The organism is Thalassovita taeanensis, from assembly GCF_900110775.1.
GTDB lineage: Bacteria > Pseudomonadota > Alphaproteobacteria > Rhodobacterales > Rhodobacteraceae > Litorimicrobium > Litorimicrobium taeanense.
In genome coordinates this window covers 1-82,670 of the sequence record NZ_FOEP01000018.1, presented here as the reverse complement: position 1 = coordinate 82,670, position 82,670 = coordinate 1, and the positions used below count along the sequence as shown (strand labels likewise).

Below are 82,670 nucleotides of genomic sequence, written 5' to 3'. Positions count from 1 at the left end.
TGGCTGCGTGGTCGCTCTCGATCAAGTTGTTTCGCCGTTTCTTGTCGATATGCCGAATACTGTCGAAATGTGGGTCGTATCGATGATTGATCTCGCGAATAACACGTCGGTAGGTCGGGGCTTTGTCGGTACATATCGTGACGGGGCGATGCAGTCGCACGCGTTCAATCGCTTTGTTGAGAAAGGCTTTAGCAGCTCTTGCATCGCGCCGCGCGGTGAGGCGAAAGTCAATCATTTGGCCATTTGCATCGACAGCACGCCACAAATAACGCCACTTGCCACCGACGCGGATATAGGTCTCGTCCACATGCCAGTCTAGGCTCGCACGGCGCAAGTGCGTCTCGGCCCGCTTGGTCAGTTCAGGGCCGAACTTCTGCACCCACCGATAAACTGTGGGTCGGTCAACCGCGATGCTGCGCTCTTCCAGCAGGTCGACGACGTCCTGATAGGAGAGCGGATAGCGCAGATACCAACGCACGGCGCACAAAATGATGTCACGTGGAAAACGGTGATGCTTGAACGGTGACGTACGCGGCATCTTCGACCTCAAAAACCTAAACTTGGCCAAACCCGGCGATTAATGCAACAGTCCCGTATATTCCATGCATCGATTGTGAGCGAGTCGCAGCGAGAGATCTTTGCAGTAGATCAAACTTGCAGCCCAAAAGATGCCTTGTCTTGTGGGCGTCAGGATCGTGGCCCCGTCACGTCGGGTGACCGGGGGCCACCCCGGATATCCTCGAGCGCGGCGTAGAATGCAGGCAACACCAATAGGATCAAGACCGTTGCCGCCAGTAGGCCGAACACCACGGAAATCACCAGTGGTTTGAGCGTCTGGGCCTGGGTCGAGGTTTCCAGCAGCAAAGGCGCCATGCCCATGATCGTCGTCGAGACCGAGACGAAGACGGGGCGGAACCGCGACCGAACGGCCTCTCCGGCGGCCAGCGCGGCGGAAAGTCCCTCGGCACGGCGGGCGTTGATCACGCCGACCAACAGGATGGCGTTGTTCACCACGATCCCCGCGAGCGAGGCTGCCCCCACCAGTGATGGCATCGAGATGTTGTAGCCCATCAACACATGCCCCCAGATCACCCCCAGAAACGCCAGTGGGATGGTGATCATCACGATCAGCGGTTCGACATAGCTGCGGAACTGGAAGCTGAGCACGAGGTAGATACCCACGAGCCCGATCAGGAACCCGCGCAGGATCGAGGCGACGGTCTCCGCCGAATTCGCTGCCTGACCCCCGATCTCGAAGCCGAGGCCGGGGGTAGTGGCGGCCAGTTCGGGCAGGAAGCCCTCGGCAAGCCGTACAGTGATCGCGTCGGCATTGCCGATGCGGCCGTCCACATCGGCCGCGACGGTCAGCGTGCGCAGCCCGTTGCGGCGCGTGAGGGTGCCCCAGCCGCGCGCCTCTGTGATGGCGGCAATGCTCGAGAGCGGCACAGTGCCGCCACTCGGCAGGGCAATCTCGAAGACGCTCAGGTCAGCGCGGGCAACACGGTCAGCATCGGCCAGCTGCACTTCAAGATCCCAGGCCAGATCGCCGCGCCGGATTTCCGCCAGCTGCGTGCCAAGAAAGGCTGCGCGGAGCTGGCCTGCCACATCCGTGGCAGTCAGCCCCAAGGCCTCGGCTCCCGGCGCGAGGTTCAGCCGCAATTCGGGCGCGCCGGGGCGCAAGTCGAGGATCGCGTTGCGCACACCGGCATAGGTTTCGAGTTCCGCCAACATGGCGCGGCCTGCGGACTCTAAGGTGGCGAGGTCGGGGTGGGTCAGGCGCAATTCCACCGCAATGCCCTGCGGGCCGATCCCCGGCTCGGTCAGGATCAACGAAGATACACCGGGCAGCGGCCCGATCTCCGCGCGCCAGAGCGTGACGATCTCGTCCAGCGTGCTGGCCCGTGTTTCGGCCCCCAGAAGGTCCACCGCTACGGTGGCGACATGGGCGCCCGTCTCGCCTGCCGACAGGTTGCGGCCCAGCCAGGTGATGCGGCGGACAACAAGCGCTTGCATCTCGGGTTGGTCGGGGGTCAGACGCGCGTTCACGCGGTCAAGCGCCGCCTCGACCTGTGCGACGGCTTGGCCCGTGCGCGCCAACGGGGTGCCTGCGGGCAGTATCAGCCGCGCCTCGAGCACGTCGCCATCGATCTCAGGCATCGCCTCGCGTTTGACCACGCCGCCGCCCAAAGCGCCGACGGTCAGGATCAAGGCCCCTATGGCCAGGCCAGCGACCAGCCAGCGCCAGCGGATCGCGGCATCGGCCAGTCGGCCCACGCCCCTCTCGCGCAAGATGTCGAAGCCCGCGTCGAAGCGGATGCGGAAGCCGGACGGGGCAGTGTCCTTTATCCCGGCTTTCAGGTGATGGGGAAGGATAAAAAAGGCCTCGATCAGCGACGCGGCGAGCGCGGCCAGCAAAACGACCGGAAGCACCTCGAGCACTGCGCCCAGTTCACCCGTAAGGAAGGCTAAAGGCAGGAACACCGCCAGCGTGGTCAGGAAGGAAGAGACAACGCCGGGCGCCACGGCGGCGACCCCTGTAGCCACGTTGTCGACCGTGGCTCCCTTGGCGGCGTGCACCGCGATGGAGTCCGTGATCACGATGGAATCGTCCATCACGATCCCGATTGCCATCAACAGGGCAACCAGCGTCATCATGTTCAGGCTAAGCCCGGTCAGCGCCATCCAGACGAAGGCCCCCGCGAACGCCACGGGCAGGCCCATCGCCGCCCAGATCGCGAAACCAGGGCGGAAAAACAGACTCATGACGACAACCACCAACACAAGGCCGATCACGCCGTTCTGCACCAGCATCACCAGACGGTCGCGGATGATGGATGTCACGTCCTGCACCACTTCGACCGTGATCGTGTCGGGCAGCCGCGCGGTTTCCTGGGCCACCAGCGCTGCAACACCGTCAAGCACCCGCAGCGCGTCGGCATCCAAGGCCTTTGACACGTCGAGCACGATCGCGGGGGTGCCATCGACAAAGGCGCGATCCTGTGGCGGCTCGAAGCGTTCCTCGATCACCGCAACGTCGCCCAACGTCAGCGTTGCGCCATTCGGAAGGACCAGCACGTGGATCGTGGCCAGCGCCGTGGCCGTGTCGCGTTCTGCGGTGAAACGCAGAGTCAGGTCGGCGCTCGGCCCCTCCAGAGTGCCAGAGGGCAGGTCGATGTTCTGCGCGGCGATGGCGGCAGCCAAGGCGGCGGGGGTCAGCCCGTGGCTGTCGAGCACGGCGCGCGTGGCGGTGATGGAAAGCGTCCGGTTGCCGAGGCCCCCGCGCGTCACGCGGGCGACACCTGGCAGGGCGGTCATGCGATCCGACAAGGCGTCGGCGTAAAGATCCAGTTCGCCCAGCGGTAGATCGCCCGAGATCGCGACGGAGGTGACCAGATCGGAACGGTGCAGCTCGCGCACGACGGCGGGATCGGCACGGTCGGGAAAGGTATCGATGGCCGACACCTCGGTCCGCAGCGAATTGACGAAACGCAACGCGTCATTGCCTGGTGCCATGGTCGCCACGGCGCGCGCGCGGCCGGTTTGCGCGGTGCAGGTGAAGCTCTCCAGCCCCTCGACCCCCTGCACCCCATCCCAGAGCGGCGCGCAGATCGCGGTTTCCACGTCCTCGGCGCTTGCGCCCCGGTAGGGCACTGTCACCTCGGCCTCGACCGCGCGGAAATCGGGGAATGTCTCGCGCAACAATCCCGGTGCGGCAAAGGCGCCCGCCGCAAGGAACAGCAGGAGCAGCAGGTTGCCCGCCGTAGGGTGACCGGTGAACCAGCGGATCATTGTGGGGCCTCGACCGGGGTCAGGGCCATGCCGGGGATGGCCGGCGCAAGGTCGTCGATCACCACGCGGTCGCCAGGGGAAAGGCCGTCTGTAATGATAACGCGGCCCTCCTGCGCGAAGGTGGCGGTGACCGGCCGCAATTCCAGCAGGTCGTCGGGGCCAAGGATACGCACAAAGCCACCATGCAGCGCCACCTCGGGGATCGCGATGATTCCAGCAATGGAGGCGCCCGAAAACGAAAGCTGTACCTGCATGTTGGGCATCAGTGGCAGGCGTCGGGGTGGGTCTGCGCCCGCGTAGGGATCATCAACAATTACCACGACCGGTACAGTGCGTGCGCGGGCATCCAGCGCGCCCTCGATCCGGTCCACACGGGCGGTCCAAATCTGTCTCGGGTCCGACAGAGGGCTGAGCGTCACCTCGATCCGCGTCGCGGGTATGTCGCGCATCATGTCGGTTAGGGTGATGCCCTCCGGCGCACTTCCTAGCAGTCGTCGAAAGCTGTCGATCGGCAGATGCGCCACGACCTCGGCCGCCGCGATCCCGTTGCCGCGGATCACCACCTGCCCAGGGGCGACCGTCTGAAAAAGCTCTGAATTTACCTCATTGACCCGGAGGTCGAACGGTGTCGTCAGGGTCGTGCGGTCGAGCGAGCGGCGCGCTCGGTCGATGGCGGCTTGCGTCCGCGCGGATTGGGCACCGATGCGCTCTTCACGCGACGGGATCAGGGCCAAAGTGTTCTCAAGCTCGGCCACCGTGCGGCGTGCCAGAAGCGTGGCGCGCTCGGCCTCGTCGGCGCGCGATTGGGGGACGGTGCCCTGTTGGGTCAAGGTCCGGGTGCGCGTCAGATCGGCCTCGGCCAGCGCCAGCCGGGCGCGTTCCAGTTCGAGGATGCGGCCAGTGTTGGCAGCCTCGGCGGTCAGTTGCGCCCCCTCGGCCTCCAGCACTGCGAGATCGGCCTGCGACTGCGCCAACGCCAATTCGTAATCAGCGGGGTCGATCCGCAGTACTTCGGTGCCCTCGGGGATCAGGCGGCCGGGTTCGAGGTCAGGGTGTCGCCAGATCACCTCGCCCTGCACCTCTGCAACGGCGACCCAGGTGTCGGCCACCCGCAGGTTGCCCCAGGCCGTGGCGGTCGGGCGGATTTCATCCGCCGCGACGGTCATCACCCGGACAGGCAGGGCGGGCGCCCCTCCGTCGATCTGGTCCGGTCCGGGGGCCGAGGCGATCATCCAGACCGCCGCGGCGATGCCGAGCGCGATGGGTGGCAAGGCAAGGAGGGGAGCGAGGCGCATGGGGTTCAGCCCTGTGCCCGGCGCATCCGCGCCAGCGTACCGTCACGTAACACGAACTGATGGTAGAGCGCGCCGACCACATGCAGGGCGACCAACGCCAGCAGGACAATCTTTAACACATTGTGCCCCTTCGCTGCGGCTTCGACCCCGCCGAACCACGCGACGGACCCGCTGACCGGCATCAGGATCATCAGCGCGTAAAGCCCGACATGGGTGAGCTTCGCGAGAATGCCTCGCACCTTGCTGGCCTCGATCGCCTGGGGCACCCCACGCCGGGTGCGCAGGGTCAGCCGCCACAGCGCGAAGATCATCACCAGCGCACCGCCCGCCACATGGGCCAGCACGAGCGGGTCAAACCCTGCCTCCAGCCCATCAGTGATGCGGTCCCAGGTAGCCGACATCGCATCCTTGAAGATGTATTGCTGAGCAATGAGCGCGAAGACGAGCCAGTGAAGTGCTATCTGCAGGCGGGAATAGCCGGTGGAGGCGTTTGAGGCCGGCATGGCAGGGGTCCTTTCGGTCAGGGTGCGCGACTCGGGATAGAGGTTGCGGTTACCAACAGTGTATGTTAGTGAGTTATAACTAACAAGAGGTGATACATGTCGGGCCGTCAAAGCGCGGAAGATCGGAAGACACAGATCGTGGCCGAGGTGCTGCGACTGGCCGATGAGATCGGACCGGACCGGCTGAGCACGACGGATGTCGCACGCGCCATCGGCATCAGTCAGCCTGCGATTTTCCGACATTTTCCCACCAAGGGCGCGCTCTGGCTGGCGGTGGCCGAAGATATCGCAGGCCAGTTGCAGCGTGACTGGGCCGCAGCCGAGGTCGGGGCGAGCGAGCCGTACGCGCGCCTGAAGGCGCTGGTCGGTGCGCAACTGACGGCCATTTCGAAAACGCCTGCGCTGCCGTCGATCCTGTTCTCGCGTGAGTTGCAGGTGGACAATGAAGGCCTTCGCGACGTGTTTCAGGACCTTCTGGGCATGTTTCAGGGGCGTCTTGTCGCCGCGATCCGGGAAGGCCAAGCGCAGGGCGATCTGCGCCGAGACGTCAGCCCGGAGGATATTGCCATCCTCATGACGTCGCTGGTGCAGGGGGTCGCCATCCGTTGGACGCTGGGCGCACGTGGGTTTTCTCTCGTTCGGGAGGGCCTGCGGCTCTTCGATTTCCAGGTGGCGTTGATGCGTGAAAGCGAGGGGATGTCCCATGACTAGGCCGCTATTGCTGCCCCGCATTGCTGGTGGGGTTGCTACCGTCTTCGGCGTCGCGACTGTGTTTTCCGGCATCACGACCCTTCTGGGCGCGCTCGACATGGGGGCCGTCGTTCCGTTCGTGTTGTGGTTCAACACTGCCGCCGGGCTGGCCTATGTTATCGCAGGTCTTGGGCTTTGGCTGGGGCTTCGATGGGCCTTTCCGCTTTCACTCGCGATATTTGCAGCAACGCTACTGGTCTTCGCGGGCTTCGGCCTGCACGTCACCCGGGGTGGCGCATACGAGATGCGGACTGTCTTTGCCATGGCGCTGCGCAGTACCATCTGGGGGGCGATTGCTGTTATCGCATGGCGGAGCCGGGCGCTGACCTGATCCGGGGGGTAGGGCCGGGCCACCTGCCCCTCCGCTGCATCGGGGAGGGGCGCTATCCGCGTCCATTCGCTTGCTCTTTCGCGACTGGCCCACGCCCAAGTGACCGGTCTGGCGAAGCAGGCATCACCGACGCGTTGCGATGCGGATTTCTCTCCCCCACCCTTCTCAGTGGCGAGTCTCACAGCAACGTAGGCGACTGAATGCTATCGTACCCACGGTTCAAGCTCGACCTCGTCCTCCGGGGTAACGAGCAGCCGCTCGAACGCATGCAGGGGTTGATCGCCACATTCCGAGTGCACCAAAAGCGGACAATGATTGCCCCGCGCGGAGGATCGCGCCTGTCACGGTCAGCCGTCCACCGACATGTCCGTCATGATCGTTTCTAGATGCTCCGTCATGAACGCGCGCGCCGCCACCGGATCATGACTTTCTATTGCGTCGACGATCCGCCAGTGCTGATCGCTGTGCAAGGTCTGAAACGTTTGTGTTCCGATGCGCCGGTAGGTCCGTTCCCATTCCCGCTGCCAGGCGACCCGGCGGCGGACCCCGGAGAGGTAGTTCAGAAACCCGGATAGGATAGGATTGCCGGAAATCTGCGCAAGCGCCCGGTGAAACGCGTCATCCGCCTGTTCGCAGGCGGCCCGGTCGCGGGCTGAGCGCCCGGCTCCGACCTTTTCGCGCAAAAGCGCCACGTCGCTTGCGTCAGCGAGACGCGCCGCCTCGGCCGCGACCATCGGTTCGAGCAGCATGCGCGCCTGCATGACATCGGGCGGTGTGGCCCCCTCGATCAGGAGCGTTTCGCGTACTGGCATATGGCGCGGGCGCGCGCCGCGAAACGTACCCTGACCAACATGTCGCCAGACCTCACCGTCTTTTTCCAGCCCGGCGAGACACGCCCTGAGGGTTTGCCGGGAACAGTCGAACCGTGCGGCCAACTCTCGTTCGGACGGAAGCCGCTCGCCGGGCGTCAGGTCCATCAGGATGGTCAGCATCTCTGGGTGGATTTCCGTCGCAGACCGTCGCGCCATGAGTGTCCCCTTTGTGAACCAATTTGCAGACCATTTGAAACTGGTGCAAGGGCTTGCGCAAACCAAAAACAGGATGTGCGCCATGGTGACCGACTTGCTCTTGCTCTGCCTTGCCGGGACTGCGGCGGGGCTGCTCAACGCCGTCGCGGGCGGCGGAACGTTTTTGAGCCTGCCCGCGCTGATCTATGTTGGCGTGCCACCCGTCGCCGCGAATGCGACCGCGACCCTGAGCGCGCTGCCAGGGTACATGAGCAGCGCCTGGGGGTTCCGAGGCGACATGCGTGCAGAAGGGACGCTAGGACTTCGCGCAATCCTCTGTCTTGCCGCTCTGGGCAGCATTCTCGGCGCGCTGCTGCTCATCGTGACACCGGGGGAGACATTCCTCTGGATCGTGCCTTGGCTCTTGATGCTGGCTACCGCACTGTTTGCCGTCGGTCCGAAGCTGCTGATGCTCCTGCGCCAACGGGGGGACGGGATTGCCGGTCCGGTGCTGTCGGGCGCCGCGATCCTCGCCGTGTCGATCTTTGGCGGCTATTTCAACGGAGGGCTGGGGATCATGCTGCTGGCGACGTTCGGCCTTTTGGGACATGTGGATCTGCACGGGATGAACGGGTTGAAGAACGTCATGGCGGCGGTCCTGTCGTTTGTTTCAGCCGCTGCCTTCGTTTGGGCCGATCTCATCGCTTGGGAACAGGCCGCCGTCATGGCGCTGGGTGCGATGGCGGGTGGCTATGTCGGCGCGAGGCTGAGCCGCCGGATCGTGCGCACCGATCTTTTGCGCGGGTTCATCACCTTGGTCGGCGCGTCAATGACTGTCGCCTTCTTCGTCATGTAAGTCCGCGGGCGGCGATCAGCCGCCCAGCTGAGATTTCAGCGCCCGCCACGCCGCCGGCGCGGGACGCATGCATCTTGCTGACGTTCACGGTGGACGATGTAGGCGCCCGAGCCGAGAATGATCGCGACGCCGAGCCAGGTAAGCCCATCGGGGAATTCCGAAAATACGAAGAACCCGGCGGCCGTGGCGCCGACGATCTCCAGATACTGGAACGGCGCCAGAGTGGTGGCCTCGGCATGGCGGAACGCTTCAGCGATAAGCACAAAGCTTGCCGCCGCGAAGGCGCCGCAACCGAGAAACGCGCCCCAGGTCCATGCGGGCCGCATCAGAGGCGCCAATTCGATGCCACCAGCGGCGTACAGAACGCCCACGACGACGACCATGCCGATCGCGGCGTAAACCGTCGCACCGCATTGCACCGTGAGCCCCGAGCGGGTGGCGCAGGCGCGACGCAGCACGATCATATTGAGCGCGTAGGCCGTTGCCGCGACGAGCGGCAGCAGCGTGGCCAGACCAAATTCGGAAAAGCCGGGCCGGATGACAATCAGTGCGCCCACCAGCCCGACGCTCACAGCGGCGTAGCGGCGCGGCCCCGCGACCTCGCCCAGCAGCGGGCCGGCCAAAAGCGTCAGGATCAGCGGCTCAGCGAAGAAGATCGCGATGGCAGTGGCGATCGGCATGACCGAGAACGCGGTCACGAGGCTCGTCAGCGTGATCATCACCAGCAGGCCGGACAGCGCGACGACCGGCGAGAACATCGCGCCGCGCAATTGGCGACGCAACAGAACCACGACCGGCAGCAGGCAGAGACCCTGCGCCAGCAGGCGCCACATGGTCACTTCAACAGGCCCAATTACGTCGGTCAGGATCTTGGCGAACGTGTCTCCGACCGGGAGAAGCAGCATGGCAAACGCCATGAAGATCATGCCGATGTTCGTGGTCGACAAGACGGGCGCGGCGGCGCGGTTCAGGATCAGAGCTTGACTCATGACGTCACCTAACAAGGATGGCTCCCGCAGCGCACTGCAGGAGACACGTCCGGGCGTTCAGGACGGATTTCGGAAAGGAAAGATGGGTGCGGCCAGCATGACGCCATCGCGCAGGCAACATTGGGTGGCTAGTAGAAAGAGGCGTCTGTGTCAACGACGCCCCCAATCCCCTCCCGGACTCTGACGGATTAAGGATCCGCATTCCTTCGCGAACGAGAAGCATCGGACTTTCTGGAAACCGTGCAAGCCTTAAAAAAACAAGCACCATATTCCTGACGCAGCCGATTCAAAAGCGGCGACGGTGACTTCAATCCGGATTGCCTGGACACGACCAAACGGGCATTTCTCATTAGTCCCAAAGACTTCAAGGGTCCAGCGGCGGCTTCTGATATTCACGGGGGTCACAATGCCCTCGCCGGGTATCGGCACGGTGCTAACGCCCGGCATGGTTATCTCGATTGAGCCGATATTGACGAACCCCGAGGGCCACCGGGGGCAGGAGGCTGCTGCGAGCACCACATCCCCATCATCTCCACGCCAGTTCATCCCCGGCGCAGGGAAGCCAACGACGTAAGGCTTTCAAGGCCCGTCCATGGCTTGTCCCACGCGCGTCCATGAGAATTGGAGGCTGCCGGGCTGGCGACTAGATGCCTTCCCGCCGCCCGAGGAATATCTCAAGATACGTGAAGTCATGCCGGCGTATCCAAGTAGGTCACGGCTCGATTCGAGTTCGAAAAGTATTGCGTTCGTGCGCAATATCGCGGCTGCGATCTCTGCGTCGTCGAGTTCGAGGGCCATGTCGACGATGATCTCGGTCACGTCCCAGACGAGCTGATGATCAATTCAGACGATGTTTATGCGTTCGGTCGCCGGACGGAACTCTCCGACGCACTCCACGTTGCGTCGCATCTTCCCGTTCATTTCCGGACGTCTCCATGCCAGACGGTGTGTGCCATAACCTCGAAAGGCGGGACATCGGCACGCATGCCACTTTCTTCAAGATCCTGTTGTGGCTGGTGTTCCCTGCGCCGTTCTCCGGCGGACCGGGAAACCGGCACGTTTCAACACCTGGCCGTGCCCATTGACAACGAACCGGACGGCCCGTTCCTGATAGAAGAAGGTCAGCCTCCAGCGGCCGTCGTCCTCGCCCACGCCTGTCTCCGACTGGGATGTGATCCTGTTCGTTCGCATGCCCTGCCGAACTGCGGCTTCGCTCAGACCGAAGGCACTCGCCAGCAAGTCGGCAGGCACGATAAAGCCGCTTCCTTTCCGTTCAATCGTCGACATCTGGCGCCCTCCAGTAGTCGTTAGCTGCGGCTACTGTTGCAAAATGCGTGGCCACGATCTGGCTCGATGCGATCAGTGCATTGGCGTCCTCGGCATAGATCGGGCGTAGCTTGTCGCGCACATCGGCATCGGGCTGCGTCATCTTTACCGCGACGCGCGCCATCTTGACCGCAAGGTCATAGCCTTCCTGCGGGGTTGCTGTCTTCAGCGTGGGGAGCCAATCAGTCATCGGGCTTTCCTTTCTCGTCTTCGGTTTCCATTTGGCCAATGACCCGCCATGCATTGCCTTCGAGATCGTCGAACTGTTGGTGGCGCGTGGCCCAGATGAATGCTCCAAGGCCGATCAATCCCATGCCGATGGAAACGGGTATCAGCACCAGCAGGGCCGTCATTCCGACTCTCCGCCGATCGCGCTCCAGGCGTGCCACGTTCCATGGCCGAGCACGGGAAAGACGGGCACCAAGCCCAGGATCAAGGCCGAGCATGGCCATCGCGACCGACAGGCCCAGGCCGATGCGTCTTTCCTGGGGTGTGAGGGTTGCAATCAAGTCGGTCTCTCGTCTCGCAGGTTCAGGCCGCGCGGGCGGGTTTCAGAGCGATGTCGGCAAGCGTGGATCCGTCGAGATCCGAGAGAAACGCAGCCTCCGCGGAGCGGAGCCGTGCCTTGAGGCGGCACTGTCCATCAATCGAACAATCGCCCCCGTCGGCCGCGAAGCACTCGACGAGCGGCTGACCCTCCTCCAGCAACCGCACGACTGCGCCGAGGCCGATCTCGCTCGCGGACTTTGCGAGCACGGCGCCACCGCCGCCACCGCGTCGCGTCTCGATCAATCCGCCGCGGGACAGCCGCTGCATGATTTTCGCGAGGTGATTGCGCGACAGGCCGAACTCATCGGCCAGTTCGGCGGAGGAATAGGCGCGCTCGGGCTCGCTGGCCATACGCATCAGCATGCGCAGGCCATAGTCGGTGAAGGAGGTGAGGCGCATCTGCGTTGATCTCCACTCTGAATAGGTATTTACAATACCGATTATCAGGCATAAAATGTTTTGCAAGAGCGAAATGCCGGAGCAATCGATGACACCCCAAAACAATAGACCACAAATCGCATCGGCCAGACCCAAAATGACCGCGGCCATCACGGTCGAAACAGGCCTCGACGAGCAGGTGCTGCGCTCACTCGTCGAGCGTTTCTACGACAAGGTGCGCACTGACGCGGTTCTCGGGCCGATCTTCGAAGCCCGGATCTCCGACTGGTCGCCGCACCTGGACCGCATGGTGGCCTTCTGGTCATCCGTTGCGCTGATGACGGGGCGCTATCACGGTCGGCCAGTGCCGGCTCATGCCCGGCTGCCGGTCGATGCGGCGCATTTCGAGCGCTGGCTTGGTCTGTTCCGCGCGACGGCGCGGGAAACCTGCACGCCTTCGGGTGCTGCGCACGTGATCGAGCGTGCCGAACGCATCGCCCGCTCGCTGCAAATGGCGGTTGAGGATGCGAAAGCCGCCCCGGACGATGTTCCCAAACTGTGCTGAAGGGAGAAGAGTAAGATGACCGAAGCAGCCCCCATTCACGAAACCGCCGCGCTAACCCGCTACATTGAGGTGCGCTATCACGCCCGACATCGCGCGCAACTGCCAGCCTTGGTCAAATTGGCCGAAATGGTCGAAGACCTCCATTGCGATGACACTGGCGTTCCGAAGGGGCTCTCTGATCTCCTTGCCGGAATGGTGGGCGAAATGGAGGTGCACATGAAGAAGGAAGAGCTGATCCTCTTTCCGGCGATCCGAAAAGGTGGCGGCCTCGGCCTCGAACATCCGATCGCGGTGATGCGTGCCGATCACGACAGTCATGCCCATGAGATCGACCAGATACGGCGTCTTACCCATGACATGACCCCTCCCGCCGGGGCGTGCACCAGCTGGGCCACGCTCTATGACGGCCTCGAGGAATTCGTGGACGATCTGACCGAACACATCCGACTGGAGAATGACGTGCTGTTCCCGAAGTTCGAGCCCGCAAGATGACCAAGAACGGGACCTATTCCTCGCCGCCCTGCACGGCGGCCGAGGTCGATCCTGCCTATTTCGACCCACTTGGCGTCGACCCCGAGCAGGCGCGCGATGTTGCGCGCTGGCGCCGGGCCGAACGGGCACGCCTGGCCGGGCTGAGGGAGGGCCTGGGCCAGGCCGGGCGGGCGCAGGTTTCGGACAGGATCGCGGGGCATCTGGGGAGGGTGCTTGCGACGCGCGGGGTGAGGCGCGGATGCGTCCTGTCAGGCTACTGGCCGATCAAGGGGGAACCCGACCTGCGCCCTGCCTTGGCAGATCTGCACCGCGCGGGCGTCACCATCGCCCTGCCAGTGGTCGAGAAGCGCGCCGCGCCACTGGTGTTTCGCCGCTGGACACCCGAGACAAAGCTGGTGCGCGGCGACTGGAACATCCCGGTTCCACCACCTGAGGCCGACGAACTGACGCCCGATACCGCGCTCGCCCCCTGCCTTGGTTGGGATGGGGCATGTTTCCGTTTGGGCTGGGGCGGTGGCTATTTCGACCGGACGCTGGCCGCGCTGGTGCCGCGCCCCCTGACCATCGGCATTGCCCCTTTCACCGCGCGATTGCCGACGATTTTTCCGCAACCCCATGATATCCCGCTCGACCTGATCCTGACCGAGGACGGCGTCGCGGCGGAAAGGAAACACAGATGACCACCACGACCGAGCAGATGCGCGCCTGGACCGGCCCTGCGATCCTGACCTTCGGGTTCCGCCCGTTCTTTTTCGGCGCAGCAGTCTGGGCCGTGCTGGCAATGGCGCTTTGGGTGCCGATGCTATCGGGGCACCTGATGCTACCTACGACATTCGATCCGGTCTCATGGCACGCGCATGAGTTCCTGTTCGGCTATCTGGGCGCTGTCGTAGCGGGGTTTCTGCTGACCGCGGTCCCGAACTGGACAGGACGCTTGCCGATCGTCGGCTGGCGGCTGGGGATGCTTGCGGGCCTTTGGCTGATGGGGCGTGTGGCGATTGCAGTCTCTGGAAGCGTGCCTGCGCTGCCGGTTGCTATGGTCGATCTGGCGTTTCCTGTTGTCTTTGCGCTGCTCATAGCGCGTGAGATCGTGGCGGGCGAGAACTGGCGCAACCTGATCGTGCTGGCGATGCTGGGAGTCTTCATTCTTGGCAATGCTCTGTTTCACTGGGAAGCGGCACAGGGCGATTACGCGGCCCAAGGCTACGGCCTGCGTCTGGGCCTTGGCGCAGGCATCATGATGATCGCCGTGATCGGCGGCCGTGTGGTGCCGTCCTTCACCCGGAACTGGCTGGTGAAACGGCGCAGTGCCGTCCTGCCCGTGGCGCCGATGCAGACCTTCGACAAGGCGGCGCTGGTGGCGCTGGCGCTGGCGCTCGTGCTGTGGGTCGCCCTCCCGCTTGGGGCTTTGACCGGGGTGACCCTTGCCGTGGCAGGCGTATTGCACGCGCTGCGACTGGCCCGTTGGGCGGGGCATCGGACTTTTGCCGAACCGCTGGTGACAGTGTTGCACGCGGGCTATGCCTTCGTGCCGCTCGGGGCCTTGGCCTTGGCCGCGGAAATACTGCTGCCTGGCTCGTTCGGGATGGCGGGCGCGCAGCATTTCTGGATGGCAGGTGCCGTAGGTTTGATGACCCTTGCTGTGATGACACGCGCTACGCTTGGCCATACTGGGCAGGATCTGAGGGCAGGGGCAGGGACTGTTACGATCTATCTGGCCCTGATCCTGTCCGTATTTGCGCGGGTCGCGGGCGGCGTATGGCCTGAATTCTCTGGCCCCTTGAACACTGTGGCGGGGCTGTTCTGGACCCTTGCCTTCGGCGGCTTTGCGGTCATCTATGGCGCGCTCTTGCTGCGCCTGCCCGCTGCCAAGCGGATCTAAGGTGCGCATCCATGGGATGGTTCGAGTTCGCCCTCGCCTATGTCGTGTTCTTCCTGTCGCATTCATTGCCCGTGCGGCCGCCGCTTAGGCCCTGGCTTCAGGCGCGACTTGGCGCCCCTAGCTTCACGCTGGCCTACTCCGCCCTGTCGCTCGCAGTGCTGGCATGGCTGATCGCGGCGGCGGGCCGCGCGCCGCATGTGACCCTTTGGGAGTGGGCGCCATGGCAAGTTCATGTGCCGCTGATCGTTATGGGGCCGGTTTGCGTGATCCTTGCGCTGTCCATCGGGCGTCCAAATCCGTTTTCCTTCGGGGGTGCGCGCAACGACCTGTTTGACCCGGCAAGACCCGGCATCGTGCGGTGGTCTCGTCATCCGCTGCTTGCTGCGCTGGCGCTTTGGGCGGCGGCCCATATCCTGCCGAACGGGGATCTGGCCCATGTGATCCTGTTCGGCACCTTCGCCGTCTTTGCGCTCCTGGGCGGTCGGCTGATCGACCGGAGGCGCCGCCGCGAGATGGGAACGGCGTGGCAGCGCCTGCGTGTGGTGGTTGAAGGCGCGCCGCGCCTGTCTTGGCGCTGGTCGGGAGACATTCTTGCGCGGCTCGTGGCCGGGATTTTCCTCTATGCGACGCTTCTCTTGGTGCATCCCGTTCTGTTTGGCGTCAGCCCGCTTCCGTGATCATCAGTCCTCGATGTCTTCGATCCAGGTCTTCGCGGCGACGGCACGTGGCAGGCCAAGCGGGCCGATGGCCAGCATCGCGACCTGTGTGATCGCCGCAGGTTCGATCCCCTCTGATCTGGCGCGACGGGTGTGGGAGTGCACCGCGCCTTCAGATCCAGCGCCAATGGCAAGCGCGAGCTTGACGAGACGCCTTTCCCGGGGCGTCAACGGGCCACAATCGGCGCTCGACTTGCCCAAGGCGGCATAGGCCTTCCAGACATCAGGATATTCTTCGGCGAGGTCTCCGGCAGCGCCGGGCATGGGTTTGGTCATCGGTCTGTCCTTCACGTTGAAAAGTCGTCGATCAGCGGATTGGGTTTTGCAAAATGCTCAATATCCGCCTGATTGCCAATGGTGATGCGGGTGCCGGTCACAGTGACGCCGTAGGGCTGGAGGCCCTTGAAAGCACGGCTGAGGTTTTCTGGGGTCATGCCGAGGACCGAGGCAAGGCGACGCTTCTCGAAGTCCAGTTCGAACTCCGTCCCGCCGCCAGCATGCCTTTGTTGCCGGAGCAGGTAATTCGCGAGCCGTTCGAGCGATGTCCTGAGCTTGAGATCCTTCTGTGCCTTGATCACCGAACGATAACATTGCGCCAGTTCTGTCACGATCGCGCGGGCGAAGTCGCTATCGGCGTCGAAGATCGCGCGCACGTCCTGGCTAGGAATCAGCGCAATACGGCTTTTCTCCAGCGTGCGCGCCGACATGAGGTAGGGCCCATCCTTGATCGTCGCGGCAAGAATGAAGGTCGAAACTGGCCTGACGGTGGCCATGCTCGTGTCCCGGCCATTCCACGCAGAGAACAGATCGACCGACCCGGAAATGACGATATGAAGAAAATCGCCTGGCTCTCCTTCGGTAATCAATTCGATTTGCGCAGGGAAATTCTGGACGTAGGCGCCGCGCATCAAGGCGGTGAAATGTTCATCAGCCATCTGCGCAAAGAGATTCAGTTGTCTAATATCCCGGTATTCTGAATCGGTCATTCCGTCCCCCTTTCCGCTAATGTCAGATCAACAATAGTCACCAAATGGATTGATAAATGTCAAGCGACTGCTTGACGGCTAGTAGATTGTGTCTTGATCCATTCTTATGCAGTGAATGACATATTTCTGTAAGTCATTTATTTCGTTATTCTTTTCTTCGTTTCTTGATCTGAATCAAATCATCCGCGCCGCTTCGGCCGCAGGTCTGTCCATGAACCCCACGCAGGGGTAACAGCGCTATTCTAGCCGGAGACACGCCATGCAAACCGTCGCTACAGCTTCACACGCCGATCAGGCTCGCGCCCTGAGCTTGAGTACGATCGCCTTTACCGCCTGTTTCGCAGTCTGGACGATCTTTTCGATCATCGGTGTCGCCATCAAGGCCGAACTCAACCTCAACGACACCCAATTCGGCCTTCTGGTTGCAACACCGATCCTGACCGGCTCCATCACCCGCCTGTTCTTGGGCGTCTGGACGGAGAAATACGGTGGGCGGCTCGTGTTCTCAAGCCAGATGATCCTGACCGCGCTTGCGACTTGGGCGCTGACGCTGGCGCACACGTATTATATGTATTTGTTCTCCGCCCTATTCATCGGCCTGGCTGGTGGCTCTTTCATCATCGGTGTCGCTTATGTCAGCCGCTGGTATGACGCGGGCCATCAGGGCACGGCCCTTGGCATTTTCGGCGCAGGCAATGTTGGCGCAGCGGTCACCAAGTTCGTGGCCCCCTTCGTCATGGTCGCCTATGGATGGCACGGCGTGGCCTATGTCTGGGCAGCTGCGCTCGCCATCATCGGTGTGCTGTTCTTCCTGTTTGCCAAGGATGACCCTGAACTGGTCGAACGGCGCCGGACTGGGGCCAAGGCGCCGACGCTGGCACAGCAATTCGCCCCGCTGCGCAACCTGCAGGTCTGGCGCTTCTCGCTCTACTATTTCTTCGTTTTCGGTGCCTTTGTGGCCCTTGCGCTGTGGATGCCGCACTACCTGATCGACGTCTACAGCGTGGATGTGAAGACGGCGGGGATGGCGGCAGCGTCATTCAGCCTGTCGGCCTCGCTCTTCCGGGCCTATGGCGGACACCTGAGCGACAAGTTCGGTGCGCGCCAGGTCATGTACTGGACCTTCGGCTTCGCGATGATCCTGCTGTTTATGCTGTCTTACCCGCCAACCGCCTACGTCATCCAGGGCAAGAACGGCCCCATCTCATTCTCGACCCAGTTGGACTTCTGGCCCTTCATCGCAATCCTGTTCGTGCTTGGCTTCTTCATGAGCCTCGGCAAGGCCGCTGTGTTCAAGCATATCCCGGTCTACTATCCCGGCCATGTCGGCGCGGTTGGTGGCCTTGTGGGCATGATCGGCGGGCTCGGCGGGTTTCTCTTGCCGATCGTCTTTGGCGCGGCGCTGGACCTGACAGGTATTTATACCTCATGCTTCGCGATCCTGTTCGGGCTTGTCGCGATCGCGCTGACCTGGATGCATATGTCGATCCGCGCCATGGAGCGCGCCGCCCATGGTCCGGCACTCGACGAATTGCCGAGCTTGCCGGAGATGCAGACCATTCACGTTCCGGGCAAGACGGTCATGCCGCGGGTCCTGCAGGACTGGCGTCCGGAGGAGGCCGATTTCTGGAAGGACAAGGGCCGAGCCGTTGCACGCCGCAACCTCTGGATCTCGATCCCCGCGCTGCTTCTGGCCTTCTCGGTCTGGATGGTCTGGTCGGTCGTCGTCGCGCGTCTGCCCGCCATCGGGTTCGACTTCGCGCCGGGCCAGCTGTTCTGGTTGGCGGCCCTGCCGGGTCTGTCGGGCGCGACGCTGCGCATCTTCTACAGCTTCATGGTGCCGATCTTTGGCGGGCGGCTGTGGACGACGCTGTCGACCGCATCGCTGCTGCTGCCTGCCATGGGCATCGGATATGCGGTGCAGAACCCCGACACGCCATACCTCATCTTCCTCGTTCTCGCGCTTCTGTGCGGCTTTGGAGGCGGTAACTTCGCCTCGAGCATGGCCAATATTGGCTACTTCTTCCCGAAGGCCGAGAAGGGCAACGCGCTGGCGCTGAATGCCGGGCTGGGCAATCTGGGCGTGTCGGTGATGCAGTTCCTCGTGCCCATCGTCATCACTGCGGGAGTGTTCGGGGCGCTAGGCGGGCAGCCGCAGACCATGTCCGACGGCGGGCAACTGTGGATGCAGAATGCTGGCTTCGTCTGGGTGCCATTCATCCTCGCCGCCACCGTCGCCGCGTGGCTCGGCATGAACGACATCGCTGATGCGCGGGCCAGCTTCGCCAGTCAGGCTGTCATCTTCAGCCGCAAGCACAACTGGCTGATGTGCATCCTCTACACCGGCACCTTCGGCAGCTTCATCGGCTATTCGGCAGGCTTCCCGCTGCTGACGCGGCTGGCCTTCCCCGAGGTGAACGCGCTGAACTACGTGTTTCTCGGGCCGCTGGTGGGGGCGCTCAGCCGCGCCGGAACGGGCTGGATCAGCGACCGCTTCGGCGGTGGTCGGGTGACCTTCTGGACTTTCGCTCTGATGATCGTGGCCACGTTCGGCGTGATCACATTCCTCGGCCTCGGCTCCTTCATCGGCTTCTTCGCCTGCTTCATGGCGCTCTTCTTCCTGACCGGTGTTGGCAACGCCTCCACCTTCCAGATGATCCCGGTCATCATGGGCCGCGAAGTTCCGCGCCTGATGCCGCATCTTAGCGTCGAGGAACGCAAGCGGCAGATTGCCATGGAGTCCGGCGCGATCGTGGCCTTCACCTCGGCCATCGCGGCTTACGGCGCCTTCTTCATCCCCAAGGCGTACGGCACGTCCATTGCGATGACGGGCTCTGCGGTCGGCGCGCTCTGGGCCTTCCTGATCTTCTACGTGATCTGCGTCGCCATCACCTGGGCGGTCTACACGCGCCCCGGCGGCCTGCTGCACGACATCGAACATAGCCGCGCCCCGCAAGGCGCTGCCGCGCAACCCGCACAATGACCCAACCGCATTCCCGAGCGTCGCAGGTCGCCGCCCGGACCCAGACACCCGAAAGGACAGCCCAATGAGCCATCTGCTCGACAAACTGAACTTCTTCCAGAGCAAAGAGCTGGAACAATTCTCCGACGGTTGGGGTCAGACCACCCGCGAGAACCGCGACTGGGAAGACACCTACAGAAACCGCTGGCGGCACGACAAGATCGTCCGCTCGACCCATGGGGTGAACTGCACCGGGTCGTGTTCGTGGAAGATCTACGTCAAATCCGGGATCGTCACCTGGGAGACGCAGCAGACCGACTATCCGCGCACCCGGGCTGGCCTGCCCAACCACGAGCCGCGCGGCTGTGCGCGGGGGGCGTCCTACAGTTGGTATCTTTATTCCGCCAACAGGGTGAAGAACCCGTTGATCCGGGGCGCCTTGATGCGCGCCTGGCGCAAGATGCGCGAAACGATGACGCCGGTCGCCGCCTGGGCCGCGATCCAGAGCGATCCAATCCTGCGCGCCTCCTACACCAAGACGCGCGGCAAGGGCGGGTTCGTGCGGGCAAGTTGGGACGAGGCGACCGAGATCGTCGCCGCCGCCAACGCCTATACCGCCAAGACCTACGGTCCAGACCGCGTGTTCGGCTTCTCGCCGATCCCCGCGATGTCGATGGTCAGCTACGCGGCAGGCTCGCGCTACCTGTCGCTCTTGGGCGGCACCTGCATGTCCTTCTACGACTGGTATTGCGATCTGCCACCTGCCAGCCCGCAAACCTGGGGCGAACAGACCGACGTGCCGGAATCTGCCGACTGGTATAACGCAGGCTTCCTGATGCTCTGGGGCTCGAACGTGCCCCAGACCCGGACGCCGGACGCCCATTTCTACACCGAGGTCCGCTATCGCGGCACCAAATCCGCCGTGGTCAGCCCGGATTATTCCGAGGCCGCGAAGTTCGGCGATATCTGGCTGAACCCGCAGGCCGGCACCGATGCCGCACTGGCGATGGCGATGGGCCATGTAATCCTGCGCGACTATCACCTTGACCGGCAGGCCGAGTATTTCGAGGAATATGCCCGCAAATACACCGACATGCCGATGCTGGTCCGGCTCGACGAAAAGGACGGGCATTTCGTGCCCGGTCGGATGCTGCGGGCCGAGGACTTCGACGACAAGCTGGGCGAGACCAACAACCCAGACTGGAAGACTGTCGCCTATGATGAGGCCTCGGGCCAGATTGTGGCCCCCAATGGGTCCATCGGGTTCCGCTGGGGTGAAGAGGGCAGTTGGAATCTGGAGGAAAGGGCGAAAGGCTCCGAGACCAAGCTGCGCCTGAGCCAAATTCTCGACGGTGACCACGACGAGGTGATCGGCGTGGATTTCCCATATTTCGGCGGCGCGGCCACGGGCGATTTCGTGAAATGCGACCATCCCGAGGTGCTGACCCGCAACATTCCCGCCCGCCGCGTCACGCTGGCCGACGGCAAGGAGGTGCTGGTCGCCACGGTGTTCGACCTGTTCTGCGGCAATTACGGCCTCGACCGGGGGCTTGGCGGCGGTTGGGTGTCAAAGGATTTCAACGACGACAGCCCCTACACTCCGGCTTGGGCCGAAAAGATCACCGGCGTTGCGCGTGAAAAGATTATCGCGGTGGCGCGGGAATTCGCGGGGAACGCCGAAAAGACCCGTGGCAAATCCATGGTCATTCTCGGGGCCGGGCTGAACCACTGGTACCACATGGACATGGCCTATCGCGGCATCATCAACATGCTGGTGATGTGCGGCTGCATCGGACAGGAGGGTGGCGGCTGGTCGCATTACGTGGGGCAGGAAAAGCTGCGCCCGCAAACCGGTTGGCAGCCGCTGGCCTTTGCGCTGGACTGGAACCGCCCGCCGCGGCACATGAACTCGACCAGCGCCTGGTATGCCCATACCGACCAGTGGCGCTACGAGACTCTCAGCGCGGGCGAGATCCTGTCGCCCACCGCCCCCGAAGGCGATTGGGACATAAGCCTGATCGACTACAACATCCGGGCCGAACGGATGGGCTGGTTGCCCTCGGCCCCGCAGCTCAAGACCAATCCGCTGGAGGTGTCGAAAAAGGCGAAAGCGGCCGGCAAGGACATTCCCACCTTTGTCGCTGAACAACTCAAGTCCGGCGATCTGCAAATGTCCTGTGAAGACCCGGATGCGCCGGAAAACTGGCCGCGCAACCTGTTCGTCTGGCGGTCGAACCTGCTGGGCTCCTCCGGCAAGGGGCACGAATATTTCCTCAAGCACCTTCTGGGCACCGATCACGGCGTGATGGGCAAGGATCTGGGCGAAGAAGGCGGCGTGATGCCGATAGAGGCCGTCTGGCATGACGAGGCACCCAAAGGCAAACTCGACTTGCTGGTCACCATCGACTTCCGGATGTCGACCACCTGCGTCTACTCCGACATCGTGCTGCCGACAGCAAGCTGGTACGAAAAGGACGATCTGAACACATCGGACATGCACCCGTTCATCCACCCGCTGCAGGCGGCGGTGGACCCTGCTTATGAAAGCCGCTCGGACTGGGAGATCTTCAAGTCGATCGCGCGCAAGTTCAGCGAAGTCGCGCCCGAGGTTCTGGGGGTCGAGACTGATATCGTACAGCTTCCGCTGCTGCACGACACCCCCGGCGAACTGGCTCAGGCGCATGTGAAGGACTGGAAGAAGGGCGAATGTGACCTGATCCCCGGCAAGACTGCGCCGAACTACATCGCGGTCGAGCGGGATTATCCCAACCTCTACAAGAAGTTCACCTCGGTCGGGCCGCTGCTGGAGAAGCTTGGCAATGGCGGCAAGGGGATCACCTGGGACACCAAGGTCGAGGTTGGCCATCTGCGTGATCTCAACGGTGTGGTGCAGGACGAGGGCGTGTCCAAAGGTCATGCGAAGCTCGAAACCGCCATCGATGCGGCCGAGATGATCCTGATGCTGGCCCCTGAAACGAACGGCGAAGTGGCCGTGAAGGCGTGGGAGGAGCTGGAGAAGCCCACCGGACGCCACCACGCCCATTTGGCCGAAGGCGCGCATCACACCAAGATCCGCTTCCGGGACATCGCCGCGCAGCCGCGCAAGATCATCTCATCGCCAACCTGGTCAGGGATCGAGAGCGAGGATGTCTGTTACAACGCGGGCTATACCAACGTGCACGAACTTATCCCGTGGCGCACCCTGACGGGCCGACAACAGATCTACCAGGATCACCTCTGGATGCGCGCCTTTGGCGAAGGTTTCGTCAGCTACCGCCCGCCGGTGGACCTGAAAACCATCACAGCGGCCGTCAACAACGACGCGGCCGAGGGCAGCCCGCATGTCGTGCTGAACTTCATCACGCCGCACCAGAAATGGGGCATCCATTCCACCTATACCGACAACCTGCTGATGCTGACGCTGAACAGGGGCGGTCCGGTCGTGTGGATGTCCGAGGTGGACGCGCAGAAGGCGGGCCTCGTCGATAACGACTGGGTCGAGGCCTACAACATCAACGGCGCGCTGACGGCGCGGGTGGTGGTGTCCCAGCGGATCAAGCAGGGCACGCTGTTCATGTACCACGCGCAGGAAAAGATCGTGAACACGCCCGGGTCGGAAAAGACCGGCCATCGCGGCGGGATCCACAACTCGGTCACGCGCACCACCCTGAAACCCACGCACATGATCGGCGGCTATGCGCAGCTGTCCTACGGCTTCAACTACTACGGCACCGTTGGCAGCAACCGAGACGAATTCGTCATCGTGCGGAAAATGAAAAAGGTTGACTGGCTCGATACGCCCGCAACCCGCAAAGTGGAGGCAGCAGAATGAAAGTTCGCGCTCAAATCGGTAAGGTTCTGAACCTCGACAAGTGCATCGGGTGTCACACCTGCTCAGTGACCTGCAAGAACGTGTGGACCACCCGCGAGGGTGTGGAATACGCGTGGTTCAACAACGTGGAAACCAAGCCAGGCACCGGCTATCCGACCGACTGGGAAAACCAGAAACGCTGGAACGGCGGCTGGGTCCGGTCGGCCAGCGGCAAGCTGCACCCCAAACAGGGAGCCAAGTGGCGGATCCTGGCCAACATCTTTGCCAACCCGTCGATGCCCGAGATCGACGACTATTACGAGCCATTCGATTTCGACTATGACCACCTGAAATCGGCACCTGACATGGATCATTTCCCCACCGCGCGCCCCCGGTCGAAGATCACCGGCGAACGGATGGAGAAGATCGAGAAAGGCCCGAACTGGGAAGAAATCCTCGGCGGTGAATTTTCGAAGCGGTCGCAAGACTACAATTTCGAGGATGTGCAAAAAGAGATTTATGGGGAGTATGAAAATACTTTCATGATGTATCTGCCGCGTCTGTGCGAACATTGCCTCAATCCCACCTGTTCCGCCTCTTGCCCCTCGGGCGCGATCTATAAGCGCGAGGAAGACGGCATCGTCTTGATCGACCAAGAGAAATGCCGTGGCTGGCGGATGTGCGTCTCGGGCTGTCCCTACAAGAAAGTGTATTACAACTGGGAATCCGGCAAATCGGAAAAATGCACCTTCTGCTATCCGCGCATCGAGAGTGGTCAGCCAACGGTGTGTTCGGAAACCTGTGTTGGGCGCATACGGTATCTGGGCGTGATCCTCTACGACGCCGACAAGATCGAAGCGGCGGCAAGCAGCGAACGCGAGACCGATCTCTACGGCGCGCAACTCGATGTGTTCCTTGACCCCAACGACCCCGAGGTGATCGCCGCCGCCCGTCGCGATGGCGTGCCAGAAGACTGGATCGAGGCCGCCAAGGTCAGTCCGATCTGGAAAATGGCGATGGATTGGAAGGTCGCCTTCCCGCTGCATCCCGAATACCGCACCTTGCCGATGGTTTGGTACATCCCGCCGCTCTCACCGATCCAGAACGCGGCCGAGGCAGGACAGATCGCGATGAGCGACCAGATGCCCGACGTGCGGTCCCTGCGCATCCCCGTCAAATACCTCGCAAACATGCTGACGGCGGGTGACGAGGAACCCATCGTGCACGCGCTGGAACGCATGTCGGCGATGCGGCTTTACATGCGGGCGCTGACCGTTGACGGCGTGCGTGACGAAGGCATTGCCGCCCGCGTCGGCATGTCGGGCCGGATGATCGAGGACATGTACAAGATCATGGCCATCGCCGATTACGAGGACCGCTTCGCGATCCCCACGGCGCACCGCGAGCAGAACGAAGAAGGCGCCGACATCCGCGGCGGCTGCGGGTTCACTGATGGAAACGGCTGTTCTACCGGCGAGACGGGCAAGACCAGCCTGTTCGGCGGTAAGAAGAAATCCTTTGCCCTTCCACTGGAGTCATTCTGATGATGGACCGTACACTCAAGGCGCTTTCGCTGACTCTCAGCTATCCGAGCGCAGAGCTTCAAGGCGCAATGCCCGAGATTGGGGCCGTTCTGGGCGCCGATCCTCGCATCGCACCCGACACGCGGGCGGCGTTGCAGGCGCTTGCCGATGGGCTCGGGCGGGGCGATCTCTTCGACGTTCAGGAAAGCTATGTGATGCTCTTCGATCGCTCACGGACGCTGTCGCTGAACCTGTTCGAACATGTGCACGGCGAAAGCCGGGACAGGGGCGGGGCGATGGTCAGCCTGATCGAAACCTACCGGGGGGGCGGGTTCGAGCCCGCCACCTCGGAATTGCCCGACCACCTGCCGGTGCTGCTGGAATTCCTCGCCTCGCGTCCTGCATCCGAGGCACGGGAAACCCTGGCGGATGCGGCGCATATCCTTGACGCTTTGGGCGTGCGGCTTGTCCGGCGCGAAAGCGGATATGCTGCTGTGTTTGAGGCACTTAAGCAGCTGTCCGGTGCCAAGGCAGACGCCGAGGCGGTGGCCGAGATGCTGGCCCACCCCGACGATGACCCGACCGACCTCGCGGCGCTCGATGCTGTCTGGGAGGAGACCGAGGTCACCTTCGGGCCCGATCCGAACGCGGGCTGTCCACAGGTCCGCGACATGTTGGCCCAGATGGACAAACCCGCCCCCAACCCAATGAACAGGAGCGCATGATATGTTCGGCGACTTCGACATCAACTTCGTTATCTTCGGCGTCATGCCTTATGTCGCGCTGACAGTATTCCTCTTCGGATCCATCGCGCGGTATGAACGCGACCCCTTCACCTGGAAAAGCTCTTCCAGCCAACTGTTGCGCCGCAAACAGTTGATCTGGGGCTCGATCCTGTTCCATGTCGGTATTCTGACGGTTTTCTTCGGCCATCTCGTAGGGCTGTTCACGCCGGTGTGGGTGCTCGATGCACTCGGCATTCCCTACGGCCTGAAGCAGTGGATGGCGGTCTTGATCGGTGGTCCGGCCGGGGTCGCGGCCCTGATCGGCGGCACCATGCTCTTGCACCGTCGGCTGTTCGATCCGCGCATCCGCGCAACGTCAAGCTTTGCGGACATCCTGATCATGGTGCTGATCTGGTTGCAGCTGGCCATCGGCCTTCTGACCATCACTCAGTCGTTGCAGCACATGGACGGGGCCGAAATGGTCCGCTTCATGACCTGGTCGCAAAGCGTGGTCACATGGAACATCAACGCCTGGGTCACGGTGGTTGACGTGCACTGGCTGTTCAAGCTGCACATCTTCCTCGGCCTGATCATCACGATGCTCTTCCCGTTCACGCGGCTGGTGCACATCTGGTCAGGGTTCGCCGCACCGGTGCGCTACCTGCTAACGCGGCCGGGATACCAGATCGTGCGGTCGCGCCGCCACCGCCCGCTTGAAGAACGCCGCCGCGCCTTTGACAAGCGGCAAGCCAAACCCGGCCCTTCGGCCACGACACCTGCGGAGTGAGCGCGATGAACATGGCCCTTTTCCCCGATGTCGTCGTGAACGGCGAAACCATTCCCTCGGCGGCAATCGCCGCCGAGGCGCAAAACCACAGCGCGCCCAAGGACAAACCGGGCGTCGCCTGGCGCAAGGCCGCGCAGGCGCTCACGATCCGCGCCTTGATGCTGCAGGAGGTAAGGGTACGCGGACTGACCCCGGATCCGCTCGAACTGGCCCCCGGCCGGTTCGAGACCGAGGACGAAGCCCTGATCCGCGCCCTTCTGGACGAGGCGCTGACGATCATGCCCGTCACCGAAGAAACCGTGCGGGCAGAATGGGCCAAGGGTCCGGACCGCTACCGGTCTCCGCCGCTCTGGGATGTCTCGCACATCCTGTGCGCCTGCGATCCGCGCGACGAAGCTGAGCGTGGGCTGGCAGAGGCAAGGGCCGTTGCCCTGCTGGCGCGTCTTGATGGCGACGCCAAGGGGTTCGCCGCTGCAGCCCGCGACAGCGATTGCGGTTCAAAGGCCTCCGGCGGTCATCTGGGTCAGCTTGGTCCGGGCGACACCGTGCCCGAGTTCGAGGCCGCGCTGCGCACCCTCGCCGATGAGTGCATTACGCCCGCGCCCGTCCTGTCGCGGCATGGCTGGCACATCATCCGCCTGAACGCCACGGCGCCCGGGCAGGTGCTGCCCTATGACACCGTTCGCCCCAAGATCGCGCAGGCGTTGGAAAAGGCTGCCTGGGCGCGCGCGTCCCGTGACTTCATCGAGACGCTTGCGGCAAAGGCGAGCATCACTGGCGCGAGTCTTGCGCCGATCTGAGCCACGCGAAAGGGCGCGTCATGAAACACCCGGAACCAGCAACGCGCGGTAGCGGTAAAATACCGACGCACACCGGCCTGCTGGACAGGCCGCTGGACTTCCTTGTCGAAGATCATCTGCGCGAGTGCCAGATCTGCGCAGTGATCGACAGCCTTGCGACGACCGCAACCCTGGACCGGACGCACGTGCTGTGCGTGCTGCGCTTTCTCAACGAGGAACTGAACGTCCACCTACGCGATGAAGTAGAAGATCTTTTCCCTCTGCTCGTTGCGCGCTGTCTTCCAGAGGATGCCATCGAAAACGCGATCACCAGGGTCAGAGTAGATCATGACGAGGCCTTGCGTCTGCTGCCAGACGTGCGCGCATCTCTCTCGACCTGCCTCGACACTGGTTCCGCTCTCTCGCAGGAGGAGCGCAAGGTGCTGACCCGGTTCGCCGGACATGTGCGCGGTCATCTCGTGGCCGAGAACGCGATCCTTCTACCGATTGCCCGGGTGCGGCTGACCCGGGCCGACCTGCGGACCCTGTCGAGACACATGCGGTCTCGACGCGGTCTACCCGAACGCCCGGAGACATCCGATGCTGAATGATCTTCTGGCCCGCAACGAGGCGTGGTCGAAACAACGACACGCCGAGGAACCGGATTACTTCACCCGCCTTGCCGCCCTTCAGGCGCCCGAGTTCTTCTGGATCGGCTGTTCGGACAGCCGGGTTCCGGCCAATGTGGTGGCGGGCCTCGATCCGGGCGAGGTCTTCGTCCATCGCAACGTCGCCAACATCGTTCATTCCTCGGACATGAATCTGCTATCGGCACTAGAGTTCGCCGTCGATGCGCTGCATGTGCGCGAAATCATTGTTTGTGGCCATTATGGCTGCGGCGGGGTCAAGGCCGCGACCGAGGATCTGCCGCATGGTCTGGCCGATCACTGGCTGGAGCCGATCCGGCGCCTTGCGCGCGCCTACGCCGTCGATCTGGGGCGCGAACCCGACCTCGAGGCGCGCCGCGACCGGCTGGCCGAATGGAACGTCGTCGAAGGTGTGCGGCGCGTCTGTGAATCGCCGATCCTTCAGCGGGCTTGGGCTCGCGGTGCCGTCGTGCGGGTGCATGGCCTGATCTATGGCCTTAAGGACGGACGCCTGCGCGATCTCGATTGCAGCATCGGGCCCGGGCACTTTGAGGAAGCAAAATCCACTGAGGAGGCAGCAGAATGACACTGCATCAGGCGATCGCGTCACCGGGCTGCGGCTGTGACCGTCAGGACATGCTCCATGCGCTGGTCAGTATCGACGAGGCCCTTGCCCGGATTGCGGCGCATGCGTCGCCGGTCGGTCGAACCGAGGCCCTGCAGGTCGGCAGTGCCCCTGGTCGCATTCTCGCCCTGCCGATCAGATCCCGGTCGATGGCACCGGCTTTCGACAACGCAGCGATGGATGGCTATGCAATTAAGACCTCGGTCCTAACGGGGCCCGGTCCCTGGGCGCTTCGGGTCGTGGCACGCGTGGCTGCCGGGCAGGATCCGTCCACGGTGCTCGATGGCGTTTCGGCTGCCCGCATTTTCACGGGCGCACCCATCCCCACGGGCGCGGATGCTGTGGTGATGCAGGAGGATGTCATCCGAGACGGAGACTTCATTCACCTTTCCCGCCGTCCCGTGTCGGGCCTGAATATCCGTGTTGCGGGCAGCGACATGGCCGAGGGCGCGACCGTTTTGGAAAAGGGCCGCAGGCTCGGCCCGAGGGAGATCGCCGCCTGCGCCGCGGCAGGGGCAGGCATCCTGCGCGTACGGCGCAGGCTGCGGGTGGCCCTTCTGGTCACCGGCGACGAGGTCCGTCGCGCCGGGGGCGCGCGCGAGGCCGCACAGATCTGGGACGTGAACACGCCGATGCTCACGGCAAGCCTTGCATGTGCAGGCATTGAAATCGTCGCCTCCGCCCAAGGCGCCGATAATCTTGCGGGCCTAGTCCATCAACTGAGCGAAATGGCGGCGCAGTCCGACCTCGTCATTACCACGGGCGGCATCTCCGTGGGCGAAGAGGATCATGTGAAACCCGCCGTCATGGCCCTCGGGGGGGAAACCCTGTTCAGTGGCGTAGCGATCAAACCGGGCAAGCCAGTGTCAGTCGGGCGCATCGGAAAGGCGCACTGGCTCGGGTTGCCTGGCAATCCGGTTTCCGCATTCGTCACGTTTCAGGTCTTTGGCACGGCGCTGATCCGCGCCCTGACCGGCGAGGTGACGGAGGCCCCGGCCCGCCGCCACGTCGTGACCGGGACCCCAATCCGCCGCAAGGCGGGACGCTGCGAACTCCGGCCCGCCACGCTGGCAGGTTTCGATGCCCTTGGCCGCGAGATCGTCAGTTTCGAGGATGCCACCCATTCGGCCCGTGTCGGTCTGCTGTCCATCGCGGACGGGCTGATGTTTCTGCCCTCCGATGCCGAATGCCTGCCAGCTGGTGCGCTGGTCGAATTCCAACCTTTCTGCCAATCCTGAAGGAGCCCGGATATGAAACTTGCCTACACGATGGCGCCGGGACGCGGCGATACCGATCTGGTGCTTGAACGCCTGGCAGCGGATCTCGCGGCCCGAGGCCTCAGATGCTGCGGCACAGTCCAGATCAACAGCGAGCGCGCCGATGCGGGTCCCTGCGACATGGATGTGCGGGTTTTGCCCGATGGGGCTGTCTTGCGCATCAGTCAGGATCTTGGCCCGCAGGCGCGCGGGTGCCGCCTCGACCCGGCCGCGCTAGAAACGGCGGTCGGACTGGTCACGGCTGGCCTGTCATCCGGCGCAGACCTTTTGATCGTCAACAAATTCGGCAAACACGAGTCCGAGGGGCGTGGGTTCCGCAGCGTGATCGCCGAGGCGGTCGCTATGGATATCCCCGTTCTGGTTGGCATCAACGCGCTCAACCGACCGGCCTTCGAAAGTTTCGCGGAAGGGCTGGCAATCCAGCTGCCGTCTGATCCCGCTGCTTTGATGTCGTGGGTCAAGGACGTTACAGCGAAGGCAGACGAAGTGGTCTGAGATCAGCCGACGCGCGCGGTCTATCGCCCATCCTCACGCCATTCCGGCAAACCGCCGTCAAGGCGACGTGCGTTGAAGCCATGTTTGCGCAAGGCGGCCACAGCCTTGTGGGCATAGATGCAATAGGGTGTACCGATGTGCAATCCGTGCGAAGCTCCCAAGGAGCAAGCACGAAATCGTCTGAGGCGCAGCGGCCACTACTCATCCATGAACTTCGATGATGGATCGCGTTGTCTGCACGGCCGCTGCCAGCTCGGTCCTGTCGGCCTGCGTGAGCCCCAGTCCCGCCATATCGAGCGACAACTGACCTGACCCACCGCCACCCGCCGCAGCGCGTGCCGCTCGGCCGCGCGCCCGACCTGATGGCGCTGGCTGCGGATCCTGCGTCTCCGCTGCAGATGCCTCAACTGTCATCGAGGAGGACGCAATCCCAGACCGCTGCGCTCCTGCAGCTGCCCGCACTTCCTGCAGTTCCTGCTTCAACCTCTCCACCGTTTCCCGGGTCTCAGACATCTGCCGATCCCGCCGCAGCCCCTCCTCGTCCGGATACGGGAAACTCCCCGACTGCCCGGCGTGCAGCACCTTCAAAGCCGGGTCCTCGAAATACTTCACCCTTCTTGCCCGGATCGGCATCTGCGCGTCGATCACGAGGATGACCTCGTCGAGGTCCATGCGTCGGGCCTCATCCTCGGTCAGGAGCGGGGTGTCCTCGGTCCTCTCCGAGACGCTGCGTCCTTCGAACGGATTGCGTCCAACAGCGCGAGAGCGGGTCACCACACGCTTGGTGGTCTTGCCAACGGCTTGGCTCAGCTCCTCGATGGTCTTCTGTTCCGACGGGGTGAGGTAGAGTTTCACGCCGGCGCCGCCCTGAAGCGACCTGCGGGTGTTCTCACCATAGATCTCGTCTAGCGCGGGGATCGTCTGGGTCACGATGGCGAGGTTGCCGCCGAAGGAGCGCAGCGTCTTGATGCTTTCGGCGACGATCGGCATCTTCCCGAGCCGGTCGAATTCGTCGAGCATGATCATCACGGGCCAGGGCTCGTCGTCCCCCGGTTCTTGCGCCTGCAACGAGGCGATCAGGTCCGAGAAGAACAGCCGGATCAGCGGGGCCAGAGGGCGGATCATCTCGGACTCGACCACGAGATAGATCGCGTGCGGCCGCCGCCGGATGTCCCGGAAGGAGAAATCCGAGGTCGCGGTGGCCGCGTCGATCGCGCGGTTGTCCCAAGTGTCGAGACCTGAGGTCATCAAGAGCGAGAGGTAAGAGGTCAACGTGTCGTTGTTGGTCGAGGCCATGCGCTCGAAGATCAGCTTGGCGGAGGTGTTTTTCACCTCCTGCGATCGCTTCAGATATTCCTTCTGCTTGTCGCCCCCAGACGCTGTGATGCGGTAGATCTCGCCGATGGTAGGCACGCCCCGCTCAAAGGCCAGCAGACCAGCCGCCACGAAGAGGTCGATCCCGCCAGCTAGGAGCCCGCTCAGCTTTTCATTGTCGGTTTGCAGGAAGAGCTTGGCGGTGAGCTTCAGCTCCATCTGCTGCCGGTCGGGATTGGTCATGGCCGCGATGCGCGCCAGCGGATTGTAGCGGTGCGTCGGCCGGTCCCAGTCTGTTGGCGCAAAGCGGAAAACCTTGTCCCCCATGCTGGCGCGGAACCGCGAGGTCTCGCGGAAGTTTTCGCCCTTCACGTCGAGCACCACGGCCGAGCCCTTGTAGGTGAGCAGGTTCGGGATCACGAAGCCCACGCCCTTGCCCCGGCCCGTCGGAGCGACAATCAGCGCATGCGGGAAGGTCTTCGAGACGAGGAAAGGCCGCTTCGATTTCGGGGGCCCCAATTTACCAAGGAGGAAACCGCCGCCCGGCTTGGCGAAGAAACCATTGCGCTTCATCTCTCCTTTGGTCTGCCAATGGGTCGTGCCGAACCGCGTCAACGCCTCCCCTAGCAGCGTCACGCTCAGCATCAAGGCGGCGAGACCGAAGCCGACAACGATGAGGTTGACCCAAAGGAATTCCTTATGCGCAGATTGTGACAAACCCCGATATTCGCGGGCGAGCAGGAAGACGTCGAAACGCGTGGGCGAAAGCCCGTACCGAAACATGAGAAACCCGGTCGCCACCACATAGCCCATGGCAAGGCCTACCAACACGAGGCTCAGGACACCTCCGATGATCTTGCCCCTATCCATGGGTGATCCCCTTTTCGCCGTGTGCGGCGGTATGGCGCGCGCGCTGTGCCTCGATCTGTTCCTCAGCCAGGGCGTCAAGAACGCGCTCTATAGCCGGGCCATGGGCGGTAATCTCGCTGCTCTGGAGATAGGTCTTGGCCAATTCGAGTTGGCGCAGCGGATCCTCGGTGAACTTGTCAAGCACTTCAGCATTGCCGGACCGCAACGCGGTGATCGCATCGGGCGACAGCCGTTCGTTCACCTGCTCGACCAGTCGCCGCTGCTCTGCTTCGGATATCGGTTCTGGTTCCCCGGAGGCGGCTTTGCGCACAAAAGCCATGACCGCAGGGGCTGTCTCTTCCAGATAACGCCGTTCAGCATAATCCTGACGCGCCTGGTCTTCGATTTCGAAGCTTCGTTCGCTGATGTAGGCACGTGAGGCACCCAAAGCGCGAAGGTGATTGATCTCGTCCTGGACCGCCGCCCCGAAGGTGTCATCCGGCATTTCCGTGCGGTAGCGAGCGACCGTGCGAAGCTCCTCGGTGATCGGACCGAGATGTTCGGATGGATCCCGCAAAGCGAGGTCCATGTCGCCCGCGTGGAGTGTGCGGTCTTGCTCCGCGACCGCGTATTGCGGCGGCTTGAAGCCGTCAGTCACCTGCTCCCAGGCCATTGAGGCCAGCTCGGCATGTTGTGGCGATCTTTGTGCATAGGCGTCAAACGCGGCACGCGCCTCTTCCACCTCGATCGCACCCCTCCCTCGCACCGAAGAATCGTCGGAGAACGGATAGTTGAAATCAGTACGGCGGAACTGCGCCACCAGCTGCCGGAAATCTTGTCTCTCCGTTGCGGCGAACACGTCCGGGCGGTCAACTTGGGTGTTCTGGCCTGATAGCTGCGCGCCATCGCCAAGCCGGAGTTCGGTATCGCCCTCTTCCACCTCATCGATGGCTCGCAAGACCTGCGCGCCTGTCAGGACCTCGCCCAAACGGACATGCACCGCTTCCAGTCGGTCCAGCGCGCCCTCGCGGTCCTCGGCTTTTTCCAGATCGAGATCCCCCGCCTTTGCGATCGCACGCAGGTCCTGCGCCAGCCAGTGCCGCTCAAGCGCAGCATTGCCGGCCCCCTCGCGCATGCGGGCCGCGACGGCATCTGCATCGATACCAGTCCCTTGCAGCGCCTCGGCAAGCTTCGCTTTCATCTCGCCCTCATCGAGGCGCCCGAGATTATCCTCACTCACATTGGGCCGCGCATAGATGCCGTCCCGGGACGGTGCATCGATCAGGGCGCCGGAACGATCACCCAGCGGGTTCAAATGCGCGACCGAGGCCAACACGTCGGTGAGCTTGCGCTCGATCTCCGGTCGCTCCGTGGCAGGTGCTCTGTCGATCGCCGCTTCGATCTGGCGAATGTTTTGGGAAAACTCGGTAATCAGCGTATCAAACGCCGTCTCGTCGTCGGACATGTAAATGGCTCCATCGGATTGGATTGAACTGCCACTGGCAAGGATCGTGCTGGCGCGCTCGAGGGCTTCGGCCAGGTCTTCGAAGTTTGATCGTGACGCTTCGGCCGCGAGCCCGCGATAAACCAGCGCATTGCGCCCGACCGCCTCCAAAGCTGCCGCCAGATCAGCGCCGGTTCGCTGGCGTTCAACCGGCGGCCGCCCTTCTTCACGCGCTTTGTAGATCTCGTCGATTTCGGCGCGGTAGGTCGTGACGCCCCGGTCGAGACGACGCGTTGCCTCGAGCCGGATCCCATGGACCTGGGCCGCCTCGACCATCGCCACCCGAAAGGCGTCGTAGTTGAAGTGGTGATCTTTCCCGAGGAAGAACATTTCGCCATCCTTGCTGCGGCGGTTGAGAACGATATGCGCGTGTGGATGTGCGCGATCTTGGTGTATTGCAGCAATATAATCGAATTGCGACCCCTCACCTTGAAAGAGCCGCTCGCAGACCGTTTGGCAAATGTCGCGCACCTCTTCGCCCTTGGTTCCAACGGGAAACGCCATCAGCAGATGTGAGGTATGGCCAAGTTTTGGGCTGTAGCGTTCGTTCCATTGGTTCTCGAACCTGCGGGCCACGCGCGTGATCTCAACTTCCGAGAGCTGCTTCTTCCCCTCATGGGTTCCACGGCTGTCGAGGATGTGGCTTGACTTGGTGGTGAGATAGGTGAGTTGCGCCCGAAGCTGCGCGCCGGTGTGACAGCCGCCCTTTGAGATGGCCTTGAAGATCGCCGGCGAATATCCGCGCGCGGCCCGCACCATCTGCGCACCCTTTGCAAGCCCCTGCCAGCTTCCCGAAACTCGGCTCCAGTCGCGATCAAAGAGAGATGATCCAACGCCCCGCGCGCGATCACTCCGCGTCATGATCCGCCTCCGCGTTCAAACCGGAGAGGGCCTGTGTCACCGATAGATCGAGCGATCGGCGTCTTGCCCGAAACAGCTCCTGGATCTGGTCGGCCATGTCGAACACCAGGCCCGCGAGATCGCGGATCTCCGCATGGCTCGCAGCAGTGTATGGCAGAGGCTCTCCTCTGAGCTTGGCCTCATTCAACCTCCGTGCCACCTGGTTGACGTTGTTGCCCACCCGGTTGAGCGCCGCACTCATGCTGCGCAGCTCTTCGGCTGTCGACTCGTCCGGTCGTAGAATGTCATCGGCTGCGAGCATCAACCGCCGCATGGCATCTGAGCGATGCGCGATACCGCGCCGCGCCAGAGCAGCATCAAAGCCTCGAAGATCGCGATCCGAGACACGGATGCCAATCACCCGCGACCGGCTGGCATTGGCCATCTGCCGCTCCGAGGCGTGATTGGCAGCGTTGTAGATCGACTTCAGACTGACGTCATAACGCACAGCAAGATCGGCAGCAGGAACGCCCTGAGATCGCTCTCTGGCGATGCTCAGACGCTCGGTCTCGGTCAGTCTGCGGCCGCGTGACATTTTGAAGTTAACGTTCCTATTTCTTGCCAACTTCGTACAAGCCCGTCGACTCCCAACGCAAGTGGAGTCGGCAGTAAGGGCTTGTACTCAATGTAGAAAATCGCCACGCAGGGGCGATTTCCCGTCCTTTGTGAAATGGGTCGCGCTTCGCGCTCATTGCACCGCGCGATGTGGCAAATGCCGCGCGCTTCACGCCGTCCGCACGCCGTCTTCGGCGTACCGCAGGACGTCCTTTGTTGGGTGTCGACTGCTTGCTGTGGAGCGCAGCGCGGCAGCAGGATCACGTCTCGCGTCAAATGCGTTCCGTACGCTGGCTCCCGTCTACCGTACTTCGGAAATTGGAAGTCGCAGCACGTCAGGCGCTTAGCGTCGAACGCAGGGCGGCCCCCGCAGCGTGCCGTGCGCACATCGCATCCCGACATCTGCTTGACCCTGCCGCCTCAAACGATTAGCGACATTTCAACCTTTTTGTGGCTTTCCACTATTTTTGCAAAAGGACGTCAAAATGCCGAACGACAATCTCGTGGTGATCGCCGCGATGGCCCGGAAAGGGGGGAGTGGGAAAACCACGCTCTCGCGCGCCTTGATCAGCGCAGCCGTTGCCGCCGGTCGCAGAGTTCTTTTGGTCGATACAGACAGCACCGGGGTACTCGGAGCCTGGCACGCGCGGGCGGAGGCTGGGGGTCTTGGCTCACCGCTCCTCCACTGCGCTACCGTCGAAAGTGTTGCTGGTGTCGAAGGCAAGATCGAGCAGGCCTATATGGCGGACACGGCGGACTTCATCTTCATCGACACTGCCGGGGTCGGTGCTGAATGGTCAGATGGCATTGCGGTTCTCGCCGACCACATCGTGACGCCTGTCATGCTGTCGACCTCGGATTTTGACGTCGGCGCGCAGACTGCCGATTGGTTCCGGATGCTGAAATCTCGGGTCGACGATCCAAGCAGCCTCCCGCGTCATCACGTCGTTCTGAACATGGTCGACCCGAAAACCACCAAGGCTGACGCCGCTCTGATCGAGGAGGCCCTCACCCGGTTTCCGGTGATCGAGACCGTGATGATGCGCCGCAACACGTACAAAGAGATGGATCAGAAAGGGCTTCTCCACGCTCTGGCGCTGGAAAAGCAGTCCGATCCCAACCCACTGATGCGCCCACATGTTCGTCATGTCGTCGAGGCCCTCGAGGAGGCGACCGACATTCTCAACAACATTCTGGCGGCGTGAGGGCAGTCGATTGCGAAAGAAAATCCCGACCATCACGAGAGTTGATCCAGCCTACTCCGCAGCGCTCCGACAAGACGGCCGGGACATTCCGGAAAGGGGAGAAGACCAACCGGGACCTGTGACCCCGAAACCCGCGATCGTAGCTGAGCCGGAGATGCGTGCTTTCGAAACTGAGATCGAAACGGCGCAGGCACCAAACACAGTCAACTCGGAAAGCACTGGCCGCAGTCCAGCTCCAAAACCTTCCGCGCTACCTCGTACCAAGACCCCGACCCGGAAGATCGACATCAGGGTCAATGCCCTCGAACGGCAGGAAGCGGCATTGCAGGCCTGTGGCGTCGAGCCCGCACATGTGGTGCGAGCCGCTCTGCGCCGCGCGGTCAAGGGCTGGCACCTGTTACCGATCTTCGCGCCTCCGCCCAAAGAGCAGCGCACCCGCTACACGCAATGGCAAGCCCGCACGTCGCTGGCTGTCGATGCCACCAGCCTGGCGGTCCTGCTGCGCGATCACGACCCGCTCGATGTCCTGAGCAAATGGGCGTTGATCCGGGGCCAGGTCGAGCCGCGCATCTGGGCTGAGATCGACATTCTCCTCGACGAAATCGCGGATCGCGCTGCACCGCCGCAAGAGCCCAACGTGTCGTAAGGGACTTATCTAAAAAGACAACTTGCATAATTCTGGTGGATTTCCGCCCACCATTTTCGGTTCATCTTGCAGTTGCAGAAACTTAATCTTAACACCCGATCAAAGGATTCAGCGGCCTCCGTGTTCACCAGTTTCGAGGTCCAAGTAAAAGGAATGCATCATGACCCTGAAACCCCGCCTGACAGGCGAACCGATCATGCGCATCCTCTGCAAGAAGACCGACAGCCTGGTGGGCTATCTCTACCAATGGAACAATGGCGATCTGCAACCGGCTTGGCTCAAAGACGCAATGGCAGATGTCCGCTATGAACCGATTGATCAGATTACGACGGAGAGCCCCCTCGACCTGCAAGATAGTGCTAGGAAGTCGCACGATCCGTCACATCTTCAAAACGTCTGATGCCGAATCCAGTCTCGGCCCGAGCAGGCAGCTCCTGATGTAGACCATCTGAGTGATAGCATTGACTTCTATGCATCAAGAATGATCTATACGTGAGTTATAGAAAGGATATCTACAACTCATGCCTTGGAACTGGACACTGCCCGATTGGCCGAATTTCCGGTATGATGCCTCCGTACTGGAAGCGTTCGAACAGAAATTTCTGCTGTCCTCCGGCGAGATCGTCGGTGCCGTGCATCATGTCAGCCAGCCTGATCGCGAGCAACTGCGCATCGAACTTCTAAGCGAAGAAGCGATGCAGACCAGTGCCATTGAGGGTGAAATCCTCGATCGACTGAGCGTCCAGTCGTCCTTGCGCCGCCATATGGGACTGGACCCCGACAGCTACCCAACCAAGCCGCGTGAGCAGGGCGTGGCTGAAATGATGGTAGACCTCTATTCAGGTTTTGCGGATTCGCTCGACCACGAGACGCTGTTTCGCTGGCACCGGATGCTCCTGTCCCATGATCCTCGGCTGGAGACCATTGGCGAGTACCGACGGCACGCTGAGGCAATGCAAATCGTCTCGGGCCGCCTTGACCGCCCGACAATACATTTTGAAGCGCCTCCCTCAGTTCAGGTCGCGCCGGAGATGGAGCGCTACGTTGAATGGTTCAACAAGACCGGACCCGGCTGCGCAACACCGCTCCCAGCCCTGACACGTGCGGGGCTCGGCCACCTATATTTTGAGAGCATCCATCCTTTCGAGGATGGCAATGGCCGGTTGGGCCGCGCCCTGGCTGAAAAGTCGCTGGCGCAGAACATTGGCCAACCGAGCCTCATAGCGCTCGCCTTTACCATCGAAAAAGAACGGAAAGCCTATTACGACCAGCTCGAGTTCCACCAGAAGACGCTGGACGTGACGGAGTGGCTCATCTGGTTCGCCGAGATCGTCCTCACGGCCCAACAGGTCACGCTCGACCGTGTCGGGTTCTTCATCAGCAAGGCGCACTTTTACGACCGCCACCGCGGTCAATTGAACGAGCGCCAAGACAAAGCTATCGCGCGGATGTTTCGGGAAGGTCCTACCGGGTTCAAAGGCGGGCTCAGCGCCGAAAATTACCTCAAGATCACGGGCACCTCGCGCGCGACCGCGACCCGGGACCTGCAGGACCTCGTCGAGAAGGATGCACTCAAACGAACCGGCGAGCGGCGGCATACGCGATATTGGCTACACCTGAATCAGGCAACCACGGCCTGATCGCGATCGTTGCTCGGAACTGCCTCAGGCTGACCCCACTAGTCTCGTATCGAAACAAACTGACTTCCAGTACTATCCGCGCGCAGGTCTAGTTCAGATGCAGACGACAAGACAAATCCGAGGTTTTCGCCAAGATCAAACGGAAAAATCACTGGCTGCGCATCTAACGTCCCAAGACCAACAGGACGCCCCGCGCACTCAAGCACGGCCCTAGTCATCCAGCGCACCAGATCCGGCCCTTCCAGAGCAATGGTTTTCTTTCGGGTAAGCGTCTTTCCGTTGTCACTCCGTTCGAGCGTTGCCCAGTCGATCTGGGATTGAAGGACCATGTTGGTCATTCTTCGTGTCCCTTCACGTTCGCCGTAGATTTCCGCCATCCTACGATGCACCTCAGCTGTGGTGCAGTCACCCTGAAGTGACGTTAGTCGACCGATGATCTCAGCCACTTTGGCAAAGAATGGGTATGTTACGATAGCCATTCCCCATGTGAGAGCAGCCGGCGGCGTACTGGGCGCCGCTTGAAAAAGCTCTACGGCTCTTTGCGCAAAGGGCTCAAGGCCTTTGCGCGGCTCCAACCAGAGGCGGTTCAACACCGTTCTGGTCTTCTTTCTGGCCGCCGGTCCTGAATGTGCCTGATCCAAGATGGCTTCAAGTTCGTCGATCTCCGCGAGACCCGCCCTGACTTCTAGTGCTTTTGTCGCCCACTCAAGGCGAATAAAGCGGTCAAATCCTATTTGAGGTGCTGTCGGTCGCATGTTCTTCTTTCTTCATTCTTATCTTTACAAACGGCACAATCAGTTCCTCTAACGCCATTCCTCCGTGAGCGACAATCTTGTTTCCTTTAGGTACAAACGCGCCGCGTTCATTTGCATAGAGCGGCAAGAAATCAGCAGGCAGCCCGGGACTTCCAAACTGAAACGCGTCAATTTCGGGCGGGACAGATGACGCTAGGTCTTCGCTGCGATACGCCCTGACCCGCTCACCCTTCAATTCCGATACAACGCCTTGGCTGAGCCGTCCAATACCTTCGGCATCAACATTGCCGTGGTCCGCTGTGAGATAGATATGATACCCATGCTGAGTGAGCATAAGAAATAGCTTTTCAATGAAGCCAGTATCGCACCATTCGCGAATTTGCCCGGCGACCCCGCGCTTTCCGAGCATTGCTCCGTGCACGATTTCATCGATCATATCGACAACAATACCGGCTACTTTCGTTGTCGGCTTCGAAAGATTCTCCTCTAGCGCGGCCAGCTGTTCAGAGCGCTTGAGCCCTTTTTGAAAAATGACTTCGGGCTTCCGAAGTCCGTGCTCTTGCCAGAACCTTGTCCAAAGCGATGGCTCTTGCGAGGTTGTGTCCATCGAACTCTGGAACTCTCGGGGTTTAAGCCCGGAAAAAAGAGCCTGACGTGAAATCGACGTCAGCGTCGGTAGCCACGCAAAACACCCGCCCTCATCTACAGAAAATTCAGGTGTCCTGGCCGACAAATCTTCACGGATTTGGACCCACTGATCCAGAGCCAGCCCATCAAACACAAGAAGGGCTATTCGGTCCTCGCCTGCGCTGCGGCGCATGGCCAGATACCTCGGGACATGATGTACCATCACAGGAGATTTCGCGACGGGCAGCGATGGCAAATCTGCAAAGTGCTGAAATACCCACTCCCTCAATCGCCCATCAGCGTCATTCTGCAAGGCCTGTATCTGTACCTGCAGGCTATCGGCATCGGCGGCTTTAAGCTCATTGAAGCGATAGATGAGCTCTGCCAACCGACGTGCCGCTTCCACCCAATCTCGATGCGACGCGTCAATTGCTGGCAAATCCGCAGCGATCCTTTTTGCGCCTTCTGATACGAGATGGCTAAGTGCACGAGGATCGCCAATCAGCCCAACTTTGATCCAGCCAGGCAGCTCGGCAGGCAACTGATCAACTTCGACGGGCTGAAGGACGCCTTCTAGGAACATGGTATCAATAATGACCCGCACATCGGGATGATCGAATGGCACCGTGATTGCGGCCCGCTCGGACGACTCCCGCACTCCAGCAGAACCCTCAGTCCGGACACCGTGCTGTGCTAGAAAACCGCACCATGCATCTTGGACCGCGCGAACCATATCGGTCTTGGACGAGAGAAGCTCGACAATCGGCAAGGTTCCGAGGGGCGTATCCCTCAAGACCGTCGCGACATGTTGCGCTAGCAGTTCTGGCAGCCCTGTTCCACGATAGTGAAGACGCAGCACTTCTCGCCAGAAATCCTCCGGCCTGTTCAGCAAATAAGGGCTGAGCCTGAAGATGTGGGTAAGAATGAAATCTTTGGTCGCCCCCTCGCCGAGAGGCTGTGCCGCATGCTTTTTGCAAGCTTGGAACAGGGCCTCGTGGTGTTCGGAGTCGATCTGCCGGACGACACCATAGCTTAGCTTGGGGAAAAGATCAGCCAAGCTCAGATTCAGCGTACGGGCTGATCTGATGTAGTCCCAGGGGAGTGAGTTGAGGTCTGTGCCTCGCAGTTGCAAGACCAGCGCCTTTGCAGTTCCTTCCCTGCCAGTATCCCATGCCGCGCGGTAGCGCTCCTCATACTCGGTCCTGAACGAAACAGCGTCTTCGAATGGCAGGACTTCAAATCCACGTTCACGAAGGCCGTGCAGGATGCGTTCATCCAAAAGGAGGCCATCCGGATCCAGAGCGATCCAGAAGCGTGAAAGATCGGCAGGAAACTCCTGCAGGATGCGGTCGGTCCAAACACTCATTTCTCACCAACCGCTAACTCGCCAACGCGCAAAACGAGAAGTGCATTGAGATCTGGCGAATAGGATGCCGCTGCCTCTAGTTGCGCCATTCGCGCCTCATGCTCATTCTGGAGCCGTTTCCTGCGATAATCACGAACTGTCTGAAGCCCAACCCTTCCAATTGCTTGGTGGCGGGCTTCAAAAGCGTAAAGCGCGCGCCCGCGTTCTTCCTCAATACGTGTCTTGTGCTCTGTCACAAGATCAGAGAACACGCGCTCACCTTGAGCGATGGCAGCGGATTTCGACCGCCTATACCAGTCGTGTGGGTCTTGTGTTGCATGGGTTTCGATCTGTTCGACTTGTTCCGTGAGAAGGACATCCCAAATGCGCTTTGCAGTGGGCTGGAAGGCACGACCCTCGTCATTGACGAACACGGATAGGAAGCGGCGACGGCTGAAGTCGTCAGCCGCTAGGCTGATTTCCCAAAGTGACCAGACGCCTCTCACGCTGTCAGGAAGTCCAGCTATGCGTACGACAGGTACAGGCTGACCAGAGATGCATCGTGGCAGATCCGCAATCAGCGCCTGTGCCCGAGGGTCTTCAAGCGTCACCCACTCAATTTCAGGTCGGTCTGCTGCGGTTCGCGCGTCGAAGCAAACCCTGGCTGACTCACTGCCATCGGCCCAACGTATCCGCCAAGTATCGTCTTCTCGTGTAGCTTCCCCACCGCGCGCTGGCAGCCCAGTGGTAATTGCACGCTCAAGCCAAAACTGAGCGGGGTGGTCACGCCACTTTCGCGCGTCATCCGCATCCAGATCGTGCCCGTCAGCTAAAAGATCGCTACTCTTCCGGCTTTCCGTCAGCGTGTTTCGAAGCTGAGTCAGGACTGCATCGCATTCGGTTTCGATCGAAGCTGGATCTTGAAGCCCCTGAACGAAAAGCTCATCAAAGAGAGGCTCCGCCTCGACCGAATCCATCACATCAGCAACTTTATCCACGCCAAACTCTTCGGCGATTACCGCAAGTTTGGCTTCGAGGACTTCCCGAACACGATGCTCGACCGTGTCTTCGAGCACGAAATTTATTGCCCGCACAATATGAGGCTGACCGATACGATCCACACGGCCGATCCGTTGCTCGACCCGCATGGGATTCCACGGCATATCGAAATTGACGATGATGTGGCAGAATTGGAGGTTGAGACCCTCGCCGCCAGCGTCCGTGGAGACCAGAATACGTACCTCCCCTGAAAATGCCCGCTGAGCCCGGCCACGCGCTTCCAGATCCATGCTGCCATTGAGCGTTGTAACTGAGAAACCCCTGCTCTCAAGGAACTCCGCGAGCATTGCCTGTGTTGGAACGAACTCGGTGAAGACCAGGACCTTCAGTTCAGGATCGTTCTCTTCCTGCTGAATCTTGTAGATCTGCTCCAAGAGCGCCTCGGCTTTGGCGTCAGTTCCCTGTGCCTCGGTCTCACGCGCGAGAAAGAGAAGCGCCTCTACGTCTTTTCGCTCATCGCCCAAAGCTTCAAATGCCACGGCAACATCAATTTGATCATCACCCGTCAGCTCATGCCAATCTCCGACACCTTCTGCAGAAAACAGCTGCAATTGACGGTGATCATCATCCAGAGCAAGAAGCCGCCTTTCCAAGGTGGCCCGGATGGCCGCAGTGCTAGAAGTCACCAACCGCTGCATCAGGATCATCAGAAAACCGATGTGTCTTTGCTTCGATGCCATGGCCTGATTGTAGCCGTGGCGAACGTATTCAGTGACTGCCTCGTACAAGCCCTGCTGCGCCTTGTGGCGATCCAACCAGGCGACCGCTTGCGTCCGTGTCAAACGGGGCTTGAACAGGGGTTTGCCTTCGGCATCGATCGCCAACCGCTTTTCGGTCCGGACGACAAACGGGCGCACACGATCACTGGAGATGCTATTTTCATCTGGAAAGGAGTCACGGTCGAGAAGTTGCATCAGGCGGTGGAACTGGTCAGTTTTTCCCTGATGAGGCGTTGCGGAGAGAAGCAAGAGATATGGCGCAGCTTCGGCAAGTGCTGCGCCAAGCTTGTAACGGGCAACCTGGTCGGTGCTCCCGCCCATTCGGTGGGCTTCGTCTATGATCACGAGATCCCAGGATGCCGATATCAAGTCTTCGAAGCGTTCACGGTTATAGGTGCTAAGCTGCTCCGCACTCCAGCCGCGCCGACCTTCAAGCGGCTTCACAGAATCCAGCGAACAAATCGCCTGATCGTGCAGCCGCCAAAGATTTTCCTCGTCATCGCGAAACTGGCGATATGCGGAAAGCTCGGACGGCTCGATGAATTGGAAATTCTCACCAAAGTGCAGGCGCATTTCGGCCTGCCACTGCCGCACCAACCCTTTGGGTGCCACGACAAGGATCCGCTTCGCCATACCGCGAAGCTTGAGCTCGCGCAGGATCAGACCGGCCTCGATGGTCTTGCCAAGCCCGACTTCATCCGCCAGCAGATAGCGGATCCGGTCCCGGCACATGGCGCGGTTCAGGGCGTAAAGCTGGTGGGGCAGTGGAACGACGCTCGACTGGATTGGTGCGAGAAGAAGGTTATCCTCAAGCGCATCCAAGAGCTTTGCCGCAGCAGCAGTATGCAAGATGTGGTCGACTGTCGGCCGGACAGCGTCGAGCGGCCCTAGGTCGCGCGACCGCGCACGGACGACGGCGTCTTTGCCCGGCAGCCAAACCCGATATGAGGTCTCGCCCCACATCTCTTCCCGGTCCACGACACGGCAGGGTGCGGCATGTCGTTCATGCCAGCACCACGTCCCAATGCCATAGTCTTGGGTCGCATGCGTCACGCATCAGCCTCCGTCCGCGTCAGCGCCTGATCGTACCAGAGCAGCAGCTTTTCGTCCTCTTGCAGCGTCTCGTCAGGCAGTTTTTCGGCGATGCTAATGATCGTCTTGTAATCCTTCGCGCCCCAAGCCGTCTTGAAACCTGCACGCAGCACCTCGAGGCGGGACTCCTTCATCTGACGCTTGGTCGCGGCTTTGTAAGCCTCGAACTCTTTCAGCAGCAACCGTTCGCGTTTCTGTTCCAGATCCTTCGCCTTGTTCGGGTCGGGCACGAACCAGCGATCCCTGGCCTTCGCCTTCAGGCGCGGGTCTTCCTTCTCCAAACCGCGGAGGTCCTTGAAGTTGGTCGACAGATAGCTGTGGATCTGACTCGGTACATCCCCGTTCCCGTCGAAGCGCAGGAAGTTGTCTTCGAGGAGAGCGGAAAGTTCGGGACGCATCTCATGTTTCTTCCAGCCTGCCCCGAGTTGGGTCATAAATTCTGGGTTAAGTTCTTGATATGTTGATGGTCGCTTCTTCAGAAAGTCTGTCAGCCAGTCAATGGCTGAGCGTTCATCAGAAACAAACAATTCCATTTGTGGAGCCTGTTCGGTTTGCGCGCGCTTTCGATCGTACTCTGCTACCTGCTCGGGCAAGAACGTCATTCCATCGCGTTCGAGGAAGCGATTGCGCAGGCCTTCTTGAAACTCCTGACTAGACAATGGCACGGGTGCATTATGGCGTACAAACCATGCCACCATCCGGTCGAACAAAATTCTCGGATCGCGCTCGACAATGTATTCGAGTGTTGCAAGCCTCTGTTTAGCAACAGGCAATTGTCTTAGATGCGACTCTATAAAGTCCCAAACGGACTCAACGCCAACTTGTTTTTCGAATCTTCTCTCCAAAGCCTCGTCTGGCTTATACACAGAGATTGCTAGATCCTGCTTAACAGCTACGGCTGTAGTTACTGCGTTGAAACTTCCTTGCTTTTTATCGAGGGCGGAAACGTTTGCCACGACGAACCCTGCTTCCTGCAGCGCCGTTTGCAAACTGTTCCAAACTGATGCCTTGGTATTAGAAAATACTACCGTCATCCACCGCCCGGGTTTCAGAACTCGATAGTATTCGGCAAAACAACTTTTCATTAAGTGATGATAGTCGACGAGGCCCTTGCTCTGAGCCTTGCTCATCACCGCCTCAGGTGCTTGATCTGTTACTACTCCATGAAACGCTTCCAGAAGAAAATTCAACTCGGAGTACGCTAGATTGTCTCCGAAAGGGGGATCTGTGAAGATATAATCAATAGATCTATCTAGAAGAGGCAAACTAGTCGTCGTTCCTGTCGTTATTGCGGCTGAATTAGAGTAGGTTTTATACTCCGAAAATGCTTTTCCGAGCCTCTTTAGCTTGCCGTCTAGAATATACCAAGGACTGCATTCAGCGTGTTGGGAGCTCAAATAGTACACGCCGTTTAGATATTGGTTAACTTGAGAAAAGTGCGTTGGAACGTATCGAGCCAACATAGTCATTCCCCAAATCGCTTGCTCTACGAACCAAAGAAGCATCATGCGTGTTCTGGGGTCATTGTTCGACGAAGCGCTTAGCCAAAGATGTCCGATAACCTGTTGTGGTCTAGACAGGAATAGATGATGTACATGTGAAAAAGATGCCGAGCCAGCGCGCCACTTGTCACCCCAATTCTGACGGGTATCGGGTGCATGCATCATTCGATCAGTAGGCACACCTTTCGGAAACGGGAGATTTTCAATTTTCTTAAGCCGTTCGAAATCAGCCTCATCAGGCTGCTTCTCATAGCGGACACCATCAACTTTGTAGCAAATCAAAGAAGGTGCCCGCTTAGTAAAGACCACAGTTGCTCCGGTGGCAGAATCCACCTTATTTTCCTCGCGACGTTCGAGCGTTTTTTTTGTCAACTCAGAACCGCAGTGTGGGCATGGGAAAACAGATCTGACACTTTTGTTTTCATCTAACGCCTCAGCGACGAAATTTACTTCACCTGCACATTCAGGGCACGTAAATATCTCGCTCCAGACAGTGAATTCTATCCGTCCTTTGGTTTTCCCGTCAGAATGCAGCGTCTCATACATCCAGCCAATCTCACGCTCGACATCCAGCAGCAGCTGCTTGCCGGCTTTGGCAAAGTCATCGACGTCGAACGGGAGATTGTAGTTGGCGCCTATGAAAGTCGCTGCGGGCGACAAATCGTTCAGCACCACCCGCCGTGGCCCCCATTTCGGCAGTGAATTACCAGCCTTCTTCCATTCCATTTCGATCTTGTGACGATATGTTGACGGCGCAGTTCCGCACCACTGTGCGGCAACACCGGTCATGCCCGAGCCCGAGAAGCCATCCAGCACGATATCGCCCGGCTCGGTATAATGCAGGATCGACGGCACGATTGCCAAGTGTGGCACCTTGGTGTGATAGGAATGCGCCTTGTAGATCGGGTCAGTCTTCCCCTCGGACACATCAATCGCCATCGGCTCACGCGAGTATTTTTCGGCAGGGTCATAGGGACGTCCGTACTGCGTGACGAATTCCGCCAACCACGGATTGGGACATGCAGTGTAATAGGGCGGATCCGACATCGTAAGGATCGCGTCATCGGTTCCCTTCGGGAAGCCTTCCTGAGCCCGAAATACAGGATCTTGCAGCTTCTCGGCCAGCAGCTTCTGAAAATGCTCTCGCCGCGCGTCGTCGCTTGCGAAGGTCATACCGAGGCACTCGACCGGTCCGCCGTTCTTGCCGCCATCCATTTTCATTTGCTCAGTCATCGGTTCATCTCATTTCAAAATGGGTTGGCGGTGAATTCACTCGACCACAAAACGCAGCTTGGTGGTGTCCTTGCCCTTGCAGCGGTCAGTCAAGAACGCCTCGAACCGCTTGCGCAGATCCTCGGGGGTCGCGGGAGAGCCGCCCTGGAGCAGGGCCTGGCGGATATCGCCGCCAGAGACGACCACCTTGTCGAGTCCGGACAGCGCCTCCTGCACTGCGTTTATGAACTCAGGCGTCACAGGATCGGACAGCGTCTTGGTGTCGACAAACCCAGTGACAATCTTGCGCGAGCCTTCCTTTAGCAGTTCGAAGTTCGACTGGATTATCGGATCCTCGAGGTTGTCGAGAAGCGTTTGTACCCAGCCGTCCAGCAGCTGATCGAGCTCGTCATCGAGCTGCTTGAGCACATTGGCCGCGGGCAGCATGTCGCCCTGCTCGTTCGCAGGCCGGAAGTTGCAGTGCGGGCAGACCGGGCTGGCCGCCAGCTCTGAGTCGACCAGAGAAGCGCAGCTTTTTAGCTTGTCGAGTTTCTCTTCAAACGTGGTGAGCTGGCTAGTCGGCATCAAGGAGATGTTCGCCAAAGCCCGCATTGCAACGAGGCGGGAATCCTTGCGCAGTGCGGTCTTGGTCTTGTCTTCGGAGACCCCAAGGCGCGCCTTGCTGTGCAGGCTGACATAGGCCGTCAGGTAGTCCTTCTTGAGCTTGCTGAGGGTCTGCCGGTGTTCAGAGCCATTCTGGTTGGTGTGGCTGGTCGATAGGGCTTCGAGAACCTGCTTGCGGGTGTCCTGGGCTTGCTTCACCCAAGCATGGTCAGACGGAAGCACCAACTCGGCCTGGCCAAGGTAGCTTGCCGTATTCCCGAGTTCACCGATCAGGTTAATAAGCCCCTCAACAGAGTTCAGAACCTCAAGGTTCTTCTTTTGCGCGGCGATATCGTCAGACCCGATGCGCAGGTTCTTCAGCTTGCCGACGGTGTTGTAAGGCGACAGGCTTTCCGAGAAGGCTTTGAGTTCATCGAGCTTTGAGCGCCAATCGCGGATTTCCTCGTCGCGCAGAAGAGGCTGACCCCAGAAGCTGAGCCTGTTAGCCATATCGGTTGATGCCGCAAGAACACGCTTTGTGAGCTTGTTTACCTCCTCCTGAAGCGCCTTGACGGGTTCATCGGATCCCTGAGTTGCCTGCTGTGCAAGCCCCGGCGGGAGTTCGAGCATTTCGAACAAAGAGCGCAGCACAGCCACGTTGATTTCCTTAGGGGCTTCAACGTGTTTGAACTGTTTCAACTCTTCAAGTGGGCGGTCAGCAAGCAGGCTGATTTTGCCAGAGTCGATCTTGTCGCCGGTAATCGCCAAAACGATGTCGCCCGAATAGACCAGCGATCCGAGCACTGCGACCAAGAGATCGGTTTCGAGCCGATACTTGTCCGGGCTGAAATATTCGATGTCGGCATTGCCAGCCAGCAACTCGCTGCGATTGAGCACTTGTCCGTGCCCCTTAGCCTTTAGGCGGGCCAGAACGTCCTGCGCATATCGTGATTGGACAGGATCGATACGATCCCCGTCCAGCATTTCGAGACCATCGAGAACGATCACAGCGTCCTTTGTACGGTTGCTGCCGCTGAGCGCACGAAGGGCGTTGCCGATCAGTTGCTTTCTGTTGGATTCGGTAACCAGCGCTGAGAACGTTGGATACTCCGGCGATACATCAGAAAACCGGCTGCTCAACGCAATCCCGGCAATTACGTTGACAACATCGCGGAAGTTGATCCGCTCATCAGGGCCCAAGCGAGCTTTGTCCCGAAGTGAAATGCCCTTGGTCCAGTCCCTGAGTGTTTTAGATTTGCCCTGAAACGTGACCTCGAAAGCCTCGAGCTGCTTTTCCTGCAGCCATTTGCTCATTTCGCGCAGCGTATCGCGAACGCGGTCAAGGTACACTCCTTTGGCCCCGCCACTTGCGGTTGACGCAAGCTCCTGCGCCGCAGCGTAGAAGCCGAGCAGTCGCTTGATCGTTTCATCCGGTGCTTTCAGGCGGAAAAACACCTCGTCGGCCTTCTGTTCGTCACGAAATCGTGGCGGATCGAACGGCTGAATGAAGTATAGATAGAAATCCCGCTCCGGCTGCGCAGTCGGCCTATCGTTGGGAGCCCCAAAGAAGAGATAGCCGATGCGTTCAACGCGGCGCTCCTGCCACTCAATCTGGTATTGCCAAATCTGGTGCCCCGTCACGTAGCTGGAATCGTCGGTCCGCTCCATGAGTTGGCGAATGGCCCCATAGTAGGCACGATCGAGAGCATCTTCCGACAATGCTTCCGCGCGCTTTTCAATTTGGGCGTCGTAATCAACGTCTTTCTTGAGATCGAGATAGTATTGCTCCGTGTCCGGCGCCTTCGATATGAATTGGCCGTTTACCGTCTTCAGAGTCTCTCGCAGCGTCGTTTGGACCGCCGTAAGCAGGTCATCAGATGGATCCCCGCCCATATCTTCAATGCCAGGCTGAAACAGACACAACGTGTCTCGCAGTTCCTCGGCCGTAGGGCCAACGGGGACATAAATGTCGCCACCCGTTGTCAGTCGATGGACAGAAAGACCATCAATAATGCGTAGCGCCATGGACTTATAGGCCGGGCGTGTAAAGGCTTTGGACACACGTTCCGACAGTACTTCGGATACTTTGAGCACCGGCCCGATGTTCGGATCAGAGCGAAGGACAGAATTCTTCGCGACCGTATCCCAAAATTTATCAAAACCGATGAGCCCTGGGCGGTCTAACGGCACTTCGTCGCCGAGAATGGCTTGGATCTGATCACGCAGCGTGACCAAGGCGCCGCGCTTTTCGGTGAAGACCAGACGCTCAAACGTCCCGATGTAGTCAGGATGGACTGGGAATAGCCTCACATATTCGTCCATACGCTCGTTCATAGAGCCATAGAATTTTGTAAATGGCCCAAGATAGGCACGGATCTTGTCTTGCTGATCAGAAGACTTCTTCAGAAGTCGCTCAGCGACAACGAAGCTCACATCTTGTCGAGCCAGCAAAACCTGCGTGAAGCGGTCTTTCACGCGACGTAGGCTGTCTGCCACATGCTGGAAGCGACTGCTGTCAAAAATCGCTTCCTGAACGCCCGCGACAAACCGGAACCGGAGATGTTTGGTCACCTCTCCGATCTCTCTGAGGAATGAAAGGTCAAGAACCAGCTCGTGATCCTTGCGCGAGCGCAAGAACTCGAGAAATTCGTCAACCACCAAGAGAACGCCCTGGTCAGGATGAACTTCCGCAAAGGCCGACATCATTTCCTCGAAGGCAGCTTTGTTATTGACGACCTTGTCAGCCGGGGGGAACGTGTAATCCACGCCATGCTTATCGAGGAAGACCTCAAGCTGTTGGGTAATGATATCCCGCAACGACATCAGGCTCGAAATCTCGATCCGGTGCACCTTGAACCGGCCGGCAATCGCCTTTGCCGCCTCTGCAACCTGCGGATGGTTGATCATCGGCACATATGACGCGTCTTCGGCGACGAGAGATAGCACCGACATCAAGTGCGACTTACCGGTGCCATAGTTGCCAACCACTAGGACGCCTTTGTGGTCGACGGCTTCATCGAACGAAAGCTGGGGGATCATGAGTTTGGCGATCCGATCCGCCATGTCGTCCGAGATGACATAGGTCGACACCAACTTGTTGGCTTCGTCAGGACGATCGGCGTCGAGAAGCTGAATAACTGACTCAATAGGCTCAAATTGAATGAGATCGCCGTAGCGCATTGCCATCTCGTGGTTTCCTTTCAATTAACTCTGAACGGGACCAAGCCATCACAGCCATAGTCCTGATATTCTGGGTGTCCTGTCGTCGCGTAGGACAATCTGTTTTCCGTTAGTGCCCCTGGCCAAGCAGCAATAACGCGTCGCGCCTGCGCGTGCCGTCTAAGCAAATCGAGCGGATTAAGCCGCAACCCTTGGTCGAACAAAATCTCAAGGTTATCCATCAGCAGGAGACCGTTGGACGTAAACTCACCCGCCAGTCCCTTCAACAGATCGGACGCCTGCAGGTGTCTCCTCGGACTTGGAATTGTAAGTAATTCGCGCCCTAGAGCAGCGCCAACGTTCAGGATTTTTAGATCCCTGCGTTTGGCAAACTGCCGAAGCAAATCGCTCTTGCCCGAGTTTGGCGCGCCGATCAGCAACAGCAGTTTGCTGTTTACGACGACAAGGTCTTCGACAACGCGTTCAAGTGACTCAATCATGCACTGGGCCCCTCGATCGCCGAACCCGACGCACTGGGGATCGGAACCCCAAACTCAGATGAGTTCAAAAGGACAATTTGCTGGTCTTGCGGGCGACGCGCTGCCGGGTCTGTATCAAGTCCTAGTCGTCTCAACGCGTAATAGAGCAGCGCCCGCCGGACTTTGATCTTCGCTTTGCCGCCACGCATACCGTAGTCAAGGGCGATGACCTTTGCCTGCGTTTCTGAAAGAGCGGGATGCGGCACAATTTCCAAAGTGACTTCGGAGTTCCAGTCTTCGTCATCGGTCGCCGTCACTTGGCTCTCACGCACAGCACGGATTTCAAGAACACGTGAAAGTAGAAAATCTTTGAAGCACTCGTCAGTCAGGCAGAAGGCTCTGGAGTGCCAACGAAACCCATCAAAGGCGATAGCGTGCGGCGCAATCCAACGCCAACGAGGCTCCGGACTGGACAGAGATTGATACTTCAACTCTACCTCCTCAGACCGACGAATTGCGCCAACCACAGACCGCAGTGTCACCGGATTTACGCCTCGAACGGGCGTTGGCGCAGAAGCGAATGTTGGGAGATCTGCGATCCAAGAATCTTCACGATCAAGAATACCGTCGGCAACTGAACGCAATTGGGTGAGATAACGGCTCGCGTCAGGCTCCAGGAACTGCGGTCGGAACTCCGAACCGCGCACGTAAGTGCGGGCGCTCTTATCATAGACCATATTTTCAGGAGCAAAGCCGATATACCGGTTAAGGTCGGTGGACGCTTGGTTCACAGAGACACCGAATTGGTCCATCAGATCGCTCCGGTTCACATGCCCCTCCCAGAACAGGCGGAACTCTATGAACTCGAGGCGTTGCTCGACTCCCCAACGAAGTTCTGACCTGTCGCTATCCACCTTGGACTCCCAGCCTTGCAATGCGCATTGTAACTATGCGCGCCCATTAACTGGGCCTGTGACAACTTTAGGGAGCGTGAGTGTGATTATCAATAGAATTTCAAGAGTTTGACTCACACTGCGATCATGCAGGGAATGGTGTTCCGTCGTTGGGGGTGTCATTAGCCAAGCCCAACAGGTCTCACTGTCTGGAATTCAAGTATCCTCGCCGACGCTTCACCGATGCGAGTTTTAAGAGCGCAGTCACTGCATGCCCCTCGTCGGGGTGCTGTTCGATCAACATCTGCCCTCGAAATCCGATGCGCCCCCATTCGCGGACAAGGCACGCGCCTCCAAACAGGTCAGGTTGAATCGTCATGCGATAGAAGCGCCGCATGTTGAGAGACGGATCGACCCGCTTGAGATCGACGGCCGTCGGGAACACTTCCATTTGCTGCATCATGTTGTGGTCACCTCTAGTCAGATAACAATATCAAGGGCTCTTTGACGTTTCCACAATGTTCTTGTTCGACGAAGTAAAAAGGGAGCTCACGCCCCCTTCTCGAACTTCATAACCGGGATACCCAGCTTCTTGGCCTTGTCGGCGAGGTTCTCCTGGATCCCCGTGCCCGGGAAGACGAGGACACCCACTGGCAGCACATCCAACATCGCGTCGTTGCGCTTGAAGGGGGCTGCTTTGGCGTGCTTGGTCCAGTCAGGCTTGAAAGCGACCTGCGTGACGCCCCGGGCTTCGGCCCATTTGGCCGCGATGAGTTCCGCGCCCTTGGGGCTTCCACCGTGCAGAAGCACCATATCGGGATATTTGGTCTGCACCTGATCGAGCTTACCCCAAATCAGGCGGTGATCGTTGAAGTCGGTCCCGCCGGTGAGGGCGACCTTGGGGCCAGCAGGCAGCATCACCTCGGTTTCCGCGCGGCGCTTGGCGGCCAGGAAGTCACGGCTGTCGATCAGTGCTGCGGTCATGTGCTGTCGGTTCACCATCGAGCCAGTGCGGGGCCGCCAGGCCGAGCCTGTGTGATGGACGAACTCGGTGGCGGCGTGATCGCGCATCATGTCCATGCAATTGCGCCGTTCGATCAGGGTCAGGCCTTCGGCCGTTAGACGTTCGAGCTCGACGGATTTCACCTCGGAGCCGTCCTGCTCGCGTTGGAGGCGGCGCTGCGCCTGCTCGTTCTCATCGAGCGACCGCTCGATACGGGCTGTGGCGCGGTGGAAGAGGTTGACCTGGCCCCAGAGCACTTCTTCAAGGTCGGGTTCCATGCGGGTGTCTTCCAGGGTCGCAACGAGGGCATCGAAGATGTCGGCGACAGCGACGGCAAGGCGCTGCCCGTCGGGCATCGGGCGCGGATCGGGCTCATCAAAGGGTCGGAAGCCGTACAGCTGAAGCTCATCGAGCGCATGGGCGGTCTGGGATGCGGTGTGGGCAGGTTCATACACATCGTCGTGGGTTTGGATCGTCATCTGTTTCTTGCCTCCGGGCCTGTCTCGTCCGCGCGTCATCCCGCGCGGCCTTCATGGGCTGCGATAGCCGTCACTGGCGACGCCCCTTCACCCCCTCTTCGGGGCCGGAACGCATGTGGAGGAGGGCGGCAGGCAAGCTATTTGTTTCGCGATGCAAAGCGGGGGCTCGTCCGCCGCGGCGGAAATAGCTTGCCTGCCGCCCTTGAGGGGGCGTCGCCTTTGACGGCCGCCTGCCCATCTCTTGAAGGCCGCTCGGGTGTCGGGTGGATGAGATTTACCCAGAAAGAGGCAAAGGTGATGATCCACACCCGCGACAGGACTGCAGGGCCCCTGCCCCCGCAGCCCCGGACCGCCCCTTGCGCGTCGTGGCTCAAGCCAACAGGCGCTGCCGATCCTCGCGCCCGATCTGCCCTACCAGATGCTGGCGCAGCGCTTCCTTGCCGTTCGCCCGGAGATCATCGTTGAAATCCCCGAGCAGTGGTTCCAGTACCCGCACCGGTACCCCGGCCTTGGTGGCTCTGGCGCTCAACCTCTCTGCCGCGCGTTGCCCAGCCGGATCGCGGTCGATGGCGATGTAGAGGCGCTGCAACCCCTCCGGCAACAGAACGGCTCCGAGATGACCCGATGAGAGCGCCGCCCAGACGGGAAGGCCGGGGGCCGCCTCGGACAGGGACAGCATGGTCTCGATGCCCTCGCCGACCACGAGGATGTCGTCATGCGGGGTCAGCCTGACGGCATTGCCGAGGAGGTGACCCATAGCACGCCGCTGCGTCTCGACCCGCGCCTTTCCCTGTCCGTCAGGCGCCAGCCAGGTGCGATGCACGCCCCGCAAGGCCCCTGCCCCATCGGTGACCGCCGCGATCAGCGCCGGTCTGGGGATGCTTTTGGTCTGACCCTCATCCCGGTGCCAGCACTTCGGGTGGAAGCGCAGGGCGCCCATCACCCCGCCATGGGTGAGGCCCCGGGCGCGGAGGTAGGTGTCGGCAAGCGTGTCTGCTACTGGCATAGAGGCTGCGAACAGGCGCGCCGCCGCCGCTGGCGTGCCACCGGGGGCCTTGGCTTTTCTCGGCACTGGCGCATCCGGGAGGACCGGTTGCGGACGGCCAAGATGCGCGCGGGCCTCGGCCAGAAGATCAGGAAAGCGTGAGATCCCTGTCCTCTCGCGGATGATGTCCAGAAGATCGCCATGCTCGCCGGTTGCGCCATCGGTGAACTTGCCGGCTGCGCCCGGCCCGGATGCCGGACCCGCCAGCCGCACGAAGAGCGACCGGCCGGGATTGTTCTGCAGATCGCCGACGATCCAGTAGGACCCTTCCCGCCGCCCGGCGGGAAGGTATGCACGACAAACGCTTTCGGCATTTGCTGCCAAATCGCGGACAAGATCTTCAGTCTCAGAATACATGAATCAGTTCCCTCCACGAGCATGTAGTCCTGTCACAGAACAACGTGCAAGCAGACGATCAAGCACTGCGATGCCGCTGGAGTCTGCTGGGCAGAACAGGCGCAGCTTCCAGCTGATGATCTCCGAAAAGAAGCCATCGGCCTTGAGCCGGTCCTTGGCGGCTTCCGTAAAGCCCGACAGTTCGATCCGGTTCACCCCCATGACGCGGGACCGGTGCAACTCCATCCCCTCGGCCAGCCGCACGACGGTCTTGCCCTCGAGAACGAGGGCATGAACCTGCGCGCTCGTGAGCTTTGGCGCATCAGTGGCGAGCGTTGTCGCGACCCAAGTCGGCGAGACACGACGACCGATGATACGCTGCCCGTGATCGGTCTGAAGCCGATACACCCGGGTCTCATCCTGGGGAAGTTGTTTCCAGATCGGCAACAGCAGCCCCGCCACGATATGCAGCGTGGTTTCCGAGAACTCCGGCACCTCGGCCAGTTCGGCAGACCAGGCCGCACTGAAGGCCGCGCGGTCGGCCTCGAGCCAATGTGTGTCCTCCATTATCCTGGCCGGGACCGTGTTCGCCTCGGTGGGGCGGATCAGGCGCAGGCGGGGCTCGATGGTGCCGTCATCCAGCATCAGGCTGGTCCCGGGCACCTGCACCGCAGCCCGGCCTGAGCGACTGTTGACCAGTAGGTGCGCCTTAGGATCGTCGAGCCAGTCCAGCGCATCGGCCAGCGACAGTGGTGTGTTGCGGCGCTTTTCCGCGATGGTGAGAAGCTGGGACTCGGTACCGGAGCCCGGATGAGTGTAGATCACCCGAGCGTCCGTCACGCGGAAACTCTCGGCGCGTAGTGTCTCTAACCCAAGGTCATAGACCCCCGCGGCAATGGCACCTTCGATCCGCTGGTCGAGAAGCTCTTCGAAGACAGTGAAAAGCACGCCCTGCATATCGATCGTCAGCGCAAGCAGGCGATTGAGGAAGGTCGTAATTGGCGGCAGGTCATCCTTAAGACCATTGTCGTCGCTCAGGCTGAGACCGGTTGCATCCTCGAAGGCCCCAAGCGAGCAGTCCGCCACATCACCGCGATAGATGCGCCGATAGAGCTGGCGCAGGGCATCGCGAGCGTAGGGGGACTCGAGGTTGTCTTCGGGCCGAAACAGCCCCTGCCCGCCGGTCTGGCGCTGGCCGCGCGTGATAGCCCCCAGCGTGTCGAGGCGGCGCGCGATGGTCGACAGGAACCGCTTCTCCGCTTTCACATCCGTGGCCACCGGCCGGAAGAGCGGCGGCTGCGCTTGATTGGTGCGGTTGGTGCGGCCCAGACCCTGAATGGCCGCGTCGGCTTTCCAGCCGGGTTCCAGAAGGTAATGGACCCGCAAGCGCTGGTTCTTGGCTCCGAGATCGGCGTGATAGCTGCGCCCCGTGCCACCGGCATCCGAGAAGATCAGGATGCGCTTCTGGTCATCCATGAAGGCGGCGGTTTCCGCGAGGTTGGCCGAGCCCGCCCGGCTTTCCACGACCAGCCGCGCGGCATGCCCCTCGCCCTTGCGCACAATGCGGCGCGACCGGCCCGTGACCTCAGCCACGAGGTCGGTGCCAAAGCGCTGCACGATCTGGTCAAGCGCCCCCGGTACGGGTGGCAGAGAGGCCAATTTTTCGATTAGGGCGTCCCGCCTGCGGGCGGCCTCGCGGCATTCCACCGGTTGGCCGTCCCGCACCACAGGGCGAGAGGAGAAGTTGCCCTCACTGTCGGTGAAGGGCTCAAAGAGCTGAACTGGGAAGGCATGGGCCAAGTAATCGAGGACGTATTCGCGCGGCGTGATATCGACGCGGATGTCGTTCCACTCGTCAGTCGGGATTTCCGAAAGTCGGCGTTCCATCAGCGCCTCGCCGGTTGAGACAATCTGGATGACCGCCGAATGTCCCGCGTCGAGATCGGCCTCGATGGCGGCAATGAGGGTGGGGGTTTTCATGGAAGTCAGCAGATGGCCGAAGAAGCGCTGCTTGGCAGACTCGAAGGCCGAGCGAGCAGCCGACTTGGCCTGTCGGTTCAACGTGCCGTTTTCGCCAGTTATGTTCGCGGCTTCCATCGCTGCCGCGAGGTTGTTGTGGATGATGGCAAAGGCCCCGGCATAGGCATCGTAGATGCAGCGCTGCTCGGGGCTGAGCGCGTGAACCAGCATCTCGTATTCGACGCCGTCATAGGAGAGCGACCGGGCCGTATAGAGGCCGAGGGACCGCAGATCGCGGGCGAGGACCTCCATGGCCGCCACGCCACCTGCTTCAATCGCCTCGACGAATTCCGCCCGGGTGGCGAAGGGGAAATCTTCTCCGCCCCAAAGGCCAAGCCGCTGCGCATAGGCCAAATTATGCACTGAGGTCGCGCCTGTGGCGGAGACATAAACCACGCGCGCATTGGGCAGCTTGTGCTGCAAGCGCAGACCCGCCCTGCCCTGTTGCGAGGCAGTGACATCGCCGCGCTCACCTTTGCTGCCAGCGGCATTGGCCATGGCGTGGCTTTCGTCAAACAGGATCACCCCGTCGAAATCCGCCCCCAGCCAGTCGACGATCTGATCAACGCGGGATTTCTTGGCCCCACGCTCTTCGGAGCGCAGCGTCGCATAGGTGGTGAAGAGGATGCCTTCGGAGAGTGGGATGTCGCGATCTTGGGCATAACGCGAGAGCGGCGTCACCAGCAGCCGTTCTTGGCCCAAGGCCTGCCAGTCGCGCTGCGCATCCTCAAGCAACTTGTCGCTTTTGGATATCCAGAGCGCCTTGCGCCTTCCTTGCGCCCAATTGTCGAGCAAGATCCCGGCCGACTGGCGGCCCTTGCCCGCCCCTGTGCCGTCGCCAAGGAAGAACCCACGACGGAAGCGGACGGCATCAGTGGCGTCCTCAGGTGCGGCCGAGACCATATCGCCGGTCTCGTCCACGCACCACGCGCCTGCGAGCTGCGCGCCATGCGCTTCGCCCGCGTAGATCACCGTCTCAAGCTGCGCGTCTGACAGAAGGCCATCACACAGTACGGCGGCTGGCAGCTTGGGGCGATAGCTGGGTTTTGGGGGCGCGACCGAGGCCATAGCCGCCGATTGCACCAGCTTAGTCGGGTGCGGTTCCGCCCCAGGGATGTCGATCGCCTGCAGGCGGAAGGTCTCATAAATTGCATCCGATAGGCGCGCGCTGGCACCGTCCTCGGTCGCGTCGCGCAGGCTATAGGCAAGATCCTCAGCATCGATCTGTGTTGCGGTGCTTGTGGTGGCTGTTGCGGACTTAGCGTGTGACCTGCCATTGGCGGTTCGCGTGGCATGGGCAGAATTTCCCGAAAATGGGGAAAGAGGAGTTTGCGCACGCAATACTGGCGTTTCCAGCACGAGGCGTGGGGGGACATGGGCTGTGATCAGCGACAGCAGGCTGGCCACATCAGGCGATATCGGGCGCGCCAGATCGGCGGTGATGCCGCCCAGCTCGCCACCGCGGCATTTGTCGAAGACCGAAATCCGCGTCTCGAAGCTGGTGCCATGTTTGACAAACGCGGCACCGGATACGGCACCTGTAAAGACCAGATGCGCGGTCTCGGTCAGGCGGCCAAAGGTTTCGGCCCAGGCCGGGGAATCGGGCGCGAAACTGGCACCGGTGATGGCGACCAGCCGTCCGCCGGGGACCAGGCGCGCGAGCGCAGAGCGCAGATGCCGCGCTGTCGCCTCGGTGCTGCGGGCATCGACATTGGCCACCGCCGAGAACGGCGGGTTCATCAGGATGACGCTCGGGCGCAACCCTGCGTCCAGATGATCGTCGATCTGGGCTGCGTCAAAGCCCGTGACAGGCCGGTCCGGAAACAGGCGACGGAGGAGATCAGCGCGGGTGTCGGCAAGCTCGTTCAGCGCGAGGCTGCCGCCCGCGATTTCTGCGAAGACCGCCAGAAGGCCCGTCCCAGCCGATGGCTCCAGCACCAGATCGCGCGCAGTGATCTGTGCTGCAGCCATTGCGGCCAGCCCCATGGGCAGCGGCGTCGAGAACTGCTGGAACCGCGTCATCTCTTCGGACCGCCGCGTATGGGTCGGCAAAAGGCCGGACACCTTGGCAAGGATCGGCAGCAGCGCTGCGGGTGATCCTGCACGCGCCAAGAGCGCGCGGCCGAATTTCCGCAGAAACAGGACCAGCGCGGCCTCGCCCGCCTCATAGGCCAGTTTCCAATCCCAGGCGCCTGTCGCATCGGAGCCGCCAAAGGCGCGTTCCATCTCGCCGCGCAGGCGCAGCGCGTCGATCTGGAAACCTTGCGCCAGATCAGTCTGCAGCGCTTCGGCCACGCTCAAGATCGCAGCGGGCTTATCGGGGGATGGGATAGGGACAACAGGCGCAAGCGCGCGCTCGGTCGCAAAAGGGGCGAGATGGGTCATCGGGAAACTCCGGAATGAGGAACAGGATCAGGCCCGGACACCCTCTTTCGGGCACCCTCAGGCCTGACCTTCCCCGGCCCTCCTCTTCCTCTTAAACCCCATGATTTCCGCAGGTGGCTTGCTTTTGTTCCTGTTATGTTCTAATTTAAGAGCCACGCTAAGAAGGGAGATCCCCGATGGAAAGCACTACTTACGCCCTGCCCGCGACGCCCAAGCAGATCGCCTACGCACGCGCGCTGGCCCTGCGCAACCAGACGCTTCTGCCGTGGGACGTTCAGCAAGATCGGCGCTCCTTGAGCGCGTGGATCGATGCACAGGCCAAGCTGAACCTGGGCGCGCAGGACAGCCGCCCGTCATCAAAACAAGTCGCCTTCGCCGAGCGCCTTGCCCGCATCAAACGCCGCGCCGTCCCGGATGAATGTTTCCGCGACAAGGGGCTGATGTCGAAATGGATCGACGGGAACAAGTGAGCGCGGATCAGCGGGACTGTTTTCCCTTCAGAAGTCGATCCAGATGGAGTCAATGCGTTTGCCCACCGTGCCATCTTTCCGAAACCGTTGTCCTTCAACGATGAAGAATGACCGGTTTTCGGTGATGTTCATGCTCGTCCGAGAGACTTGAATGCGCGTGATCTGGCCCTTGTGTGATTGCACCACGACGTCGCCCAAAGCGATGCCCAAAATGGTGCAGCACAGATCGGCTCGTTCGGCCTCGATCTCTTCACCCCAACGCTCCATCTCGTCTGACAAGCGATCCCATGCCCTTCTCGCAGCCAGCATCGGGTGATCGCCCCCGAACCAGATGCGATCCGCGATGGCGATCTGGTCGTCCGGGATATCCCGCTCCAAGGCATAGGTGCTGCGCTCCAACATCTCGTGCACACGTTCGGCCTCGATAAGCGCCCGTAGACGGGGCCAATGCTGCTTTATCCGCACGCGGCCAACCGCTGGCGGGATCTCCACTTCCTTCGATGGCATCAGGTCGATCGGCATGATGTCACGCAAGGCGACCTTCTCGGTCTTGAAGGTCTCGGTGTCAGCGCCGCGGTAATGCGGTGCATTCATGGTGCAATCTACCCAGAGTTCGGTGGCCGATACGCAAAGCTGACTGCTGGCTGTCGTGTAGTTTTCCGCAGAATAGACATGATGCGCGGACCACGCATGATCGAGGGTGACGAGCGGCATGACGACAAGCGCAAGCTTCTGATCCCGCACCAACATCGCCAACTGGGCTATACGCTCCTGCAAATGCGCCGTCAGTCGGATCAGGATGGACGGTTCTTTCCGGTCCTCATCGAAGCAGCGGTCGGCGCGGGGCAGAACAATGACCTGTGGCTTTGCCACCGGAAGCATCTTGTCGACAAGACCCGCAAGGCTTTGCGTGACGCCATGGCTCAACGCGACATCGACATCGCCATTCTTGACCCAGACGAGGTAGCGGTTCTGGATGAGGAGCAGCAGCTGTGTGGCGATGTAGGGAGGCATGTCCCTGATCTGGTTGGACACAACCTTTGTGGTCTCAGGGTCGCCTCCCTTCGCCAGGAACTCCAGAAGCGCCTGGTCGACGAACTTACGCTGAATCGGCGACAGCCTGACGGCGCCCGGACGCGGACACGGGCGCGCGAGGGCTTTCCGGCGCTCCTCGATTTCGTCGCGAAATGCACGCAGCGGAGGACGCCGTGGCGCTTGTCCTGCTTCTACGCGCGCCCAATATCCTCGGGGCGGTTTCGGCACTTGAAGGCGCGCGCAGAGCTTGGCAACGGCAACGTCCGAGATGCCCATGTTACGCGCGACCTCCACGGTCGGCTTCTCCCAAATGAGAGCAAAAAGCTCCTCGCGCGATATATCCATTCTCTGCATCCAACACCCACAGGCCTTTGTTCCGAATAGAGCTTTTTAAGTCGACAGGCCATGACTTCGCCCTGCCTAAGGCAAGCCGCCGCACGAACCAGATGACGACGTCGACAGGGACCCGAGAGAGCGTTGATCAGGGCAAACAGCGCCGGGAACATGATCATGGCGCAACCTTTTGCCACATCTCAGCTTGGCAAAATCCATACGTTTGCCAATCTATGATATCGCGCCACAAGCGTTTATGCACATCTATGATGTTGCAATCTTAGCCTTGCTGCCATATTATAGACCTGCACTTCATGCAGGAATGCAAACTCTCAGGTTGGCACATGTCCGTCACTCGCGCGAAGCAACGTCAGGCCCAAGATAGGATCAACCAGGCTGCCAGCCTGGCAAAGTCGCTTGCAAAGCCGTTCGGTGGCTGGATCGCCACGTTTCAGGAAGCGATCGGGATGAACGCGCCCGCCCTTGCCGAACGTCTCGATGTTTCGCGCAACACGATCTATGCATCAATCCGGAATGAGCAGGCGGGAGCGATCTCGCTGAACCAGCTCGAGAAGATCGCCGAGGCCATGGGCGGACGTCTCGTCTATGCCATCGTCCCGCGCGAAGGCCCGGTCGAGGAGATCGTCCTGGCTCAAGCGCGCACGAAAGCCCGCCGCATCATCCAGCGCACACGGGCGCATATGGCCCTCGAGGAGCAGAGTGAGGGCCTGCGCAGCGAGGCCGAGATGGTCGAGGACCTGGCGGCCGACATCATCCGTGAAGGCCGCCGGGATTTCTGGCAATGACGCTGGAGCTTCATGAACCCGCTGGGGCGACACCCCTGACACCGGACGAATTGCTTGGCCTCAGGGCCAAGCACATCGCGACCCGCGGCGAATTGAACGAGCTCGAAGGCGAAAACATCATCGCCGGCCTGACCTGGCTCGACCGACGACCCAAGTCGTTCGATCTGCTGACCGATGCTGCCGTCCGCGAGATTCACAAGCGCCTCTTCGGCGAGGTCTGGGACTGGGCAGGCGTCTATCGCCTGACCGAGAAGAATATCGGCGTGCCGGTTTGGCACATTTCAACCGAACTGCGCACCTGCCTTGATGACGCCCGGTACTGGCGCGACCACAAGAGCTTTGACCCGCTGGAAGCCACGGCGCGCCTGCATCACCGCCTGGTCTGGATCCATCCCTTCGCCAACGGCAACGGACGTTGGGCGCGGATCATGGCAGACGCCTACCTGGCAAAGATCGACCGGGCAATCTTCCTCGACTGGTCCGGCGGCGGCACGCTGAACGCCGACAGTGCACACCGCGCGGCCTATATCGAGGCGCTGAGAGCGGCCGATCAGCACGAGTTTGACCCTCTCGTGACGCTCGTCAGGTCAATTGCCCGATAGTCCTCACCCGAACCGCCGCCCTTCTTCGGTGAAGGTGTATTCATTGGCGATGATGCCGTCCTCAACGGACTCGTCCGAGGTAAGGTGGTCGTATTCACTCTGAAGCTGACGGTAGAGCCAGCGGGCAAGGTCGCGCAGCGCCTCGGTCACGATCTCCTCTGCGTCCTCGGTGGGCGGCTGCCAGGTCGGGCTATCGCGGGTTACGTCCACGGACATGGTGTATTCGTGGTAGTAGCGACCACGATGGCTGACCTCGGCAGCAAGCTGGTAAAAGTTGTGCCGCTGGATGGCCCGCAGCCGGTCGGCAATGCTGTGCAGCGTCGCGTCCTGCGGCGCGTAGTCCCGGATGCGCGCGGGCGCGCCTTTGGTGTGGCTGAAGTACCCTTCAAAAGACGCTCCATCGCCCTGGCTCCAGAACCCGGAGAACCAGATGCTGGGCTTGGCCCGTGTCCCGCCGCCCATCAGCCGCACAGGCGTGGTCTTCAGGCGAATGCCGAGGATCTCGCAGACCCGCTCGAAATCCTCATAGACCGCGTCCCACCAATCGTCGTGGGGGCCGAGCTCGCGATACCAGCTGCGCGCCTTTTCCTTGGCGACGTCGGAGAGTTCAGGGAACTGGTAGACTGTTGTGCAGATGACCTCAGGCATCGAAATCCACCCCGTTCAGTGCGACGGCCAGCCATTCTTGCGTGCTGGTCCAGCCGATGGATTTGCGGGCACCGAGATCGATGACATGCGCGCCACCGCCGAAGGCGTCGAGGCGCGGACGGGAACAGGTCAGCCCGTACTGAAACCCCCAAAGGCCGGTGAGCTCGAGGTCTTCTGCAAGGCGCAGCACGAAACGGATAACCGCCTCGACATCGCCGTGCTCGTCGTCATGGATCCAGAGGGTGCTGTCCACGGGGCCATCTTGGCGCACGAGGTCGAAGCCTGCGACCTCCGGGTCGTCGGCGTCCTGATCCGCAGCGCGCAGGTCATGAAACAGCGCGAGCGCGCGGGCGGCCTTGTCGGGCGTGCCAACGTCGATCAGGCATGAGAAATGGGTGAAGTAATCCGCCATGGGGACCTCCTGAGATTGAGAAACCCGGGCCTTGGGGCCGGGCGCTGGATTGGGATGAAGGGTTGGTTGGAAGCGATCAGCCGGTCGGATTGTCACCCGATGCCTGCCGTGCGGCATGCGCGCAGAGCATCTGCCGGTAGAAGCGCTTGCGCGCCGTCCGGAAGCTGCGCACGGCGCGCGTGTCGGGGTGCAGCGCCCGGACCGCCGCGCGCAGAACTGTCTGGGGCGATGCCGTCGGCGGCAGACCGAGGCGCTGATAAGCCGGATCGATCATGTCAGCTGACCTCGACCACGGGCGAGGCGAGATGCGGATCGACCTGCGCCTCGATCTGCTCGGACCGGCCCATCCATGGCTCGGGTCGGATGGCCTTCACCCAGTCGGCGAAACTCGGGATGAAGCCGAGGTCTTCCTTCACATGCTGCTCGCCAACCCAGCGGGTCGGGATGATGCGCCCGGTCGAGAGCGTGATGGTCTGGCCGAAGATCGTCTCGGCCATGAATATGCCCTCGGCATGGTGCCGCAGGGCCCGGTGCCGAAAATCGGCGCTGATCTCCTTGCTTTGGTCGAACCATGTATGCACCGCGATGAAATCATCGACCGTGCCGCCCCATTTCTTCACTGAGGACAGGGCGTGGTGGTAGGGATGTGCCATCGTCGCCCCCTCAGAAATCATGCGTGTAGAGTTCGGACGAGGTGAAGCGCTCGTTGAACTCGAGATGGATGCAGCGGGCCGCAGCGTCGAAGCAGAACTCGCCGTAAGCGCCGTCGTTGTTCTCCCAGCCGCCATGGGTGTCGGAAAGGAAGTCGTAGGCCAGCTGCTCGACGACATCCTCCAGCGAGAGCTGCCGCATCTCGACCTCGGGGGCGTCCCAGGTAAGCGCGGCGTATGCGATCTCGATCGCGGGGAAATCGACAGTGGTCTCGCCGGACCATGCGTCGATGCTTTCGATCTGGCCGCTGTCCCCGGCACCGTCGAAGGTCACAGTGACATGGGTGATGCCGGCGGCAATGAGACCATCGAAGAGCCGGTCTTTGTTGCCCGGGCGCAGAGCGAGGGTCCGGGCGGTGCGTTCGGCATGCGCGGCAAGGATCACCCTGAAATCGACAGTGGAAGGCCGCAGCGGTGCGGCCAGAGTGGGTTCAGTCTGGGTCATGGATATCTCCGTTCGGTGAGGACAGGTCAGACCCCCCGGGTGGCGCACTCCTCTGCCCCCCGAAGGCTCAACCCCCTCCCAGCCCTCCTCTGTCTCTCGGGCGTCACGCCGCGATCTGCAGCGCACGGGCGGCAAAGGCGCGCCAGAGCGGATCGACCAAACGCGCATCCAGCAGATCGGCACGGTGACGCAGCCGCTGCGCCAATTCAGGCTCGTGCCAATCAGTGGCACGGCCAGCCTGGGCGCGAAGTTGAACCGCCTCGGTCACAACGGCCCGCGCCTCATGAGCATTGGCGACAGGGTGGCACCAAGCCAGAGCGCCATGACTGGCAGCCCCGGCAACAACGAGGCGCTGATCGCAATCAAGGATTGCCAGTAGCTGCGGCGCTGCATTGGGGCCGTTATTCTCCGCATGCTCAAACGCCCCCTGCATGGCGTCGGCCAAGGTCGCAAAACGCTCAACGACCACGGGGGCAGCGGTGCCCGACATCAGGGCTGCAGGCGTCCGGTGCATCCGCGTCAGCGCGAAAGGCAGGCTGGGATCAGAAGCGACAATCCCGCCATTTGCGACAGGACCCATCGGGCGCGGGCTCGGCTGGATCGGCAGGGGAAGGTCAAACATGGCATTATCTCCAACGGCGCGGGAAGCCACTCTCCCCGCCTCATCCGTCAAAGACCAAACCGCCACCCTCTTCCTCGAAGGGGCGACGGTGATGGATCTGGCCACAGCGTCAGAGTTTGCCGAGACCCCGCAGGCTCAGCTCCGTCCCGGCACCCACGATGACGTGGTCATGCAGCGTCAGGCCGAGATACTTGCAGCCCTTCTGGATCTCCTTGGTCATGCTGAGATCAGCCTCGGACGGCGTCGGATCACCCGACGGGTGGTTGTGGATCAGGATCAGGGCGCTGGCGTTAAGCATCAGGGCTCTCTTGATCACCTCGCGCGGATAGACAGGGACATGATCGACTGTGCCGGTCGACAAAAGCTCATCGGCGATTACGCGGTTCTTGCGGTCGAGATAGAGGACATGGAATCGCTCGATGGGACCTCGGACAGTCAAAGCGCAATAGTCCATCAGCGCCTGCCAGCTGCCGATGACCGGGTTCTGGCTGAGGTAGCGGCCGAGGATGTCACGGGCCTCGAGGATGATGGTTTCTTCCTGGGGAGTCATGGGTGTCTCGCTGAAATCCGCACACCGAAGCCCCCTGCCCTTTCGGGGCATGGCCAGCGACGTGCATGTTGAGAAATAGCTGCAGCGACCGCCCCGGTGTCGGGCGATCGCTGCTTGGGCGTTCTATCAGCCGACCCGGTCGAGCAGCTTCTTGGCGCGCCCTTCCATGTCGAGCCGCGCATCCTGCTGGGTCTTGTCGCGCGCGAGCCGCGTGATGCCCTGCACGAAGTCGAAGATGCTCTCGGGCGGGCGGCCCTCTTCCATCAGCACCTTCTCGATGATCTTGCCGGATTCGGCTTTCGAGAAGCCGCGTTTGCGCAGGAAGTCATCCCTGTCCTCGTCCGTCCGCGCGACGATCTGCTGCCGCGCCGCCTTGATGCCGTTCACGAAGCCCTGTGGCGAGGAATTGGCAAACCGCGTCAGCGCCGGGGCCGCCTCATGGGCAAAGCGGGAGGCGGCGTATTTCGAGTGGCGGATCTTGATCTCCTGAAAATCCTCGACGCCCCAGAGGTTGCGGTTCTGGCACACCGCCCGCAGGTAAAAGCTCGCCATGCCGAGGGTCTTTGCCCCCACCTCGGAGTTCCAGCAGTAGAACCCCCGAAAGTAGAGATCGGGCGAGCCATCGGGCAGCTTGCCCGCTTCGATCGGGTTGCGATCGTCGACCAGGAACAGGAAGACATCGCGGTCCGAGGCATAGAGCGTGGTCGTATCGCGGCTGATCTCGACATCGGGGTTGTAGACCCCGGTCGACCAGTCGAGCACGCCCGGCACCTTCCAGCGCGTGTCGCCCGTGCCATTACCCGCGATGCGCTGCACCGCCTCGACCAACTCGTGGTCATGGATGCGGCCATAGTCGGGGCCGGTCACGGCGCGCAGCTCGGTGCGGCCATCCTCGGTCTCGAAGGTTTTGACCTGCTCGGCGCGATGATTGGTCAGGCCATACTGCAGATTGATCCCCGCCAGCGGCGCGGGCAACTGCCGCAGATAGGACGCCGGAGCGCCGACGATACTGGCAAGTTGGCCAAACGCCCAATGCGTCGGCGCAACAGGTTCATGCGCTTTCGGCAGTATCAGGTGCAACCGCTCGGGGTTGTCGCGCGCAGCCTCGACCCGGATATCCGCCGTCTGTACCACCCGGCTGCGGCTGCGTTCCGACCGGCCCTTCACATTGGCCCAGAGATCGTCGAGCGACAGATACCGCTCGTCATCGGGCCGGTTGAACCATTCGGACGACACCCGCCCGTTCCGCTCACCCCGGCTCGCGTCCACCTTCCAGCCACCAGCCCGCGCCGGTACGACCGGATCCATAACTTCCACAACGCCCATCGGCTATCTCCCGCGACAGGCGCCGGAAGCCACTCTCCCGACCTTCAACCCGTCACCGGGTAACCGGCACCCCTCTCACTCTGCCTATGAAACACATGTTTTTCCTTCAGAAGTGGGCTCTCGTTCCTGAAGGCTGACAATTCATGGAGAATGGTGCATCATCGAACCATCGCAGCAAGCGATCTAGGGTGTGTCAACCAACGGAGCGTGCCACCAATGAAAAAGACTATTCTGGGAACGTTGTGCTTAACCTCGTCTCTAGTGGCTGCTCAATCCGTTGCACAAGAGGCAGGGATCTACTGCTCCGCAAATGTTGAGGTTGTTGCTGTTGGACCAAATTTTAACAGACTACTTTTTGCGCCAAGAAGTGGGTTTATCCAATCTACTGAAACAGAACTTCTCATCTTAACGCCTTTTCTATCTCCACCCAGTTCACTAGATCCTTTGCTCATGCAATACCTATTTTCTCTTTATTCTAGCAACAGCGAACCTGCCGAGGTTCTACAAGACACACGCCTCTTGGATGTGCTTCTTGAAGGTCAAGACTTGGGCGGTACTGCAATTGAGTCGCTAGCTGCCCGACGAACTCTGAATGGGGCCTATTCGTTCTTCGATCCACAATTGCCAATTGAGATTTCGCAGACCATGAGACTGCTCGAGGGCTATCGACAAGAGATTGATCAATCCATAAGCGATCTTACCATAGTCGAGGCCCAGATACAGCGCAATTTAAACGAAAGAGCTCTTCTTCTAGATATTCAACTGCAAGAGCGAAGGCTCTCGTCAATCCTTGCAGCACCTTCGCTATACTCCTCTCAATGGTCGCTACTTGACAACGGCGGCGAAGACGGTCCACGGATCCCCAATCCAACCGCCCGACGCGAAGCTTACGAACAAATGTTGGGTTATCTTGATTCGTACTTTCCCGATTTATTTGGAACTGATGCAAGCAGACTCAATAATGGAAATGCACTAGACGCCGAGTTGGACCTTGCCTCACGGCGAAGGGATATTGAGCTTGCATTGCTTGAAGGAGAAGCGTCAGATCTGATGGCGCGAAGTGAACGGATACGCCAACAATTGGAGTTTCGAAGGGAAACTCTGCAATCTTCTATTAGCGAGGTCGTTGCGCAGATTTTTTATGACGTGTCTGCGCTCGTTCCATGCCAGAACTGTATAGTACAATTATCGAACGTGAGCTCCACTGCCTCTTTCGTTCCAGCAGGTACGTTAATAGGCAGAGTGAACGACGATCTAAGCAGCTGGTCTGTACTGTTTAACGAAAGCTTTGTGCCCGAGAATGCAGACGGCATTGTGATTTTACCTTCATCAGCAGGAATTGCTTCTTTTAATCTCGTGATCGATGAACTTGGAGAAAGGCTGTATGTCGACGATAAGTTTCTTCCTAATTCGTGGTTTGCCTACTCTGATTTGGCTGATTTGACATTGGCGGATAACGGCAGGAGAAGTGTTGTTGAGGTAAAGCATTTCAATCTAAGTGGACCTGAGCTTGAATATGCGCGGACCCAGGGTGCTCTTGTGGAGTCTTACGATTTTTCTGATTCGGCCGAATATCTCTTCCAAAACTGGCTGGAAAATTCTCGCTCTCTATCAGTTTACTATCATTCTGGAGGCCAGCAATGCGAAAGTTAGCGCTTGCCCTAACAAGTTTTTGGTTAGCCATGTCGCTGCCGACAGGGGGAGTAGCTCAAGAAGAGTACTCAATACCAGATTTGAACTACGAGTTTGGTGAAACCATGGCAAGAGAGCTTGACCATGCATTTTCGCTCGGCGCTGACATCGATTTCCAAGAATTCAGTATCGATGCAACGATGAGGAGTTTGGACTTCTATCTCCAAGAGGCAGCAGTGCAATCTATCGAAAACTGGGCATCAGAACAAGGAAGAACGAGCGTTCTGGATCAGAATGCGATTCCAACATCAGTAGTTATTGCACTGGCCAATGTGGGCTGCAAGGTGACGGAATATCCTTCTTCGTTTTGCAGCTTCATCAGATCTACGCCTGTTGCCTTTTTGCGATTGGCCATCGTTCTAAATATCTGGGGATCTGACATTCGAGAGCGCGCATATTTACAACGGATTGGAGATCGCGATGGGATTGATCTCTCTATTGAAATTTTTCGCCAGCGTGAGGATCTGGATTTTCTCCTAAATGCCGACTTTGTCGAGTTTCAGGAGCGTGCTCGTGATTTCCATATCTTTCGGTCACGTTTTCCGAATTGTGTGGGAAGTCTGCTCGACCCGTTGTCTGCGGTTACATGCCCCACTGCCCCCTAATTATTCAGTAATTCTATACTGACATTAGGTAATCTCTCCGCTTCTTATTGACTTGGATGATCTTGAGGCCCGGCGGGTTTCCTCGCCGGGCCGAGGGGGAGACCCCGTTTTCAGAACGGGATCTCGTCGTCGCGGTCGACCAGCTCGGGGTTTTCGTTTTCTGCCGACTTCGGGCGGCTCAGGAAGTCGACCTTCTCGGCGATGATCTCGCAGCCGTAGCGGTCGTTCCCCATGCTGTCGATCCACTTGGTGTAGTGGATGCGGCCGTGGACGAGGACCTTCATGCCCTTCTCGCAATGCTCCGCGACCGTCTTGCCGAGACCGTTGAAGCAGGTGATGCGGTGCCATTCCGTGTCCATGACCCGGTAGCCGTTCTCGTCGCGCAGGACGCGACCTTCCGAGAGGCGGGGGCGGGAGGTGGCGAGGCTGAAGTTGGTGATCTTGGTGCCGCCCTGGGTAGTGCGGACTTCGGGGGTCTGACCGATGTTGCCGGCGAGGATGACGATGTTCTGCATGATAAGCTCCTGTGTGTCCTGTCTTCGGGACCGTCCCTTCGACAAGACCCGGAAAAAGCCCGTCGGGTGACGCGTGCACGTGGACGGAACGGACGCCGGAAACCCCCAGAGGACCGGGGTGGAGCGGGCAGCCCCAAAGGGGCAACACGGCCCGGACTGACGCGGGGTTGCGCGCAGGAGCCCGAACGGGATTAGGGGATTGTCAGTCGAAGGGATGGCCCGGGAGACAGAGATGCGCGGGGAGCCCATGCCAGACCCTGTCATCCGGCCAATCGGGGCTGCCTGAACCCAAGCCCAGCACCCCTGTGGCGGCAAAGACTATGGATCAACCAACCATCTTCACCTGCCACCTGCCGACGGGAGTTGCGGGACCGTGCCGCGGCGGGCTATCGATACCGGAACATTCAGGACACGAGGCATAGCATGGCTGATTACGATCTCGAGGCGTTGTCGCTTCCCGAGCTGAAGAAAATGCAGAAGGACATCGCCAAGGCGATCTCCACCTTTGAGGCTCGACAGAAGGCGGAAGCCCGCACCAAGGTCGAAGCTGTGGCCAGAGAAATGGGCTACTCTCTGGCCGAACTTGTCGGCACTGAGATGAAAACCACGCGGGTGCCTGGAGCGGCGAAGTACCGGCACCCTGAGAACCCGGCGCTCACTTGGTCCGGTCGAGGGCGCAAACCGCAGTGGTTCGTGGAGGCGTTAGACGCGGGCAACACAGCGAGCGACCTAGCCATAAGTTGAGGGTGTGGGCGACGCGATCGACCCTGAACCGCCTTTCTATACAGCATCGGGAAATGACAGGACTGGACAGAGCGGACAATTAACTGCCGAATCGGGTGATCGTCACACTTTCATGGATCCGGCTTTGCAGTGCTACTTCACCACTCGCAGCGCCGGTTTGTGCGGCTCATTAACGGCCCGTTGATCTGGCGACAGTCGGAAAATAAGGGCCTCGATTTCCCCCAAAGGAATCCCAAGGTCTTTGGCGATGTCGTCCTTAGTCATGCCCTTTGACCAAAGAGCGGCCAAGACCTTTGCGAGCACGGTCGAAACCTCACGCTCGATTCCGTCTGGCTCGCCGCTTCGATAGCCTCGCTTCCCAAGCTCGATCAGCAAAGAACGGTAGTTCCATTCACTGATATAGCCCAGAGAATTGAGGCGGTATGCCAAGGCCATGGCCGATACCTTCCAACGCTTCTTGGCCGAAATGATCTGCCCAACTGTGAAAAGGTGCGCATAGTCCATCATGTCGTTTTCGGGCATGAGGAATGCCGATGCAAATCTGTCGGCCTGCGTCTCTGCCTCTTTGTCGGCTTTCGACCCTGCGTGGTGATGCAAGACAAGGTGTCCAAGCTCATGTGCCGTATCAAAGATGGACCGTTCCGCCGTCTTCTCTTGGTTCAAGAAAACATAGGGATGTTCCCCGCGCCAAAACGAGAAAGCGTCAACATGCTTGGTCGCTTCCGACAGGGAAAGGACGCGAATACCCTTTGACTCGATCAGCTTGAGAACGTTTCCTATAGGCCTGTCGCCTATGCCCCAATGCTGGCGCAGAAGGCGGGCGGCGACATGCGGGCGGCTGCGCTCTTTGCTCAGGTCGATAAGGTCGGCGGCGGGCAGGTTGAAGCGGGAGTCGATCCACTCGTAAAGCTCGATTCCCAACGATCCCGCTGCTTCTGCAGCTCGGCGCTCTTTGGCCTTCATACGCGACAGACTGCGGAAGCTAACGGCGTCGGTATCAATACGCTCTGGCGCTTCCCGGTAAAAGAAATCAATTGGATAGGAAAGCGCGAACGCCAGGCGCTTCGCTGTCGCTTCATCGGGCGGATGCCCGTTTTCATACTTTGAGAGAGTGACCGCAGACACGCCTACGCGCTCTGCGAGTCCCTTCGCTGTCAGCATCCGCCGTTCGCGGGCTGTTTTGAGACGATCTGCGTTGAACATTAGTGTTTGAAGGAAACGGTGATGTCGAAGTCTTCAATGGGGCCGGTATCGGTTTGCGGGTCTGCCTCCCAGTCGCTGTCAGGCGAATAGATGTATATCCGTTCCATCCAGTGAACAAACTTACCCTTTTCGATCACGGGACAAGACAGTTCCACACTGCCATCAAGGCCAACCATGACATAGTAGGTACGGATACCGTCCTTCAATACGGCGGTGAGGGGGCCGGGTTTCATACCTGCGTTGACAAACAAATCGGGTCCAGAAAGGCTTTCCGCGCCACTACCCTTTTCGGAGCGTGGCAGGGGCGGCATATTCACACAGCATTTATCAACGTTCTGGAAGCCAATGCGGACAGTGCGATCACGTTTTACAACCGCTTCAATGCCGCAAGTTCTGTCCGGCACATAGTCAGGACCGACAAGCTGCTGGCGGAGTTCGCCAACGCCGTGAATGTAAGACAACATTCCAGCCGCGTTGAGCGGCATGGAGGGGCTGGCGTCGTCCGCATAGGCGCGGGCGGTTTGTCCGATAGCCATGATCTGCTGGCGAGTGACGTCAAAGTCCTCAAGGCGGGTTTCAACGTCCACCAGCGTGGAGACTATCACAGTGTTGAATGACGGCAATGCTCAGCCCCTTTAAGATTTTCTACATCATACGATGTTGTGTTTCTTAAAGGCAAGTGAAATTTTCCCGATGCTTCGATGGTTGTAGTGTCAGCCCGCTGCTTTGCGCTGCCATTCGTGCGCTTCGCGGTGAAGGTCGGCTCCCAGCGGCCTGTGCGCACCACGATCTGCGCCAGGGTGGCACACCGGCGTGCCTCAGATCGGCATCGCCGATCACTTGGTCGGCGATAGGCCCGGAGGCGCACCTGCGCCGTGCCCGGGCCTTCGGGAAGTGAGGCCAAAGCCTCACCCGAAGGGATCGTACTCCGAGACGATCACGACCTCGTCGCCGTCGATTTCGTCGGCGGGGACGGCGCCGAAGGTTCCATCCCCTGCCTGGAAGACGACGATCGAGACCATGAGCGTGGCGGCGAGGGAGGCGGCGAAGGCGTGAGCATCTTTGCGGGACATCTGTTTGGCTCCTGTCTTGGAGGCGGGGGACCATCCCCCGCGCGACAGGACCTCGAAGGCCCGAAGACTGGCTGACATCACCGGGTGCGTTCGGCTCGTCCGAATCCGCCCGGCGGCACGGGCTCGCCCGTAGTCCGACCCCTCGCGGGTTGATCTCGAAGACAGAATTCGGGGCAAGGAAGGGAATGGCGAGCGGGGGATGGTCCCCCAACGTCAGGAGCCGATTGTCCCGCTGATGCTTGGAACGCCGCTAGCCTCCCGGCCACGCTCTTGGTTGAAGACGTTCTTCCTTGGGGATGGCTCCTTTGGCGCCCCGCGAACTCAAAGGACAAGGTTGTGATGGATGAGAGGCCCGCGCTTGGGCGGGCCCCTCGGTTTCAGTTGGGCTCAGGCGGCCAGGTCCGCTCCCCCTGCCCTTTCGCCCTCTTCATCGCCGACGATTTCGAGCCGCGCATTGCGGTATCCTTCCTTGGCGATCCAAAGCTCGGCTGCGGTGACGGACTCCGCCAAATGCAGCAGCTCCGTGTTGCCGCCGAAGTCCAGAAGCACGCGCACCTGCCCGGGCTTCGGATCCTCGGCCACCTCGAAGACGAGGGTGCTGTCAGCGGAATGGCTGCGCATGATGGTCACGAGGATCACCCCGTCCGAGGAGAAGTTGCCCTCATGCAGCGTAAACGACGCGGGAGCCGTCCAGGTCGGATAGGCCCGGGGCGGCTCCTTCTTCACGAGACGGCCTACACCGTTCGAGCGCTCCCAGGCCGCCAGCTTCTTGGTGAAGCGTGCCGGTGGCTTGGGGCTGTCGTCGGTGTAGCGAATGAGCGCCCCGAGGGGGGCTGTGTCGATGATGGTTGTGGCAGACATGATTCCTCATTCCGAATGCGAGCAATCGCATTCATATTATTGATATTGTTACGTTATATGGTGATTTGGGGCGGAATCTCCGCCCCCCTCTGGATCACGTTATTCCGCGGCCAGCATCGACGCGCTTTCAGCAGGCAAGTCATCCGTCAGGAATGCAGGAAGGTCAGCTTCACTGACGCTGTCAGCCACTTCGACATCCACCCCCTGCCCTTCGGCACTGTCCTCATCGTCCAGCGCCACGAGATCGTTCCGGCGCAGGACCTCGGGCAACCAGCCGCTGCCCTTCAGCAAGCGCTCGGCTTCACTGGCCATCTCGCTTTTCTTCAGGTGATCGAGGAGCTGCGCAGTCCCCTCCCCTTTCGCCTCGCGCACGGCCTCGAGGATGCGGGCCTTGGGCACGCGGTGGAGATAGGTGTCGACCGTCGGCTCCCAGCCCGCCTCGACCATGTCGAGATCTGTGGCACGCGCCACGAGATCGGAATGCGCCATCCGCCGGGTCAGACCGCCTGCGGAGATGCCTGCACCGTATGGGTTCACCTTCTCATGCAGCGCGTTGACGCCGAAGCTGAGGCAATGCGCCAGCAAGGCCAACCGACTGCCCTGATCGAGGGCCGTCAGATAGTCCCAGAGCGCTGCATCATCGCCAAGCGGCAGATCGGCTTCCCATTCCGCATGACGTTCGTCGACCAGCTTGGCCACCACGCTGTCCTTCAGATCGGGCGCCTGCGCCGACATGTAGACGTGACGCACAGAAGCCTCTAGGCAGCTGCCTGACGCCCCTGATGTGTGGAAAGTATCAGTGACGAGCTTCAGAAGCAGCAGCGTCAACGCCACATCCGGCGAGCGCCCGATCGCTTCACGCAGCGCCAGCGTCCGGTGGGCCGTCAACTCCATGACCAACCGCTCGGGCAGTGGCTTCAACGCCCCGTCATCCTCATCCTCCGGTAGGTCGCCACCAATTGGCTGGCCACCCGACATGATGATGGTTCCGACATGAGCGGCACTGGCATGGCCATCGGTGAGATCACGATCAGCCCCCTGCCCCGCAACCGCAGGATCAGTACCGTCCTGGACCGCGGTCTCCTCAACGGGCTCATCCTCTGGACGTACATAGCCGCGATAGACTGCCAGCGCGCCGTAGCGGTCGAGCGTGACGAACGCCCCTGCCCGCCCAATCTCCTCCGCGTCGAAGATCAACGGCCGGGTCTCGATCTTTTCCATCTCCGTTTCCAACACGCCAAGCCGCGTGTCGATCTCGTCGGGGATGTCATCCTGTCCCGCGTATTCCTCTTCCAGCGCCCGATACTCGGCGAGCAACTTGGCATGAGCCGCGCCTTCGTCATCCGTCATTGGTGCCGGATCGCCAGACAGGGACCGCAGCGCATGGCTGTAGCCATAGGGCAGGTCAAGCGCGACCTCAATCCACTTCCAGCCCTCAACCGCAACCGTCTCAGCCTCGGCCTGTAGTTTTTCCGTCACCAGCCGATCGAGCAAGGCAGGGTCTTCGAGCCAGCCACCGTCATCGCCCTGAAAGAGGTCATGCAGCATCGTGCCACCCGCCGCTTCATAGGCATCAACACCCACAAAGACCGCGCGCCGGTCGGACGCCCGGACCAAGGTCTCGGTCAGCATGCGCCGGATCTGGAATGGCTCCTTGTTCCAGGATGAATGGATCACATCCCAGACCTGAACCTGACGCGCGTGATCGGGGTTCACGGTGAAGGCCATGAGCTGCTCTAGCGTCATGCCATCCTCGGCGTAGATCTCAAGCAGGGCAGGGGCGACGGAAGCAAGTTTCAAGCGCTGCTTCACGACCTGCGGCGTCACGAAGAAGGCCGCAGCAATCTCTGCGTCGCTCTGGCCCTTGTCCCGCAGCGCCACAAACGCGCGGAATTGATCGAGCGGGTGCAGGGCGACGCGCTGCATGTTTTCCGCAAGGGAATCGTCCTCGGCCAGGATGTCGGACGCTGCATCACGCACGATACAAGGAATGGGCGTCGTCTTTGCCAAACGCTTCTGCTTCACCAGCAGGGACAATGCTTGGAACCGACGGCCACCGGCCGGGATCTCGAACTTGCCGGTCTCGGTCCCATTGTCAGCCAACACGGGCCGCACGCTCAGGCTCTGCAACAGGCCGCGGCGGGCGATGTCTTCGGCCAGTTCTTCGACGGACACGCCAGCCTTGATGCGCCGCACGTTGGACTGGCTCAGCACCAGCTTGTCGAAAGGGATATCCCGGGACGGGGACATGGTGATTTTCTGGACAGCTTTCGTCATCAGATGTTCTCCACGACGGGCGTCAGAAGCCACTCTCCCGATCTCACTTCCCGTCACCCTCAAACCAACACTCCTTTCCCTCTCGATGATCGGATGGTTGCCAAAAGGTGACTTAACAGCTGTTAAGTCAGGCCAACTGAGCACCGACGACGTCGAAACTTAACAGCTGTTAAGCCGCACTTCGCCGTCCGATCAGCGCCATGACCATCTGCCCGCAGGAAAACTCGCCAGCCGCAGCCTTGGACGTCAGCGCCCGCAAGTATCCACCCGGTGATCTGATGTCGGAAAAACGTTCCAGCATGGCCACGACGACGATCGAGGCTTGCTCTGGTCCCATACAGCGCTGCGCTTCTTCCCAAGCGGAAACACTGATCCCCATGGCCGGCCGTACATGACAAGCAGCGTCGAAAAGCTGGTGCCAATGTCGAACGTCGCCCTGATAGAAAGTCTTGAGCGAGGGACAGCTGGCAATCACCAGGTGAAGTGGGATTTTCGGCACCCGCCTCGTGTCAGGCCCTTCAACGTCAGCCAAAGGCTCACCCGTATCAACATCAAGCGGGCTGCCCGCAGTCGCCCCGCCTTTATCTAAGGCAGGTTCAAGATCTATAGATTCTTTATTTGAATTATGATGGTGACGCTCAAAATGGGCATCATTGGTGTTCATTTCTTCTGTTTCAGGGCCGTCAATGACATTACGCGCTTGGTCAAGGAGAGTCTCCAGTTCAGCCCTAAATGCCGACAGATCCTCAAGCGAAAGCTTGCGGCGAAGAGCGCGGGCTGTGAGGGCGGCCGTATCGCTGAGCTGGTCCCATAGGCCAAGCCCGGGCTGGATCTCCTGGCCGAACTCCGCCAGAGCGGCTAGGTCGCGACGCATGAGGCTCACCACCTCCCTCAGTCGCCGCACACGGTCCTCAGCCTCACGCACAGCCTCTGCGGCCCGTGCAATCTCCTCTGCCCGGCAATAGAGCGGGGAGAGATCAAAGCCGAAGGCCACGCGATCTTCGCCACGCTTGCGCACATACCGCTTCCCGTTGGGGCTATCGCGCCGCATGAGCAAGCCTGCGTCTACCAACCGGGCGAGGTGACGGCGCATCGTCGAGCAAGGCATGCCGTTCAGCCGCTCGCAGATCGCCTTGTTGGATGGGAAGACGACCATTTCGGTGTTCCCGCCAAGCGCATCGTCCGGAAAGAAGCTGAGAAGTCCCTGAAGAACGGTCAGGTCGCGCTCGGAAACCCCAAAGGCTGCCTGCGCCTTGGACAACTCGCGGAGGAGCTCCCACTTGTTGACGGGCTTGCCTGGAACAGATGCCTCAGGCCGCTCGATCACGCGCAGATGGGCGTGCGATATCGGCCGCATAAACGGCGAAATTGGTGTGTACTCCATGAAAATATTCACGAAGGCAAAATTTGAGTGGCCCGCGAATCGCTTTGCGCTTGCGGGAGAGGGGCCAGATCGCTACATTCAGAGGTGCGAAAACTGAAGTTTTGTAGCGGGCTGGTCCCGTTCGAAACCTAATTAAGGTCTCGTGAAGCTAGCTTCTCGGGGCCTTTTTCATTCTTGCCTGTATCGTGCCTCCTTTTTGTTGGTTGCTCTTCCTCAGTCTTCTGAGCGCTTCCAGCGCTCATGAAGCTCGGTAAGCAGCTGCGGGGCGTTGCCCTCAAGCCAGCTGACAAATTCAGTATCCTCGGACTTCAACTCGAGCTTGAGTTGCTTGCCACGGCGTCCGGTCGTGACGGTTGCAGCACCGACCCCCGGAATGACCATTTCAGGCTGGCTGCGCGAGCGAATCGAGGAAGTGGAGTGCTCGGTCTTCCCTGCCGCAGAAAGGACTGCCAAAAATGCCCGGTCGGACTTCTCATCTATTCCACCCGAATGGATTGATTTGGTTTCATTGGCCAAGGCTGCGAGTCGCTCGTGGTCCACATCTGCAGCCCCAATACACTTCTTAAGTTCCTCCCATCGGGGTCGGCCGATCCCAGGTGCCGCACCGATGGCCAGGACAAGATCTTCTCCTACGGTGCGGACAACGCTTAACAACTGCGAAACCCCAGCCTCGGTCAGATTGAGAACCTCGGCAACGCCCTTGTTGGTGCGCTCTGACTCGCCCAGGTGGTCTCCATCAAGCAAGGCAGCGGCTACGAGCGCGCGTTCGATAAAGCTCAGATCTCGCCGCTCCTGGTTTTCCAGCAACTGATCGCGAAGCGCCTGATCGCCCTCCATTTCCGTGACAATTGCGCGGACCTTGATCCCAAGTTCTCTGCAAGCCTCAAGGCGACGGCGGCCATAGATCAGGCTGTAGCGATCACTCTCAAGTGGGCGCACTAGGATCGGAACACGTTGGCCGTTCTTGAAAATCGATGCCCTCAGACCCTCGATCTCGATCTGAAGTCGGTCATCTAACCGACCTGCAGTCTCGATATGACCGGGGTCGATTTCGAAAACACCACCTCGGAGCCTGCGCCCCTCAAGAGCGTCGGGCGCGTTGCGCAGGGTCTGCAAGGGCAGACCAAGTTTAGGCTTTCTTGCCATTGCGTCCCCACGTGTTCTGAATGATCGCAGCGATCTCGTCGTTGACGCCGTTCATGGAATCAATCGCGCGATCGAAAGTCTGGCGCGTGAATTCCTTCTTGTCGGCCTCATAGAGCGTCTGCTTTGTGAGCCCCGCATCCGAAATCGCAGTCGATTCGACCATGTGATTGGTCAGAACGGACCTGCCGAAAAGGCCCCGGATGAAGGCAATGACCTCAGTTTGCGGTGCGTCGCCCACCTTGTAGCGGGTTGGCAGGAAACGCAGCCAGTCAAAGCGAAGGTTTGCGCCGGCGTCCCGGATGACGCCAAGCAGATCAGCGGTCATGCGCAAAAACTGCGACATAGACATGAGATCAAGCATCTGTGGGTGAACGGTGACAAGCACCCCGGATGACGCCGACAAGGCAGACATGGTCAGGAAGCCAAGCTGCGGCGGACAGTCGATGACGACGACGTCATAGTCTGCTTCAACACTATCGAGCGCATCACGCACACGGGCAAAGAACGCGCGGGCGCCGCCTCGCTGGATGGCAGCCGGCGTCTCATGTTCGAATTCCATGAGCTCTAGGTTCCCGGGGATAAGGTCGAGGCCTCGGATGTAGGTTTTACGGATTACTTCAGAGATCGGGACCGGTTCATCATAGCGAACTGCGTCATACAGCGTTCCACCCTCCATCAGGTCCAGCTCAGGCTGGATGCCATGCAGCGCGGAAAAGGATGCTTGGGGGTCCAGATCGATCGCAAGGACACGATATCCCTTGAGAGCCAAGCGCTGCGCAAGGTGAGCTGATGTTGTCGTTTTCCCGCTGCCGCCTTTGAAGTTCACAACGGAGACAATCTGAAGCTCGTCACCGGCACGCCGCCCCGGCACGTAGGTCCCAGGCTTCTTCGCGTTTGCCTCTAGGGCGTGGCGGATCTCCCAGATATCATCGAGTGTATACCGACGGTGGCTGCCCGCGGTGGTTTCGACGTCAGCGATCTTTCCTTCTCGATGAAGCTTGCGAAGGTAGGTATGATCGACGCCAAGCAACTCTGCCGCCTCGCCGCTAGTCAGGCTGCGCATGACTTTCTTGGCGTCGGGAGGGAAGTGGGCCGCACGTTGCGCATGAAGGTTTGACGCGAGAAGCTCTGCGTAATGCCCGATGGCAATGTCCAGGTCCTGCTCAGCTTCGCTCATCTCTGCCTCGATTCGTGGGCGCGTTTTTTATGTGACCGCGCGTTATTTATCGAGACTATTGCCCGAGCTATCAGATTCGTGCAAGCTCTTTCTAGATATGGTGTGGTTCAATCACACAGGCACAAGCGCAGGCACTACTCAATTCAGTCAAGCAACCCAAGTTTCTCAGCGCGCTCCAGAAGCATTTTCACCGATGACGGCTGCCACTTGGACCTTCCGCGCGGTGTCCGCTCACGCATAGTCTCCAGCCGATCACAGATGGCCTGTAGGGTCATGTCGGGTTTGGCGCCCTTGATGCCTGCGACAATGGCGGGCAGGCGATCGTCCGTGTCGCGGCGATTTGCCCGACCGACGACCGTCGTCGGCAGAAAACCGTCGCGGACATAGGCGTTCACGGCGCGCAACAGGCGGCTTTGCGTCCAACGCCGCGCCTCGGGCAAGGGGCCGTTGATGATGCGCAGCACATCCTCCCAAGCCATATCAGGGCGCAGCCGGCGTACATGCGGTACCCAGTCTTGCGCGGTCTCGTTTAGTCGTTCCATATATCCGTCCTGCCGCGCCAGCCGCACCTTGCGCTGTGCGGCAGGGTCTCGCGCGCGCAGGCCCGGATTGCCGCCCACGCGTCCTTTGGTCTTTGCGCTCGCCAAGCCGGCCTTCGTGCGTTCCCGGATCAAGGCACGTTCAAACTCGGCCGCGGCCCCCAGAACCTGCAGCGTGAACTTGCCCTGCGGCGAGGCAGTGTCGATCGGGTCTTGAATGGAGCGAAAGAACACGCCCTTCGCCTCAAGCTGCTCGATCACCTCCAAGAGATGCGACAGCGATCGCGCCAGACGATCAATGCGCACGACAACCAGCGTGTCGCCCTTGGCCACGCGCTCCAACACGCGCGCAAGGACCGGCCGCGCACGATTTCCGCCCGAGGCCTGTTCTTCATGGATCTCGGCGCAACCCGCAGATTTCAGGGCCTGCGACTGGGGCAGGGGGGTTTGATCCTCGGTTGAAACGCGCGCGTAGCCTATCAATGGCATCAAAACAGGCCTTTTGCAGTTTCATATAGCGCCAATAAACGACCGTTTGTAAACAGATGCAAGGGCCCTCTCTGTGGTGCTGCTCATCAAAAACCCCTTGGTTTTCATACGCTGAGCGCGATCAGAGAGATCTCGCAGACCACCGCGCGCGCGTGCTATATAAGGTGTGCAGGTGCACCCTGAAAAAACACTTCGGTAAAATGCAAAAGTGCCGTATTTTGCACATATGAAGCCTCAAGTATCTACGCAGTATGATAGTTTTGACGATCCTCTAGTGGATGCGGAGGGGCTTGAAGAGACGTCTGAGGATGACCTGTGGTGTCGCGTTTAGTTCCCGATTTCAATTGAAGCAGTAAGCTGAAACTGAAGCGCTGGAATTTCACCTTAGCGTTTCACCAAAGAGTCAAGATTCCTAAGCATCACAGCCCTGCGGCTTTGGTCAGATTCACCCGGAACCTGTCGCGCCTGCGCTGGTAGCGCCGGGTCATCTCGGCCGACGTATGTCCGAGTTGCTTTTGCACATAGCGCTCATCAACCTCTGCCGACGAGGCGAGCCCTGCGCGCAAGGAATGGCCAGAGAACATTGCCAGCCGTTTGGCTTCCGGCAGATCGGATCTGACGCCACTCTTCAGAACGGTTGCCTTGATCAGCCGGGCGACGTGCTTGTCGGAAAGTCTTGTCTCGAGGGCGCGTTTGCCGTCCCGCGACGTACGCACGAAAACCGGCCCGAAGTCGATCTTTGCAAAATGCAGCCATTGCTCAAGTGCGTGGACAGGACAGGTCTGGTCGCTTGAGCCGCGCCCGACCTCGACCTCGCGCCACCCGGTCTTGGCGTTCAGCGTCAGCAGAGCGCCATCTTCGAAAATCTCGATCCAACCGCCGGAGTCCGGTGTATCATCCTTGTGCGCGTCAAGGCTCACGATCTCGGAGCGACGGAGACCTCCAGCATAGCCCAGAAGTAAGATCGCCCGATCTCGAAGCCCGCGGAGATCATAGGGAAGGGTGCCCACCATGGCCTGGATGTCCTTGGGCAGGATCGCTTCCTTCTGAACCGGCGGACGCGCGTGTTTGCGCCTAATCCCGGCCAGAACGGTGGCGACATGGCGGTCCTTGCGATCAAGAGTGAACCCGCGCTGCCTGTAGTTCCAAGCGAGGCCGGAGAGACGCCGCTCAATGGTGGAGACCGAGAGAGCAGGGGCCTTCCCGGTCGCGGCGGCCAGGTCCGCCACATAAAGTCCAACCATCTCGGGTGAGGGGGGCAGAGGTTCAGTGCCTTTCAGCCGGCACCAGCGGGTGAAGTGTTTCCAGTCGGCGGCGTAGGCCTTGTTCGTGTTCCCAGCCGTCGAGGCCTCGGCGTAGTCGCGGGCGGTATCGATCAACCGGTCGAGCGCGCCGGAGCCGGCCACGTGGGCGGGCAGAGCGATTGAGGCTCCGTCCCAAGAGGTTCTCTTGTCCTGTTCGTCACCGTTCAACGAGTCATAGGACGCTGAGCTCGAAATCTCTGCGCCAGACGCGTCGGAATCCTCGATTTTGGTGCTGTTTGTCGGTCTGCCGGAGTTTTTGAGACTGCGATCCATTTGTTTTCAATGACTTACCTGTGTCGCATTTCTGAGACTGATTCAGGGTATGTGATACT

74 protein-coding genes are annotated in these 82,670 nt (G+C 60.6%); 28 read left to right on the top strand and 46 right to left on the bottom strand.

Annotation, left to right across the window (positions count from 1 at the left end):
- From BSF79_RS17885 to BSF79_RS17870, 4 genes are all read right to left on the bottom strand, one after another.
- The coding region (locus tag BSF79_RS17885; protein WP_090271192.1) for an IS6 family transposase at positions 1-538 on the bottom strand (538 nt) is incomplete at its 3' end.
- Between the two features lie 149 nt (positions 539-687).
- Complete coding sequence (locus tag BSF79_RS17880; protein WP_090271191.1) at positions 688-3,789, bottom strand: efflux RND transporter permease subunit; 3,102 nt, start codon at positions 3,787-3,789, stop codon at positions 688-690.
- Positions 3,786-5,084, bottom strand: a complete 1,299-nt coding sequence (locus BSF79_RS17875) for an efflux RND transporter periplasmic adaptor subunit (RefSeq protein WP_139246489.1) — start codon at positions 5,082-5,084, stop codon at positions 3,786-3,788. Before BSF79_RS17875 ends, BSF79_RS17880 begins: the two co-directional genes overlap by 4 nt.
- A gap of 5 nt (positions 5,085-5,089) precedes the next feature.
- Positions 5,090-5,587 carry a cytochrome b gene (locus BSF79_RS17870; RefSeq protein ID WP_090271189.1) on the bottom strand — a complete coding sequence of 166 codons (498 nt, stop codon included), beginning with the start codon at positions 5,585-5,587 and terminating at the stop codon, positions 5,090-5,092.
- 96 nt (positions 5,588-5,683) lie between these two features.
- Here BSF79_RS17870 and BSF79_RS17865 point away from each other — a divergent pair, with 96 nt between their 5' ends.
- Complete coding sequence (locus BSF79_RS17865; protein WP_090271188.1) at positions 5,684-6,298, top strand: TetR/AcrR family transcriptional regulator; 615 nt, start codon at positions 5,684-5,686, stop codon at positions 6,296-6,298.
- The gene (locus tag BSF79_RS17860) at positions 6,291-6,668 is read left to right on the top strand and encodes a hypothetical protein (RefSeq protein WP_090271187.1); all 378 of its coding nucleotides are present in this window, start codon (positions 6,291-6,293) and stop codon (positions 6,666-6,668) included. Before BSF79_RS17865 ends, BSF79_RS17860 begins: the two co-directional genes overlap by 8 nt.
- A gap of 347 nt (positions 6,669-7,015) precedes the next feature.
- Here BSF79_RS17860 and BSF79_RS17855 read toward each other — a convergent pair whose 3' ends face one another.
- Positions 7,016-7,696, bottom strand: a complete 681-nt coding sequence (locus tag BSF79_RS17855; RefSeq protein WP_090271186.1) for a FadR/GntR family transcriptional regulator — start codon at positions 7,694-7,696, stop codon at positions 7,016-7,018.
- A gap of 85 nt (positions 7,697-7,781) precedes the next feature.
- On the opposite strand from BSF79_RS17855, the gene BSF79_RS17850 reads away from it, so the two are divergent.
- Positions 7,782-8,531, top strand: a complete 750-nt coding sequence (locus tag BSF79_RS17850; RefSeq protein WP_090271201.1) for a sulfite exporter TauE/SafE family protein — start codon at positions 7,782-7,784, stop codon at positions 8,529-8,531.
- A 35-nt stretch (positions 8,532-8,566) separates the two neighbouring features.
- Here BSF79_RS17850 and BSF79_RS17845 read toward each other — a convergent pair whose 3' ends face one another.
- The 5 genes from BSF79_RS17845 to BSF79_RS17820 all read right to left on the bottom strand — a co-directional run bounded on the left by BSF79_RS17845 (position 8,567) and on the right by BSF79_RS17820 (position 11,794).
- The gene (locus BSF79_RS17845) at positions 8,567-9,520 is read right to left on the bottom strand and encodes a DMT family transporter (protein ID WP_245776449.1); all 954 of its coding nucleotides are present in this window, start codon (positions 9,518-9,520) and stop codon (positions 8,567-8,569) included.
- Positions 9,521-10,516: 996 nt separating this feature from the next.
- Entirely contained in the window at positions 10,517-10,807 is a 291-nt protein-coding gene (locus tag BSF79_RS17835; protein ID WP_090271184.1) for a DUF6522 family protein, read from the bottom strand.
- Entirely contained in the window at positions 10,794-11,036 is a 243-nt protein-coding gene (locus tag BSF79_RS17830; RefSeq protein WP_090271183.1) for a hexameric tyrosine-coordinated heme protein, read from the bottom strand. Before BSF79_RS17830 ends, BSF79_RS17835 begins: the two co-directional genes overlap by 14 nt.
- The gene (gene ccoS, locus BSF79_RS20130; protein WP_245776448.1) at positions 11,029-11,355 is read right to left on the bottom strand and encodes a cbb3-type cytochrome oxidase assembly protein CcoS; all 327 of its coding nucleotides are present in this window, start codon (positions 11,353-11,355) and stop codon (positions 11,029-11,031) included. Before ccoS ends, BSF79_RS17830 begins: the two co-directional genes overlap by 8 nt.
- A 22-nt stretch (positions 11,356-11,377) precedes the next feature.
- Entirely contained in the window at positions 11,378-11,794 is a 417-nt protein-coding gene (locus BSF79_RS17820) for an Rrf2 family transcriptional regulator (protein ID WP_090271181.1), read from the bottom strand.
- Between the two features lie 136 nt (positions 11,795-11,930).
- On the opposite strand from BSF79_RS17820, the gene BSF79_RS17815 reads away from it, so the two are divergent.
- The 5 genes from BSF79_RS17815 to BSF79_RS17795 are packed head-to-tail and all read left to right on the top strand — an operon-like array spanning position 11,931 to position 15,389.
- On the top strand, positions 11,931-12,338 hold the full coding sequence (locus tag BSF79_RS17815; protein WP_245776447.1) for a group III truncated hemoglobin: 408 nt from the start codon (positions 11,931-11,933) through the stop codon (positions 12,336-12,338).
- A gap of 15 nt (positions 12,339-12,353) precedes the next feature.
- On the top strand, positions 12,354-12,830 hold the full coding sequence (locus tag BSF79_RS17810; RefSeq protein WP_090271180.1) for a hemerythrin domain-containing protein: 477 nt from the start codon (positions 12,354-12,356) through the stop codon (positions 12,828-12,830).
- Positions 12,827-13,510 (top strand): 5-formyltetrahydrofolate cyclo-ligase, encoded by a 684-nt coding sequence (locus BSF79_RS17805; RefSeq protein WP_090271179.1) that lies wholly within the window; start codon positions 12,827-12,829, stop codon positions 13,508-13,510. The genes BSF79_RS17810 and BSF79_RS17805 overlap by 4 nt, the downstream gene beginning before the upstream one ends.
- Complete coding sequence (locus BSF79_RS17800) at positions 13,507-14,712, top strand: NnrS family protein (protein WP_090271178.1); 1,206 nt, start codon at positions 13,507-13,509, stop codon at positions 14,710-14,712. Before BSF79_RS17805 ends, BSF79_RS17800 begins: the two co-directional genes overlap by 4 nt.
- An 11-nt stretch (positions 14,713-14,723) precedes the next feature.
- Positions 14,724-15,389 carry an NnrU family protein gene (locus BSF79_RS17795; RefSeq protein WP_090271177.1) on the top strand — a complete coding sequence of 222 codons (666 nt, stop codon included), beginning with the start codon at positions 14,724-14,726 and terminating at the stop codon, positions 15,387-15,389.
- 3 nt (positions 15,390-15,392) lie between these two features.
- On the opposite strand, the gene BSF79_RS17790 is transcribed toward BSF79_RS17795, so the two are convergent.
- A complete protein-coding gene (locus BSF79_RS17790; RefSeq protein ID WP_090271176.1) occupies positions 15,393-15,704 on the bottom strand; it encodes a carboxymuconolactone decarboxylase family protein in 312 nt (103 codons plus the stop codon).
- 11 nt (positions 15,705-15,715) lie between these two features.
- On the bottom strand, positions 15,716-16,414 hold the full coding sequence (locus BSF79_RS17785; RefSeq protein ID WP_090271175.1) for a cyclic nucleotide-binding domain-containing protein: 699 nt from the start codon (positions 16,412-16,414) through the stop codon (positions 15,716-15,718).
- A gap of 259 nt (positions 16,415-16,673) precedes the next feature.
- Here BSF79_RS17785 and BSF79_RS17780 point away from each other — a divergent pair, with 259 nt between their 5' ends.
- From BSF79_RS17780 to BSF79_RS17735, 10 genes are all read left to right on the top strand, one after another.
- The gene (locus BSF79_RS17780) at positions 16,674-19,397 is read left to right on the top strand and encodes a nitrate/nitrite transporter (RefSeq protein ID WP_090271174.1); all 2,724 of its coding nucleotides are present in this window, start codon (positions 16,674-16,676) and stop codon (positions 19,395-19,397) included.
- Positions 19,398-19,461: 64 nt separating this feature from the next.
- The gene (locus BSF79_RS17775) at positions 19,462-23,208 is read left to right on the top strand and encodes a nitrate reductase subunit alpha (RefSeq protein ID WP_090271173.1); all 3,747 of its coding nucleotides are present in this window, start codon (positions 19,462-19,464) and stop codon (positions 23,206-23,208) included.
- Positions 23,205-24,731 carry a nitrate reductase subunit beta gene (gene narH, locus BSF79_RS17770; protein WP_090271172.1) on the top strand — a complete coding sequence of 509 codons (1,527 nt, stop codon included), beginning with the start codon at positions 23,205-23,207 and terminating at the stop codon, positions 24,729-24,731. The genes BSF79_RS17775 and narH overlap by 4 nt, the downstream gene beginning before the upstream one ends.
- Positions 24,732-24,733: 2 nt before the next feature.
- A complete protein-coding gene (gene narJ, locus BSF79_RS17765) occupies positions 24,734-25,435 on the top strand; it encodes a nitrate reductase molybdenum cofactor assembly chaperone (protein ID WP_090271171.1) in 702 nt (233 codons plus the stop codon).
- Between the two features lies 1 nt (position 25,436).
- Positions 25,437-26,222, top strand: coding sequence for a respiratory nitrate reductase subunit gamma (narI, locus tag BSF79_RS17760; RefSeq protein ID WP_090271170.1), 786 nt, complete (start codon positions 25,437-25,439; stop codon positions 26,220-26,222).
- Positions 26,223-26,227: 5 nt separating this feature from the next.
- Positions 26,228-27,022, top strand: a complete 795-nt coding sequence (locus BSF79_RS17755) for a peptidylprolyl isomerase (protein ID WP_090271169.1) — start codon at positions 26,228-26,230, stop codon at positions 27,020-27,022.
- A gap of 20 nt (positions 27,023-27,042) precedes the next feature.
- Entirely contained in the window at positions 27,043-27,612 is a 570-nt protein-coding gene (locus tag BSF79_RS17750; RefSeq protein ID WP_090271168.1) for a hemerythrin domain-containing protein, read from the top strand.
- Positions 27,602-28,234, top strand: coding sequence for a carbonic anhydrase (locus BSF79_RS17745; protein WP_090271167.1), 633 nt, complete (start codon positions 27,602-27,604; stop codon positions 28,232-28,234). The genes BSF79_RS17750 and BSF79_RS17745 overlap by 11 nt, the downstream gene beginning before the upstream one ends.
- Positions 28,231-29,511: a molybdopterin molybdotransferase MoeA gene (locus tag BSF79_RS17740; RefSeq protein WP_090271166.1), complete on the top strand. Its 1,281-nt coding sequence runs from the start codon at positions 28,231-28,233 to the stop codon at positions 29,509-29,511. Before BSF79_RS17745 ends, BSF79_RS17740 begins: the two co-directional genes overlap by 4 nt.
- Before the next feature lie 12 nt (positions 29,512-29,523).
- A complete protein-coding gene (locus BSF79_RS17735; RefSeq protein ID WP_090271165.1) occupies positions 29,524-30,045 on the top strand; it encodes a DUF2478 domain-containing protein in 522 nt (173 codons plus the stop codon).
- Positions 30,046-30,246: 201 nt separating this feature from the next.
- Here the strand turns inward: BSF79_RS17735 and BSF79_RS17730 are convergent, their stop codons facing one another.
- From BSF79_RS17730 to mobC, 3 genes are read right to left on the bottom strand one after another with little or no spacing between them, the layout of a single operon-like run.
- Positions 30,247-32,229 (bottom strand): type IV secretory system conjugative DNA transfer family protein, encoded by a 1,983-nt coding sequence (locus BSF79_RS17730; RefSeq protein ID WP_090271164.1) that lies wholly within the window; start codon positions 32,227-32,229, stop codon positions 30,247-30,249.
- A complete protein-coding gene (locus BSF79_RS17725; RefSeq protein WP_090271163.1) occupies positions 32,222-34,573 on the bottom strand; it encodes a relaxase/mobilization nuclease domain-containing protein in 2,352 nt (783 codons plus the stop codon). The genes BSF79_RS17730 and BSF79_RS17725 overlap by 8 nt, the downstream gene beginning before the upstream one ends.
- The gene (mobC, locus tag BSF79_RS17720; RefSeq protein WP_090271162.1) at positions 34,560-35,147 is read right to left on the bottom strand and encodes a plasmid mobilization relaxosome protein MobC; all 588 of its coding nucleotides are present in this window, start codon (positions 35,145-35,147) and stop codon (positions 34,560-34,562) included. Before mobC ends, BSF79_RS17725 begins: the two co-directional genes overlap by 14 nt.
- Positions 35,148-35,652: 505 nt before the next feature.
- Between mobC and BSF79_RS17715 the strand changes: the two genes are divergently transcribed.
- From BSF79_RS17715 to BSF79_RS17700, 4 genes are all read left to right on the top strand, one after another.
- On the top strand, positions 35,653-36,372 hold the full coding sequence (locus tag BSF79_RS17715; RefSeq protein WP_090271161.1) for a ParA family protein: 720 nt from the start codon (positions 35,653-35,655) through the stop codon (positions 36,370-36,372).
- A gap of 154 nt (positions 36,373-36,526) precedes the next feature.
- Entirely contained in the window at positions 36,527-37,018 is a 492-nt protein-coding gene (locus BSF79_RS17710; protein WP_245776446.1) for a hypothetical protein, read from the top strand.
- A gap of 160 nt (positions 37,019-37,178) precedes the next feature.
- Positions 37,179-37,418, top strand: coding sequence for a hypothetical protein (locus tag BSF79_RS17705; protein ID WP_090271159.1), 240 nt, complete (start codon positions 37,179-37,181; stop codon positions 37,416-37,418).
- 121 nt (positions 37,419-37,539) lie between these two features.
- Positions 37,540-38,658, top strand: coding sequence for a Fic family protein (locus BSF79_RS17700; protein WP_090271158.1), 1,119 nt, complete (start codon positions 37,540-37,542; stop codon positions 38,656-38,658).
- 38 nt (positions 38,659-38,696) lie between these two features.
- On the opposite strand, the gene BSF79_RS17695 is transcribed toward BSF79_RS17700, so the two are convergent.
- The 11 genes from BSF79_RS17695 to BSF79_RS17645 form a co-directional block, all read right to left on the bottom strand.
- The gene (locus BSF79_RS17695; RefSeq protein WP_090271157.1) at positions 38,697-39,413 is read right to left on the bottom strand and encodes a hypothetical protein; all 717 of its coding nucleotides are present in this window, start codon (positions 39,411-39,413) and stop codon (positions 38,697-38,699) included.
- Entirely contained in the window at positions 39,382-41,406 is a 2,025-nt protein-coding gene (gene pglZ, locus BSF79_RS17690; RefSeq protein WP_090271156.1) for a BREX-3 system phosphatase PglZ, read from the bottom strand. Before pglZ ends, BSF79_RS17695 begins: the two co-directional genes overlap by 32 nt.
- A complete protein-coding gene (locus BSF79_RS17685; protein ID WP_245776445.1) occupies positions 41,403-44,141 on the bottom strand; it encodes a DEAD/DEAH box helicase in 2,739 nt (912 codons plus the stop codon). The genes pglZ and BSF79_RS17685 overlap by 4 nt, the downstream gene beginning before the upstream one ends.
- Before the next feature lie 71 nt (positions 44,142-44,212).
- Entirely contained in the window at positions 44,213-46,990 is a 2,778-nt protein-coding gene (locus BSF79_RS17680; protein ID WP_175545372.1) for a DNA methyltransferase, read from the bottom strand.
- 36 nt (positions 46,991-47,026) lie between these two features.
- Entirely contained in the window at positions 47,027-50,758 is a 3,732-nt protein-coding gene (locus BSF79_RS17675) for a DUF6079 family protein (protein ID WP_217650100.1), read from the bottom strand.
- A gap of 14 nt (positions 50,759-50,772) precedes the next feature.
- The gene (gene brxF / locus BSF79_RS17670; protein WP_090271154.1) at positions 50,773-51,231 is read right to left on the bottom strand and encodes a BREX-3 system P-loop-containing protein BrxF; all 459 of its coding nucleotides are present in this window, start codon (positions 51,229-51,231) and stop codon (positions 50,773-50,775) included.
- Entirely contained in the window at positions 51,228-52,124 is an 897-nt protein-coding gene (locus BSF79_RS17665; RefSeq protein WP_217650099.1) for a BrxR family helix-turn-helix transcriptional regulator, read from the bottom strand. The genes brxF and BSF79_RS17665 overlap by 4 nt, the downstream gene beginning before the upstream one ends.
- Positions 52,125-52,305: 181 nt before the next feature.
- Entirely contained in the window at positions 52,306-52,566 is a 261-nt protein-coding gene (locus BSF79_RS17660; protein WP_090271153.1) for a WGR domain-containing protein, read from the bottom strand.
- An 86-nt stretch (positions 52,567-52,652) separates the two neighbouring features.
- Positions 52,653-53,585 (bottom strand): DUF2493 domain-containing protein, encoded by a 933-nt coding sequence (locus BSF79_RS17655; RefSeq protein ID WP_090271152.1) that lies wholly within the window; start codon positions 53,583-53,585, stop codon positions 52,653-52,655.
- Positions 53,586-53,955: 370 nt separating this feature from the next.
- Complete coding sequence (locus BSF79_RS17650; RefSeq protein ID WP_090271151.1) at positions 53,956-54,987, bottom strand: DUF7146 domain-containing protein; 1,032 nt, start codon at positions 54,985-54,987, stop codon at positions 53,956-53,958.
- A 3-nt stretch (positions 54,988-54,990) separates the two neighbouring features.
- Positions 54,991-59,370: a strawberry notch family protein gene (locus BSF79_RS17645; RefSeq protein ID WP_090271150.1), complete on the bottom strand. Its 4,380-nt coding sequence runs from the start codon at positions 59,368-59,370 to the stop codon at positions 54,991-54,993.
- A 176-nt stretch (positions 59,371-59,546) separates the two neighbouring features.
- On the opposite strand from BSF79_RS17645, the gene BSF79_RS17640 reads away from it, so the two are divergent.
- Positions 59,547-59,840 carry a hypothetical protein gene (locus tag BSF79_RS17640; protein ID WP_009820102.1) on the top strand — a complete coding sequence of 98 codons (294 nt, stop codon included), beginning with the start codon at positions 59,547-59,549 and terminating at the stop codon, positions 59,838-59,840.
- Between the two features lie 27 nt (positions 59,841-59,867).
- On the opposite strand, the gene BSF79_RS17635 is transcribed toward BSF79_RS17640, so the two are convergent.
- Complete coding sequence (locus BSF79_RS17635) at positions 59,868-61,220, bottom strand: hypothetical protein (RefSeq protein WP_090271149.1); 1,353 nt, start codon at positions 61,218-61,220, stop codon at positions 59,868-59,870.
- A 332-nt stretch (positions 61,221-61,552) separates the two neighbouring features.
- Between BSF79_RS17635 and BSF79_RS17630 the strand changes: the two genes are divergently transcribed.
- Together BSF79_RS17630 and BSF79_RS17625 are read left to right on the top strand one after the other, a co-directional pair.
- Positions 61,553-62,014 (top strand): helix-turn-helix domain-containing protein, encoded by a 462-nt coding sequence (locus BSF79_RS17630; RefSeq protein WP_090271148.1) that lies wholly within the window; start codon positions 61,553-61,555, stop codon positions 62,012-62,014.
- Positions 62,011-62,616, top strand: a complete 606-nt coding sequence (locus tag BSF79_RS17625) for a mobile mystery protein B (protein WP_175545371.1) — start codon at positions 62,011-62,013, stop codon at positions 62,614-62,616. The genes BSF79_RS17630 and BSF79_RS17625 overlap by 4 nt, the downstream gene beginning before the upstream one ends.
- Before the next feature lie 3 nt (positions 62,617-62,619).
- Here BSF79_RS17625 and BSF79_RS17620 read toward each other — a convergent pair whose 3' ends face one another.
- From BSF79_RS17620 to BSF79_RS17585, 8 genes are all read right to left on the bottom strand, one after another.
- A complete protein-coding gene (locus tag BSF79_RS17620) occupies positions 62,620-63,264 on the bottom strand; it encodes an antitoxin of toxin-antitoxin stability system (protein ID WP_090271147.1) in 645 nt (214 codons plus the stop codon).
- Positions 63,257-63,676 carry a hypothetical protein gene (locus BSF79_RS17615; protein WP_090271146.1) on the bottom strand — a complete coding sequence of 140 codons (420 nt, stop codon included), beginning with the start codon at positions 63,674-63,676 and terminating at the stop codon, positions 63,257-63,259. Before BSF79_RS17615 ends, BSF79_RS17620 begins: the two co-directional genes overlap by 8 nt.
- Positions 63,677-63,752: 76 nt before the next feature.
- Entirely contained in the window at positions 63,753-63,950 is a 198-nt protein-coding gene (locus tag BSF79_RS17610) for a hypothetical protein (RefSeq protein WP_090271145.1), read from the bottom strand.
- Position 63,951: 1 nt separating this feature from the next.
- Positions 63,952-64,329, bottom strand: a complete 378-nt coding sequence (locus tag BSF79_RS17605) for a DUF6915 family protein (RefSeq protein ID WP_090271144.1) — start codon at positions 64,327-64,329, stop codon at positions 63,952-63,954.
- Positions 64,330-64,339: 10 nt separating this feature from the next.
- Positions 64,340-64,831: a DUF6878 family protein gene (locus tag BSF79_RS17600; RefSeq protein ID WP_090271143.1), complete on the bottom strand. Its 492-nt coding sequence runs from the start codon at positions 64,829-64,831 to the stop codon at positions 64,340-64,342.
- Between the two features lie 103 nt (positions 64,832-64,934).
- A complete protein-coding gene (locus BSF79_RS17595; protein ID WP_090271142.1) occupies positions 64,935-65,453 on the bottom strand; it encodes a DNA repair protein RadC in 519 nt (172 codons plus the stop codon).
- A gap of 109 nt (positions 65,454-65,562) precedes the next feature.
- Positions 65,563-66,003 carry a JAB domain-containing protein gene (locus BSF79_RS17590; protein ID WP_090271195.1) on the bottom strand — a complete coding sequence of 147 codons (441 nt, stop codon included), beginning with the start codon at positions 66,001-66,003 and terminating at the stop codon, positions 65,563-65,565.
- Between the two features lie 126 nt (positions 66,004-66,129).
- Positions 66,130-67,329: a DUF932 domain-containing protein gene (locus tag BSF79_RS17585; RefSeq protein WP_090271141.1), complete on the bottom strand. Its 1,200-nt coding sequence runs from the start codon at positions 67,327-67,329 to the stop codon at positions 66,130-66,132.
- Positions 67,330-67,545: 216 nt separating this feature from the next.
- On the opposite strand from BSF79_RS17585, the gene BSF79_RS17580 reads away from it, so the two are divergent.
- Positions 67,546-68,982 carry a hypothetical protein gene (locus BSF79_RS17580; protein WP_139246488.1) on the top strand — a complete coding sequence of 479 codons (1,437 nt, stop codon included), beginning with the start codon at positions 67,546-67,548 and terminating at the stop codon, positions 68,980-68,982.
- Between the two features lie 29 nt (positions 68,983-69,011).
- A complete protein-coding gene (locus BSF79_RS17575) occupies positions 69,012-69,626 on the top strand; it encodes a hypothetical protein (protein ID WP_090271139.1) in 615 nt (204 codons plus the stop codon).
- 110 nt (positions 69,627-69,736) lie between these two features.
- On the opposite strand, the gene BSF79_RS17570 is transcribed toward BSF79_RS17575, so the two are convergent.
- Positions 69,737-70,141 carry a single-stranded DNA-binding protein gene (locus tag BSF79_RS17570; RefSeq protein ID WP_090271194.1) on the bottom strand — a complete coding sequence of 135 codons (405 nt, stop codon included), beginning with the start codon at positions 70,139-70,141 and terminating at the stop codon, positions 69,737-69,739.
- Between the two features lie 423 nt (positions 70,142-70,564).
- Here BSF79_RS17570 and BSF79_RS17565 point away from each other — a divergent pair, with 423 nt between their 5' ends.
- The gene (locus BSF79_RS17565; protein WP_072244793.1) at positions 70,565-70,885 is read left to right on the top strand and encodes an H-NS histone family protein; all 321 of its coding nucleotides are present in this window, start codon (positions 70,565-70,567) and stop codon (positions 70,883-70,885) included.
- A gap of 132 nt (positions 70,886-71,017) precedes the next feature.
- Here BSF79_RS17565 and BSF79_RS17560 read toward each other — a convergent pair whose 3' ends face one another.
- The 10 genes from BSF79_RS17560 to BSF79_RS17515 all read right to left on the bottom strand — a co-directional run bounded on the left by BSF79_RS17560 (position 71,018) and on the right by BSF79_RS17515 (position 82,611).
- Positions 71,018-72,088, bottom strand: a complete 1,071-nt coding sequence (locus BSF79_RS17560; RefSeq protein WP_067296439.1) for a helix-turn-helix domain-containing protein — start codon at positions 72,086-72,088, stop codon at positions 71,018-71,020.
- Positions 72,088-72,711 carry a hypothetical protein gene (locus tag BSF79_RS17555; protein ID WP_090271138.1) on the bottom strand — a complete coding sequence of 208 codons (624 nt, stop codon included), beginning with the start codon at positions 72,709-72,711 and terminating at the stop codon, positions 72,088-72,090. Before BSF79_RS17555 ends, BSF79_RS17560 begins: the two co-directional genes overlap by 1 nt.
- A gap of 285 nt (positions 72,712-72,996) precedes the next feature.
- Positions 72,997-73,161, bottom strand: coding sequence for a hypothetical protein (locus BSF79_RS19865; RefSeq protein ID WP_007803240.1), 165 nt, complete (start codon positions 73,159-73,161; stop codon positions 72,997-72,999).
- 387 nt (positions 73,162-73,548) lie between these two features.
- Entirely contained in the window at positions 73,549-74,022 is a 474-nt protein-coding gene (locus BSF79_RS17545) for a hypothetical protein (protein WP_090271136.1), read from the bottom strand.
- A 99-nt stretch (positions 74,023-74,121) separates the two neighbouring features.
- Positions 74,122-76,299 carry a ParB/RepB/Spo0J family partition protein gene (locus BSF79_RS17540; protein ID WP_090271135.1) on the bottom strand — a complete coding sequence of 726 codons (2,178 nt, stop codon included), beginning with the start codon at positions 76,297-76,299 and terminating at the stop codon, positions 74,122-74,124.
- 169 nt (positions 76,300-76,468) lie between these two features.
- Positions 76,469-77,683: a plasmid replication protein RepC gene (gene repC, locus BSF79_RS17535; RefSeq protein ID WP_090271134.1), complete on the bottom strand. Its 1,215-nt coding sequence runs from the start codon at positions 77,681-77,683 to the stop codon at positions 76,469-76,471.
- Positions 77,684-77,896: 213 nt separating this feature from the next.
- A complete protein-coding gene (repB, locus tag BSF79_RS17530; protein ID WP_090271133.1) occupies positions 77,897-78,829 on the bottom strand; it encodes a plasmid partitioning protein RepB in 933 nt (310 codons plus the stop codon).
- On the bottom strand, positions 78,813-80,006 hold the full coding sequence (gene repA / locus BSF79_RS17525; protein WP_090271132.1) for a plasmid partitioning protein RepA: 1,194 nt from the start codon (positions 80,004-80,006) through the stop codon (positions 78,813-78,815). Before repA ends, repB begins: the two co-directional genes overlap by 17 nt.
- A gap of 143 nt (positions 80,007-80,149) precedes the next feature.
- Positions 80,150-81,034, bottom strand: coding sequence for a recombinase family protein (locus tag BSF79_RS17520; RefSeq protein WP_090271131.1), 885 nt, complete (start codon positions 81,032-81,034; stop codon positions 80,150-80,152).
- 419 nt (positions 81,035-81,453) lie between these two features.
- Positions 81,454-82,611: a tyrosine-type recombinase/integrase gene (locus BSF79_RS17515; protein WP_245776444.1), complete on the bottom strand. Its 1,158-nt coding sequence runs from the start codon at positions 82,609-82,611 to the stop codon at positions 81,454-81,456.
- Positions 82,612-82,670: the final 59 nt, after the last annotated feature.

Coding starts and splice junctions, on each gene's coding strand:
- BSF79_RS17880 (WP_090271191.1), bottom strand. CDS start 3,789: ATGATCCGCTGGTTCACCGGTCACCCTACGGCGGGCAACCTGCTGCTC.
- BSF79_RS17875 (WP_139246489.1), bottom strand. CDS start 5,084: ATGCGCCTCGCTCCCCTCCTTGCCTTGCCACCCATCGCGCTCGGCATC.
- BSF79_RS17870 (WP_090271189.1), bottom strand. CDS start 5,587: ATGCCGGCCTCAAACGCCTCCACCGGCTATTCCCGCCTGCAGATAGCA.
- BSF79_RS17865 (WP_090271188.1), top strand. CDS start 5,684: ATGTCGGGCCGTCAAAGCGCGGAAGATCGGAAGACACAGATCGTGGCC.
- BSF79_RS17860 (WP_090271187.1), top strand. CDS start 6,291: ATGACTAGGCCGCTATTGCTGCCCCGCATTGCTGGTGGGGTTGCTACC.
- BSF79_RS17855 (WP_090271186.1), bottom strand. CDS start 7,696: ATGGCGCGACGGTCTGCGACGGAAATCCACCCAGAGATGCTGACCATC.
- BSF79_RS17845 (WP_245776449.1), bottom strand. CDS start 9,520: ATGAGTCAAGCTCTGATCCTGAACCGCGCCGCCGCGCCCGTCTTGTCG.
- BSF79_RS17835 (WP_090271184.1), bottom strand. CDS start 10,807: ATGTCGACGATTGAACGGAAAGGAAGCGGCTTTATCGTGCCTGCCGAC.
- BSF79_RS17830 (WP_090271183.1), bottom strand. CDS start 11,036: ATGACTGATTGGCTCCCCACGCTGAAGACAGCAACCCCGCAGGAAGGC.
- BSF79_RS17820 (WP_090271181.1), bottom strand. CDS start 11,794: ATGCGCCTCACCTCCTTCACCGACTATGGCCTGCGCATGCTGATGCGT.
- BSF79_RS17815 (WP_245776447.1), top strand. CDS start 11,931: ATGACCGCGGCCATCACGGTCGAAACAGGCCTCGACGAGCAGGTGCTG.
- BSF79_RS17810 (WP_090271180.1), top strand. CDS start 12,354: ATGACCGAAGCAGCCCCCATTCACGAAACCGCCGCGCTAACCCGCTAC.
- BSF79_RS17805 (WP_090271179.1), top strand. CDS start 12,827: ATGACCAAGAACGGGACCTATTCCTCGCCGCCCTGCACGGCGGCCGAG.
- BSF79_RS17800 (WP_090271178.1), top strand. CDS start 13,507: ATGACCACCACGACCGAGCAGATGCGCGCCTGGACCGGCCCTGCGATC.
- BSF79_RS17795 (WP_090271177.1), top strand. CDS start 14,724: ATGGGATGGTTCGAGTTCGCCCTCGCCTATGTCGTGTTCTTCCTGTCG.
- BSF79_RS17790 (WP_090271176.1), bottom strand. CDS start 15,704: ATGACCAAACCCATGCCCGGCGCTGCCGGAGACCTCGCCGAAGAATAT.
- BSF79_RS17785 (WP_090271175.1), bottom strand. CDS start 16,414: ATGACCGATTCAGAATACCGGGATATTAGACAACTGAATCTCTTTGCG.
- BSF79_RS17780 (WP_090271174.1), top strand. CDS start 16,674: ATGCAAACCGTCGCTACAGCTTCACACGCCGATCAGGCTCGCGCCCTG.
- BSF79_RS17775 (WP_090271173.1), top strand. CDS start 19,462: ATGAGCCATCTGCTCGACAAACTGAACTTCTTCCAGAGCAAAGAGCTG.
- narH (WP_090271172.1), top strand. CDS start 23,205: ATGAAAGTTCGCGCTCAAATCGGTAAGGTTCTGAACCTCGACAAGTGC.
- narJ (WP_090271171.1), top strand. CDS start 24,734: ATGGACCGTACACTCAAGGCGCTTTCGCTGACTCTCAGCTATCCGAGC.
- narI (WP_090271170.1), top strand. CDS start 25,437: ATGTTCGGCGACTTCGACATCAACTTCGTTATCTTCGGCGTCATGCCT.
- BSF79_RS17755 (WP_090271169.1), top strand. CDS start 26,228: ATGAACATGGCCCTTTTCCCCGATGTCGTCGTGAACGGCGAAACCATT.
- BSF79_RS17750 (WP_090271168.1), top strand. CDS start 27,043: ATGAAACACCCGGAACCAGCAACGCGCGGTAGCGGTAAAATACCGACG.
- BSF79_RS17745 (WP_090271167.1), top strand. CDS start 27,602: ATGCTGAATGATCTTCTGGCCCGCAACGAGGCGTGGTCGAAACAACGA.
- BSF79_RS17740 (WP_090271166.1), top strand. CDS start 28,231: ATGACACTGCATCAGGCGATCGCGTCACCGGGCTGCGGCTGTGACCGT.
- BSF79_RS17735 (WP_090271165.1), top strand. CDS start 29,524: ATGAAACTTGCCTACACGATGGCGCCGGGACGCGGCGATACCGATCTG.
- BSF79_RS17730 (WP_090271164.1), bottom strand. CDS start 32,229: ATGGATAGGGGCAAGATCATCGGAGGTGTCCTGAGCCTCGTGTTGGTA.
- BSF79_RS17725 (WP_090271163.1), bottom strand. CDS start 34,573: ATGACGCGGAGTGATCGCGCGCGGGGCGTTGGATCATCTCTCTTTGAT.
- mobC (WP_090271162.1), bottom strand. CDS start 35,147: ATGTCACGCGGCCGCAGACTGACCGAGACCGAGCGTCTGAGCATCGCC.
- BSF79_RS17715 (WP_090271161.1), top strand. CDS start 35,653: ATGCCGAACGACAATCTCGTGGTGATCGCCGCGATGGCCCGGAAAGGG.
- BSF79_RS17710 (WP_245776446.1), top strand. CDS start 36,527: ATGCGTGCTTTCGAAACTGAGATCGAAACGGCGCAGGCACCAAACACA.
- BSF79_RS17705 (WP_090271159.1), top strand. CDS start 37,179: ATGACCCTGAAACCCCGCCTGACAGGCGAACCGATCATGCGCATCCTC.
- BSF79_RS17700 (WP_090271158.1), top strand. CDS start 37,540: ATGCCTTGGAACTGGACACTGCCCGATTGGCCGAATTTCCGGTATGAT.
- BSF79_RS17695 (WP_090271157.1), bottom strand. CDS start 39,413: ATGCGACCGACAGCACCTCAAATAGGATTTGACCGCTTTATTCGCCTT.
- pglZ (WP_090271156.1), bottom strand. CDS start 41,406: ATGAGTGTTTGGACCGACCGCATCCTGCAGGAGTTTCCTGCCGATCTT.
- BSF79_RS17680 (WP_175545372.1), bottom strand. CDS start 46,990: ATGACTGAGCAAATGAAAATGGATGGCGGCAAGAACGGCGGACCGGTC.
- BSF79_RS17675 (WP_217650100.1), bottom strand. CDS start 50,758: ATGGCAATGCGCTACGGCGATCTCATTCAATTTGAGCCTATTGAGTCA.
- brxF (WP_090271154.1), bottom strand. CDS start 51,231: ATGATTGAGTCACTTGAACGCGTTGTCGAAGACCTTGTCGTCGTAAAC.
- BSF79_RS17660 (WP_090271153.1), bottom strand. CDS start 52,566: ATGATGCAGCAAATGGAAGTGTTCCCGACGGCCGTCGATCTCAAGCGG.
- BSF79_RS17655 (WP_090271152.1), bottom strand. CDS start 53,585: ATGACGATCCAAACCCACGACGATGTGTATGAACCTGCCCACACCGCA.
- BSF79_RS17650 (WP_090271151.1), bottom strand. CDS start 54,987: ATGTATTCTGAGACTGAAGATCTTGTCCGCGATTTGGCAGCAAATGCC.
- BSF79_RS17645 (WP_090271150.1), bottom strand. CDS start 59,370: ATGACCCATCTCGCCCCTTTTGCGACCGAGCGCGCGCTTGCGCCTGTT.
- BSF79_RS17640 (WP_009820102.1), top strand. CDS start 59,547: ATGGAAAGCACTACTTACGCCCTGCCCGCGACGCCCAAGCAGATCGCC.
- BSF79_RS17635 (WP_090271149.1), bottom strand. CDS start 61,220: ATGGATATATCGCGCGAGGAGCTTTTTGCTCTCATTTGGGAGAAGCCG.
- BSF79_RS17630 (WP_090271148.1), top strand. CDS start 61,553: ATGTCCGTCACTCGCGCGAAGCAACGTCAGGCCCAAGATAGGATCAAC.
- BSF79_RS17625 (WP_175545371.1), top strand. CDS start 62,011: ATGACGCTGGAGCTTCATGAACCCGCTGGGGCGACACCCCTGACACCG.
- BSF79_RS17620 (WP_090271147.1), bottom strand. CDS start 63,264: ATGCCTGAGGTCATCTGCACAACAGTCTACCAGTTCCCTGAACTCTCC.
- BSF79_RS17615 (WP_090271146.1), bottom strand. CDS start 63,676: ATGGCGGATTACTTCACCCATTTCTCATGCCTGATCGACGTTGGCACG.
- BSF79_RS17610 (WP_090271145.1), bottom strand. CDS start 63,950: ATGATCGATCCGGCTTATCAGCGCCTCGGTCTGCCGCCGACGGCATCG.
- BSF79_RS17605 (WP_090271144.1), bottom strand. CDS start 64,329: ATGGCACATCCCTACCACCACGCCCTGTCCTCAGTGAAGAAATGGGGC.
- BSF79_RS17600 (WP_090271143.1), bottom strand. CDS start 64,831: ATGACCCAGACTGAACCCACTCTGGCCGCACCGCTGCGGCCTTCCACT.
- BSF79_RS17595 (WP_090271142.1), bottom strand. CDS start 65,453: ATGTTTGACCTTCCCCTGCCGATCCAGCCGAGCCCGCGCCCGATGGGT.
- BSF79_RS17590 (WP_090271195.1), bottom strand. CDS start 66,003: ATGACTCCCCAGGAAGAAACCATCATCCTCGAGGCCCGTGACATCCTC.
- BSF79_RS17585 (WP_090271141.1), bottom strand. CDS start 67,329: ATGGGCGTTGTGGAAGTTATGGATCCGGTCGTACCGGCGCGGGCTGGT.
- BSF79_RS17580 (WP_139246488.1), top strand. CDS start 67,546: ATGAAAAAGACTATTCTGGGAACGTTGTGCTTAACCTCGTCTCTAGTG.
- BSF79_RS17575 (WP_090271139.1), top strand. CDS start 69,012: ATGTCGCTGCCGACAGGGGGAGTAGCTCAAGAAGAGTACTCAATACCA.
- BSF79_RS17570 (WP_090271194.1), bottom strand. CDS start 70,141: ATGCAGAACATCGTCATCCTCGCCGGCAACATCGGTCAGACCCCCGAA.
- BSF79_RS17565 (WP_072244793.1), top strand. CDS start 70,565: ATGGCTGATTACGATCTCGAGGCGTTGTCGCTTCCCGAGCTGAAGAAA.
- BSF79_RS17560 (WP_067296439.1), bottom strand. CDS start 72,088: ATGTTCAACGCAGATCGTCTCAAAACAGCCCGCGAACGGCGGATGCTG.
- BSF79_RS19865 (WP_007803240.1), bottom strand. CDS start 73,161: ATGTCCCGCAAAGATGCTCACGCCTTCGCCGCCTCCCTCGCCGCCACG.
- BSF79_RS17545 (WP_090271136.1), bottom strand. CDS start 74,022: ATGTCTGCCACAACCATCATCGACACAGCCCCCCTCGGGGCGCTCATT.
- BSF79_RS17540 (WP_090271135.1), bottom strand. CDS start 76,299: ATGACGAAAGCTGTCCAGAAAATCACCATGTCCCCGTCCCGGGATATC.
- repC (WP_090271134.1), bottom strand. CDS start 77,683: ATGGAGTACACACCAATTTCGCCGTTTATGCGGCCGATATCGCACGCC.
- repB (WP_090271133.1), bottom strand. CDS start 78,829: ATGGCAAGAAAGCCTAAACTTGGTCTGCCCTTGCAGACCCTGCGCAAC.
- repA (WP_090271132.1), bottom strand. CDS start 80,006: ATGAGCGAAGCTGAGCAGGACCTGGACATTGCCATCGGGCATTACGCA.
- BSF79_RS17520 (WP_090271131.1), bottom strand. CDS start 81,034: ATGCCATTGATAGGCTACGCGCGCGTTTCAACCGAGGATCAAACCCCC.
- BSF79_RS17515 (WP_245776444.1), bottom strand. CDS start 82,611: ATGGATCGCAGTCTCAAAAACTCCGGCAGACCGACAAACAGCACCAAA.